At 69.3% G+C, this 114307-nt stretch carries 104 protein-coding genes, 3 tRNA genes and 1 pseudogene (2 of these 108 cut by a window edge); 33 read left to right on the top strand and 75 right to left on the bottom strand.

Annotated features, from left to right (window positions below):
* Positions 1 to 640, bottom strand: the 5' portion of a protein-coding gene (locus tag K0817_RS07400) for a multidrug effflux MFS transporter (protein ID WP_219980720.1). Its footprint begins 713 nt before the window's first position; 640 of the gene's 1353 nt are visible here — the first part of the coding sequence; its start codon is at positions 638 to 640; its stop codon lies beyond the left edge, outside the window.
* Between the two features lie 197 nt (positions 641 to 837).
* Here K0817_RS07400 and K0817_RS07395 point away from each other — a divergent pair, with 197 nt between their 5' ends.
* Genes K0817_RS07395 through K0817_RS07385 form a run of 3 tightly spaced genes read left to right on the top strand, consistent with a single transcriptional unit; the run spans position 838 to position 2670 of the window.
* On the top strand, positions 838 to 1542 hold the full coding sequence (locus tag K0817_RS07395; RefSeq protein ID WP_219980719.1) for a DUF3105 domain-containing protein: 705 nt from the start codon (positions 838 to 840) through the stop codon (positions 1540 to 1542).
* A gap of 10 nt (positions 1543 to 1552) precedes the next feature.
* A complete protein-coding gene (locus K0817_RS07390) occupies positions 1553 to 2230 on the top strand; it encodes a DUF305 domain-containing protein (RefSeq protein ID WP_219980718.1) in 678 nt (225 codons plus the stop codon).
* A gap of 35 nt (positions 2231 to 2265) precedes the next feature.
* Complete coding sequence (locus K0817_RS07385; protein WP_219980717.1) at positions 2266 to 2670, top strand: hypothetical protein; 405 nt, start codon at positions 2266 to 2268, stop codon at positions 2668 to 2670.
* Here K0817_RS07385 and K0817_RS07380 read toward each other — a convergent pair whose 3' ends face one another.
* The 4 genes from K0817_RS07380 to K0817_RS07365 all read right to left on the bottom strand — a co-directional run bounded on the left by K0817_RS07380 (position 2671) and on the right by K0817_RS07365 (position 8552).
* Positions 2671 to 5103, bottom strand: a complete 2433-nt coding sequence (locus tag K0817_RS07380; RefSeq protein WP_219980716.1) for an HAD-IC family P-type ATPase — start codon at positions 5101 to 5103, stop codon at positions 2671 to 2673. It abuts the gene before it with no gap.
* A 45-nt stretch (positions 5104 to 5148) separates the two neighbouring features.
* Complete coding sequence (locus K0817_RS07375; RefSeq protein ID WP_219980715.1) at positions 5149 to 6129, bottom strand: carbohydrate ABC transporter permease; 981 nt, start codon at positions 6127 to 6129, stop codon at positions 5149 to 5151.
* The gene (locus tag K0817_RS07370) at positions 6126 to 7094 is read right to left on the bottom strand and encodes a carbohydrate ABC transporter permease (protein ID WP_219980714.1); all 969 of its coding nucleotides are present in this window, start codon (positions 7092 to 7094) and stop codon (positions 6126 to 6128) included. Before K0817_RS07370 ends, K0817_RS07375 begins: the two co-directional genes overlap by 4 nt.
* Before the next feature lie 102 nt (positions 7095 to 7196).
* Positions 7197 to 8552, bottom strand: coding sequence for an ABC transporter substrate-binding protein (locus K0817_RS07365; protein ID WP_219980713.1), 1356 nt, complete (start codon positions 8550 to 8552; stop codon positions 7197 to 7199).
* A gap of 235 nt (positions 8553 to 8787) precedes the next feature.
* Here K0817_RS07365 and K0817_RS07360 point away from each other — a divergent pair, with 235 nt between their 5' ends.
* Positions 8788 to 9831, top strand: coding sequence for a LacI family DNA-binding transcriptional regulator (locus tag K0817_RS07360; protein ID WP_219980712.1), 1044 nt, complete (start codon positions 8788 to 8790; stop codon positions 9829 to 9831).
* Between the two features lie 4 nt (positions 9832 to 9835).
* Here K0817_RS07360 and K0817_RS07355 read toward each other — a convergent pair whose 3' ends face one another.
* The 8 genes from K0817_RS07355 to K0817_RS07320 form a co-directional block, all read right to left on the bottom strand.
* Positions 9836 to 10945, bottom strand: coding sequence for a Gfo/Idh/MocA family protein (locus K0817_RS07355; RefSeq protein WP_219980711.1), 1110 nt, complete (start codon positions 10943 to 10945; stop codon positions 9836 to 9838).
* Positions 10942 to 12798, bottom strand: coding sequence for a DUF6807 family protein (locus K0817_RS07350; RefSeq protein ID WP_219980710.1), 1857 nt, complete (start codon positions 12796 to 12798; stop codon positions 10942 to 10944). The genes K0817_RS07355 and K0817_RS07350 overlap by 4 nt, the downstream gene beginning before the upstream one ends.
* A 165-nt stretch (positions 12799 to 12963) precedes the next feature.
* The gene (locus tag K0817_RS07345; protein WP_219980709.1) at positions 12964 to 14301 is read right to left on the bottom strand and encodes an ABC transporter substrate-binding protein; all 1338 of its coding nucleotides are present in this window, start codon (positions 14299 to 14301) and stop codon (positions 12964 to 12966) included.
* A gap of 95 nt (positions 14302 to 14396) precedes the next feature.
* The gene (locus K0817_RS07340) at positions 14397 to 15320 is read right to left on the bottom strand and encodes a carbohydrate ABC transporter permease (protein ID WP_219980708.1); all 924 of its coding nucleotides are present in this window, start codon (positions 15318 to 15320) and stop codon (positions 14397 to 14399) included.
* Positions 15307 to 16233 (bottom strand): carbohydrate ABC transporter permease, encoded by a 927-nt coding sequence (locus tag K0817_RS07335; protein WP_219980707.1) that lies wholly within the window; start codon positions 16231 to 16233, stop codon positions 15307 to 15309. Before K0817_RS07335 ends, K0817_RS07340 begins: the two co-directional genes overlap by 14 nt.
* A 300-nt stretch (positions 16234 to 16533) precedes the next feature.
* Entirely contained in the window at positions 16534 to 16923 is a 390-nt protein-coding gene (gene rplL / locus K0817_RS07330; protein ID WP_168911381.1) for a 50S ribosomal protein L7/L12, read from the bottom strand.
* A 44-nt stretch (positions 16924 to 16967) separates the two neighbouring features.
* Positions 16968 to 17483, bottom strand: coding sequence for a 50S ribosomal protein L10 (gene rplJ / locus K0817_RS07325; RefSeq protein WP_219980706.1), 516 nt, complete (start codon positions 17481 to 17483; stop codon positions 16968 to 16970).
* 378 nt (positions 17484 to 17861) lie between these two features.
* Positions 17862 to 18848: a hypothetical protein gene (locus tag K0817_RS07320; RefSeq protein ID WP_219980705.1), complete on the bottom strand. Its 987-nt coding sequence runs from the start codon at positions 18846 to 18848 to the stop codon at positions 17862 to 17864.
* A 387-nt stretch (positions 18849 to 19235) separates the two neighbouring features.
* Between K0817_RS07320 and K0817_RS07315 the strand changes: the two genes are divergently transcribed.
* From K0817_RS07315 to K0817_RS07305, 3 genes are all read left to right on the top strand, one after another.
* Positions 19236 to 19898: a YqaJ viral recombinase family protein gene (locus K0817_RS07315; RefSeq protein WP_219980704.1), complete on the top strand. Its 663-nt coding sequence runs from the start codon at positions 19236 to 19238 to the stop codon at positions 19896 to 19898.
* Positions 19899 to 20126: 228 nt separating this feature from the next.
* On the top strand, positions 20127 to 21833 hold the full coding sequence (locus tag K0817_RS07310; RefSeq protein WP_219980703.1) for an MDR family MFS transporter: 1707 nt from the start codon (positions 20127 to 20129) through the stop codon (positions 21831 to 21833).
* Between the two features lie 11 nt (positions 21834 to 21844).
* Positions 21845 to 22309: a MarR family winged helix-turn-helix transcriptional regulator gene (locus K0817_RS07305; RefSeq protein WP_219980702.1), complete on the top strand. Its 465-nt coding sequence runs from the start codon at positions 21845 to 21847 to the stop codon at positions 22307 to 22309.
* Positions 22310 to 22329: 20 nt separating this feature from the next.
* On the opposite strand, the gene K0817_RS07300 is transcribed toward K0817_RS07305, so the two are convergent.
* From K0817_RS07300 to K0817_RS07260, 9 genes are all read right to left on the bottom strand, one after another.
* Entirely contained in the window at positions 22330 to 23334 is a 1005-nt protein-coding gene (locus K0817_RS07300; protein ID WP_219980701.1) for a sugar phosphate isomerase/epimerase, read from the bottom strand.
* A gap of 34 nt (positions 23335 to 23368) precedes the next feature.
* Positions 23369 to 24538 carry a Gfo/Idh/MocA family protein gene (locus K0817_RS07295; RefSeq protein ID WP_253735236.1) on the bottom strand — a complete coding sequence of 390 codons (1170 nt, stop codon included), beginning with the start codon at positions 24536 to 24538 and terminating at the stop codon, positions 23369 to 23371.
* Positions 24539 to 24560: 22 nt separating this feature from the next.
* Positions 24561 to 24854 (bottom strand): Dabb family protein, encoded by a 294-nt coding sequence (locus tag K0817_RS07290; protein ID WP_219980700.1) that lies wholly within the window; start codon positions 24852 to 24854, stop codon positions 24561 to 24563.
* 9 nt (positions 24855 to 24863) lie between these two features.
* Positions 24864 to 25757: a sugar phosphate isomerase/epimerase gene (locus K0817_RS07285; protein WP_219980699.1), complete on the bottom strand. Its 894-nt coding sequence runs from the start codon at positions 25755 to 25757 to the stop codon at positions 24864 to 24866.
* Positions 25758 to 25866: 109 nt separating this feature from the next.
* Positions 25867 to 27078 (bottom strand): substrate-binding domain-containing protein, encoded by a 1212-nt coding sequence (locus K0817_RS07280; RefSeq protein WP_219980698.1) that lies wholly within the window; start codon positions 27076 to 27078, stop codon positions 25867 to 25869.
* A 2-nt stretch (positions 27079 to 27080) separates the two neighbouring features.
* Positions 27081 to 28160 carry an ABC transporter permease gene (locus tag K0817_RS07275; RefSeq protein WP_219980697.1) on the bottom strand — a complete coding sequence of 360 codons (1080 nt, stop codon included), beginning with the start codon at positions 28158 to 28160 and terminating at the stop codon, positions 27081 to 27083.
* Entirely contained in the window at positions 28157 to 29257 is a 1101-nt protein-coding gene (locus tag K0817_RS07270) for an ABC transporter permease (RefSeq protein ID WP_219980696.1), read from the bottom strand. The genes K0817_RS07275 and K0817_RS07270 overlap by 4 nt, the downstream gene beginning before the upstream one ends.
* Positions 29254 to 30822, bottom strand: coding sequence for a sugar ABC transporter ATP-binding protein (locus tag K0817_RS07265; protein ID WP_219980695.1), 1569 nt, complete (start codon positions 30820 to 30822; stop codon positions 29254 to 29256). The genes K0817_RS07270 and K0817_RS07265 overlap by 4 nt, the downstream gene beginning before the upstream one ends.
* Positions 30819 to 30998 (bottom strand): hypothetical protein, encoded by a 180-nt coding sequence (locus tag K0817_RS07260; RefSeq protein ID WP_219980694.1) that lies wholly within the window; start codon positions 30996 to 30998, stop codon positions 30819 to 30821. The genes K0817_RS07265 and K0817_RS07260 overlap by 4 nt, the downstream gene beginning before the upstream one ends.
* Before the next feature lie 115 nt (positions 30999 to 31113).
* On the opposite strand from K0817_RS07260, the gene K0817_RS07255 reads away from it, so the two are divergent.
* Together K0817_RS07255 and K0817_RS07250 are read left to right on the top strand one after the other, a co-directional pair.
* Entirely contained in the window at positions 31114 to 32304 is a 1191-nt protein-coding gene (locus tag K0817_RS07255) for an ROK family transcriptional regulator (RefSeq protein ID WP_219980693.1), read from the top strand.
* 205 nt (positions 32305 to 32509) lie between these two features.
* Positions 32510 to 33541: an NADP-dependent oxidoreductase gene (locus K0817_RS07250; protein ID WP_219980692.1), complete on the top strand. Its 1032-nt coding sequence runs from the start codon at positions 32510 to 32512 to the stop codon at positions 33539 to 33541.
* Between the two features lie 59 nt (positions 33542 to 33600).
* Here K0817_RS07250 and K0817_RS07245 read toward each other — a convergent pair whose 3' ends face one another.
* The gene (locus tag K0817_RS07245; RefSeq protein ID WP_219980691.1) at positions 33601 to 34509 is read right to left on the bottom strand and encodes a LysR family transcriptional regulator ArgP; all 909 of its coding nucleotides are present in this window, start codon (positions 34507 to 34509) and stop codon (positions 33601 to 33603) included.
* A gap of 68 nt (positions 34510 to 34577) precedes the next feature.
* Between K0817_RS07245 and lysE the strand changes: the two genes are divergently transcribed.
* Together lysE and K0817_RS07235 are read left to right on the top strand one after the other, a co-directional pair.
* Positions 34578 to 35237, top strand: a complete 660-nt coding sequence (gene lysE, locus K0817_RS07240) for an L-lysine exporter (RefSeq protein ID WP_219980690.1) — start codon at positions 34578 to 34580, stop codon at positions 35235 to 35237.
* 211 nt (positions 35238 to 35448) lie between these two features.
* On the top strand, positions 35449 to 35724 hold the full coding sequence (locus K0817_RS07235) for an acylphosphatase (protein WP_219980689.1): 276 nt from the start codon (positions 35449 to 35451) through the stop codon (positions 35722 to 35724).
* Between the two features lie 229 nt (positions 35725 to 35953).
* On the opposite strand, the gene K0817_RS07230 is transcribed toward K0817_RS07235, so the two are convergent.
* Positions 35954 to 37024 (bottom strand): acyl-CoA dehydrogenase family protein, encoded by a 1071-nt coding sequence (locus K0817_RS07230; RefSeq protein WP_253735235.1) that lies wholly within the window; start codon positions 37022 to 37024, stop codon positions 35954 to 35956.
* Positions 37025 to 37203: 179 nt separating this feature from the next.
* Here K0817_RS07230 and K0817_RS07225 point away from each other — a divergent pair, with 179 nt between their 5' ends.
* The gene (locus K0817_RS07225; RefSeq protein WP_219980687.1) at positions 37204 to 37902 is read left to right on the top strand and encodes a winged helix-turn-helix transcriptional regulator; all 699 of its coding nucleotides are present in this window, start codon (positions 37204 to 37206) and stop codon (positions 37900 to 37902) included.
* A gap of 12 nt (positions 37903 to 37914) precedes the next feature.
* Here K0817_RS07225 and K0817_RS07220 read toward each other — a convergent pair.
* The 11 genes and pseudogenes from K0817_RS07220 to gabT all read right to left on the bottom strand — a co-directional run.
* Positions 37915 to 38949 (bottom strand): annotated as a pseudogene (locus tag K0817_RS07220) (NAD(P)H-dependent flavin oxidoreductase); the annotation flags it as partial.
* A 442-nt stretch (positions 38950 to 39391) separates the two neighbouring features.
* Complete coding sequence (gene rplA / locus K0817_RS07215) at positions 39392 to 40084, bottom strand: 50S ribosomal protein L1 (protein WP_219980686.1); 693 nt, start codon at positions 40082 to 40084, stop codon at positions 39392 to 39394.
* Positions 40085 to 40097: 13 nt separating this feature from the next.
* Positions 40098 to 40529: a 50S ribosomal protein L11 gene (gene rplK / locus K0817_RS07210; protein ID WP_168911401.1), complete on the bottom strand. Its 432-nt coding sequence runs from the start codon at positions 40527 to 40529 to the stop codon at positions 40098 to 40100.
* Between the two features lie 96 nt (positions 40530 to 40625).
* On the bottom strand, positions 40626 to 41666 hold the full coding sequence (nusG, locus tag K0817_RS07205) for a transcription termination/antitermination protein NusG (protein ID WP_219980685.1): 1041 nt from the start codon (positions 41664 to 41666) through the stop codon (positions 40626 to 40628).
* An 85-nt stretch (positions 41667 to 41751) separates the two neighbouring features.
* Positions 41752 to 42024 carry a preprotein translocase subunit SecE gene (gene secE, locus K0817_RS07200; RefSeq protein ID WP_219980931.1) on the bottom strand — a complete coding sequence of 91 codons (273 nt, stop codon included), beginning with the start codon at positions 42022 to 42024 and terminating at the stop codon, positions 41752 to 41754.
* A 91-nt stretch (positions 42025 to 42115) separates the two neighbouring features.
* Positions 42116 to 42188, bottom strand: a tRNA-Trp gene (locus tag K0817_RS07195).
* A 251-nt stretch (positions 42189 to 42439) separates the two neighbouring features.
* Positions 42440 to 43804, bottom strand: coding sequence for an NAD-dependent succinate-semialdehyde dehydrogenase (locus K0817_RS07190; RefSeq protein ID WP_219980684.1), 1365 nt, complete (start codon positions 43802 to 43804; stop codon positions 42440 to 42442).
* Between the two features lie 58 nt (positions 43805 to 43862).
* Positions 43863 to 45425: an APC family permease gene (locus K0817_RS07185; protein WP_374209533.1), complete on the bottom strand. Its 1563-nt coding sequence runs from the start codon at positions 45423 to 45425 to the stop codon at positions 43863 to 43865.
* A complete protein-coding gene (locus K0817_RS07180; protein WP_219980683.1) occupies positions 45422 to 46315 on the bottom strand; it encodes a universal stress protein in 894 nt (297 codons plus the stop codon). The genes K0817_RS07185 and K0817_RS07180 overlap by 4 nt, the downstream gene beginning before the upstream one ends.
* A complete protein-coding gene (locus K0817_RS07175; RefSeq protein WP_219980682.1) occupies positions 46312 to 47673 on the bottom strand; it encodes an NAD(P)/FAD-dependent oxidoreductase in 1362 nt (453 codons plus the stop codon). Before K0817_RS07175 ends, K0817_RS07180 begins: the two co-directional genes overlap by 4 nt.
* Positions 47674 to 47847: 174 nt before the next feature.
* Positions 47848 to 49221, bottom strand: coding sequence for a 4-aminobutyrate--2-oxoglutarate transaminase (gabT, locus tag K0817_RS07170; RefSeq protein WP_219980681.1), 1374 nt, complete (start codon positions 49219 to 49221; stop codon positions 47848 to 47850).
* A gap of 102 nt (positions 49222 to 49323) precedes the next feature.
* Between gabT and K0817_RS07165 the strand changes: the two genes are divergently transcribed.
* Together K0817_RS07165 and K0817_RS07160 are read left to right on the top strand one after the other, a co-directional pair.
* A complete protein-coding gene (locus K0817_RS07165; protein WP_219980680.1) occupies positions 49324 to 50865 on the top strand; it encodes a PucR family transcriptional regulator in 1542 nt (513 codons plus the stop codon).
* Between the two features lie 430 nt (positions 50866 to 51295).
* The gene (locus tag K0817_RS07160) at positions 51296 to 52696 is read left to right on the top strand and encodes an FAD-binding oxidoreductase (RefSeq protein ID WP_219980679.1); all 1401 of its coding nucleotides are present in this window, start codon (positions 51296 to 51298) and stop codon (positions 52694 to 52696) included.
* A gap of 189 nt (positions 52697 to 52885) precedes the next feature.
* Here the strand turns inward: K0817_RS07160 and K0817_RS07155 are convergent, their stop codons facing one another.
* The gene (locus K0817_RS07155) at positions 52886 to 54364 is read right to left on the bottom strand and encodes a helix-turn-helix transcriptional regulator (protein WP_219980678.1); all 1479 of its coding nucleotides are present in this window, start codon (positions 54362 to 54364) and stop codon (positions 52886 to 52888) included.
* Between the two features lie 230 nt (positions 54365 to 54594).
* Between K0817_RS07155 and aceB the strand changes: the two genes are divergently transcribed.
* Together aceB and K0817_RS07145 are read left to right on the top strand one after the other, a co-directional pair.
* Positions 54595 to 56235: a malate synthase A gene (aceB, locus tag K0817_RS07150; RefSeq protein ID WP_219980929.1), complete on the top strand. Its 1641-nt coding sequence runs from the start codon at positions 54595 to 54597 to the stop codon at positions 56233 to 56235.
* 111 nt (positions 56236 to 56346) lie between these two features.
* Positions 56347 to 57942: an isocitrate lyase gene (locus K0817_RS07145; protein ID WP_219980677.1), complete on the top strand. Its 1596-nt coding sequence runs from the start codon at positions 56347 to 56349 to the stop codon at positions 57940 to 57942.
* Between the two features lie 67 nt (positions 57943 to 58009).
* On the opposite strand, the gene K0817_RS07140 is transcribed toward K0817_RS07145, so the two are convergent.
* From K0817_RS07140 to K0817_RS07125, 4 genes are read right to left on the bottom strand one after another with little or no spacing between them, the layout of a single operon-like run.
* Positions 58010 to 58642, bottom strand: coding sequence for a response regulator transcription factor (locus K0817_RS07140; RefSeq protein ID WP_219980676.1), 633 nt, complete (start codon positions 58640 to 58642; stop codon positions 58010 to 58012).
* The gene (locus K0817_RS07135) at positions 58639 to 59850 is read right to left on the bottom strand and encodes a sensor histidine kinase (RefSeq protein ID WP_219980675.1); all 1212 of its coding nucleotides are present in this window, start codon (positions 59848 to 59850) and stop codon (positions 58639 to 58641) included. Before K0817_RS07135 ends, K0817_RS07140 begins: the two co-directional genes overlap by 4 nt.
* Before the next feature lie 24 nt (positions 59851 to 59874).
* Positions 59875 to 60708 carry an ABC transporter permease gene (locus K0817_RS07130; RefSeq protein WP_219980674.1) on the bottom strand — a complete coding sequence of 278 codons (834 nt, stop codon included), beginning with the start codon at positions 60706 to 60708 and terminating at the stop codon, positions 59875 to 59877.
* The gene (locus tag K0817_RS07125; protein ID WP_219980928.1) at positions 60705 to 61583 is read right to left on the bottom strand and encodes an ABC transporter ATP-binding protein; all 879 of its coding nucleotides are present in this window, start codon (positions 61581 to 61583) and stop codon (positions 60705 to 60707) included. The genes K0817_RS07130 and K0817_RS07125 overlap by 4 nt, the downstream gene beginning before the upstream one ends.
* Positions 61584 to 61750: 167 nt before the next feature.
* On the opposite strand from K0817_RS07125, the gene K0817_RS07120 reads away from it, so the two are divergent.
* Positions 61751 to 62950 carry a pyridoxal phosphate-dependent aminotransferase gene (locus tag K0817_RS07120; RefSeq protein ID WP_219980673.1) on the top strand — a complete coding sequence of 400 codons (1200 nt, stop codon included), beginning with the start codon at positions 61751 to 61753 and terminating at the stop codon, positions 62948 to 62950.
* 7 nt (positions 62951 to 62957) lie between these two features.
* Here the strand turns inward: K0817_RS07120 and K0817_RS07115 are convergent, their stop codons facing one another.
* The 3 genes from K0817_RS07115 to K0817_RS07105 all read right to left on the bottom strand — a co-directional run bounded on the left by K0817_RS07115 (position 62958) and on the right by K0817_RS07105 (position 66744).
* Positions 62958 to 64412 carry an aldehyde dehydrogenase gene (locus K0817_RS07115; protein WP_219980672.1) on the bottom strand — a complete coding sequence of 485 codons (1455 nt, stop codon included), beginning with the start codon at positions 64410 to 64412 and terminating at the stop codon, positions 62958 to 62960.
* A 38-nt stretch (positions 64413 to 64450) separates the two neighbouring features.
* On the bottom strand, positions 64451 to 65809 hold the full coding sequence (locus tag K0817_RS07110) for a phenylacetate--CoA ligase family protein (RefSeq protein WP_219980671.1): 1359 nt from the start codon (positions 65807 to 65809) through the stop codon (positions 64451 to 64453).
* Between the two features lie 149 nt (positions 65810 to 65958).
* A complete protein-coding gene (locus K0817_RS07105) occupies positions 65959 to 66744 on the bottom strand; it encodes an IclR family transcriptional regulator (RefSeq protein WP_219980670.1) in 786 nt (261 codons plus the stop codon).
* Between the two features lie 190 nt (positions 66745 to 66934).
* Between K0817_RS07105 and K0817_RS07100 the strand changes: the two genes are divergently transcribed.
* From K0817_RS07100 to mftD, 5 genes are all read left to right on the top strand, one after another.
* Entirely contained in the window at positions 66935 to 67225 is a 291-nt protein-coding gene (locus K0817_RS07100) for a putative quinol monooxygenase (RefSeq protein WP_219980669.1), read from the top strand.
* A 100-nt stretch (positions 67226 to 67325) separates the two neighbouring features.
* On the top strand, positions 67326 to 67436 hold the full coding sequence (mftA, locus tag K0817_RS07095) for a mycofactocin precursor MftA (RefSeq protein WP_219980668.1): 111 nt from the start codon (positions 67326 to 67328) through the stop codon (positions 67434 to 67436).
* Positions 67437 to 67443: 7 nt separating this feature from the next.
* The gene (gene mftB / locus K0817_RS07090; RefSeq protein ID WP_219980667.1) at positions 67444 to 67716 is read left to right on the top strand and encodes a mycofactocin biosynthesis chaperone MftB; all 273 of its coding nucleotides are present in this window, start codon (positions 67444 to 67446) and stop codon (positions 67714 to 67716) included.
* Complete coding sequence (mftC, locus tag K0817_RS07085; RefSeq protein WP_219980666.1) at positions 67713 to 69008, top strand: mycofactocin radical SAM maturase; 1296 nt, start codon at positions 67713 to 67715, stop codon at positions 69006 to 69008. The genes mftB and mftC overlap by 4 nt, the downstream gene beginning before the upstream one ends.
* Before the next feature lies 1 nt (position 69009).
* Positions 69010 to 70248, top strand: a complete 1239-nt coding sequence (gene mftD, locus K0817_RS07080; RefSeq protein WP_219980665.1) for a pre-mycofactocin synthase MftD — start codon at positions 69010 to 69012, stop codon at positions 70246 to 70248.
* 50 nt (positions 70249 to 70298) lie between these two features.
* Here mftD and K0817_RS07075 read toward each other — a convergent pair whose 3' ends face one another.
* From K0817_RS07075 to K0817_RS07020, 12 genes are all read right to left on the bottom strand, one after another.
* Positions 70299 to 71423: an ABC transporter ATP-binding protein gene (locus K0817_RS07075; protein WP_219980664.1), complete on the bottom strand. Its 1125-nt coding sequence runs from the start codon at positions 71421 to 71423 to the stop codon at positions 70299 to 70301.
* Positions 71420 to 72601, bottom strand: a complete 1182-nt coding sequence (locus K0817_RS07070; RefSeq protein ID WP_219980663.1) for an ABC transporter ATP-binding protein — start codon at positions 72599 to 72601, stop codon at positions 71420 to 71422. Before K0817_RS07070 ends, K0817_RS07075 begins: the two co-directional genes overlap by 4 nt.
* A complete protein-coding gene (locus K0817_RS07065; protein WP_219980662.1) occupies positions 72598 to 73485 on the bottom strand; it encodes an ABC transporter permease in 888 nt (295 codons plus the stop codon). The genes K0817_RS07070 and K0817_RS07065 overlap by 4 nt, the downstream gene beginning before the upstream one ends.
* Positions 73472 to 74503: an ABC transporter permease gene (locus K0817_RS07060; RefSeq protein ID WP_219980661.1), complete on the bottom strand. Its 1032-nt coding sequence runs from the start codon at positions 74501 to 74503 to the stop codon at positions 73472 to 73474. Before K0817_RS07060 ends, K0817_RS07065 begins: the two co-directional genes overlap by 14 nt.
* Entirely contained in the window at positions 74500 to 76284 is a 1785-nt protein-coding gene (locus tag K0817_RS07055) for an ABC transporter substrate-binding protein (RefSeq protein ID WP_219980660.1), read from the bottom strand. Before K0817_RS07055 ends, K0817_RS07060 begins: the two co-directional genes overlap by 4 nt.
* A 235-nt stretch (positions 76285 to 76519) precedes the next feature.
* Entirely contained in the window at positions 76520 to 77569 is a 1050-nt protein-coding gene (locus tag K0817_RS07050; RefSeq protein WP_219980659.1) for an amidohydrolase family protein, read from the bottom strand.
* A 16-nt stretch (positions 77570 to 77585) separates the two neighbouring features.
* Positions 77586 to 78692, bottom strand: a complete 1107-nt coding sequence (locus K0817_RS07045) for a zinc-binding dehydrogenase (protein WP_219980658.1) — start codon at positions 78690 to 78692, stop codon at positions 77586 to 77588.
* A 64-nt stretch (positions 78693 to 78756) separates the two neighbouring features.
* On the bottom strand, positions 78757 to 79827 hold the full coding sequence (locus K0817_RS07040) for a hypothetical protein (RefSeq protein WP_219980657.1): 1071 nt from the start codon (positions 79825 to 79827) through the stop codon (positions 78757 to 78759).
* Complete coding sequence (locus K0817_RS07035) at positions 79824 to 80372, bottom strand: UGSC family (seleno)protein (RefSeq protein WP_219980656.1); 549 nt, start codon at positions 80370 to 80372, stop codon at positions 79824 to 79826. The genes K0817_RS07040 and K0817_RS07035 overlap by 4 nt, the downstream gene beginning before the upstream one ends.
* A 49-nt stretch (positions 80373 to 80421) precedes the next feature.
* Entirely contained in the window at positions 80422 to 81552 is a 1131-nt protein-coding gene (locus K0817_RS07030; protein WP_219980655.1) for an NDMA-dependent alcohol dehydrogenase, read from the bottom strand.
* Between the two features lie 18 nt (positions 81553 to 81570).
* On the bottom strand, positions 81571 to 83055 hold the full coding sequence (locus K0817_RS07025) for an aldehyde dehydrogenase (protein WP_219980654.1): 1485 nt from the start codon (positions 83053 to 83055) through the stop codon (positions 81571 to 81573).
* A gap of 21 nt (positions 83056 to 83076) precedes the next feature.
* Entirely contained in the window at positions 83077 to 84240 is a 1164-nt protein-coding gene (locus K0817_RS07020) for an NDMA-dependent alcohol dehydrogenase (RefSeq protein WP_219980653.1), read from the bottom strand.
* 180 nt (positions 84241 to 84420) lie between these two features.
* Between K0817_RS07020 and K0817_RS07015 the strand changes: the two genes are divergently transcribed.
* Positions 84421 to 85344, top strand: a complete 924-nt coding sequence (locus K0817_RS07015; protein ID WP_219980652.1) for an SDR family oxidoreductase — start codon at positions 84421 to 84423, stop codon at positions 85342 to 85344.
* 1 nt (position 85345) lies between these two features.
* Here the strand turns inward: K0817_RS07015 and K0817_RS07010 are convergent, their stop codons facing one another.
* Complete coding sequence (locus tag K0817_RS07010) at positions 85346 to 85588, bottom strand: hypothetical protein (RefSeq protein ID WP_219980651.1); 243 nt, start codon at positions 85586 to 85588, stop codon at positions 85346 to 85348.
* Positions 85589 to 85912: 324 nt separating this feature from the next.
* Between K0817_RS07010 and K0817_RS07005 the strand changes: the two genes are divergently transcribed.
* On the top strand, positions 85913 to 86683 hold the full coding sequence (locus K0817_RS07005) for an IclR family transcriptional regulator (protein WP_219980650.1): 771 nt from the start codon (positions 85913 to 85915) through the stop codon (positions 86681 to 86683).
* Between the two features lie 12 nt (positions 86684 to 86695).
* Here the strand turns inward: K0817_RS07005 and K0817_RS07000 are convergent, their stop codons facing one another.
* From K0817_RS07000 to mftR, 3 genes are all read right to left on the bottom strand, one after another.
* Entirely contained in the window at positions 86696 to 87550 is an 855-nt protein-coding gene (locus K0817_RS07000) for a CmcJ/NvfI family oxidoreductase (protein WP_219980649.1), read from the bottom strand.
* A gap of 131 nt (positions 87551 to 87681) precedes the next feature.
* Positions 87682 to 89193 (bottom strand): GMC family oxidoreductase, encoded by a 1512-nt coding sequence (locus K0817_RS06995; protein WP_219980648.1) that lies wholly within the window; start codon positions 89191 to 89193, stop codon positions 87682 to 87684.
* A complete protein-coding gene (gene mftR, locus K0817_RS06990) occupies positions 89190 to 89825 on the bottom strand; it encodes a mycofactocin system transcriptional regulator (protein WP_219980647.1) in 636 nt (211 codons plus the stop codon). Before mftR ends, K0817_RS06995 begins: the two co-directional genes overlap by 4 nt.
* A gap of 80 nt (positions 89826 to 89905) precedes the next feature.
* On the opposite strand from mftR, the gene mftE reads away from it, so the two are divergent.
* Both mftE and mftF read left to right on the top strand, forming a co-directional pair.
* The gene (gene mftE / locus K0817_RS06985) at positions 89906 to 90601 is read left to right on the top strand and encodes a mycofactocin biosynthesis peptidyl-dipeptidase MftE (RefSeq protein ID WP_219980646.1); all 696 of its coding nucleotides are present in this window, start codon (positions 89906 to 89908) and stop codon (positions 90599 to 90601) included.
* Positions 90598 to 92076 carry a mycofactocin biosynthesis glycosyltransferase MftF gene (gene mftF, locus K0817_RS06980; RefSeq protein ID WP_219980645.1) on the top strand — a complete coding sequence of 493 codons (1479 nt, stop codon included), beginning with the start codon at positions 90598 to 90600 and terminating at the stop codon, positions 92074 to 92076. Before mftE ends, mftF begins: the two co-directional genes overlap by 4 nt.
* 88 nt (positions 92077 to 92164) lie before the next feature.
* On the opposite strand, the gene K0817_RS06975 is transcribed toward mftF, so the two are convergent.
* Genes K0817_RS06975 through K0817_RS06955 form a run of 5 tightly spaced genes read right to left on the bottom strand, consistent with a single transcriptional unit; the run spans position 92165 to position 95956 of the window.
* Positions 92165 to 93301, bottom strand: a complete 1137-nt coding sequence (locus K0817_RS06975; RefSeq protein WP_219980644.1) for a UDP-N-acetylmuramate dehydrogenase — start codon at positions 93299 to 93301, stop codon at positions 92165 to 92167.
* Positions 93302 to 93304: 3 nt separating this feature from the next.
* Positions 93305 to 93724 (bottom strand): MaoC/PaaZ C-terminal domain-containing protein, encoded by a 420-nt coding sequence (locus K0817_RS06970; RefSeq protein ID WP_219980927.1) that lies wholly within the window; start codon positions 93722 to 93724, stop codon positions 93305 to 93307.
* A 5-nt stretch (positions 93725 to 93729) separates the two neighbouring features.
* On the bottom strand, positions 93730 to 94179 hold the full coding sequence (locus tag K0817_RS06965) for a MaoC family dehydratase N-terminal domain-containing protein (RefSeq protein ID WP_219980643.1): 450 nt from the start codon (positions 94177 to 94179) through the stop codon (positions 93730 to 93732).
* A gap of 34 nt (positions 94180 to 94213) precedes the next feature.
* Complete coding sequence (locus K0817_RS06960) at positions 94214 to 95011, bottom strand: sulfite exporter TauE/SafE family protein (RefSeq protein WP_219980642.1); 798 nt, start codon at positions 95009 to 95011, stop codon at positions 94214 to 94216.
* A 3-nt stretch (positions 95012 to 95014) separates the two neighbouring features.
* Positions 95015 to 95956 carry a DUF2510 domain-containing protein gene (locus K0817_RS06955; RefSeq protein WP_219980641.1) on the bottom strand — a complete coding sequence of 314 codons (942 nt, stop codon included), beginning with the start codon at positions 95954 to 95956 and terminating at the stop codon, positions 95015 to 95017.
* Between the two features lie 78 nt (positions 95957 to 96034).
* On the opposite strand from K0817_RS06955, the gene K0817_RS06950 reads away from it, so the two are divergent.
* Positions 96035 to 96631 (top strand): rhomboid family intramembrane serine protease, encoded by a 597-nt coding sequence (locus K0817_RS06950; protein ID WP_219980640.1) that lies wholly within the window; start codon positions 96035 to 96037, stop codon positions 96629 to 96631.
* 33 nt (positions 96632 to 96664) lie between these two features.
* Here K0817_RS06950 and K0817_RS06945 read toward each other — a convergent pair whose 3' ends face one another.
* Positions 96665 to 98803: a copper-translocating P-type ATPase gene (locus K0817_RS06945; protein WP_219980639.1), complete on the bottom strand. Its 2139-nt coding sequence runs from the start codon at positions 98801 to 98803 to the stop codon at positions 96665 to 96667.
* Between the two features lie 234 nt (positions 98804 to 99037).
* Between K0817_RS06945 and K0817_RS06940 the strand changes: the two genes are divergently transcribed.
* Entirely contained in the window at positions 99038 to 99343 is a 306-nt protein-coding gene (locus K0817_RS06940) for an NIPSNAP family protein (RefSeq protein ID WP_219980638.1), read from the top strand.
* A 37-nt stretch (positions 99344 to 99380) separates the two neighbouring features.
* Here K0817_RS06940 and K0817_RS06935 read toward each other — a convergent pair whose 3' ends face one another.
* The 3 genes from K0817_RS06935 to K0817_RS06925 all read right to left on the bottom strand — a co-directional run bounded on the left by K0817_RS06935 (position 99381) and on the right by K0817_RS06925 (position 102748).
* Complete coding sequence (locus K0817_RS06935; RefSeq protein WP_219980637.1) at positions 99381 to 100433, bottom strand: alpha/beta hydrolase; 1053 nt, start codon at positions 100431 to 100433, stop codon at positions 99381 to 99383.
* Positions 100434 to 100541: 108 nt separating this feature from the next.
* Positions 100542 to 101453, bottom strand: coding sequence for a 2-hydroxyacid dehydrogenase (locus K0817_RS06930; RefSeq protein WP_219980636.1), 912 nt, complete (start codon positions 101451 to 101453; stop codon positions 100542 to 100544).
* Positions 101450 to 102748 (bottom strand): MFS transporter, encoded by a 1299-nt coding sequence (locus tag K0817_RS06925; RefSeq protein WP_219980635.1) that lies wholly within the window; start codon positions 102746 to 102748, stop codon positions 101450 to 101452. Before K0817_RS06925 ends, K0817_RS06930 begins: the two co-directional genes overlap by 4 nt.
* A 128-nt stretch (positions 102749 to 102876) precedes the next feature.
* Between K0817_RS06925 and K0817_RS06920 the strand changes: the two genes are divergently transcribed.
* On the top strand, positions 102877 to 103569 hold the full coding sequence (locus K0817_RS06920) for an RraA family protein (RefSeq protein WP_219980634.1): 693 nt from the start codon (positions 102877 to 102879) through the stop codon (positions 103567 to 103569).
* 52 nt (positions 103570 to 103621) lie between these two features.
* Here K0817_RS06920 and K0817_RS06915 read toward each other — a convergent pair whose 3' ends face one another.
* A complete protein-coding gene (locus tag K0817_RS06915; RefSeq protein ID WP_219980633.1) occupies positions 103622 to 104287 on the bottom strand; it encodes a GntR family transcriptional regulator in 666 nt (221 codons plus the stop codon).
* Positions 104288 to 104407: 120 nt separating this feature from the next.
* Here K0817_RS06915 and K0817_RS06910 point away from each other — a divergent pair, with 120 nt between their 5' ends.
* The 3 genes from K0817_RS06910 (at position 104408) to K0817_RS06900 (ending at position 107621) form a co-directional block, all read left to right on the top strand.
* Entirely contained in the window at positions 104408 to 105823 is a 1416-nt protein-coding gene (locus tag K0817_RS06910; protein WP_219980632.1) for an acyclic terpene utilization AtuA family protein, read from the top strand.
* Entirely contained in the window at positions 105816 to 106160 is a 345-nt protein-coding gene (locus tag K0817_RS06905; RefSeq protein WP_219980631.1) for a DUF4387 domain-containing protein, read from the top strand. Before K0817_RS06910 ends, K0817_RS06905 begins: the two co-directional genes overlap by 8 nt.
* Before the next feature lie 78 nt (positions 106161 to 106238).
* Complete coding sequence (locus K0817_RS06900; RefSeq protein WP_219980630.1) at positions 106239 to 107621, top strand: MmgE/PrpD family protein; 1383 nt, start codon at positions 106239 to 106241, stop codon at positions 107619 to 107621.
* Positions 107622 to 107672: 51 nt separating this feature from the next.
* On the opposite strand, the gene K0817_RS06895 is transcribed toward K0817_RS06900, so the two are convergent.
* The 4 genes from K0817_RS06895 to K0817_RS06880 form a co-directional block, all read right to left on the bottom strand.
* Positions 107673 to 107746: transfer RNA gene (locus K0817_RS06895), tRNA-Met, on the bottom strand.
* Between the two features lie 37 nt (positions 107747 to 107783).
* A tRNA-Thr gene (locus K0817_RS06890) sits at positions 107784 to 107855 on the bottom strand.
* 63 nt (positions 107856 to 107918) lie between these two features.
* Positions 107919 to 109481, bottom strand: a complete 1563-nt coding sequence (locus K0817_RS18690) for a peptidoglycan DD-metalloendopeptidase family protein (RefSeq protein ID WP_253735233.1) — start codon at positions 109479 to 109481, stop codon at positions 107919 to 107921.
* Positions 109482 to 109827: 346 nt separating this feature from the next.
* On the bottom strand, positions 109828 to 110628 hold the full coding sequence (locus K0817_RS06880) for an inositol monophosphatase family protein (protein WP_219980629.1): 801 nt from the start codon (positions 110626 to 110628) through the stop codon (positions 109828 to 109830).
* 336 nt (positions 110629 to 110964) lie between these two features.
* On the opposite strand from K0817_RS06880, the gene K0817_RS06875 reads away from it, so the two are divergent.
* Positions 110965 to 112557 carry an NAD(P)/FAD-dependent oxidoreductase gene (locus K0817_RS06875; RefSeq protein ID WP_219980628.1) on the top strand — a complete coding sequence of 531 codons (1593 nt, stop codon included), beginning with the start codon at positions 110965 to 110967 and terminating at the stop codon, positions 112555 to 112557.
* A gap of 80 nt (positions 112558 to 112637) precedes the next feature.
* Here K0817_RS06875 and K0817_RS06870 read toward each other — a convergent pair whose 3' ends face one another.
* Together K0817_RS06870 and aztD are read right to left on the bottom strand one after the other, a co-directional pair.
* A complete protein-coding gene (locus K0817_RS06870) occupies positions 112638 to 113618 on the bottom strand; it encodes a hypothetical protein (protein WP_219980627.1) in 981 nt (326 codons plus the stop codon).
* A gap of 159 nt (positions 113619 to 113777) precedes the next feature.
* On the bottom strand, positions 113778 to 114307 hold the final stretch of the coding sequence (aztD, locus tag K0817_RS06865) for a zinc metallochaperone AztD (protein ID WP_219980626.1). It continues 688 nt past the right edge of the window; 530 of the gene's 1218 nt are visible here — the last part of the coding sequence; the start codon falls outside the window, past its right edge; its stop codon occupies positions 113778 to 113780.

Here is a 114307-nt window from a genome sequence, read left to right as displayed (position 1 = left end):
CGAAGATCCCACGCCATGACACCACGAGCAGCAGCGCCGAGCCCACCAGCGGCGCCAGCACGGGAGCGACGCCCGAGACCAGGGCGAGCCGCGAGAGCATCACGACGAGCCGGCGCCCGCCGAACAGGTCGCGCACGATCGCCGCAGCGACGACGCCGCCCGCCGCCGCCCCGGCGCCCATGAAGACGCGGGCGACCGAGAGCAGTTCGAGAGACGGCGCGAGGGCCGCCGCGACGCTCGCGATGACGTGGAGCGCGGTCACCACGAGAAGCGGCAGGCGCCGGCCGACCTTGTCGCTGAGCGGACCCACGATGAGCTGGCCGAGCGCGAAACCGATCATCGTCCCGGTCAGGGTCAGCTGGATCGCCGCGGCCGTGGTCTGGAAGTCCTCCTCCAGCGTGGGGAACGCGGGCAGATAGAGGTCGATCGTGAAGGGGCCGAGAGCCGTGAGCGCTCCGAGCAGGATGATGTAGAGCACGCGGCGACGCGTCGAGATGGAGTCGCCGGGGTGCAGCACGATCGGCGCCGTGGCCGGATTGCTGCCGAGGGTGCGGATCGCGCCGGTCGAGGTGGGGTGGGGTTCGCGGACCGGTGCGCGGTCGTCGTGGCGCTGGACGGGAACGGAGGCAGTGTCGAGCAACGTATGTCGTTTCGAGAGAGGCGGAGTCGAATCGATCGGCGGAGTCGAATCGATTCGAGGTTCGATGCTATCGCACTGTCGGTCGCCTCCCAGTCGCCATCGCATGCGCTCGCATAGGATGAGGGCAGTCCGCCGCCTGCCCGCGGACGGCCATGCCGGGCGCTCGAGCCCTTCGCCGATGTGGAGATCACGCACACATGACCCCCGCCGACAAGCGCAACAGCGGCAACCCCGCGACCCAGGCTCAGATCAACCTGACGGTCAAGCAGCAACGCGAGCAGAAGCGCCAGGAGAAGCTGGCCGAGTACCAGAAGCAGCTCGCCAAGCGCCGCCGCAGCAAGCTGGTGTGGTGGATCGTCGGCTCGACGGCAGCCATCGTCATCGTCGGCCTCATCGTCGCATCGATCGTGTTCGCGCCGGCACCTGCGCCGACATACGAGCGCGGCAACGGCGACGGCGCAGCCATCGAAGGAATCGAGACGTTCTCGAACACCGCCAACCACGTCGAGGGTGACGTCGAGTATGAGCAGACCCCGCCCGCCGGCGGCGACCACAATGTCGCGTGGCTGAACTGCGGCGTCTACACCGAGCCGGTTCCGAATGTGAATGCCGTGCACTCGCTGGAGCACGGGGCCGTCTGGGTCACGTACGACCCGGCGCAGGTGACCGAGGCAGACATCACGGCGCTCGAGGATCAGCTTCCCAACACGTACACCGTCCTCTCGCCGTACGAGGACATGGACAGGCCGATCGCCATCAGCGCATGGAACGCGCAGCTGAAGCTCGACTCGGCGGACGATCCCCGCATCGAAGAGTTCCTCACCGCCTACTGGCGATCCACGAGCGCCCCCGAGCCCAACGCCGCGTGCACGGGCGGCTTCAACGCCCCCGGCAAGAAGTGACGCCAGATCGGTGACCGACGACGAGAGTCCCACGGTCGCGCGGCCATGGTGGGTCATCGCGCTCGTGCTTCTCGCGGTCGCGGCAGTCGCTTTCGCCGTGGGGCGGTTCTCCACCTTCGGGACGCAGGCGACGACGACGACCCCAGGAACCACCTCGGCTGAAGCCGGGTTCTCGCGCGACATGCAAGTGCACCACGCGCAGGCCATCGAGATGGCGATGGAGATCTATCGCAAGACCGACGACGAAGAACTGCGCATCCTGGCGTATGACATCGCCACGGGCCAGTCCGGTCAACGCGGCGAGATGTACGACTGGCTGGTGCAGTGGGGGCTCTCGCAGTCCGGCGCCGACTCGATGATGGCGTGGATGTCGGACTCCGATGCGGGCCACGCGCATGGCGTCCCCGCCGGAGAGCCGATGACCGATGAAGAGGCGCACGAAGCGATGGGCATGGCGTCGGACGACGAGCTGGACGCGCTCGAAGACGCGACCGGCCGGGAGGCGGACTGCCTGTTCCTCTCGCTCATGATCCGCCACCACGAGGGCGCCATCCCCATGGCCGAGGCACTTCTCGAACTGGGCACCGATCCTCGCGCACTCGAAGTGGCGGCGAGCATCGAGGCCGGTCAGACCGCCGAAATCGACGCCATGCGATCCATCCAGAGCCGCCTGGGCTGCACGGGCTGACGAACCGGCCGGCACGCTCCCGATACAGTGAGGCCGTGACCGACGCGCCGCGCACCCGACGCCCTGCCGTCGTGACCGTTGCAGTCGTGCTCATCTACATCGCCGCGATCGCCGACGTCGCACTCGGCATCTTCGTCCTCCTCAGCAGATACCAGGCCACGGGATCGGACGTCCTCGTGGTGTCGCTGCTGGGTGCGGGCATCATCCTGTTCGGCCTGCTGCTGATCGCGATCGCGTCGGGTGTGGCGCGCGGGAGCCGCCTGTCGCGCGGACTGGCGACAGTGTTCCTCACTGTTCTGATCGTGCTGCGTGTGGTCACGATCATCTCGACCGACACGTGGGACGTCAGCGCGATCGTGCAGAGTGTGCTCGCGGCGTTCGCCCTCGTCGTACTGTGGACGCCGCCGGGCGCGCGTCACTTCGCCCGTCGGATCTCCTGATCAGACGCCGGCCGCGGCGAGAGCGCGTGCGACATAGCGGCGGTGGATGAAGCGAACGAGCTCGATCGCCGCGATCGTCAGCACCGTGACCAGGGCGACGAGGTACGCGGCCTCCTCCCCGGGGTCGACCAGCTGGAAGAACTCCGTCAGCAGCGGCACGGTGAACACACCCACGAGTGCGACGAACATCGCGCCGATCACCAGCGCCTTGAGCCGCGTGATCGGGCGCGAGAGCACGGCCAGCACCCATATCCCGACGATGGCGAGGATGATCGTGGAGCCGGTGCGCAACCCCGGCTCGTCCACGCCGAGCTGCTTGGCGCCGAGCGTATAGAGCGTGAGCGCGACGGCGATGATGACCCCGGCGGGAATCGCGAACGCCAGAGACCGCTTCAGGAAGCCCGGGACGTACCGCTGCTTGTTGGGCAGAAGAGCGAGGAAGAACGCCGGGATGCCGATCGTCAGGCCGTCCGTGATCGACAACTGTCGCGGCAGGAAGGGAAACTCCAGCAGCAGCGCGCCGAACAGCAGTGCCAACCCGGTGGCGTAGGCGGTCTTGGTGAGGAACAGCATCGAAACCCGTTCGATGTTGGCGATGACCTGACGCCCCTCGGCCACGACATCGGGAAGGTGCGAGAACTGCCCGTCCAACAACACCAGCCTCGCAACGGCCTTCGTGGCAGCCGCGCCCGAGTTCATCGCGATGCCGATGTCGGCTGTCTTGATGGCCAGAGCGTCGTTGACGCCGTCGCCCGTCATCGCGACCACATGACCGCGCGCCTGCAGGGCCACCACCATACGCTTCTTCTGCTCGGGGGTCACCCGGCCGAACACCGTGTGCTGCTCGAGCACTTCGCCCAGCTCCACGTCGTCCTCGGGGAGCTTTCGCGCGTCATACCCGTCGGTCACATCCAGGCCGACCTCGCGCGCGATGGCCGCGACAGTACGGGGGTTGTCACCCGAGATGACGCGGATGCCGACGCCTTGCTCGCCGAAGTAGGCCAGGGTTCTGGCGGCATCCGGTCGCACCTGCTCGCGGAAGGTCACGACGGCGACCGCGGTCACACCGTCCGGCAGCCGCTCCTCTTCGACGTCGGCGTCGCTCAGCGCCGCGTCGGAATGAGCGACCACCAGCGTCCGGCGCCCGCTCGACGCCAGGCCGGTCACCACTTGACCGAGCTCGGTCGCGGGATCGACGGCGTCGTCGCCGAACACCATCTCGGGTGCGCCCAGAACCCACGTCCCCGGCTGCGCCGTGCCGAAGGAGACGGCGCTCCACTTGCGCGCAGAGGAGAACGGGATGTACGCCTCTGGCCGCAGAACGGTGACGACCGGGAACGGCTCGCGCAGGCAGCGCGCGGTCGCGTTCGCGTCCGGCGCCGATCCGTACCACGCGAGGACGGCGTCGGCACCGGGCCCCGCCGGACCCATCTCGTGCAGCGCGTCGAAGACGATCTCGCCCGCGGTCAGCGTGCCGGTCTTGTCGAGGCAGATCACGTCGACACGCGCCAATCCCTCGACCGCCGGAAGCTCGTTGACCAGCACCTGCTTGCCCGCGAGCTTCGCGGCGCCCACGGCGAACGCGATCGACGACATCAGCACGAGGCCGAGCGGGATCATCGCGGTGAGCGAGGCGATGGTGTTCACGACGGCCTGCACCCAGCCGCCGTCGTTCCACGCCTGCACCCAGCCGCCTGCCACGACCATCTGCGCATTCAGCACGAGCAGTCCGACGGGAGCGATGATCCAGCTCATGAACTTCAGCACACGATTGACCGAGCCGCGCACCTCGGACGCCACCAGCGAGAATCGCTTCGCCTCGCCGGCGAACTTGTTCGCGTATGAGTCCGCTCCTACCCGGGTGACACGTGCCGAGCCCTCCCCCGATACGACGATCGAGCCCGAGAGCGCATCGTCGCCGGGCCGCTTGTCGATCGCGTCGGACTCGCCCGTCAGCATCGACTCGTCGATCTGCAGCGCCCGCGTGTCGACGACGACGGCGTCGGCCGGCACTTGATCGCCGGCGCGCAGGACGAGGATGTCGTCCAGCACGATCTCCGCGGGCGCGAGCTCGATCTCCTCGCCCTCCCGCCGCAGCCGCGCCCGCGGCGCGTTCAGCAGGGCGAGGCGATCCAGAGCGGCCTTCGCGCGGAACTCCTGCACGCAGCCGATGACCGAGTTGGCGAACGCGGCGAGGCCGAACAGCGCGTCCTGCCACCGTCCGAGCACGAAGAGCACGAAGAAGCACGCGAAGATGATGCCGTTGAAGAGCGTGAACACGTTCGCGCGAACGATGTTCCACACGCTGCGGCTGGTGTCCGCGGTGAAGGCGTTGGTGCGGCCGGCCGCGACCCGCTCCGCCACCTCGGCAGCGGTCAGGCCGACCGCCGGATCGGCAGCGACCGTCACGACCGGTGCGGAAGCGGCATCCATTCGCTCAGGCTACTGCGGCGACGCCGGATCGTCGGATGACGAAGCTCATCCCTTCGTACTGCCGGCGAGCAGGCCTCGCACGAAGTAGCGCTGGAGCGAGAAGAACACGATCAGCGGCACGATCAGCGACACGAACGCGCCCGCCGTCAGGCGTTGCCAGTCCTGCCCACGAGAGCCGACCATCTCGGCCAATCGCTGGGTGAGTGGTGCCACGTCTTGCGTGCCGCCGGAGAAGATGAGCGCGACGAGCAGATCGTTCCATACCCACAGGAACTGGAAGATCGCGACCGACGCGATCGCCGGCGTCGCGAGCGGGAGGATGATCCGCAGGAAGATCTGGGTATGGCTGGCCCCGTCAACGCGGGCGGCCTCGATGACATCGCCGGGAATCTCGGAGATGAAGTTGTGCAGCAGGAAGATCGTCAGCGGCAGCGCGAAAATGGTGTGCGCGATCCACAGCGGCAGATAGTTCTGCACCGGGATGACGGGGATGACTTCATGAATCCATTCCTGCCCCGGTCGGAGCCAGATCGCGAACGTCTGCAGCAGCGGCACGAGAGCCATCTGAATCGGCACGATCTGCAGCGCGAAGATGAAGACGAACAGCCACCCCGAGCCGCGGAACCGGATCCACGCGAAGGCGTAGGCGGCCATCGACGCGAAGACGAGCGGGAAGATCGTCGCGGGGATGGCGATCGCGAGCGAATTGACGAAGTAGGCGCCCAGCTGCGGCGACGACTGCGACGGCGAGAACAGCACGTCGCGGTAGTTGTCGAGCGTGAAGCCGGGGTTCTGGAAGATCGTCCACCAGCCGGTGGTCTGGATCAGCTCCGCCGGCCGGAACGACGAGATCAGCAGACCGAACGTCGGGATCGTCCACAGCACCGCGATGATCAGCGCGGCGACCGTGGCCGTCCGAGACGTCAGGCGCTTCTTCGCCCGCCCGCCCTTGGTTCCGGCGATCGCTTCCTGGTAGGTGTCTTGATCCTTGTCGACGGGAAGGTCGACGGGAGCCACGCTGCTCATCGGATCTCCCTCTGCTTGCGGAGCACATTGACGTTGTAGATGACGATCGGCAGCACGAGGATGAACAGGATCACCGCGAGCGCCGATCCTCTGCCGATCTCGCTGGCGCGGAAGGCCTGCACGTACATCTCGTTGGCCACGACGCTGGTGTTGAAGTTTCCGCCGGTCATGGTGCGGACGATGTCGAAGACCTTCAGAGTCGCAATCGAGATCGTGGTCAGCACGACGACCAGCGACCCACGGATGCCGGGAACCGTGACGTTTCGGAACCGCTGCCAGGGATTCGTGCCGTCGAGCATGGCCGCCTCGATCTGCTCGGTCGGGATCCCCTTGATGGCGGCGCTGAGCACCACCATCGCGAATCCGGTCTGGATCCAGATCATCACGACGATGAGCAGGACGGTGTTGATGGGATCGGTCTGCATCCACTGCACCGGGTCGCCGCCGAAGGCCACCACCAGCGCGTTGAGCAGGCCGATCTGGTCACGCTCACCGGAGCGGTACTCGTAGACGAAGCGCCAGATGATGCCGGCGCCCACGAAGGAGATGGCCATCGGCATGAACACCAGCGCCTTGTAGTAGCGCTCACCCCGGGACTTGTCGATCCAGACGGCATACGCCAGGCCCAGCGCGGTGGAGAAGGTGGGAACCAGCAGCACCCACACGACGGTGTTGATCAGCGTGCGGATCGCCGCGGGCTGGGTGAACATCCACGCGAAGTTCTCCCAGCTGAAGTTGCCGGCGTTGTCGAGGAACGCCAGGCCCGTCGTCCGTATCGCCGGCCACACCAGTCCGATGGCGAGCAGCACGAGGGCGGGCAGCAGGAACCAGGTCAGCTGCCAGTAGTCGCGCCCCTTCTTGGGGGAGCGACCCATCAGCAGGATCAGCACCCCCACGATCGCGGCGAAGACCACGAGGCCCATCACCACTTGGAGGATCTTCCCGACGAGATCACCGGTTGTCATCGCTCGCCCCTTCTTCCTCGTCTTCGAGAACTCACGCCGCGGCGCGGCACAGGAGACCGGTCCTGGGGCGGGCGCTGCCCGCCCCAGGAGGTGAGACCTCGGCTAGCTGGCGGGCCAGCTGCTCTCGATCTGGTCGACGACCGTCTGCGTCTGCTGCCCGCTGACCCACTCGACGATGCCCTGCCAGAACGACGCGGCACCCACGGCGCCGGGCATGAGGTCCGATCCGTCGAAACGGAACGTCGTCTCGGGATCTTGCAGGATCTCGATCGACTGGACGAGCAGCTCGCTCGACGCATTCTCGGGGTCCACGCCTGTGTTGGCGCTGATGACGCCGCCCAGGCTCACCCGGTTGTTGGCCCAGGTGTCGCTCGACAGGTAGGCGCGCACCGCCTCGACCTCTTCGGCGTCGCGGAACGCGACGGGGAACTCGCCGCCGCCGGTGACCGAGAGCGGGTCGTCGGCGTTGACCGGCGGAAGCAGGAAGCCGAAGATGTCCCCGTTGGAGGCCACCGTCACCTCGTCGCCGCCCTCGGGGTTCCAGAACGTTTCGTAGAACGACGCCTGGTGGTGCAGCGAGCACTCTCCGTCGAGGATCGGCAGACCAGCGGTCTGGAAAGCCTCGCTGATCTGGGTCGACACGTCGCCGATTCCGCCGTTGACCATCTCTTCGTTCTTGAGATACTCACCGACCGCGTCGAACGCCTCGACGACCCTCGGGTCGTTGAAGGGGATCTCGTGCGTGACCCATTGGTCGTAAACCTCAGGACCATGCAGGCGGAGCATGTAGTCCTCGATCCAGTCCGTGCCGGGCCAGCCGGTCGCCTCACCGGACTCGAGGCCGACGCACCATGGCTTGTGGTCGCCGGCTGCGGCGATCTCCTCGGAGAGGGCCATCAGCTCGTCGAGCGTGGCGGGAATGTCCCAGCCGTTCTCCTCGAACTCTGTCGGCGAGTACCAGACGTACCCCTTGATGCTCGCCATCAGCGGAGCCGCGTAGAAGGTTCCGTCGTACGTTCCGTAGGTCTTCCAGTCTTCCGACCAGAACTCGTCGACGTTCGCCTCGACCGCCTCGGACGCCGGAATGAGCCAGCCACCATCGGCGAGCCGCGCCAGAAGACCGGGCTGCGGCACGATGCCGATGTCGGGGGCGTTGCCGCCCTCTGCGAGGACCGCGATCTGCGCCTCGAACTCGCTCGAGCCCTGGTAGTCGATCTCGATCCCGGTGCACTGGGCGAAGTCGCTCCAGGACTCCACCAGGCGATCGGCCTCGAGATCGAGGATCGTCCCGCCGATCGTGACGGAGGCGTCTTCGAAGGTGCCGTACTGCTCGTAGTCCGCGCAGTCGACGTCCTCGCCGCCCTCCTCCATGTCGCCGGTGCAGCCGGCAAGCGCCAGGGTCGCGATGCCCATCCCTGCCACGGCCGTCAGAATGCGACCGCGTCTGCGAATCTTCATGCGTCCTCCTCATCGAGTTCGCGGAGCGTCCGTCCGGCCTCCGCGCGTTCCTTCGGGAACCGATTCCATACTCACGGTAGGGGATGGGCGAGAGCGACACAATCTTCTTGGATCACAACTCGGTAAACAGCGGATTCGGGGTAGCGACGCACCGAACCGCACGGCACAATGGGCGCTGGAACCGGTTCCATTCATCCGAGCGACGGTGGCGTCCGCGGTATGCGAGGAGGACCCGATGGCGGGGATCGCCGACGTGGCGCGCCTGGCGGGCGTGTCCAAGTCGACGGCATCCCGCGCCCTGACCGGCGCCGGGTACGTCTCGCAGGCGACACGTGCGCGGGTTCAGGATGCCGCTGCCTCGCTGGGCTACGTCCCCACCACGAGCGCCGTGAGCCTGGTGACGGGTCGCACGCAGACCGTCGGGGTCGTGATGCCCTCGCTCGACCGGTGGTTCTTCGCGCAGGTGCTCGAGGGCATCCAGGACGCACTGGTGGAGCGGCAGTACGACCTCGCCCTGTACGGGGCTCCGCCGGAGTCCGCCGCGCGGCGGCAGATGTTCGAGCACTTCCTCGCCCGCAAGCGATTCGACGGGCTGATCGCGGTGGGCATAGAGCCCAACGCGCGAGAGCTCGAGCGCCTGGTCGCCTTCGGCAAGCCCGTCGTGAGCGTCGGCGGCTACGACGCCGGCACCAACGCGGTCTCCATCGACGACGAGGCGGCCGGACGCATCGCGACCGATCACCTCATCGGGCTCGGCCACCGCGCTATCACGTTCCTCGGTGGCGACCCCGATGGGCGGCGCACCAGCTTCGGCGATGGGCGCCGCCGCGACGGCTACCTCGCGGCGATGCGCGAGGCCGGACTCGAGGCATCCGCCCGCCACGTCCAGTCCGAAGTGACGCTGCCGGGCGGCTACGGCGCGGCCGTCGATCTGCTCGGCGATCGCCGCACCCGTCCCACCGCGATCGTGGCGGTCTGCGACGAGGTCGCCGTGGGGACGATCATCGCCGCTCGCCGGCTCGGCATACGCGTGCCCGAGCGCCTGAGCGTCGTCGGAATCGACGACCACGCCTACGCCGAGATGTTCTCACTCACCACGCTGCAGCAGCGTCCCCATCAGCAGGGCCGCGCCGCCGTGCAGCTGCTGATGTGGCAGCTGGACGATCCGGGAGCGCCGACGCATCGCATGTACGAGGCATCGCCCCTCGTGGTGCGCAACTCCACCGCGTCGGTGGACGACGCGGCCTCGGCGATCGTCGGCGTGGGCCACCGGCCCTGAAGGGTCAGAGCACGCCGAGGTCGCGGAAGGTCCGGCCCTCCCATGCCACGCGCTCCGCGGCATCCTCGATGCCGTTCACGGTGCGGAAGGTCTCGTCGCCGGTCGTGGCGATACTGACCATTCCGGGATCGATCCTCGCGGCGGCGGGCCCGGCGACGATCGTTTCGAGGACGCGGGTGAAGGCGCCGGTGCGCGACAGCGGCGCCAAGAGCGGCGTCCCCGCGCGGATATGCGAGACGAGATCGGCGAGCAGGCCGGTGCGCGGGAATTCGTACGTCCGCGGCAGCGGCGCACCATCGCGGAACACGTGCAGGGTGTCGGCGGTGTAGTGGTAGACGAGGTGCCCGCGGGTGCCCCGCACCAGGACATAGGGCTCGTGGCGCCGGGGGGCCGTCACCGCCAGCCCTGCGGCCACGCGCAGTCCGCCCCGCAGCTCGATCACGACCGAGGATGTGTCGTCGGTCTCGATGTCGTTCGCACGGCGCAGGTCGGCGTCGATGGCGATGACCTCTTCGGGCGCGTGCGCGCCGGCGATCGCGAGCGCTGTCGCCACGGCATGCGCCAGCGGATTCGTGACCACGCCGTCCGCGACGAGCCGGCCATCCTTCACCCGATGGCCCGCCCACGCCGCCCGGCGCCAGTACTGCTCCGACCGCGACCACAGTCCGACCGCGCCGAAGTGGATGATTTCGCCGATGGCGCCGGATGACGCGGCCTCGGCCGTCGCCGGCACACCGGCGCTCCCCAGCGACTGGAACCCCACCTGGACGGCGCGGGACGCGGCATCCGCTGCCCTCGAGAGTCTCACGTGGTCGGCGACCGACGGCACCGGCGGCTTCTCGAGGAGGACGTGGGCGCCGACGGCGAGAGCCTGCAGCGCCAGCTCGGTGTGGGTCGGGATGGGCGTGCTCAGCACGGCGATGTCGAGCGCCGCCTCGTCGATCATCTGCGCGGCATCGCCGAACACACGCGTGCCGGCTGGGACGTCGCCGCCGCCCCGGGGGTCGGCGACGGCGACGAGCTCCACGTCGGCGGGCATCGCGAGAACGGCGTCGACGTGACTGCGTCCGTGGCCGTGCACGCCGGCGACGCCGACCCGCAGGCGTTCGCTCACAGTCCCGCCTCGGCGCGCAGGTCTGCAAGCACCGCCTCCACGGCGGCGGCATCGGCGAGCTCATCGTCGAGGACGAACGCGGTCAGCTCGAGGGCGAGCTCACCGCCCTCGGGGATCGTGCGCGGCGTTTCCCACGCGATGGATGGGCCCGCGCCGAGATACTCCGCGAACCGCACGAACCAAGGCAGCTGCTCCTCCCCCTGCACCAGCACCGTGGTGGTGCCTCTATCGGGGAACGCGAACGCCAGCCACGGAGTGGCGGCACCGTGCACGTCGCGCTCGGTGTCGCCTGCCGGGCTGAAGACGCGTGCGATCTCGGGCGCGAAGCGCCAGAAGATGCCGCCATAGCCGGCGCCCTCGCGACCGTTCGTGGCCGGCGAACCGAAGCTGATGGCATCCAGGGTGGCCTTGAGCCGGCTGCGCCACCGCAGCGCCCAGCCGTTGGCGAGCTCGGCGGAACGCAGCTCGCGCACCTCCACCAGCTGCGTCGTTCCGTGCTCGTCGACCCAGCTGAGGCGCTCGTCGAGCGAATGCCCCTCGATGTGGAGTCGGTCCCGGCGCTGCCTACCGTGGTTGGGCACCATGATCGAGCCTTCGCCGCGCACGTAGGTGCGCCCGCCCCAGTACGACGTGCCGTTGACGTCGGGGATCGCCAGGCTCACGCCGAGGTGATGGGGATGGTCCGTCGGCTCGGTCACCGACAACGGCGTGCCCGCGCGCGAGACGACGCTGTCGAGGAACGGTCGCGGCGACAGCACCGAGTCGACGGTGGCGCCCTCCTCGTACTGTGCCACGACGGTCGACCCGAGCCGCAGCACCGGACGGGCAGGACCCACCCATCCGCTGGCGTGCGAGGCCGGCCCCGAGCTGCGGCGCGGAATCAAGACGGGACGGTAGAACAGCGGGTGGTCTGCACTCTCGCCTTCGAGGGCCTGACGCATGCGGTTCCAGGCCTGCCGTCCGATCTCGATCCGCGGGACCGACATGGTCGTCAAGGGCGGGGCGGCGAATCGCGACTGCGGGATGTCGTCGATCCCGACGATCGACAGCTGATCGGGCACTTCAACACCGACCTCGCGCAGCCGCGACAGCAGCCCGAGGGCCACCAGATCGTTGAAGGCGATCGCCGCGGTCGCGCCGGTCTCCAGCACCGCATCGGCGGCGTCGTAGCCTGCCTCCATGCTCGACCCCGCCGAAATGGTGAGGAACTCCAGATCGGGATGCTCGCGGGCGAGCTCGCCCAGTCCCTGGGCTCGCTGCTCGTTGGCGTAGCTCAGGGCCGGCCCGGCGACGTATGCGATGCGGCGGTGGCCGAAGCCGCGCAGGTGGGCGCCGAGCTCCTTGACAGCCGAGACGTAGTCGACGGAGAGCTGCGCCGCGGGGCTGTCGTCGACACGGCGGTTGACGACCACGACCGGGGTGGTCCTCTGGATGAGGTCGCGCAGCTCGGCATCCGGCATGCGGGGCGACACCAGCACGAGCGCATCGCACTTGCTGCGGGCCTCGCTCGCGATCTCGGCCTCGACGCCGACGGCTTCGGCGCTGTCGGCGACGAGCACGCGATAGCCATCGCGCGCCGCCGCCACCGTGAGCCCCTTGAGCACGCCCTGGAAAAGCGGGTTCTCGAGGTCGGGCACCAGGAGTGCGATGGTGTGGCTGCTGCCGCGGACGAGGCTGCGGGCCGCCTCGCTCGGCGAGTAGTTCAGCGCGGCGATGGCCCGAGTGACCTTCGCGACGATCGCGGGGTCGACGGTGGCGACACCGTTCAGCACGCGCGACACCGAAGCCTGCGAGACACCGGCGTACTGCGCGACCTGCGCCATCGTGATCGGGCGCGACGTGACCTCGGTCAACGGGACCTCCTCCCCTGTTCCATCATGGGCGTGACTGAGCACACTCGGGCCCAAGGGCCGCGATGTGACCGCCCGGGACCGGACCCCTCATCACTTCGGCCCGGCCCCGCGCGGTATGAGGACGACGGGTCGCGCGGCGAGCGGCGCGCGCGACCCCGTCGTCGGCTAGATGGCGGCGTCGTCGAGTGCTTGCTGCAGCTCGGCGATGAAGCTCGCCGCCGCGTCCTCGGGAGTCACCTCGCCGAACAGCACGCGCTGGGTGTGCTGGTCGATGATCGTCTCGATCGCCCCGCCGCCCGGCGGGGTGGCCGGCGGCGCGTCGCCGACGCGCGGTGCGATCATGTCGAGGAAGTCCACGACTTCCTGGTTCACTTCGTCCAGCTTGGGCGTGATGTACGCGCGGATCGCTTCGTTGGCCGGAACGCCGCGCTCGGCCAGCAGCAGATCGGCGGCTTCTTCGCTGTTCGACAGGAAGTCGAGGAACAGCGCCACCTCGGCCGGGTGCTCGGTCTTGGCCGAGGCCGACCAGAACATCGAGGGCTTGTAGTACGCCGCCGCACTTTCGCCCTCGTCGGGGGTCGGCACCATCAGCGGGACGAGGTTCTGGCCGCTGGCGTCGCGGAGCGCCGCCACCTGGTTGGACCACCACGGCCCGAACGCGGACTGGTTCGTCGCGGTGAACGACTCGGCAAGGCCCGCCGACTCGCGCTCGATCGTCGCGGCAGGCTCGGGTGTGCCACCGGCTTCGGTCACGTCGAGCAGGAACTGCCACCATTCGGCGAGCACCTCCTCGCTCGCAGTGACCTCGGGTGAGCCGTCCTCGGCGTAGAGCGACTCTCCGTGCTGACGCAGCCAGTTGTTCAGGCCGCCGTCTTCGAAGCCCCACGACTGCGATCCCACCACGGCGCCGCCGCTCGCGGCGGTGATCTCCTCGGCGAGCGCGGCGAAGTCCTCCCACGACCAGATCTCGTCATCAGGTGCCTCGATGCCGAGGCTCTCGAGAATGTCGAGGTTCGCCATATAGGTATAGGTGTTGATGCCGACGGGGATGCCGTACTGCGTACCGTCCAGGGCTCCCGTGCCGAGCACCGCCTCGGGGAAGTCGTCAGTGGGGAGAGCTTCACCCAGCGTGCCGAGGTCGAGCAGGACGCCGTTGGCCGCGTACGTCGACAACTGCTTCTCGTCCATCTGGATGATGTCCGGCGCATCGCCGGCGGCCACCGTGGTGGCCAGCTTGTCCCAGTACCCCGCCCAGTCCGTGTACTGCGGTTCGATGGTGATGTTCTCGTGCTCGGCCTCGAAGGCCTCGATGAGTTCTTCGGTGATCCCATGGCGGACGTCGTTGCCCCACCAGGTGAAGCTGAGCGTGACGGGCTCGTCGGACAGCGTCGGGCCGGTGGCGGGCGTCTCCGTCACGCCCGCGCAGGCCGTCAGGGTCAGCATCGTCGCTGCGCCGACGGAGGTCAGCAGCAACCAGCGCGGTGCGGTTGTGGTGCTTCGCATGTCTTGCATCCTTTCGACCGAAGTCGGTGTGTGGGTGTTGGTGCCTGTGATGAGGGTGGGCCGGGCGGCCCGCGAAACGGTGCGTGACGCGTGCGTCACTTGATCCCGGTCGTCGCGATCCCCTTGATGAGGAACTTCTGGCCGAACAGGAAGATGAGGAAGATCGGGATGAGCGAGACGACGCTCATCGCGAACATCTGGGCGTAGTTGGTGCTGCTCTGGGCGTCTTCGAACGACCGGAGCGCGAGCGGAACGGTGTAGAGCTCGGGCTTCGTGAGGAAGATGAGCTGGGAGAAGAAGTCGTTCCACGTCCAGATGAAGGTGAAGATCGCGGTCGTCGCAAGCGCCGGGATCATCAGCGGCAGGATGATCTGCAGGAAGATGCGCGGATGGCCCGCGCCGTCGATGCGCGCCGCTTCGTCGAGCTCCTTGGGGATGCCGCGGATGAACTGCACCATCAGGAAGATGAAGAACGCATCCGTTGCCAGCAGCTTCGGCACGATGAGCGGAAGGAACGTATTCACCCAGCCCAGCTGAGAGAAGAGCACGTACTGCGGCACGATGATCACGTGGATGGGGAGCATGATGCTCAGCAGCATCACCGCGAACCAGAACCGCTTGCCGCTGAAGTGCAGGCGGGCGAACGCGTACGCGGCCATCGAGCACGACACGAGGTTCCCCACGATGCACCCGATCACGATCACCGCAGAGTTCCACATGTAGACGTTGAACGGGTATGCCAGGGCGTTCCAGCCGTCGACGTAGTTCGATACCTCGAAGCTGTCGGGGATGATCGTCGGATCCCGGAAGATCTCGTCGTTCGGTCGCAGCGAGCTGACGACCATCCAGATCACCGGATAGAGCATCAGCAGCGCGAGTGCGATGAGGAGCGTGTGGCGCACGACGCTCGTCACGGGCTGGCGAAAGGGGTTGCGCCGCGGCGAACGCGGCGGGCGGCCCGTGACGATGGTCTCGGTCGCGAGCGGAGACGCGGTGGCGGCGTCGTCAATCTTGGTCATCGTAGAAAACCCAAAACCTCGAGGTCCAGAACATCAGGACGGTCAGAATGCCGATGATGATCAGCAGCAGCCACGCCATCGCCGAGGCGTAGCCCATGTTGTAGTTCGTGAAGCCCTGCTGATACAGGTACAAGGTGTAGAAGAGGGTCGAGTCGACCGGGCCGCCCGTGCCGCCCGACACGATGTACGCCTGCGTGAAGGACTGGAACGTGCCGATCAGCTGCAGCACGGCGTTGAAGAAGATGATCGGCGTCAGCAGCGGGATGGTGATCCGGAACAGCTGCTGCCGCCGGCTCGCTCCGTCGACGTCGGCGGCCTCGTAGTACATCGTGGGGATCTGGCGCAGTCCCGCCAGGAAGATCACCATCGGCGACCCGAACGTCCAGACGTTGAGGATCATCAGTGTGCCGAGGGCGGTGTCGGGGCTCGAGATCCAACCCTGGCCATCGATGCCGAACACCGCCAGAACCTGGTTCACGAGGCCGTCCACCCCGAAGATCTGGCGCCACAGGATCGCGATCGCGACGCTCGCCCCCAGGAGCGAGGGGAGATAGAACGCGGAGCGGTAGAAGGCCAGGGCCCGCAGCCCGCGGTCGAGCACGAGGGCGAGGAAGAGCGCCGCCGCCAACTGCAGGGGCAGCGAGACGAACACGTAGGTGAAGGTCACCTGGAGCGCGTTGTGCAGGCGCTCGTCGGTCCACATCCGGGCGAAGTTGTCGAACCCGATCCAGCTGGGCGGACTCAGCAGGTTGTACCTCGTGAACGACAGTCCGAGCGAGGCGACCATGGGGCCGATCGTGATCAGCACCAGTCCGACGAACCACGGTGCGAGGAAGAGGTAGGCCGCCTTGTTCTGCTTCTTGCCGTCGGACTTCGCCGCCTTCAGCTTTCCGAGTTCGCCGACGGCGCTCATCCGCGGCTCCTGGGGCGGCCACGGAGTGGGATCCGTGGGTTCGGGCGGTGCGTCATCGTCACCGTATCCCTTCGTCATCGTCATCGATGGGTGAGAATGCGCATTCTGGAATGCGCTTTCTCAGTATGATCACACGGGATGCCAAAGCGCAAGTACTGGCGGAAAATCAACGCAGCGTCGGTACGAGATCGTGAGAAAGGGATTTCGCATTCGGGCGCCGTTCGGCCCGGTGTCAGGAGCCCGGACATGACGAAGGCCCCGGATGCACAGCATCCGGGGCCTTCGTGGAAAAGGGCGAGATTACTTGAGGGTAACCGTCGCGCCGGCCTCTTCGAGAGCGGCCTTCGCCTTGTCGGCGGTCTCCTTGTTGGCGCCCTCGAGGACGGCCTTGGGAGCACCGTCGACGACGGCCTTCGCCTCACCCAGGCCGAGCGAGGTGAGCTCGCGGACGACCTTGATGACCTGGATCTTCTTGTCGCCGGCGGCCTCGAGGACGACGTCGAACGAGTCCTTCTCCTCGACCTCTTCGGCGGGCGCGCCACCGGCCGGTGCGCCAGCGGCGGCAACGGCGACGGGAGCGGCAGCGGTGACCTCGAAGGTCTCCTCGAACGCCTTGACGAACTCCGACAGCTCGATGAGCGTGAGCTCCTTGAACGCGTCGAGCAGCTCTGCGGTGCTGAGCTTAGCCATGATGTTTCTCCTTGATTTGGGGTTTGCTATACCGGGGCCCGATGTCAGGCCGCGGACTCCTGCTTCTCACGCAGCGCGTCGACCGTGCGAACGGCCTTCGACAGCGGAGCGTTGAACAGATAGGCGGCGCCGAACAGCGAGGCCTTCATCGCACCGGCGAGCTTCGCCAGCAGGACTTCACGGCTCTCGAGGTCGGCGAGCTTGTTGACCTCGTCTGCGGTCAGGGGGTTGCCGTCGAAGACGCCGCCCTTGATCACGAGAAGAGGGTGTGCCTTGGCGAAGGCACGCAGACCCTTCGCGACGGCGACCGGGTCACCGTGCACGAACGCGATGGCCGAGGGACCCTTGAGGTCCTCGTCCAGCGTCGAGATCCCCGCGTTGTTCGCGGCGATCTTGGTCAGCGTGTTCTTCACCACGGCGTACTCCGCGTCCTGACGAATGCTGTTGCGCAGCTCTTTGAGCTGGGCAACCGTCAGACCGCGGTACTCGGTCAGCAGAACGGCGGTCGAGTCCTCGAAGTTCTTCGTGAGCTCGGCGACCGATGCTTCCTTCTGCGCCATGGCCACTCCTTGTGTGTACGAGACGCTCCACGATGGCGGGGCGTCGGCCTCAGCATCCGGTCATCGATCGGTTCACGACAAAGAAAAAGCTCCGGCGCAAGCGCACGGAGCAATGAAGTTCGTACACCTGCGCGGGCCCCTGCAATGCAGAGCTTCGATCTTCGTACGCTTGCGCGCACGTCGATGACCGGCGGTCTTCGGCTTCCCCCAGGGTACGGGATGCCGCACCTTCGGCCAAATCGCGGTGCACCCCCACCCCCTCCCCGTCGAAACAGTGCTGTCTCGCCGAGACCGCACGTCATTGGTGCATGTGATGTACGGTCTCGACGAGCACGCACGTCCTCGACGAGAGCGGGGGCCGCATGTGCTCGCACGAGCTCAGCCCGGGATGCGGATCCCGAAGGCCGCGAGCCTGGCGGCGAGCGCCTCCGGCGTCGCGACGTGCTTGTCGTCGGCGCGAACGAATCGATGCTGGGTCGTGCCTCGAATCCAGTCTTCGCGCCGCTTCTCTTCGAGGATGACGTCATCGAGGCTGCGCCCGGATCGCAGTGCCTCGTCCTTGTACTTGCTCGCCCCGTCGACCTCCAGGAAGGTTTTCGCGTCCTCGATCTCGATGTCGATCCACCACCGTTTGCCGTCAGGCCCCCGGACGACCACCTGCAACCCGATCCGCTGGAAGCCGAGCCGGATCAGCTGGGCTCTGCCGACGCTCTCCGCCGGAGATTCGGCTCGGCCGTCGGCGATGCCGATCACCTCGACGGCCTGTCGAACTCCGCGGGCACCGACAGCCCGTGCCGCGCGCGCAAGCATGCGGTCACGCCACTGCTGTGCGGCATCCACGTCGTAGATCCCGTTCACGAAGGCGAAACGCCGCAGCGCGGCATCGGCCGCCGCGACAGCAGCCTCGAAGCTCACGGTACGTGCGAGGTCGAATGCCGTGCGCTCCAATGTGGTGACGCGGTAGCCGTCGACAGTCGTGACGTCCTCGTTCGGCAATGAGTCGGTGTGGCGACGGAGTCCGAGGCGGCTGGGCACATGCCTGCCGCCAGGGATCGTGACGTGGACCTCGGAGGGCACGTGGCGGTACAGCGGGAGCGCCCACACTGCGGCGCCGGAGTCATGCGACGCCACCGCGTCGCCGTCACGCATCTCGCCGAAGGCGGCGACGACCTCGAGCAGGTGACGCGATTCGGGCCAGAGGTCATTCCACTCCGCGCCGAGAACGTATCTGTTGCGCTGCAGGCGTCGAAGCGTGGAGTCGGTCAGCGCTCGCGCGATCTGCCGATCCTTCCACCGGCTTCGCTGGAGCGACTCCCGCGTCAGCACGACTCGCTCCGCCTGGTCGATGGTGATGTGATGCGGCACTCCTGCACGCTGGCACGACGCCACTCGGCTGACGCGCCGCGTACCCGCGGATGTGAACGATTCGCGCGTTCGGCCACCCCATGCCCGCCTGTGGAGGAGTAGCCGCACCGACTCTCAGCATCCGTCTCACCCTCTCCCTCTCCCTCTCCCTCTCCCTCTCCGCTCCCTCTCCCTCTCCCCCACTCCCACCGTCGAGAACGTACGGTCTCGTCGAGGACGCAGGATGCTGACGCGTGAAGCATGCGGTCTCGGCGAGAGTATGCGTACTCGACGAGGTGGGGGTGGGGCGGGCGTAATTGACGGGGGCGGGGGCGGGGTGGGGGCGGGGTGCCGAGAGGCGGGCATGTCGGGCACGCGACGTCGCGGGTCGGGCGTACGCTCGAATCCGTGACACCCGAACTCGCCGCCCGCATCGTCGCGGACTCCCGCGACCGGGTCGCGTGGGTGCGTGCGAGGTCGCGTGGCATCACGGCGACGGATGTCGCGGCCCTCACCTCGGAGCGGGCCATCGCGCGTGCTGCCGACGCCAAGCTGATGGGGTCGGGGTTCTCAGGCAACGCCTACACCGCCCACGGACGTGCGCGAGAGCCCGAGATCGCCGGATGGGTGGCGGCGACCCACGGCATCCAGCCTTCGTCCGTCCTGTTCCATGCCGTCGTCGAGAAGCGCCACCTCGCCACCCCGGACGGCATCGCCGTCGACACGTCGGGGCGCGTGATCCTCGCCGAGATCAAGACGACCAACAAGTCGTGGCGCAGCATCCCGCGCTCCTATCTGCGACAGGTCTGGTGGCAGCAGCACGTACTGGGGGCCGAGCGGACGCTCGTCGCGTGGGAGCAGCACGACGGCTTCGTCCCCGTCGGCGACGAGCCGCGCTGCGCGTGGGTCGATCGCGACGAAGCCGAGATCGACAAGCTCGTGCGCCTGGCCACGGCGCTCATCGACGAGCTCTACATGCGAACGACGCGATCTCGACGGACGGACGAGCGGATGCCGCAACCGCCGTCGTCACCGCGCCAGCCGTTCCGAGCGCTGGCGCTGGCTGACTGAGCCGCGTTCTGCAACCGCAGACAGGAGCGCTCCTGAGTCGTGCGCCAGTCGAGCATGCGCACAAGCGACTCGAGGTCGCATTCGAGGCTGGTTTGCACGGCGTCGCCGAGTTCGGCGGCCCGAGGCCTCGTCGCTAGTTGACAGAAGTCAACCATCAGTCATATAGTTGACCGGTCTCAACTGTTGACTCACGTCAACCAATGTCTCGCCGATCGCCGAAGGACCCCCATGGCCACTTCCCCTGCCGTCCCGACGGTTGCCGCCGCCGAGGAGCAACGTCAGCACCGTCGCGTGCTCCAGGCACTCACGGGCCTGCTGCTGGGCATGTTCGTATCGATGCTCGCGTCGACCGTCGTGTCGACCTCGCTCCCCGTCATCGTCCACGACCTCGGCGGCGACCAGGCGGCGTTCACGTGGGTGATCACGGCGACACTGCTGACCACTGCCATCTCGACGCCGATCTGGGGCAAGCTCGCCGACCTGTTCAATCGCAAGCTGCTGATCCAGATCGCGATCGTGATCTTCGTGCTCGCGACCGCCGCGGCCGGCTTCTCGCAGGACCCGGGTACGCTCATCGCCTTCCGCGCGGTGCAGGGCATCGGCGCCGGCGGGCTGGCGGCGCTCAGCCAGGTGATCATGGCCGACATCATCAGTCCGCGCGAGCGCGGCCGCTACATGGGTCTGTTCGGCGCGGTGATGGCCGTCGCCACCGTCGGCGGGCCGCTCCTGGGCGGCTTCATCACCGACACCATCGACTGGCGCTGGAACTTCTTCATCGCCCTGCCGTTCGCCGTCGCCGCGCTCATCATGATGCAACGCACGCTGCATTTGCCGGCCCGCCCGAAGCAGAAGGCGCGCATCGACTATTTCGGCATCGTGCTGCTGTCCACGGCGGTCTCGCTACTGCTCGTGTGGGTCACAAATGCGGGCACGGACTACGACTGGTGGAGCCTGCAGACCGTGCTCATGGTGGGCGGCGCCCTGCTCGCGGCCGTGCTCTTCGTCATCGTCGAGCTGCGTTCGAAAGAGCCGCTCGTGCCGCTCACGATGTTCCGCAACCGCACCTTCACGCTCGCGGTCATCGCGTCGATCTCGATCGGCATCGCGATGTTCGGCACGTCGGTGTTCCTCAGCCAGTACATGCAGATGGCACGCGGCGCGACCCCGACCGAGGCGGGGCTCATGACCATCCCGATGATCGCGGGCCTGCTCATCGCATCGATCGTGATCGGCGGGCTCGTCACCAAGCACGGGCACTGGAAGCCTTACCTCGTCGTGGGCGGCGTGCTGCTCATCGCCGGTTCGTATCTGCTGTCGACGATCCACTACGACACGAACTTCGTGCTCGTCTCGCTCTACATGTTCCTGCTCGGCGCGGGCGTCGGCATGACGATGCAGAACCTGGTGCTCATCGTGCAGAACACCGCCAAGCCGACCGAGATCGGTGTCGCGAGCTCGGGAGTGACGTTCTTCCGGAGTCTCGGCGGCACGATCGGCGTATCGGTGATGGGTGCAGCCCTCGCGAGCTCGGCCACGAACCTCGTCGCCGCCCGCACGGACGTCATCAGCGCAGCCGTCATATCGCTCGGAGAGAAGGGCGCGGCGGTCGCCGAGCAGCTGCAGTCCGGCGCCATCCCGAACGTCGCCCAGCTGCCCGAGGCCGTCCGCGTGATCTTCGAGGACATCTACGCGCAGGCGATCGCCAACTCGTTCCTCATCGCGGTCCCGCTCGCGGTGATCAGCCTGATCGCGATCGTCTTCCTTCCCAACAACCCGCTCACCCGCATGACGACGAGCGAGCGCGTCTCGGCGAGCGAAGCCGACCTCGCGACGGTCTCAACCGCTGAGGGCATGGAAGCGCTGACGGCGACCGGCGAAGTCGCACGACCGGATGCCGCGGCCACCCGGTCCGCGGAGGCTGGGTCGCCCCGCTAATGTCGATCACGATGACCGCCGATCCGACCCGAGAGGCGCGCACCGAGGCGGTGCGCGCCCTCGAGGCGGAGTTCGGGGAGCTGATCAACCGTTTCCGCCGCATCATCACCGAGAACGCCAACCGGGTGAGCCCGGGCATGCTGCCCGGCGCGTACAAGGTGTTCACGACGATCGTGCGCCGGGAGTCGATCACGCTCTCGGCGCTGGCCGAGAGCCTCACCGCCGACAAGGGCCAGATCAGCCGCACGGTGCGCGAGCTCGAGCAACTCGGCCTGATCCAGCGGACGCCCGATCCCGATGACGGCCGTTCCAGCCTGCTCTCGCCTACGCCCGAGGGCCTCGAACGGCTCGCCGCCGCACGTGCGCCGCACGAGAGCACACTCGTCGACGCCCTCGAGGATTGGGCCCTCGACGACATCCGCAATCTGACCCGGCTGCTGCACGCGCTCACCGCCGGCGAGACGCCCTCCGTCTGAATCCCTCTCGGGCCCTGCGCCTACTTGTGGGAGAACGCGGCGTCGAACGCCGCCGCCGACGGCTCGTAGGTCGACAGCCGACGCACGAACTCGAGCGCCTCGGGGGCGCCGGCCAGGCGGTCCATGCCGGCATCCTCCCACTCGACCGACAGCGGGCCGTCGTAGCCGATCGCGTTCAGCATGCGGAACGCGTCCTCCCACGGCACATCGCCGTGCCCCGTCGAGATGAAGTCCCAGCCGCGGCGCGGGTCGGCCCACGCGAGATGCGACGACAGGCGGCCGTTGCGGCCGTTGCCGGTCCGCTTCTTCGTGTCCTTGCAGTGCACGTGGTAGATCCGGTCCTGAAAGTCCCACAGGAACCCGACCGGGTCGAGATCCTGCCACACCATGTGCGACGGATCCCAGTTGAGGCCGAAGGCTTCGCGGTGGCCGATGGCCTCGAGCGTGCGCTTGGTCGTCCAGTAGTCGTACGCGATCTCGGACGGGTGCACCTCGTGCGCGAACCGCACGCCCACCTCGTCGAAGACGTCCAGGATCGGGTGGAACCGGTCAGCGAAGTCCCGATAGCCGGCCTCGATGAACTCGTCCGAGGCCGGCGGGAACATCGCCACGGCCTTCCAGATCGACGATCCGGTGAAACCGGTCACCGTTTTCACGCCGAGCGACGCCGCCATCCTCGCGGTCAGCTTGAGTTCTTCGGCCGCCCGCTGCCGCACGCCTTCCGGCTCACCGTCGCCCCACACCCGATCGTTCAGGATGTCGCGGTGCCGCTGGTCGATCGGATCGTCGCACACCGCCTGCCCGGCGAGGTGGTTCGAGATCGTGAAGACCTTCAAGCCATTGCGATCGAGGATGTCGAGCCGGGACTGCACGTAGGCGTCGTCATCCCACCGCGACACGTCGAGGTGGTCGCCCCACGAGGCGACCTCGAGTCCGTCGTAGCCCCACTCGCCGGCGAGGCGCGCCACCTCCTCGAACGGCAGATCGGCCCACTGGCCGGTGAACAGAGTGACTGGTCGCGTCATCGCGTTGCACCTTTCGTCGGAGGGATGCCGGAGCTCAGCCGGCGATGGGAGTCCAGACGCTTCCCGCGGCCGAGCTGCGCTCCACGCCGTCGAGCACACGCTGCACGTGCAGCCCGTCGGCGAACGACGGACGCGGCGCCGAGCCCTCGTCGATGGCGGTGACGAAGTCCCGGACTTGGTGTGAGAACCCGTGCTCGTAGCCGAGCATATGCCCGGTGGGCCACCACGGGGCGAGGTAGGGGTGGTCGTGCTCGGTGACCAGGATGCGGCGGAACCCGAGCTCGAGCTCGGGCTGCGTCGCGTCGTAGAATTCCAGCTCGTTCATGCGCTCGAGGTCGAACGCGATCGCTCCGGTGGAGCCTGAGATCTCGATGCGCAGCGCGTTCTTGCGACCGGTGCGGAACCGCGTCGCCTCGAACGAGGCGAGTGCGCCGGACTCGAGCCGGCCGTGGAACAGCGCGACGTCGTCCACCGTGACCTCGCCGCGCTCAGCGGACGCGGTGCCCGAGAGCCCCACGCCTTCGCCGAGGAGGGGCCGTTCCTTCACCAGGGTCTCGACGATGCCCGCCACGGAGGCGAGCCGCTGCCCCGTGATGAACTCGGTCAGGTCGATGGCATGGGCTCCGATGTCGCCCAGCGCACCGGATCCGGCATGCTCCTTCTTCAGGCGCCACGTGAGCGGGGCCTCGGCATCGGTCAGCCAGTCCTGCAGGTATTCGGCGCGGACCTGCCGAACCTCGCCGATCCGCCCGGCCGCGACGAGGTCACGGGCGAACGTCGCGGCGGGAACGCGCCGATACGTGAAGCCGACCATGGAGCGCACGCCACGCTCGGCCGCAGCGGTCGCGACCCGGTTCATCTCCTCGGCCTCTGCCACTGTGTTGGCCAGTGGCTTCTCGCACAGCACGTGCTTGCCGGCCTCGAGGGCGGCGATCGCGATCTCGGCGTGCGTGTCGCCGGGTGTGACGATGTCGACCACGTCGATGTCGTCGCGATCGATCACGTCGCGCCAGTCGGTGGCGCTCTCGTTCCAGCCCCATTTGCGGGCGGATGCCTCGACCCCGGCCGCGTTGCGACCGACGATGACCGACATTTCGGGCTCGAGCGGAAGATCGAAGAATCGGGGGGCCACGCGCCACCCCTGGGAGTGCGCTGCGCCCATGAAGCCGTGGCCGATCATGGCGATGCGAAGCGTGTCGGTCATCGCGTGTCCTCTCTCTGGGGAGTCAATTCGAGAAGTCGTATTCCTGGAACGCCGCGACTTCGGGCACCCAGCGGCGCGCTACGAAGTCGACGTGCGCGGGGTGCGCGTTGTAGGCGTCATAGGCGTCCTCGTCGGCGAACACCATCGTGAACTGGTGCCTCAGGTCACTCTTCGGGCTCACCTGGCGCCTCACGGCGAAGTCGGTCACCCCCGGGATCTGAGTCAGGGTGCGACGCCCGGTCTCGAGGAACTCCCGCTCCTCCTCCGAGCCCGGAGCGTGGATGAGCCGGAAGACGACGGTGTGCTGAATCGACATCGGGATCCCTTACTGATGAGACGAAGTGGGTGAAGGGTGGACCGTGCCGCGCTCCGCCTGCAGCGCGGCAAGATAGGCCAGTGAGCGCTCGGCCAAGGCGTCCTGCGAAGGCGCGAGTGGTCGCCACACCGACGCGGCGACCGCGATCGTGGCATTCTCACCGGTGAAGCTCTCCAGGCCCAGGACACCGTCGTATCCGGCCGCGTCGAGCGCATCCAGCGTCGCCGGCCAGTCTGTGTGATCATCGCCGACGGCACCGCGGTCGTTGCCGCACACCTGGACGTGGGCGATGTGGCGTCCTGCCGCGCGGATGGCGGCATCCGGCTTCTTCTCCTCGATGTTGAGATGGTAGGTGTCCAGCGCCAGGCCCAGCCCCTCGCCGAGGAGTGGCGCGAGCGCGTCGAGGCCCTGCTCGACCGTGTTGATCACGCTGGTCTCATAGCGGTTCAGCGGCTCGACCGCGAGCATGACGCCCGTCGCGACGGCCTCGTCGACGAGGGGGCGCAGATTGCGGCGCAACTGCGCAGAGACCTCGGCGCGCTCTTCGGGGGTCATCCGCCAGGTCACCCCTGTGGGCGCGTAGAACGGGCCCGCGATGACGGATGCCCCGACCGTCTGCGCTGCCGTGATGCAGGTTCGCAGATACTCCTGCGTGGCCGGCACGTTGCCCGTCCGCTCGACCAGCGAGCGGCCCGGACCCATCGCGCCGACGACGACGGGGACGAGCCCGAGCCGCTGCAGCAGATCCCGCGCGCGGGCGGCGTCCCAGTCCCCCGCGTTCTCGAGCGGCAGCTCGATGGCACCGAAGCCCATCTCGGCGATGCGCGGCGCGAGGCTCGCGAGCGACTCGTCGGTCAGGGGCGATGTCCATACCCACGTGTTCACGCCGATCGTGCGCTGCATAGGGCTTCTCATTCATCGTCGGAAAGGGCGGGCGGCATCGTGCGGGGAGCCGGGCCCCGTCCGTCCGCCTGTTGCGGCGGCCGGACGAGACCCGGTCAGGTGGTGCGGGTTACGGGATCTGGCGCTCTTGCCAGACCTCCGGGTAGCCGGGCAGGTTCTCGCCACCGAACTTCGCATAGTGGCCGTCGGGCATGCCGTCATTCGCCTCGAGCCACTCGTCGAGCTCGCCGGCCTCGATCGGCACCTGCGGGAGCACCCACTCCTTCGGGATCTCCTCGCCGGCGAAGATCTTCTGCACCGCCAGCAGCGGGGTGCGCCACTGGAAGTTCGAGTACACCGGAGCAAGGCCAGTGAGACCGGTCTCCTTCCACTTGCGCAGGAAGCTCATCTCGTCTTCACCGGTCATGACGGGGTAGTCCACGCCGGCGTCCTCGAACGCCTCGATGGCTGCGACCGCGCCGTCACCGGCATCCATCCAGATGCCGTCGACCTCACCCGTGGCCAGTTCATCCGAGATGATGCTCTTGATCTCAGCGGGGTCTGCACCGGTGAAGTAGTCGACCGCCTCGATGCCCGCCTCTTCGAACAGGTGCTCGGCCGCCGCCCAGCGCTGCTCGAGCACGTCGACACCCGGGAGGATCCGAAGGCCGATGACCTTGTCGCCCTCCTCGAGGTTGTCGATGAGGAACTGCGCCGTGTCGATGCCCCACGCGAACCCGCCGATGGGGTGGATGAACGTGACCGGGCAGTCCGTCTCGACTCCTCGGTCGAAGACGATGACAGGCTTGCCGGTCTCGCACGCGCGCTCGACCGCCGGAGTCATCGCCGCCGTGCTGTTGGGCGAGATGATGAAGACGTCGCAGTTGCCCTCCGAGATGAAGTAGTCGATGTCGGCGATCTGCGTGTCGTCCGAGTCCTGCGCGTCACGCGTCTCCATCTCGCTGATGACGCCGGCCTCCTGCAGCACCTGCAGCTGCTGGTTCATCGTGATCCAGCCCGTCTGACGCCACGGGTTCGAGATCGACGCGTTCGCGAAGCAGGCCTTCTTCGGGCCCGGCGACGCATACTGCGCGGTGTCGACCATCTCGGCATCGATGTGCTGCAGGTAGGGCTCGTCCTCGGGTCCTTGCGGAACAACCTCTCGCTGAGCCATCTGCGTGTCGAACAGCTCCTGGTCGAACCACTCGTTGGCACCACCGTCTTCGCTCGGCGCCGCGGACGAGTCCGGCGGGGCCACGCTGGGGTCGGTCGTACACCCTACGAGGGCGAAGAGGCCGACGAGCGCCACCGATGTGGTGGCGATCTTCACTGATCGTCGCATTGCTAGTCTCCTCTGGTTTGTGCGGAGCCCTCTGGTGCGAGGGCGGGTGATGCGGACGACTCCTCGGCGCCGTCGGGCGCGTCGGGTTTCTTCCCCGTATCGGGAGAAGGCGTGGGGGCCGCCCCTCGGCGGCGTGAGCGGAACACGAGTCCCGAGTAGGCGACGGCGGCGATGATGATGAAACCCTGCACGGCGTCGCGCAGCGACGACGGCACTCCGGCGATGTTCAGCACCAGGAAGAGGGCCTCGAGCACGAATGCGCCCGCCACCGCTGCGACGATCCATCCCCGTCCGCCGCCGAGCACGACGCCTCCGAGCACCACCGCCGTGATGGCGATGAACTCGTAGCCGCGACCCACCGAGGGGTGGACGCCGGCGTACCCGACGAGAAGCACAGCCGAGACCGTGGCCGACAGCGACGAGATCATGAAGGCGCGCGTCGTGACCCACCAGTCACGGGCACCCGAGTAGCGGACGGCGCGGGAGTTGTCGCCGATGGCGATCAGCAGCTTGCCGAGTGGACGTTTGGTGACCCAGATGCCGAGAGCGAGCCACGCGGCGAGGATCAGCACCGACCACGGCAGGAAGTCGATGAGCGCGAGATCACGGATGCCGCCGCGACCGATCTGCCGGAAGCTGTCCGCCGGGTTGCCGGTCGCCGCGCCGCCGGTCCACCACAGGACCAGTCCGAGGAGTGCCAGCATCATGCCGAGCGTGACGATGAAGGACGGCACCTTCAGCAGCGTCGTGAGCAGCCCGTTCACCAAGCCGATGAACAGACCGAGCACGACCATGAGGCACAACACGGGGATCGTGCGCGAGTCGTCTTCGCCGACGAGGTTGCCGGCGACGATCACCTGCGCGGTGATGAGCGACCCCTGTGACAGATCGAACTCGCCCGCGATGATGACGAAGTACTGACCGATGGCCACGATAGCGATCGGAGCGACGCGCTGGATGTAGCGCATGATCTGACCGGGCTCGGCGAAGTTCGGATTCATCACGATCACCGCGATGAGCAGGATCGCCAGCAGCAGGAACACCGCGCCGCGCGGGCTCACCAGAGTGCGCACGAAGTTCATGACCGGTCTCCCTCCGCCGTCGGACGGGGATCGTTCGCGACCGCCTCGGCTTCCCGGGTGTGGGATGCGGCGACCATGGCGGGAGGGGCGGCCTCGGCCACGGCATCCCCGCCCGTTCTCGTCCCGCCGGGCCCGAAACGCGGCCGACGGCGGACGATGGCCCGGCGGCTGTACACGGCGACCGCGGCCACGATGACGACCCCGCGGACGACATCCTTGAAGAAGGGGTTGACCTGCATGACGCTCATCACGTTGTCGACGACGGCGAAGATGGCGACGCCGCCGATGGTGCCCCAGATCGAGCCGCGTCCACCGAGCAGCAGCGTGCCGCCCAGCACCACCGCCGCGATGGAGAGGAGTCCGTACCCGCCCTGCTGACCCACGGTGGGGCTGCCGACGCCGAGGCGGCTGGCCAGCAGCAGACCTGCGAGACCGGCGAACACCGAGCAAAGGACGTGCGCGGTGATCAGCGGAGGGCGTGTGCGCACGCCCGAGAGGCGGGCGACTTCGGGATCGCCGCCGACGGCGAAGAGGTGGGCGCCGGTTCGCGTGCGGCCGAGGAGGAACCAGACCACGACCGCGAGCACGAGCATGATGATGGTCGACACCGGAACCGGCCCGACGCCCGTTGCGCCGATCACTTGGAACTCCCACGGCACGGCCCCCGCGCTTCCCTGGAAGTTCGTGTTCAGCACCCCCTGGAGAATGAGCCCGACGCCCAGGGTCGCGATGAATCCGTTGACCTTGAGGACCGTCACGATCAACCCGTTCGCGAGCCCGATCGCGGCGCACAGGATCAGCGTGAGGGTCACTGCCCACGGGATGTTGGCGGCGTTGCCGTTCATCGTGGTCGCGGCGATGAGGCTCGCGAGGCTCATGACGTATGTGACCGACAGATCGAGCGAGGCGCCCAGGACGACGAGCGTCTGGCCGATCGCGACGAGGCCGAGAACGCTCATGCCGGTGAGGATGTCGCGGATGTTGCCGGGGCTGAAGAAGTTTCGACCGACCGTGGCCACGAGGATCGCGCCGACGGCGATCGTGAGGATCAGGATGGCGAGGACGATGACGGTCGAATCGACGCGGATGCGCTTCACGAGCGCTCTCCTTCCTCGTCGAGGCGGGGATCTGGAACCTCTACGACGGGTGAGCCGGTCGCCGCCGCGAGCACCTCGTGCTCGGCGGCGTCAGCGGGAAGCTCGGCGGCGAGCTCGCCGTCGCGCATGACCAGGATGCGGTCGCTCATACCGATGATCTCGGGCAGCTCGCTCGAGACCATGAGCACCGCCTTCCCTTCGGCGGCAAGCTGCCGCATCAGCTGATAGACGGCGATCTTCGCGCCGACATCGATGCCGCGGGTGGGCTCGTCGAACAGCACGACCTGCGGGTCGGTGACGAGCCACTTCGCGAGCACGACCTTCTGCTGATTGCCGCCGGAGAGGAACCGCACCTCCTGGTCGACGCCTCTCGACGAGACCTCGAGCGAGGTCAGAACGCCCGGGACCTGCCGGCGAGCCGAGCCCATGCGCCCCGTGAAGACGCTCCGCACCACGAGCAGCGCATTGTCGAGCACCGACTGCCCCAGCGCGAGTCCCTGAGCCTTGCGGTCTTCGGTGACCAGGGCGACTCCCGCCCGGACGGCGGCGCGGGCACTCGTGAACCGCGCGGATCTGCCGTCGAGCATCACCCGCCCACGACTGAAGCCGTGGACGCCGAAGATGCCCTCGACGAGCTCGGTGCGCCCCGAACCCTGCAGACCCGCGACGCCGACGATCTCGCCGGCGCGCAGCGTGAGCGTGACGCCGTCGACGAACTCGTTCCCACAGTTCTCGAGCTCCAGGCGCGCGTCTCCGACGGCGGTCCCCTCGACGGGGCCCGGGAAGTACGACTGGATCGGGCGTCCTACCATGCGGTGCACCAGTTCCGCACTGGTGAGGTCGGCGGCGGCATCCGTCGACACCAGCGAACCGTCCTTCAGGATCGTGATGCGGTCGCAGAGGTCGAAGATCTCTTTGAGTCGGTGCGAGACGTAGATGACGGCGACGCCGCGCGCGGTGAGGCGCCGGATGATCGCGTAGAGCAGCTCGACCTCGTGATCGCTGAGCGCTGCCGTCGGCTCGTCCATCGAGATGACTCGCGCATCGAACGAGAGCGCCTTGACGATCTCGACGATCTGCTGCTCGGCCACAGACAGCGAACCCACCCGGGCGGCCGGGTCGATGAAGGTGACGCCGAGGTCTTCGAGCAGCGTCCGCGTGCGGCGCACCATTCCTGCGCTGTCGATGAACCCGGCCTTGCGCGGCTCACGACCGAGGAAGACGTTCTGGGCGACAGTGCGCTCGGGCAGCAGGTTGAACTCCTGGAACACCGTCACCAGGCCTGCGTCCATCGCCTGCCGGGGGTGAGTGAACTCGACATGCCGGCCCTCGAACTCCACGGAGCCCTCGTCGGCCTGATGCACCCCGGCAAGGACCTTCATCAAGGTGGACTTACCTGCACCGTTCTCTCCGACAAGGCCGTGGACCTCGCCCCGACGAACGTCCATGTCGATGCCCGACAGCACGGTGACTCCGAAGAAGCTCTTGGAGATCCCGCGCGCTTCCAGCACGACATCGATCTTGTCTTCGGGCAGGGGCGTGCCGGCAAGCACGGTCTCGCTCATGCGGTCACCTCGATCCGGGTTCGGGACTGCGCCGCCTCGAGCACGGCATCAGTGAACACCGCGGCCCGCAGGCCGTCGGCGAAAGCGGGCAGTCCGTCCGAGAGGCTGCACGAGCGCGAGCCGAGACGTCCGGTGCGGATCGTTCCGACACCGGCGTCGGTGACATCCGTTGTCATGTGGACGATTGTGACACGACCCTCCTGACTTTTGCTACTCCTCCGTCAAAAGTAACCATGCCGTGATCTGAAGATGGATGCTGGATGTCGTGAAGTCGTGTGCTTTACTGTCGCCATGGTCGACGCGGGGCGCGCCACGGGAGCCGCCAGTCCCGGTGCCGGAGAGATTTTTCAGATCCTTCGTGACGGCCGCGCGCGCACCAAGGCTGAGTTGGCAGCGCTGACAGGCCTCGCCCGCTCCACGGTCTCATCGCGCGTCGACGCACTGGTCGCGTCGGGACTCGTCCACCCAGCCGGCGAGGCCGTGTCGACGGGGGGACGCCCGCCCGCGCGCGTGGCCTTCAATCCGCTCGCCGGGCTCGTCCTCGCCGTCGACCTGGGCGCCACGCACGCGACCGTCGCGCTGGCCGACCTGTCGGGTCGCATCCTCTCCAGCCGCACGCGCTCACTCCGCATCGCCGACGGCCCGGAGAGGGTCCTAGACAGCGTTATCGCCGAAGGGACCCAACTGCTCGAAGCGGGGGCGCACGACGGTTCCCATCTCGTCGGCGTCGGCATCGGCGTGCCTGGCCCTGTGGAGCACTCCACGGGGCGACCCACGAATCCGCCGATCATGCCCGGCTGGGACCGGTTCGATGTGCCTGCCTATGTGCAGCGCACCTTCGACCTCCCCGTCCTTGTCGACAACGACGTCAACATCCTCGCGCTCGGCGAGCGCGCAGTGAGCTGGCCTCATGTCGACGACCTGATCTTCGTGAAGGTCGCGACCGGAATCGGCGCGGGCATCATCTCGGGCGGCGAGTTGCAGCGAGGTGCTCAGGGTTCGGCCGGCGACATGGGCCACGTGCAGGTGCCATACAGCCATGACTCGCCGAGACCGCCCGGTGACGAACGCGATCTGGAGGCGATCGCGAGTGGCACGGCGATCGCCGCCGACCTCCGCTCCCAGGGCATCGAGGCGACCGACAGCAGCGATGTCGTCCAGCTCGTTCGAGCCGGCAACCCTGCCGCGATCTCGGCGACACGGCAAGCCGGCCGCGAGGTCGGGGAAGTGCTCGCGACCGTGGTGAACATGCTGAACCCGTCGATCATCGTCATCGGCGGGAGCGTCGCCCGCGCGGGCGAGCACCTCCTCGCCGGCGTACGCGAGGTCGTCTACCGGCGGTCTATCCCGCTCGCGACGCAACATCTGGGTATCGTGCAGTCACAAGCAGGCGAGACGTCCGGCGTGCTCGGTGCGGCGATCATGGTCGTGCAGCACGTCCTCTCCCCCGCCGGCGTCGAGGCCCGGGCCACGCGCAGCTGAACCAGACGGATCCGCGCGCGGAGCGCACCCTCTTCCGCGGCGCTCGTGCTGCAGGGCGGTACCGGCGAACTCATCACGGCGGCATCCGGAGCGGTTCGCACTGGTAGCAATCGCGTAACACGGACGAGACAATCACACGGTTGACTGACATCGGCGCCGTGACGAGCGCTGTCGCCGACGACGCGCACGCGGAAGGAGCACACCCATGAGATTCCGACCGCTGAGATCGGCAGCCGCACCGGTGAGCGATGGAAGCACTGTGCCCGACCCGCCCGCCGAGATGCGCGCCATGGTCCTGGATGCTCCGGGTGACGCCGACGCGCTGCGCGCGGCATCCGTACCCGTTCCGTCGCCCGTGATGAGCGAACTGCTCGTGCGCGTCATCGCCGCGGGGGTCAATCCCATCGACGCGAAGACACGTGCGGGTCGAGGTGTGTGGGGTGCGGTCGACCACCAGCCTGCGCTGCTCGGCTACGACTTCAGCGGAGTGGTGGTCAAGAGCCCGTACGAGGCCCACCCGCTTCCACCGGGGACGCCGGTCTTCGGCATGGCACCGTTCCCGCGATCGGGCGGGACGTACGCGGAGTACACGGTGGTGCCCTCGCTGTCGGTGGCGCGCAAGCCGCACGCGCTGTCGCACGTCGAGGCCGCCGGCGTCCCGCTCGCGGCACTGACCGCGTGGGGCCTCGTGGTCGAGACCGCACGCGCGCACGAAGGGCAGCGAGTTCTGATCCACGCGGGCAGTGGCGGTGTCGGCCACTTCGCCGTGCAGTTCGCCGCGTACTTCGGCGCCCACGTGACGACCACCGCGTCGGGACGCAACGCCGCGTGGCTGCGCGAGCTCGGCGCGGCTGTGGTGATCGACCACACCACCACCCGGTTCGACGAGGTGGTCGCCGATGTCGACGTCGTCATCGACCTCGTCGGCAACGTCCACGGCGACACCGGCACGCGGTCGCTGAACGTGCTGCGACCCGGCGGCCTGTATGTCGTGGTGCCCACCGGCTCGTGGACGGGATACGCCGACGCGGCGGCCGCAGCCGGGGTCCGCGCGACCTCGTTCAAGGTCGCCCCGGACGGCGGAGCACTCGGGACGATCGCGCGCCTGCTCGACTCCGGCGCGGTGCAGGTCTACATCGACGCGGTCTTCGACCTCTCGGACGTCGCCGCCGCGCACCGCCGCCTCGAGGACGGACACACCCGCGGGAAGCTGGTGCTGCGGGTGAGCGACGACTGACCCGCCCCAGTCCGTTCACTTGCCCTGAATGTACGCGCTGACGCCGTCCCGGCGTACATTCAGGGCAAGTGAACGGGCGACAGCGGCGCGAGCACCCGGCGGCCGTCCGCCACGATCTCCTCGGCGATGGCATCGAGCAGGGGCGAGCGCAGGTTCCACTGCTGCCAGTACAGCGCAACGTCCACCGCCACCCCGCCCAGCAGCACGAGCTCGCCGCGCTCGAGCGCTTCGGCCGACTGGAATCGGGGCAGCATGGCCCACCCGAAACCCAGCCGGACGGCGGTGGCGAAGTCGCTGGATGCCGGCACGTAGTGCCGCGGCGGCCGCGCCGGCTCCACGCCCTCCGCCGTCAGCCACGCGTTCTGCAGATCATCGCGGCGGTCGAAGTCCACCAGCGGCGCCTCGGTGAGCGCGGCGATGCGATCGCCTCGCAGCCAGCGATCGACGTACGCCGGAGTCGCGACCGCTTCGTACCTCATCGCGCCGAGCGTGGCGACGCGGCATCCGGCGACGGGCGCGGCCCGGGACGTGACGGCGCCCATCACGGTGCCCGACTCGAGCAGTCCGGCGGTGAAGTCCTGGTCGTCGCGGTGCAGGTCGAAGACGACCGGATGCTGCCGAGACAGCCTGGCGAGAGGCTCGAGGAACCACGTCGCGAGCGAATCGGCGTTCACCGCGAGCGGCACGCCCGTGCGCGACTGGTCGGCGGGATCGGCTCCGAGTTCGGCGAGCGTGTCGTGCTCGAGAAGCGCGGCCTGACGCGCCAGACGGATGATCGCGCGGCCCGCGTCCGTGGCCCGCACGGGTTTGGATCGCACCAGCACGAGCCGGCCGAGCTGCTCCTCGAGAGCCTTGATGCGCTGGCTGACCGCCGAGGGGGTGACGTGCAGGCGCCGGGCTGCGGCATCCAGCGTCCCCTCGTCGACGACGGCCGCAACCGTCTCTGCCAGCTCGAAAGAGATCTTCATCAGTGCAGCTAATGGTACTGAAGAATCATGAGCTGGACTACGGTTCACGCGGATCGTAGCGTCGAATCGTGCTCACCTCCCTGCTGGCCGGTCTCGGCCTCGGCTTCTCGCTCATCATCGCGATCGGCGCCCAGAACCTCTTCGTCCTGCGCCAGGGGTTGCGGCGCGAACACGTCGTCCTCGTCGCTGCCATCTGCGCGATCTCGGATGCCGTTCTCATCGCGCTCGGCGTCTCGGGGATCGGCCTCGTCCTGCAGGCCGTGCCGTGGCTCGTCGATGTGATCCGCTGGGCGGGCGCGATCTTCTTGGTCGCCTACGGCGTGCTCGCGGCACGACGGGCATGGCGACCCAGCGGCCAGACCCTCACGTCGGCGGAGACCGCCCCGCGCAGCGCCCCGCCGGCGAACCCCGGGCCGGGGACCGCGCTGGCCACGCGCACCCGCGTGATGCCGCTCGTGCTCACGTGCCTCGCACTGACCTGGCTCAATCCGCACGTCTACCTCGACACGGTGTTCCTGCTCGGTTCGGTCGCGAGCACCCACGGCGACACGCGCTGGGTCTTCGCCGCCGGTGCGATCACGGCGAGCTTCGCGTGGTTCTTCGGGCTCGCCTTCGGCGCACGGTTCTTGAGCCGGTGGCTTTCCACCCCACGGGCGTGGCGGATCCTCGACGCCGTCATCGCGGTCGTGATGATCGGGCTCGGCGTCACGCTCGTGCTCCCCCACTGACGCCCGAGCGACGGTGCGTCCGCGTCTGCGCAGCGAGGGGTCGTCGATCTCGGCGATCCGTGCGGCCACGATCGCCCGGTTGGTGTCGTCGGAAGAGGGCACTCGGGCCGGCAGCGGATCGTGCTCTCGCGGTAGTCGTCGACGGTTCCCATGGCGGCATCCTGGCAGGTGCCGGTCGCCCAGGGCAGGACGGGCACGGCACGATGGAGGCATGAGACGCGTTCATGTGATCGTTCGCGGTGAGGTGCAGGGCGTCGGCTACCGCTACACGATGAGGATGGTGGCGCGCGAGGCGGGGGTCACCGGCTGGGTGCGCAACCGGCGAGACGGCAGCGTCGAGGCGGAGTTCGAGGGGACGCCGGCCGCGGTGGACGAGGTTCTCGCCTGGATGGCGGAAGGCCCGCCCGGATCTGCGGTTGCCTCTGCGACGGTGCAGGATGCCGCGCCGCACGGCGGCAGCGGCTTCGAGGTTCTTCCCACCGCCTGAGCCGGCGCCTCGGCCGGTGTGAGGCTCGACTTGGCCGGGAAGGCCGACAGGAGATCGCCGCGCCGCGATCCGACCCCAGAATCGGATCCGCAGGTGCGGACCGCCACCGCAACACGCCGTGCCGCGGCATCCGGAACCGGCGTGTTACCCCAGCACTCCGCACCAGCGGATCCGATTCTGAGTACAGCCGGCGCGGCTGTCCGTCTCGGCCTCGGCCGAGGCGGTCGAATCACTCCGGAGAAACCCCGAGCGCGTCCTTCCCCGCGGCGAGAAGCGTCGCCTCCGGGGTCAGCGGATGAAAAGCGGCCGCACGGATGTCGCGGTAGCAGCGCTCGATCACCGACCCGGTGAAGAACGCCCCGCCGCCGGCGACCTGCATCGCGAGATCGCACACCTCGACGCCCGCGCGGGCAATCTCGGCCTTGGCGGCCATCACGGCGAGGAACCCCTCGTACGAGGGGGCCGGATCGTCCCCGATGGTGGACACGGCGCCGTCGAGAGCCCAGGCCGCCACCTGCAGCCGCTGGCGCATCAGGCCGATGGTGCGCTGCACCGTCGGGTCCGTCGCGCGCCGGGCGCTCACGCTGAGGGCCTCGCGGTATGCGGCGTCCGCCACCCCGAGATAGGCGCCGGAGATGATCGAGAAGGCGATGCTCGCGATCACCTGCAGAGGCGGGTCGATCACGCCGTACGGCCGGTCGGCGAGCACACGGTCCTGGGGGACGAAGACGTCGGTCAGGACGACGTCGTCGCTGGCCGTGCCGCGCATGCCCAGCACATCCCAGTTGTCGGCGACAGACACGCCCTCCGCGCTCAGCGGCACCGCCATGTTCAGGACACGGGTCCCGCGCACGGGATCGTGGAAGGGGAACATCGTCGACATCACCGTGCCGACGGCGGACTGACTGACGAATCGCTTGCGCCCGCTCACGCGGTAGCCACCCTCCACCGCCACGGCCTCACCGGCTGGATGGGTGAAGTCGCCGCCGCCCGTGGAGACCAGCACGATCTGCTCGTCAGCCACCCGCCGAAGCGTCGCCTCGGCCCCCGGCATCCCGCGCCGGTACCGCCAGGCGGTGAAGCAGGTGACGTGCTGATGCATGGAACTCGCCAGTGCTGTCGCGCCGCAGTGATGGGCGATCTCGCGTTGCAGTGCTACGAGGTCTCGGATGCTCGCGCCGTCGCCCCCGAGTTCGACGGGCACGGCGGTCTTGAGCAGACCGGCGTCGCGGAGCGCGTCGTATGACTCGGTGACGAAGGTGCCGTCGCGGTCGTGGCGGGCCGCGTTCGCGGCGAGCACCGGGCCAATCGCCTGTGCTCGCTCTGCAGGGGACGCTGATGAACGGGTTGCTGGGCTTTCGGTGATGGTCATGTCGCCAGCATCCGCCCGACGCCTTGTGACCTCCAGTTCACAATCGCGACCCGGTCGGTACGAAATCGGGACTACCGCTCGAGCATCGCCGGCGGGACCATGGGGACATGGCAGACTACGGCCGTTACTGCCCTGTCGCGATGGCCAGCGAGGTCATGGCTGATCGATGGACGCCCCTCATCGTCCGGGAGCTCGTGCTGGGCAACACCAGATTCAATGACATCGCGCGGGCGATGCCGGGCATCTCACGCTCGCTCCTCGTCCAGCGCCTGCGCCACCTCGAGCGCAGCGGCGTGCTTGAGACGTGGCCATCGCCGACGGGGCACGGCAGCGAATACCACCTCACGCCGGCGGGCCGTGACCTCGAACGCGTCATCGACAGCCTCGGGCGCTGGGCGATCGAGTGGCTGTTCGACGACATGGAGCCTCATCAGGTGGAGCCCACGACCCTGATGTGGTGGATGCATCGCCGCGTCGCGCCCGAGCGGTTTCCACCCCGGCGGGTGGTGATCGAGTGGCGCCACACCGCACCCAGGCCGGAGACGATCTGGTTCGTGCTCGAGCACGGCGCGGCCTCGGTCTGCACGCAGCACCCCGGCTTCGACGTCGACCTCGTCGTGACCATGGCGACAGCAGACCTCGCGGACGTCTTCCAGGGCTACCGGCGCTGGGCCGAAGCGGTCGACCTCGGCGCCATCTCAGTCGAGGGTTCGCCCCGGCTGACGCACGCCCTCCCGAAGTGGTTCCTGTGGAGCCCGTGGGTGGAGGTCACGCACGCGCGTGCAGTGCGCGCCGTGACCGCCTGAACGGCATCCGGTTCAGCCGGGCAGTCCCGCCGCCAGTTCGGCGAACACCTCGGTCGCGTCCTCCCACGTCGCGAGCGCGGAAGCCTGGCCCGCCCACAGTGAGACGAGATCGCCGTCGCCGCGGCGGCCCGCCTCGGCGCGGAAGCCGCCGGTCAGCCAGTTCTGCGCGGGGAACGGGGCGATGACTCCCGCCGTCTCGATCGTCCGCATGGCACGATTCGGGATGCCGCGGGCCAGCCGCCCGCTCATGGCTCGCGTGAGCACCGTGTCGATGTCACCGGCGGCGGCGATCGCACGGCGGTGGGGCTCGGTCGCCGCTGACTGCCGGGTACGCAGGAAAGCGGTGCCCACCTGCACTCCCGAGGCCCCCAGGGCGAACGCGGCAGCAACGCCGCGGCGATCCGCGATACCGCCGGCCGCGATCACGGGCACGTCGACCGCGTCCACCACCTGCGGCACCAGCGCGAACGTGCCCACGAGCGAATCCTCGGCCGCGCGCAAGAACGACACCCGGTGACCGGCGGCTTCCGCGCCGCTCGCGACGACGGCATCCACTCCTCCTTCTGCCAACGCGACCGCCTCGGCGACCGTCGTCGCAGTGCCGATGATGCGGATGCCGCGGCTGTGCGCCGCGGCCACGATGCGCTCGGCCGGAACGCCGTAGACCACGCTGAGGACGGCCGGTGCCGCGTCCATGATGGCGGTCAACTGCGCATCGACGTCGGGCAGGAACTCGGTCGGTGGAATCGGGCGCGGCAGCCCGAGCTCCGTATAGAGCGGCGCGATCGCCTCGATCGCCGGGGCGAGATCGACCTCCGGCGGCGTCACCTCATCACCGGTGGGCAGCCACGCGTTCACGGCGAAGGGTCGCGCCGTCGCCGAGCGCAGTGCCGCGATGGTGTCGCTGATGCGGTCGGCCGAGTAGCCGTAGAGTCCGTACGACCCGAGTCCGCCGGCATCGCTCACGGCCGCCGTCAACTCGATCGACGACAGCCCGCCGAAGGGGCCGAGCACGATCGGAGCATCGATTCCGAAGAGGTCCTGGAGTGTCGCGGGCTTGGTCTGACGCTACTCCGGAACCCGCGGGCGCTGTCGACGTGTACCCGCCGCTGCACCGGCCGCGCCCCTCGCGCCTGCCCGACCCGCCCGACCCCGCCCGATCCCCGCCGACCCCGCCCGACCCCGCCGACCCCGCCGACCCCGCCCGATCCGCCCGACCCCGCCGACCCGCCCGACCCCGCCCGACCCCGCCGCCCCCGCCCGACCCTGCCCGACCCCGCGAATCGGATCCGCAGGCGCGGACCGCCACCGCAACACGCCGCGCCGCAGCATCCGCAACCGGCGTGTCACCCCAGCTCTCCGCACATGCGGATCCGATTCTGCGTACATCCGGCGCGGACAGCCACCCCGCCCCTAGCGAGCCCGCGCGGCAAAGCGGCAAACACGACAAAGGCCCCACCCGAAGGTGGGGCCTCTGCTCGAACGTGTGTCAGGCGATCGCGTTGACGTCCAGCGGGATGCCGGGGCCGAACGTGGTCGACACGGCACCCTTCTGGATGTAACGGCCCTTCGAGCTCGACGGCTTCAGCCGCACGATCTCTTCGAGAGCGGCCTGGATGTTCTCGTCGAGCTGCTCGGCCGAGAACGATGCCTTGCCGACGACGAAGTGCACGTTGGCGTGCTTGTCGACGCGGAACTCGATCTTCCCGCCCTTGATCTCCTCCACGGCCTTGGCCGGGTTGGGGGTCACGGTGCCGGTCTTGGGGTTGGGCATGAGGCCACGCGGGCCCAGCACCTTGCCCAGACGACCGACCTGGCCCATGAGCTCAGGGGTCGAGACGGCCGCATCGAACGCGGTCCATCCGCCGGCGACGCGCTCGATGAGCTCGGCGCCGCCGACCTCGTCGGCACCCGCGGCGATGGCGGCCTCAGCGGCCGGACCCGTCGCGAACACGATGACGCGGGCGGTCTTGCCCGTGCCGTGCGGAAGGATGACGGTGCCGCGCACCATCTGGTCGGCCTTGCGAGGGTCCACAGCGAGCTTGAGCGCGACCTCGACGGTCGAGTCGAACTTCGAGGAACCGGTCTGCTTCGCCAGCGCGACGGCCTCGGTCGGGGTGTAGAACTTGTCCGCCTCGATTTTGGCGGCAGCGGCCTGGAAGGCCTTGGACTTGGTTGCCATGATTCCTATCCCCTCAGTCCTCGACCGTGATGCCCATGGAACGGGCGGTGCCGGCGATGATCTTCGAGGCGGCCTCGATGTCATTCGCGTTCAGGTCGGGCTGCTTCGTCTCGGCGATCTGACGCACCTGCTCCTTGGTGAGCTTGCCCACCTTGGTCGTGTGCGGGGTCTGCGAGCCCTTCTGCACGCCGGCGGCCTTCTTGATGAGCTCGGCGGCGGGCGGGGTCTTCAGGATGAACGTGAAGCTGCGGTCCTCGTAGACAGTGATCTCCACGGGGATGACGTTGCCGCGCTGCGACTCGGTCGCGGCGTTGTACGCCTTGCAGAACTCCATGATGTTGACGCCATGCTGACCGAGCGCGGGCCCGATCGGCGGCGCCGGGTTGGCGGCACCGGCATTGATCTGAAGCTTGATCAGGCCGGTCACCTTCTTCTTCGGTGCCATTCTTGTTTTCCTTTCGTGCGAACCGGATGCCGGGGCATCCTGTTCTCCCGCAATTCCGGCCTTTCCGGACAGCGGTGGTCGGTGGGCGCTTTCGCGCTACAGCTTGGTGACCTGGTCGAACGACAGCTCGACCGGGGTCTCGCGCTCGAACAGCGACACGAGCACGGTGAGCTTGCCGCTCTCGGGCTTGATCTCGCTGATCGTGCCGGGAAGACCCGCGAACGAGCCCTCCTTGATCGTGATGGTCTCGCCGACCTCGAAGTCGACTTCGGCGGGGATGGCGCGCGCCGTGGTTGCCTGGCCCTTCTTGGCCGTGCCACCCTTCGCAGTGGCGACCTCCTTGACCTCGACGAGGCTCTTGAGCATGTTGAAGGCCTCTTCGAAGCGCAGCGGGGTCGGGTTGTGGGCGTTGCCCACGAACCCGGTGACGCCCGGCGTGTGGCGGACGACCGACCAGGTGTCTTCGTTGAGCTCCATCCGCACCAGCACGTAGCCGGGGATGCGGACGCGCGTGACCATCTTGCGCTGGCCGTTCTTGATCTCGACGACGTCCTCCATCGGGACCTCGATCTGGTAGATCTCTTCCTCGACCTCGAGCGTCGACTTGCGCTGCTCGATGTTGGCCTTGACCTTGCGCTCGAAGCCGGCGTACGAGTGGATGACGTACCACTTGCCCGGAAGGCTGCGCAGCTCGGCGCGGAACGCCTCGTACGGGTCTTCGTCCTCGTCTTCGCCGTCCTCGTCGGAGTCGTCGCCCTCGGAGACCTCGTCCTCGTCGCCGTTCACGTCGGGACCGTCGTAGGGCTCGACCTCGTCAGCGGCCTCGGCCTCGCGCTCGGCGACCTCCTCCGCGATGGAGTCGTTGATCACCTCGGCGGCGGCCTCGGTCTCGGCTGCCTCGTCCAGGTTCAGTGCGTCGTTCACGATCGCGTCGGCCTCCGGGTCGTCGATCTCGATGTCGTCCGTGTCGGTCTCGCCTTCGTCGCTGTCATCCACGATGTGGATCGCGACGTGCTCGGCGGCCTCGACCGACCGCTCCTCGGCGGCCAGCACGTTGCCCTCCTGGGCTTCGTCGTCCTCCGAGGACTGCTCGGCGGCGGTCGCCCAATCGGCGTCGTCGACATGTCTTTCAGTCACGTGAATTCTCTTCCGTTCCATCCGCGCTCGGACCCGCGGTCCGTCCGCGATGCGCTCCTCGATGCACTCAGGGAGCGCTCGGCGATCAGGCGCTCGGCACTCCGAAGACGTACGACGTGATCCACACGAACAGCACGTCCAGGCCGTAGACGATCGCCATCATGACCACGACGAAGCCGAGTACCACCGCCGTGTACTTCAGCAGCTCCTGGCGCGTCGGCGTGACGACCTTGCGAAGCTCGGCGAAGACCTGACGGATGAACAGGGCGATGCGAGCGAAGACGTTCGGCTTCTTCTCGCGGGGAGCGGTCGTTCCGTTTGCGGGGACGACCTCGCCCTTCGGCTCGTCCTGAACCATCGATGCCACCTGATTACCTTCCGTGAGTCGACGTGGGCCGACACACTGTCTTTGTCAACCGCCGGCATGTCACCGGCGTCGCGCTGACGCGCAGGGCGGACAGGAATCGAACCTGCAACCTGCGGTTTTGGAGACCGCTGCTCTGCCAATTGAGCTACCGCCCTAGAGACCCGGAGGTCTCGGGAAACCCGCACTCTTCCCCGTCACCTGAGCGAGAGGGGCCTACCCGGTCGACGGGCACGGCGAAAGAATGCAGACTTCAACTGCACGATCCAGTGTACGGCATGCCCGCAGACCCCGCGAACTGGCCCGCCCGCTCGGACCGCCTCGCGCAGCTCGCGCCGAGCCGTCGCAAACGGCTGCCGCGTACGAGCGCGAGCGGCCATTCGCGACGCTTCGACGACGAGCGAACGCCTCACGGCGCGGTGCGGATGAGCTTCTTGTTGACGAACTCGTCGGCCGCCAGCAGGCCCATCTCGCGCGAGGTGCCGGACCGCTTGACGCCGCCGAAGGGCAGCTCGGGCGAGTCCGCGAGCACGGTGTTCACGTAGACCATGCCGGCGTCGATCTTGTTCGCGATGCGCTCTGCCTGCTCGGGGTCGGTCGTGTACACGTACGAGCCGAGACCGAAGGCGGTGTCGTTCGCGAGCTGGACCGCTTCGTCCTCGTCCGCCACCTTGTAGACGACACCGGCGGGGCCGAACAGCTCCTCACGGTAGACGTCCATGTCGGGCGTGACATCGGTGAGCACGGTCGGCTCGTAGAACGCGCCGTCGCGCGTTCCGCCGGCGACCAGACGCGCACCCTGCGCGACGGCACGGTCGACCTGCTCCTGCAGACGCTCGGCGGCGGCGACCGACGACAGCGGGCCCAGGATGGTGTCGTCGGCGAACGGGTCGCCCATCTTGCTCTCGGTCATGGCGGCCGTGAACTTCTCGAGGAAGTCCTGGTACAGCCCCTCCTGCACGATGAAGCGCTTGGGTGCGTTGCAGGACTGGCCGTTGTTGTCCATCCGAGCCTCGACGGCCGCCGCCACGGTGGCATCGAGATCGTCGGTGGACAGCACGATGAAGGGATCCGAGCCACCGAGCTCGAGGGCTACCTTCTTGAGGTGCTGGCCGGCCAGCGACGCGACGGCGGATCCCGCGCGCTCCGAACCGGTCACCGAGACGCCCTGCACGCGGCGGTCCGCGATGATCGTCGCCGCCTGCTCGTTGGTCGCGTACACATTGGTGTACACGCCGTCACCGAGTCCGGCATCCGCGTACATCTTCTCGATGGCCGCCGCCGACTCGGGGCACTGCGGAGCGTGCTTGAGCAGGATGGTGTTGCCGACCACGACGTTGGGGGCGGCGAAGCGGGCCACCTGGTAGTACGGGAAGTTCCACGGCATGATGCCCAGCAGCACGCCCAGCGGCGACCGGCGGATCACCGCGGAGCCCTCGCCCAGGATGTCGATCGGCTGGTCGGCCGTGATCTTCTCGGCGTTGTCGGCGTAGTACTCGGTGATGTCGGCGGCGAAGTCCACCTCCGCCAGCGCCGCCGACAGCGGCTTGCCCATCTCGCGCACGATGATGGCCGCGAGCTCGTCCCGTCGCTCGCGGTGCAGCTCGGCGACCCTGCGGATGCCTGCGGCCCGCTCCGCCACCGGCAGATCGCGCCACGTCCGGAAGGCGGCATCCGCTCGCGCGATCACGCCCTCGAGCGCGTCGTCGGCGATGGTGGGGTACGTGGCCAGGGTCTCGCCCGTTGCGGGGTTGACGACGGCGTAGTCGCTCATGGTGTTGTCTCCGATCGGGGTGGGTGTTTCACAGGTTGCCGCTCCGCCAGTCTGCTCCTCAAGAGCGCCGGCGTCGAAGGCTTTCGGGGGCGTCCATACCGAGTGTCTCGCCGCGGAAGAACGCCGGACGCTTGACGGCCTGCCAGAACATGATGACCACGCCCACGAGGATGACGGTCACGCCGAGCACGAACACCAGGCCGATGCCGCCGATGCTCGACCCGCTGCCGTAGTCCGGGTCCATCGAGTCGAACAGCGTCGTCACGAACAGGACGGCGAGGATCGCGCCGCCCACCAGCGGGCTGAGGAAGGTGAGCAGGAACGAACGCACCGAGTCGAACCACTGCTTGCGGAAGTACCACACGCACGCGAACGCGGTGAGCCCGTAGTAGAAGCAGATCATCATGCCGAGCGAGATGATCGTGTCGGTGAGCACGCTCTCGCTGATCAGCCGCATCACGGCGTAGAACACCGACGCGACGACGGCGGCCACGATGGTCGCATAGCCCGGTGTGAAGAATCGAGGGCTCACCGAGGCGAACTTCGGCGGCAGCGCCCCGTAGTGGCCCATCGCCAGCAGAGTCCTGGCCGGTCCCACCGCTGTGGACTGCAGCGACGCCGCCGAGCTCGACAGCACCGCGAGCGAGACCAGGAACGCCAGCGGCCCGAGCACGGGGTCCGAGAGGGCGAAGAACACGTTGGCCGAGATGTCCTCGTTGCCCAGGCCGTACTCGCCCGTGCCGACGCCGGCGAACATGATGAGCCCGATCGAGATCATGAGGTACAGGCACACGATGAGAGCGATCGTCACCGTCGCGGCGCGACCCGGGGTCTTCTCGGGGTTCTTCGTCTCCTCGTTCATCGTCAGGACGACGTCCCAGCCCCAGAAGATGAAGATCGACAGCGACAGACCCGCCGCGAACGACGAGAACGAGTCCACCGCGAACGGGTTCAGCCACGCCCAGTCGAAAGCCGTCGGCTCGACCGCTTCGCCGTTGACGGCCTTGACGATCGCCGTCACCGAGAACAGCACGAGCACGACCACCTGAAAGCCCACGAGCACGTACTGGAACTTCTGCGTCGTCTGCATGTCGCGGTACGAGACGAGCGTCGCGCCCAGCATGAACAGCAGACACACCGCGACGTTGATGAAGGGGTTGAACGCGAGGTCGGCGATCGCGGGCTGCCGCGTCAGCTGTGCGATCAGCAGAAAGAGGAACTCGACCGCGATGCCGGCGAGGTTGGACAGCACGATGACGGTGGCCGCGACCAGGCCCCACCCCGTCATCCAGCCGATCCAGGGTCCGAACGCGCGCACGCCCCACGTGAACGACGTGCCCGAGTCGGGCATCGCCCGGTTGAGTTCACGGTAGCCGAGGGCGACGAGCAGCATCGGGATGAACCCGACGAGGATGATGGCCGGCACCTGTACGCCGACGGCGGAGACGGTCGGGCCGAGGGATGCCGTGAGCGTGTACGCGGGCGCGATGGTCGAGATGCCGATCACCACGGCGCCGATCATGCCGACGGTTCCGGCGCTCAGGCCCTTCTTCGACAGCTCGCCGGTGGGCGGAGCGGATGCCTCGGCCACCGGCATCCGCGAATCCTGGGCAGCACTCATTGCTGCGCTCCGTTCTTGCTGTCGTGATCACGCGTGCGGGGCACGACGACCATCGGGACGGGCAGCTCGTGCAGCATCTTCGCCGCGGTCGAGCCGAGAAAGAGTCGGCGCGGCTGCGCCAGTCGGCTGGAGCCCACGACGGCGAGTTCGCCGGGCTGCCAGTCCAGGTGGGCGACCGCGTCTTCGATGCTGTCGCCACGTGCGACGACCACCTCGGCCTCGATGCCCGCAGGGAGCGCTTCGAGCGCCCGCGTCAGCACATCGTCGGCGTGGGCGGCGCCGGCGATACGGATCACGCCGGTGTCCACGCTCGCCGGCAGGTCGACGGACACGAGCGACAGCAGACGCAGCTTGGCGTCGGTGGCCGCGGCGAGCGCGATGGCCTCGTGCATCAGCGCGTCGGCGCCGGGGCGTGTGCCGACGGCCGCGGTGATCCGCGTCACCGCACCGGCGGCGCTGCGACGCGAACCCTCCGGGGCGAGCACAACGGGCACGTCGGACGAGTGCAGCAGCTCGTTCGCGACGGTGCCGAGGCGGTGCCGGCCACGCAGTCCCCCATTGGCCGCGCCGACGACGATGTGAGAAGCGCCCAGTTCGTCGGCGAGCGCGATCAGCCCCTCGGCGAACGAGTCGGCGAACCGTACGTGAAAGCTGCGGGCCGTGGCATCCGGAATCCCTTTCGCCGCCTCGGTGAGCCAGGACTCCGCCTGCTGCTGCAGGTAGCGGTCATAGCTCGCGTCGGGCGGTGTGATGACGCTGCGCTGGTCCGAGGGGAGCACCACGACGAGGTCGACGGCGGATCCGGATGCCGCGGCCAGGCGCGCGCCGACGGCCACGGCATCGGCGCCCGCGTCGGTGGCGGTGTATCCCACCACGATGCGGCCGGTCATCGGTGGGCCTGCTCGACAATGGCGGCCGCGACGAGCCGGCCCATGCGGATGGCACCGTCGACGTGCTGGTAGCCGGCTCCGGCCATGTCGCTGCAGGCGAAGTGGATCGGGCCGACGGGGGTGCGCAGGTCGGCGCCGTAGCGGGCGAGCCCGCCGAGGTCGAAGCTCGCGGCGTACGCGCCGCGCGTCCACTCCTCGGCACCCCAGTCGCTCTCGAAGTACACGACGGGCTCGAGAGCCTCGGGTCCGTAGTAGTGCGACAGCGACTCGAGGATGCGCGCCTTGCGCTCCTCGGCCGACACGCGGAAGAGGTCGTCGGCATCGCGATCCGACACGAAGCCGACGAGCGTGCCCCGCTCGTCGCCGTGGTTGGTGTTGTCGTAGGCCTCGTGCGCGGTCTCGTACGGGCTGAATGCGGTGCCCGACAGGCCCTGCTCACGCCAGAACGGGCGGTCGTACACCGCGTGCACCTTGATGACGAAGCCCATCGAGATGTGCTGATGCATCTGCTGCTTCAGGCGGGGCAGCGCCGGCGTGAAGTCGATCCAGGGATAGAGGATCGGCGCGTGGGCGAGGATCGCGAAGCGCCCGCGCACGGTCAGGCCGCCGTCGGTGAGCACGGTGACTCCGTCCTGGCCCCACCTGATCGTGTGCACGGGCTGCTCGAGCAGGACGTCGTCGCCCAGGCGCTCGGCAAGCAGCAGCGGCACCTGCTGCAGACCGCCGATGACGCGCTCGTCGAGGATGTAGTCGGCGTCGACCAGATGACTGAAGCTGCCCGCGCTCGCAGCCATCAGCAGCGCCTGCAGCGCCGAGAAGGCGTACGCGGGCTTGGTGAGCATCGCGCCGGCGATGAAGAGGGCGATGTTGTCGCGCGCCTCCTGGTCGTCGGTCTGCTCCTCGAGCCACGCCTCGAACGAGATGCGGTCCAGGGTCTCGGCGTCCGGGTGCTCCCAGGGCCGGTCGGGATCGACCTGGGCGACCATGTCGTCGAGCAGGTCGATGAGGCGCACGATCTCCTTCTCGGTCTCGGCCGCCACCGGGAAGATCTCACCCGTGAACCGCCGGCGCTCACCGTCGCGACCGATGTAGACCGAGTCGCCTTCGCGGTATCGGCGGTAGGTCTCGAGGCCGAGCTCGGCGATCGTCTCTTTCAGCGCCTCCTGGTCGGGAGACACCCATTGGCCGCCGATCTCGAGCGTGGCGCCGTCTACGACGTCGGTCCACAGCCGGCCGCCGACGCGGTCGCGAGCCTCGAGGACGACGACCGAGAGGCCGGACTTCCTCAGCTCGTTCGCGGCCGTCGTGCCGGCGGCGCCGGCACCGACGATGACGACGTCTCGGGTGATCTCGGTCACTTTCAACTCCTTTGTCAGGTTCCGCGCTGCCAGGTTCCGCGCTGCACCGAACGCGGTGCGAGCCGGGCGGCGGCATCCATGTCCCGAATTCCCTCACATAAGCGCTTCACATCGCCGCGAATCGGGACATGCAGTCGAGGGATCGGGACACGACGGGAGGGGGATGGCTCCGGCTCAGGCCGAGGCGAGCGCCGCGGCAACGACGCCCAGGCCCTCGTGGAGCAGGTCGTCGGGGATGGACAGCGGTGGCAGGAAGCGGATCACGTTCCCGTAGGTGCCGCACGTGAGGACGATGACGCCCTGGGCGATGCAGGTCTTGGCGACGGCGGCGGTGAGCGCGGCATCCGGCTCCCCCGTCGCCGGGTCGACGAACTCGGCGGCCATCATCGCCCCGTGGCCACGCACGTCGCCGATGCGGGGGTCCGCGGCCTGGAGCGCACCGAGGCGGTCGGTGAGGATCGCGCCGATCTCGCGGGCGCGCTCGATCATGCCGTCGTTCTCGAACACGTCGATGGCGGCAAGCGCCGCTGCGCACGCGATGGGGTTGCCGCCGTAGGTGCCGCCGAGGCCGCCCGTGTGGGCGGCATCCATGATCTCGGCCCGGCCGGTGACCGCCGCCAGCGGCAGCCCGCCCGCGATGCCCTTGGCGGTCGTGATCAGGTCGGGAACGATGCCGAACAGGTCGCTCGCGAACATCTCGCCCGTGCGGGCGAAGCCGGTCTGGATCTCGTCGGCGATGAACACCACGTCGTTCGCCCGGCACCAGTCCACGATCGTCGGCAGGAAGCCGTCGGCGGGGACGATGAAGCCGCCCTCGCCCTGGATGGGCTCGATGATGACGGCCGCGAGGTTGTCGGCACCGACCTGCTTCTCGATGACCGAGATCGCCTTCTTGGCGGCCACCACCCCGTCGAGGCGGTCGCGGAACGGGTACGACAGCGGCGCGCGGTAGATCTCCGACGCGAAGGGGCCGAAGCCGCTCTTGTAGGGCATCGACTTCGCGGTGAGGGCCATCGTGAGGTTGGTGCGGCCGTGGTAGCCGTGGTCGAACGCGACGACGGCCTGCTTGCCGGTGAACTTGCGGGCGATCTTGACCGCGTTCTCGACGGCCTCGGCACCGGAGTTGAACAGCGCGCTCTTCTTGGCGTGCTCGCCCGGGGTGATGCGGTTGAGTGCCTCGGCGACGCTGACATACGACTCGTACGGCGCGATCATGAAGCACGTGTGGGTGAACTGGGCGACCTGCTCCTGCACGGCGGCGACGACCTTCGGGTGCGCGTTGCCGATCGTCGTGACCGCGATGCCCGAGCCGAGGTCGATGAGCGAGTTGCCGTCGGCGTCGACGATGACGCCTCCTCCCGCGGCCACCGCGTGCACCGCGGCGGTGTGACCGACGCCGGCGGCAACGGCCTGCGCCTTGCGGTCGATGAGCTCCTGTGAGCGAGGACCCGGGATGCTGGTGACCAGGCGGCGCTCCTGCGGCAGGCCCGGCCCTCCCAGGGGCGTGTTGACGACAGTGTCGGGGTGTTCGGCAGCGATGGCGCTCATGACGGCGAGCGTATGTGGACCGTGCGGACGGTCGCACCGTCCTGCCTGTACATTCTCTGTAGCCAGCTATACGAGACGTACACCGAAGGATCGCCGAGGATCATGGACGCCGCCGACGCCCCCACGCTGCGCGCGTTGCTCGCCCGCCGCGACCTGGGCCTCCTTCTCGCCGACCAGGACGGCCTCGAGCCCGGTGCCCTGGACCGGCCCATCCGCTGGGTGCACAGCACGGATCTCGCCGATCCCACGCCCTTCCTCTCGGAAGGTCTCGTGCTGCTGACCACCGGAACCCAGTTCCCGCACGGCGCCGAGCCCGACGACCCCGAGGTATACCGCGCGTACGTGCGGCGGCTCGCCTCGCGCGGCGTCGTGGGACTGGGCTTCGGCACCGAGGTCGCCCGCACCGGGATGCCGCCGGCACTCGTGGCGGCATGCCGTGACGAACGGATGCCGCTGTTCGAGGTGCCCTACCGCACGCCCTTCATCGCCGTCGCCCGCGCCAACGCCGAGGCGATCGCCGCCGAGGCGTACGCGCGGCGCAGCTGGGCGCTGGCCGCCCAGCGGGCGATCGCCCTGGCCGCACTGCGGCCCGACGGGCTGGGCGCGACCGTCGCCGAGCTCGCGCGGCAGCTCGACGCCTGGGTGGGCATGTTCGACGCGGCGGGTGAGCTGTCGCGAGAGCATCCCGTCGGTGCTCTCGACCCCGACACCGCCGAAGGCCTGCAGCGCGAGGTCACCGGGGTGCTGCACCGTGGGGCGCGCGCCGGCTCGTCGCTGCGACTGGGCAAGACCCCGTTCACCCTGCAGACGCTCGGCCGCGGCGGACACCTGCGCGGCGTCATCGCCATCGCTGCCGGCGACCTCGACCAAGAGGGTCGCGGCGTGGTGACCGCCGTCATCGCCATGGCGGGGCTCGCGCTCGAGCAGCAGCAGGGCCTCAGCCGCGCGCGCGCCGCGCTGCGCACGGGGCTGCTGCAGACGCTGCTGAGCGGCGACCCCGGGCTGGCGCGTCGCATCTCGCGCGATCTGTGGGGACCGCTGCCCGCCGCGCCGGTCGTGGTGGCGGTGACGGATGCCTCGGCGGCCCGCGCCGACGCCATCGCCGAGCTGCTCGAGCTGCGGGTGGAGGAGAACCGCGGCGGCCTGTTCTTCGGGCGCGGCGACGACGGGCTGGTGCTCGTCGTCCCCGCCGGGGGACTCGGAGTCGTGCGCGAGGTCGCGGAGCGGTTCTCGGTTCGCCTGGGGCTCTCGGACCCGACCGGCTACGACGACATAGCGGGTGCGCTCGGCCAGGCACGGGCCGCGCGCGATCGGGGCACTGCGCCGGTCACCGCGTTCGCCGACGTGTCACGGACCGGGGTGCTCTCCGCGCTGGGAGAGCATGCCCGCACGCTGGCACGTGCCGACCTCGCACCGCTCCTCGAGCACGACACCGCGAACGGCACGCACCTGCTCGACACGCTGCGGGTGTGGCTCGACGAGGACTGCTCGCACGAGGCATCCGCACAGTCCCTCGGTGTGCACCGGCACACCGTTCGCACCCGGCTCGCGCTGGTCGAGCGCGTTCTGGGGCGCGACCTGTCGTCGTTCGCGACGCGTGCCGAGCTCTGGGCCGCGCTGCGCGCCCTCGACCCTCCCGCCTGACCCCCTCGCCCGCCGCGCCTCTCGCCTGACTCCCCTCTCCCGCCGCCCCCGCCGCTCCCCGCTCGCCCCCCATCTCGTCGAGAACGTACGGTCTCGGCGAGGACGCATGCTGCCGCCACCGCGCACATACGGTCTCGGCGAGTACATACGGTCTCGGCGGGTAGGCGAACTGTTCACGTCGAGGACGCACGATTTCATCGAGTGTCCCCCATCTCGTCGAGTACGTACTGTCTCGGCGAGGACGCATGCTGCCGCCGTCGCGCACATACGGTCTCGGCGAGGACGTACGGTCTCGGCGAGCAGGGGCGGGACGGGATAGACGTACGGCCTCGGCGACCGGGGGCGGGGCGGGACAGACGCGCGGGATCCGTCCGGCATTCGCGACAGATCGAACGGATGCCCCGGCCCGCGCCCGCGGGAGGATGGGCGCATGAGCGAGACCGGGACGAGCGGCGTTCGCAACGGGGACGTGTCGTGGTGGTGGCGCGACCTGGGCGGAACGCCGGCGCCGCGCGCTCCCCTCGCGGGCGACCTCGACGCCGACGTCGCCATCGTGGGCGGCGGGTACACCGGACTGTGGACGGCGTACTACCTCAAGAAGGCACAGCCCGACCTGCGGGTCGTCGTGCTGGAGCAGCGGTTCGCCGGGTTCGGAGCATCCGGTCGCAACGGCGGCTGGCTCACCAACACCGTGACCGGCGGGCGCGAGCGATACGCCGAGTCCCATGGCCGCGACGCCGCAGAGGCGCAGCAGCGCGCGCTCAACGACGCCGTCGACGAGGTCATCGCCGTCGCGGCGCGCGAGGGCATCGACGCCGACATCGTCAAGGGCGGCGAGTTCGGTGTGGCGCGCACGCCGGCTCAGCTCGCGCGCCTGCACGCCGCCGTCGCCGGGGAGCAGTCCTGGCGCTACACGGATGTGGAGTTGCTGGATGCCGCGGCCACAGCATCCCGCATCCGCATCGCGGGCGCGCTCGGCGGGGTGTGGCATCCGCACTGCGCACGGGTGCATCCTGCGAAGCTCGTGCGCGGGCTGGCCGCGGTGGTCGAGCGGCTAGGCGTGCCGATCTTCGAGCAGACCCGCGTGCGCGAGATCGCACCAGGGCGAGCCGTCACCGACCACGGCACCGTGCGAGCGACGCACGTGCTGCGGGCGACCGAAGGCTTCACCGCCGACCTGGCCGGCCAGCACCGCACGTGGCTGCCGATGAACTCATCGATGATCGTGACCGAGCCCCTCCCCCGTGCCTTCTGGGACGGCGTCGGCTGGGACGGCCGCGAGACGCTCGGCGACTTCGCCCACGTCTACATGTACGCGCAGCGCACCGCGGACGACCGCATCGCGTTCGGCGGGCGCGGGGTGCCCTATCGCTACGGATCACGCGTCGACACCGATGGCACCACGCAGCAGCGCACGATCGCATCGCTTGCCGGATTGCTGCACGACTTCTTTCCGGATCTCTCGAATGTGCCGATCGCGCACGCCTGGGCCGGCGTGCTCGGTGTGCCGCGTGACTGGTCCGCCACCGTCGGCCATGACCCCGCCACCGGCCTCGGCTGGGCGGGGGGCTATGTCGGCACCGGCGTCACGGCGACGAACCTCGCCGGGCGCACACTCGCCGATCTCGTGCTCGAGCGCGACACCGAGCTCGTGCGGCTCCCCTGGGTGGGGCACCGTGCGAAGCGATGGGAGCCCGAGCCGCTGCGGTGGATCGCCGTGAACTCGATCTACACCGCGTATCGGATGGCCGACCGGATCGAGGCATCCGGTTCGTCCTCCCGCACCGCGTGGCCTGCGCACCTCGCCGACGCGGTCGCCGGCCGCCACTGACCCGCTTCCGCACCCCTCACACGGCTGCCGCGGCTTCTTGCGGTCGCGGGGACTTGCCCGAAACAGGTGTTCTGGCGAGCCCAGGCCCGCACCGGCGCCTTGCCGCATGCGTGCGGCAGAACACCTGCCTCGGCAAAGAGGTGGCGAGCCGGCGGGCAGCCGGCGGGCCGAGGCGGAACCCCGACCGGGTCAGCGCGGGGCGTGGGCCTCGAGGAACTCGTACACGTCGGTGGTGTCGACGCCGGGGAAGGCGCCGGTGGGCAGGGTCGCAAGCAGCGTTCGCGGCGTCCGGACGTTGGGCCACGAGTTCTCGCGCCACGCGGCCTCGAGGTCGGCCGGCGCCCGCCTGCAGCACACCTCGACCGAGTGCTTCGAGACTCCACGGTTCGGGGTGTCGCGTCCGAGGAACCACTTGGTGTCGTCGAACCGCACCCCGACCGACACCGAGTGGGCCCCTTCGCTCGACAGCTCGACGCGGGCGGTGCACCAGTACGTGCCGTTGCCGGTGTCGGTGTACTGGTAGTACGGGTTGAAGTGGTCGTCGACGTCGAAGACCACGCGCGACGTCCACCGCCGGCAGCACATCTGACCCTCGATCGAGCCGAGGCGATCGGTCGGGAAGTTGACGTCGTCGTTCTCGTACGCCTTCGTGATCGTCCCGGATTCGTGCACCTTGAGGAAGTGCACCGGGATGCCGAGGTGCACGGTGGCCAGATTGGTGAAGCGGTGCGCCGCGGTCTCGTACGAGACCGAATAGGCGTCGCGCAGATCCTCGATCGAGATCGCGCGATCCTTTTTGGCCTCCTGCAGGAACGGCACCGCGTGCGATTCGGGGATCAGCAGGGCTCCGGTGAGGTAGTTCGTCTCCACCCGCTGGCGCAGGAACTCGGCGTACGACGTCGGCTCGCGGTGGCCGAGGATGCGGCTCGACAGCGCCTGCAGGACCGCCGTGCGCGGGTCGCCCTTCGACGCGAGGCGGCTCGAGAGATACAGCCTGCCGTTCTTGATGTCGGCGACCGAGCGGGTGGTCTGGGGCAGGTCGGGCACATAGTGCAGGGTGAATCCCAGATGAGCGGCGATATCGGATGCCGTGCGCTGAGTCAGCGGTCCACCGGGGTGGTCGACAGCCTCGAGCAGGGCACGGGCCTGATCCTCGAGCTCGGCGAAGTAGTTGTTCTGCGTGCGCATCAGCCGGCGAAGGGCGACGTTCGCGCGACGGGCCTCCTCGGGCGTGGCGGCCCGCTCGTCGCGCAGGCGCTCGATCTCGCTCTGCAGGGCGAGCATCGCCTTCAGCGCCTCGGTGGGCACCGTCTTGCCGATACGGAAGGGCGGGATGCCGAGCGCCTGGAAAGTCTGACCGCGCATGGCCCGCTCCAGCGAGATCTCGAGCGTCGCGCGCTCGTCGAGCGGCTCGGACTCCAGCAGCGCGTCGATGGATGATCCCAGCGCGCGTGCGATGGCCTGAAGCAGCGTGAGCTTCGGCTCGCGCCGGCCGTTCTCGATCATCGACAGCTGGCTCGGCGCACGGTCGACCGCTGCGGCGAGCTCTTCGAGCCGCATGCCGCGGTCGCTGCGCAACTGCCGGATTCGTCGGCCGATCGTGAGGGCGTCCACACCCTCATCGTCGGGGAGTTCTGCCCCGGTGCGATCGCTCAGAGTCGTCGTCATGGCCCGATTCTGTCACGAAAGCAGAACTTTCGTGAAACTTCACACCGGCATCTGTCGGGATCGGGACGAATCTTCACCGGATAGTGGAACCACGACGAACCGCCGATTGATCCAGAACGCGGATCACGGGACACCTCGATCCGGCGCACACGCCGGGGACGCGGCATCCCCCGACTCTCCAGCACTGGTCATAGGAAGACAGAGAAATGACACCTGCAACCGCCACCCCGATGCGCACACGCACCGGTCCCATCCCGACGCAGACCCACGAGCCGTCGATCGAGGTCTCGGGGCGCCTCGGCCCTCGGTACGGCGAGATCCTCACCCCCGAGGCGCTCGCGTTTCTCACCGAGCTGCACCACCGCTTCGGCGCCCGTCGCCACGACCGTCTCGCCGACCGCATGCGCCGCCGGTTCGAGATCGGCAACGGCCACGATCCGCAGTTCCGCGACGACACGCGCCACATCCGCGACGACGCCGAGTGGAAGGTCGCCGGTGCCGGCCCGGGCCTCGAGGACCGCCGTGTCGAGATCACGGGGCCGACCGACCCCAAGATGACGATCAACGCGCTGAACTCGGGCGCCAAGGTGTGGCTGGCCGACCAGGAGGACGCCACCAGCCCCACCTGGGAGAACGTCATCGAGGGCCAGCTGAGCCTGCGCGACGCGATCCGCGGCGAGCTGGAGTTCACCAGTGCCGACGGCAAGCGATACGAGGTCACGGCGACCGAGACGCCGACGATCGTGATGCGGCCGCGCGGGTGGCACCTGCCCGAGCAGCATCTGAGCTTCACCGACCGCACCGGCCGCACGATGGCCGCGTCGGGCTCACTCGTGGACTTCGGCCTGTACTTCTTCCACAACGCGCAGCAGCTGATCGCGAACGGGCGCGGGCCGTACTTCTACATCGCCAAGCTCGAGTCGAGCGAAGAGGCGAAGCTGTGGGACGACGTCTTCACGTTCAGTGAGCGCTACATCGGGATCCCGCACGGCACCATCCGCGCCACGGTCCTCATCGAGACGCTGCCGGCGGCCTTCGAGATGGAAGAGATCCTGTTCGAGCTGCGGGATCACTGCGCCGGCCTGAACGCCGGGCGCTGGGACTACATCTTCTCGATCATCAAGAACTACCGCGGGCGCGGCGCGCGCTTCGTGCTGCCCGACCGCAGCGAAGTGACGATGACGGTGCCGTTCATGCGCGCGTACACCGAGCTGCTCGTGAAGACGTGCCACAAGCGCGGGGCTTTCGCGATCGGCGGCATGAGCGCCTTCATCCCGAACCGCCGCGACCCCGAGGTGACGCAGCGGGCGTTCGAGAAGGTCGCCGCCGACAAGAAGCGCGAAGCCGGCGACGGATTCGACGGCACGTGGGTGGCGCACCCCGACCTCATCCCGGTAGCACGCGCCGAGTTCGATGCGGTGCTCGGCGAGCATCCGAACCAGCTCGACCGGCAGCGCCCCGAGGTCGAGGTGGGGGCCGCCGACCTCATCGACGTGCACATCGGCCGGCCGATCACGGCGGCCGGAGTGCACGGCAACGTGTCGGTGGGGATCCGTTACATCGAGGCGTGGCTGCGCGGCTTGGGCGCCGTCGCCATCGACAACCTCATGGAGGATGCCGCCACGGCCGAGATCTCACGGTCGCAGGTGTGGCAGTGGATCCACCAGGACCGCACCACGGAGGACGGAACCCCCATCACCCGCGAGTACATCGAAGGACTGATCGCGCAGGTGCTGGGCGAGGTGGACCGCCGCGACGGCGACCGCTTCGACGACGCCGCCGCGGTGTTCCGCGAGGTGGCGCTGGGCAACGACTTCCCTGCGTTCCTGACACTGCCCGCCTACTCGCGCTTCCTCGTCGAGATCGAGTAGCGCGTCATCCGTGTCCCGATTTCCGCCGTATGAGATCGCTCTTTCGGCGGAAATCGGGACACGAAGCCCAATATTCGGGACACGAAACCCCTCACCGCAAGGACACCAACAATGACTGCGTACCAAGACGACATCGAAGCCATCCGAACTCTCAAAGAAGAGCACGGCGCCAGCTGGGCTGGGATCAATCCCGAATCCGCTGCCCGCATGCGGGCGCAGAACCGGTTCCGGACGGGACTGGAGATCGCCCAGTACACGGCTGACATCATGCGCCGCGACATGGCGGAGTACGACGCCGACTCATCGGTCTACACCCAGTCACTCGGCGTGTGGCACGGCTTCATCGGGCAGCAGAAGCTGATCTCGATCAAGAAGCACTTCAAGAGCACCGAGAAGCGCTACCTCTACCTGTCGGGGTGGATGGTCGCCGCGCTCCGCTCGGAGTTCGGTCCCCTCCCCGACCAGTCGATGCACGAGAAGACCTCGGTGCCCGCTCTCATCACCGAGCTCTACACCTTCCTCCGTCAGGCGGACACCCGTGAGCTGGACCTGCTCTTCACCCAGCTCGACCAGGCGCGTGCCGCCGAGGACGACACGGCGGTCGAGTTCATCCAGTCCCAGATCGACAACTACGAGACCCACGTCGTGCCGATCATCGCCGACATCGACGCCGGTTTCGGAAACCCCGAAGCCACGTACCTCCTCGCCAAGAAGATGATCGAGGCGGGCGCCTGCGCGATCCAGATCGAGAACCAGGTCTCGGACGAGAAGCAGTGCGGTCACCAGGACGGCAAGGTCACGGTCCCGCACGAGGACTTCCTCGCCAAGATCAACGCGGTCCGCTACGCATTCCTGGAGCTCGGCATCGACAACGGCATCATCGTCGCCCGCACCGACTCGCTCGGCGCCGGACTCACGCAGAAGCTCGCGGTCTCGAGCGAACCGGGTGACCTGGGCGACCAGTACAACGCGTTCCTCGACGTCGAGGAGATCTCCGAGGCCGAACTGAACGACGGCGACGTGATCATCCGCCGCGAGGGCAAGCTGCTGCGCCCGAAGCGCCTGGCCAGCAACCTGTACCAGTTCCGGCCGGGCACCGGCGAGGATCGCGTCGTGCTCGACTGCATCACCTCGCTGCAGAACGGGGCCGACCTGCTGTGGATCGAGACCGAGAAGCCGCACGTCGAGCAGATCGCCGGCATGGTCGACCGCATCCGCGAGGTCGTCCCGAACGCGAAGCTGGTCTACAACAACAGCCCCTCGTTCAACTGGACCCTCAACTTCCGCCAGCAGGCCTACGACCTGCTCGTGGAGCAGGGCGCGGATGTCTCGGCGTACGACCGCAGCGACCTGATGAGCGTCGACTACGACGACACCGAACTGGCGCGGCTGGCGGACGAGAAGATCCGCTCGTTCCAGCGTGACGGTTCGGCTCGCGCGGGCATCTTCCATCACCTCATCACCCTGCCGACGTACCACACGGCGGCTCTGTCGACCGATGATCTCGCCAAGGGCTACTTCGGCGACGCGGGCATGCTCGCCTACGTCAAGGGCGTCCAGCGCCGCGAGATCCGCGGGGGAATCGCCACGGTCAAGCACCAGAACATGGCCGGCAGCGACATCGGCGACAACCACAAGGAGTACTTCGCCGGCGACGCGGCCCTCAAGGCCGGCGGCAAGCACAACACGATGAACCAGTTCGGCTGAGTCGCCCCCATCAGCGGACGCACCGATGACGGATGCCTCGGACCGATGGTCCGGGGCATCCGTCATGTCACTTCAGCAGGCCGCGTTCCATCGCGAGGGTCACGGCGCGCGTGCGGTCGGCGACGCCGAGCTTGTCGAACACCTTCAGCAGGTGCGTCTTGACCGTGGACTCGCCGATCCCGAGGGCGACCGCGATCTGCTTGTTGCTGTGGCCGGTGGCGACGAGGCGAAGCACCTCGGTCTCGCGGGGAGTGAGCACGACGGATGCCTCGGGCCGCCGCATCCGCTCCACGAGCCGCACCGCGACCTGCGGTGACAGCGCGGACTGCCCGGCGGCGACCGAGCGGATGCCCGCGACGATCTCGGCCCGCGGAGCCGCCTTGAGGAGGTACCCCGAGGCTCCTGCCTCGATCGCGGCGAGGATCTGGTCGTCGGACTCGTACGTGGTGAGGATCAGCACGCGGGGCGGCGGGTCCCCCGCCTCGCCGCCGGCGATCCGGGCCGTGGCCGCCACTCCGTCCACGCCCGGCATGCGCAGGTCCATGAGCACGACGTCCGGACGCGTCGCCGTCGCCAATCGCACCGCCTGTTCGCCGTCGGATGCCTCGGCCACCACCTCGAACCCCGGTTCGTCCGACAGCAGCCCGGCAAGGCCGGCGCGCACGACGGGATGATCGTCCACGATGAGCAACCGGATCACGACGGTGCCTCAGTGCGGAAGTCCTCGATCGGCCGCCGGGTGTCCGCCGTGTGGAGCGGCAGACGCACCCTGACGGTGGTGCCCGAGCCGGGGGCGGACCGGACCTCCAGTTCGCCGCCGGCAAGCGCGACGCGATCTCCCATGCCGTCGATACCGAACCCCGTCCTCATGTCGGCGGGATCGAACCCGCGCCCGTCGTCTGCGACCTCCAGCGTCGCGACCGCGTCGTCGCCGTGCACGGTCACAGCGACGACCGTCGCCTGGGCGTGCCGCCCGACGTTCGACAGCGCCTCCTGCAGGCACCGCAGAAGAACCACCTGCCGGTCGCGGTCGAGCATCTCGGCCGCGCCGTCGACGGTGACGTCGATGGCTGCTCCTATCTGGGCCCGGAAGCGCTCGGCCAGCCGTTCGATCGAGGCGCCGAGGGCCGCCCCGGCGGGCACCGCTGCGGTGCGGGCGACGAGCGCGCGGGCCTCGGCGAGCGCGTCCCGAGCCACCTGTTCGACGGTCGACATCGTCTCGGCCGCCGCATCCGCGGCGCCCTCCCGGGACAGGCGCGCAGCGCGCTCCGCGAGGATCACGAGGGCAGCAAGACTCTGCGCGAGCGTGTCGTGGATGTCACGCGCCAGCCGCTCGCGCTCCTCTGAGGCGCCGCGCTCGTGGCCCAGAGCGCGTACCTCCGACTGCGCGGCCGTCAGTTCGTCGAGCAGGCGGGCCCGCTCGTCGCCGTACTCCGCGATGCCTGTGATCCACAGGCCGAGCGCCGACGCGAAGACGAAGGAGAATCCGGTCGTCGCCAGCCCTGCGAGGATCGCTCCGACGCTGAATCCGCCGCCGATCATGTTGCCGATCAGGACCGCGGCGGCGATCACCGCGGATCCGATGATGCCGCGACGCCGCGAATCACCCAGGACCCACGCCATCGGATAGGCGAGCGCCTGCAGGATGGCGAGAAACCCGGATGCCGCGACGCCGACGGCGAGGATGACGGCGAGGACAGCCAGGAACCAGGAGAATCTGGCGCGAGAGGCCGCGACGCCGATCGTCGGGCGAGCGATGAACAGGTAGGCGAGGACGAACCCGGCGATCGCCGCATAGGCGATGATCCGTTCCACCTCGTCCACCGGGACGAGTCCGAACGCGATCGCGGCGGCGGTCGCCGCCGACCCGGCGACGACCGCGACATCCCACCAGCGCTTCTGGAGCATTCGTCTCCTGTCCCTTCGGTGAGGCTACGCGCTGCGGCGGATCCACCGGAAGGTGAGGAGCGAGATGATCAGACCCACGACGAGCCAGATCCCGAGGGCCGCTGCCACACCCGCCAGATTCCACTCCCCGCCCTGCTCCAGCGCCGCGTACGCATCGGGGAGGAACACCGCGCGCATGCCCTGCGCCATCCACTTCAGCGGGAAGAGCGACGCGATGTTCTGCAGCCACTCCGGCAGTTGCCAGAACATGAGGTACACGCCCGAGATGAACTGCAGGACCAGCCCGATCGGGATGACCACCGCGGTCGCGCTCTTGGCCGTCCGCGGCACCGACGACAGAGCGATGCCGAGCAATGCCGACGTCGCGATGCCGAACACGAAGACCCCCGCGAAGGTCAGCCACTGCGTCGGCTCGGTGGGCAGGGGCACGCCGAGCGCGATCCCGGCGACCGCGAGCAGCACCGCCGCCTGAAGCACGCCGGTGACGAGCACCTGCCCGATCTTGCCGAGGAAGTAGCTCACCGGGGAGAGCGGCGATCCCCCCAGTCGCTTGAGGGTCCCGTCCGCTCGCTCCATTGCGATGTCCATCGCGAGATTCTGAAAGCCCGAGAGCAGGAGCCCGGCGGCCATCATCCCCGGCAGGTAGAGCTGCGCCATCGACAGGGCGGGGACGCCGGGCGCCATCTGCACGTCGCCTTCCGCGCCGAACGCGACGCTGAACAGGCCCAGCATGAATACCGGGAACAGGAACGTGAAGAAGAGCGTGTCGCCCGACCGGAAGTACTGTTTGACCTCGAACTGCGCCCGCCACAGACCGGTCGAGAGCATCCCAGGCAACCGGATCGCTGTCGTACTCATCGCACTGTCTCCTTTGCCTGGGCTGCCGTGCCCGATGCGGTCGCTACCAGTTCCAAATAGATGTCTTCGAGGCTGGGCCGGACGATCTCGAGCCCCTCGGGCTCGTGCCCGAGCCGCGCGCCGAGCTCGCCCACGAAGGCGAGGGGCGCATCGGTGCGCTGCTCGCGCAGCACGCCGTTCTCGTGCCACCGGATCAGCGGCACCCGGGCCGCCGGTCCGCCGAACGTCTCGACCGGCCCGACCGCCCGTAGCCGGCCCGCGGCGATCACCGCCACGCGGTCAGCGAGCTGCGCCGCTTCGTCGAGGTAGTGAGTCGTGAGCAGGATGGTCGTGCCCTCCGCTTTGAGGCCGCGGATAAGTTCCCAGAACTCTCGACGCGCCTCGGGATCGAAGCCGGTCGTGGGTTCGTCGAGGAACAGCAGGTCCGGTCGGCCGATGATGCCCATCGCGACATCGACACGACGCTGCTGACCGCCCGACAGCTTCGATGTGCGCGTCTTGGCCTGCGCCTCCAGTCCCACGGCGGCGATCACCTCGTCGACGTCGCGCGGGTTCGGATAGAAGCCCGCGAACTGCCGAAGGTTCTCGCGAACCGTGAGCAATCCGCTCTGACCACACGTCTGGAGCACGATGCCGAGGCGCGCCTTCCAGTCGAGTCCGCCGAGAGCGGGGTCCACCCCGAGCACGCTCACCTCTCCGCCGCTGCGACGGCGGTACCCCTCGAGAATCTCGACGGTCGTCGATTTGCCTGCACCGTTCGGCCCGAGGAGGGCAAACGTCTCGCCGCGCGCGATGTCGAAGCTCACGTCGTCAACGACGGCCCGGCCATCGTAGGTCTTCCGCAGGTTCCGCACCTGCACCGCTGAATTCTGCATGATTCCAGCGTCCTGCCCGGGAAGCGCCGCGGGCAGCCGTCGTCCGCAGGAGGCGGCATCCCCCATTCGGTGGAGGGCGGCGTGGACCGGCCTTGCTCCCGGACTGGTACCACCCGCTTCGGATCGGCATGCTCGCCGCACGACACACCCGGACTACGCTCGAAGGCGTGACCGAACGCGCACCGCTCTCTCGCAAATTGTCCGCTATCGCGGAGTCGGCGACCCTGAAGGTCGACGCCAAGGCCAAGGGCCTGCAGGCCGCCGGCCGTCCCGTCATCTCGTATGCGGCGGGCGAGCCCGACTTCGCGACGCCGTCGTTCATCGTCGATGCGGCCGCCGCGGCTCTGCGCGATCCCGCGAACTTCCGCTACACGCCCGCCGCCGGCCTGCCCGTGCTGCGTGAGGCGATCGCGGCCAAGACCCTCCGCGACTCGGGCCTCGAGGTCGACCCGTCGCAGATCATCGTCACCAACGGCGGCAAGCAGGCCGTCTACCAGGCCTTTCAGACGGTCGTGAACCCGGGCGACGAGGTGCTGCTGCCGGCGCCGTACTGGACGACCTATCCCGAGGCGATCGCGCTGGCCGACGGCATCCCCGTCGAGGTGTTCGCCGGGGCCGACCAGGACTACAAGGTGACCGTCGACCAGCTCGAGGCGGCGCGCACCGACAAGACGACCGCGCTCGTGTTCGTGTCGCCGTCGAACCCCACCGGCTCGGTGTACACCGCTGAAGAGACGCGCGCGATCGGCGAGTGGGCGCTCGCGCACGGCATCTGGATCATTTCGGACGAGATCTACCAGAACCTCGTCTACGAGGGCACGCGTGCCGTCTCGATCGTGGAGGCGGTGCCGGATGCCGCGGCCCAGACCATCCTCGTGAACGGCGTCGCGAAGACCTACGCCATGACCGGGTGGCGCCTGGGCTGGATGGTCGGCCCGAAGGACGCGATCAAGATCGCCGGCAACCTGCAGTCGCACCTGTGCTCGAACGTCAACAACATCGCACAGCGCGCGGCGGTGGCCGCCCTCACCGGCCCGCAGGATGAGGTCCAACAGATGCGGCAGGCCTTCGACCGCCGTCGCCGCGTGATCGTGGACGAACTGGCGAAGATCGACGGCGTCGCCGTGCCGACCCCGCTCGGCGCGTTCTACGCCTACCCCGACGTGCGGGGCCTGCTCGGCAGGGAATGGGCGGGGGTCACGCCGACGACGTCGCTCGAGCTCGCCGACCTCATCCTCGAGAAGGCCGAGGTGGCCGTCGTGCCCGGCGAGGCTTTCGGCCCGTCGGGTTATCTGCGCCTGTCTTACGCCCTCGGCGACGACGCCCTGCTCGAGGGCGTCCAGCGCCTGCAGCGCCTGTTCTCCTGACGGCCCGTCAGCGGTAGACGGCCTTGATCTTCACGTAGTTCGTGAGCGCCTCGGGGCCGTGCTCCCTGCCGAGCCCGGACGCCCGATAGCCGCCGAAAGGCGAGCCGATGTCGGGCCGGTAGCCATTGATGCCGATCGTCCCGGTCTCGATCCGCCGCGCGATCGCGAGCGCCCGCTCGTCGTCGCCGCTGAACACGGCGCCGCCCAGGCCATAGACGGTGTCGTTGGCCAGATCGACCGCCTCCTGGTCGGAGTCGTAACCCGAGACGGTCACGACAGGCCCGAAGACCTCCTCCTGCGCGAGCGGGTCGCGCGGGTCGACGCCTGTGACGACCGTCGGCTCGTAGAAGTAGCCCTCGAGGCCGGGCGCATCGCGCCCGCCGGTCACGATCCGGGCACCTGCGGCCGCTCCCGCGTCGACGAGTGAGCGCACGCGCGAGCGGATCCGCTCCGAGACCAGCGGTCCCTGCTGCGTGGCCTCATCGAGCGGGTTGCCCAGCACGAGTCCGCGCGCGACCTCCGCGAGGCCCTCGGTGAACTCCGCCAGCCGAGCGCGGGGCACGAGCACGCGTGAGAGGAGGAAGCACGTCTGGCCGCTGTTCATGAACGACAGGCTCTGCAGCTGTGCGAGGGTGTGCGCGGCATCGGCGTCGTCGAGCACGACCGCCGCCGATTTGCCGCCCAGCTCGAGCGTGACGGGGATGAGCCGTTCGCCGCAGCGGGCGGCGATCGCCCTGCCGGCGGCGGTCGACCCGGTGAAGGCGATCTTGTCGACGCCCGGTTGCTCGACGAGGGCACGACCCGTGTCGCGCCCGCCCGTCACGATGTTGATGACGCCCGGCGGCATGCCGATGGCGTCGGCCGCATCGGCCACGGCCCGTGCATCCAGCGGGGTCTCACCGGCGGGCTTCACAACGACGGTGCAGCCGACCGCCAGGGCGGGGGCGAGCTTCGCCGAGAGCAGCGACTGCGGGTAGTTCCACGGCACGATGAGCCCGCACACGCCCACCGGTTCGTGCCGCACGACCGTGCTGCCGGGGAACGAGACGTTCTCGCGAATCTCTTCCGCCTCGAACCGGCGCACCTGATCGGCGTAGTAACGCAGGTGGGTCGCGGGCACCATCCCGCTCAGCACACGGGACATCCCGATCGGCTGACCGTTCTGGGCGGTGACCGTCGCCGCCGTCTCGGCGCCTCGTCTCTCGAGCTCGTCGGCGAGCAGCTCCAGCCACGTCGCTCGCTCGGCGGGGCTCAGGCGCGGCCACGGCCCGTGGTCGAACGCCGCGCGTGCGGCCCGCACCGCGGCGTCGATGTCGGCCGCCGACCCGTCAGGGACGCTGCCGACGAGACTGAGGTCGAAGGGGTTCCGCACGTCTAGCCGATCCGCGGCGGTGGACGGAATCCACTCGCCGCCGACGTAGATCGAGTCCGCACGCACGTCAGCGGCGATCGATGAGCTCATGGCATCCTCCTCATCCGACGACCGGCGCGCACAGGTCGTCACTCCCCGTCGACGTAGGTCAGGGCGTTCTTGTACTCCCCCACCGGGATCACGCCGATCGGCACGTGCTCGATCGCGACGCGGACCCGCAGCAGCTGACGGACGGCCTCTTCGGCGGCGGCGAGGGTCTCGGCCGCGCGCACCGCGTCGGCGTCTTCGCGCAACTCGACCTGCACCGGGATCGGCGCGTCGAAGCGCACCTGATCCGCCCGCTCCTTGCGGATGCGCATGGCGCCGGAGAGGTGCTCGGACGCGACGTCCAGCACGACGTCTCTGATGGCCGTCGGGTAGACGTTCATGGCCTTGTAGATGAGCATGTCGTCGGTGCGGCCCACGCACCGCACCGTCGGCGATGTGCGTCCGCACGCGCACTCGACGGCCGTGACGGTCAGCTGGTCGCGCGAGCGGAATCGCACGACGGCGGACGCCTCGCGCGAGAGTGTCGTGTAGACCGCCTCGCCCGTCGCGCCGGGCTCCCACGGTACGTGGACGAGCGTCTCAGGATCGACGAGCTCGACGAGGACGTCGGGCGCCGCGGTGAAGTGCATCCCCTGGCCGACATGGCACTCGGCCCACATGGCCGGAAGAACGTCGCCCAGGCCCATGAGCTCGCTCACCCGCGTGGCGCCCCACGCGTCCAGCATGCCCTGGCGGATGTGGGGGACCCCGGCACCGGGTTCGCCGCCCGCGATGATCGTGCGGACCGACAGCTCGGTCGCCGGGCGTCCGAGCTCGTCCTCGCAGCGCCGGGCGAAGTGGGTCACGAACGACGCCGTGCCGACGAGGACGTTCAGCTGCAGCCGCTCCAGCGACAGCGCCATGCGCGAACTGGTCTGGCCGCCGATCCACGCCAGAGCACCGCCGGCACCGCGGATGCCGTCGGCGTACGGCATGCCCCCCGCGACGATCGCCATCCCCGTCGTGTGCGCGACACGCGAACCCGCCGCGACGCCGGCGGTTCGATACGCGTTCGCGATGCGCGACGTCCAGCGTTCGAGGTCGTTCGGTGTGAGCCCGAAGAACACCGGAGTGCCGGTCGTGCCCGACGAGCTCGTGAACTGGATCAGCCGGTCGGTCTCGACCAACTGAAAATCGCCGAGTGGCCGGCCCGGCCTCTGCTCGGCCTGGGCTGCGCGCAGGTCCTCCTTCGTGGTCATCCGCACGTCGGAGAGGTCCGTCAGTGCGCTGACGGACGCCGGCGCGTCGCGCAGACGCGCGCGCCAGACGTCGTGAGTCCGCAGGCGAGCCAACAGATCGGTGAACGCGTCCAGCTGCGCCTGCTGGAGCCGATCCCACGGCAGCGTGTCGACCGCGGGGTCGAACAGCACCTCTGCGGGGGCGACGGTGGGAGTCGTCATCGGTGGGGAACCTCCTCGAGCGAGCGGCGCACGACGCCGAAGCCAGCGCCGCGCATCCCCACTATCCGCGGACGCGCGGCGCGCGGGGGCCCCACTTCCGCACCATGGAACGGTGGTTCGGATCGCCTTCGCCGCACTGCGAGCGCCTTTCAGTCGGATGCCGGAGGCGCGAGCGAACCGGTGACCTGTGACGCGGCAGCGCGCACCAGCTCGAGATAGTCCTCGAGGTGATGGTCCTTCAGATTCAGCACGATGCCCACCGCCGCGACGACACGCTCCTGGTGGTCGAACACCGGGGCGGCGACCGCGCCGGTGTTCTCGGTCACCTGCCGGGCGGTCATGGCTGCCTGCTGTTCGCGGATGCCCGCGAATCCGCGTCGCAGCTCGTCGGGGTCAGTCGTGGTGAAACGCGTGCGCGCCTCGAGCGGCTGCGCGAGGAAACCCGCCTGGACGTCGTCGTCAGCGTAGGCGAGCAGGACGCGTCCGGTCGCGGTCAGGTGCAGTGGCATCCGTCCGCCGATGCGGTTGGTGCTCACTCCGCCGTGCGCACTGCGCAGCGACTCGACGTAGACGGTGTCGAAGCCGTCACGGATCGACAGGTGCACGACGAGAACGCGAAGCATGCGGTGCAGGCGCAGGAGCGCCGGCAGCGCGCGCTCGCGCAGGCGGAGGGCGTCGCCCGACGCGGCCGCGAGTTCGAGCACCTTGGTACTCAGCTGATACCCGCCCGTCTCGGCGACCTCGACCGCACCCCAGTCCAGCAGCTCGTGGATCAGGCGGTGGGTGGTGGTCGTGCTCAGCCCGGCATGCCGGCTGATCTCGGCCATGCGCAGCGGGGACGGCCTGGTGCGGAAGACCTCCAGGACCGCCAGCACCCGCCCGGCGGCGGTGAGCCGCCCGTCGCGGGAGGCATCACCCGTGGCCGTCTCCGTCATGCACCCCGAGCCTCTCCCGCGCGCCGGCGCACCGTCGCGCCGGCCGGAACCGTACGTGAGCGACGATAACGCGCGCCGATCGGCAGCGACAAAGACTTCCGCCCCACGGAATGGGCCGCCGTCGGTCATGCCCTCTCGATAGCGTGGCCGCGATCCACGCAGCGCGCCGCACCGATCGCTCGGAGAACCCATGCACCTCATCGCCATCGTCGACTTCCACATCGCCGCGCACCGCGTCGACCGCGCTCGCGAGCTGTTCGGGCCGCTGCTCGACCAGACGCGCGCGTTCCCCGGCGCGGAGCGCATCGACTGGCTCGTCGACCGCGACGACCCGTGCGCGTGGACGCTGTACGAACGGTGGCGCAGCGCCGACGACGAGCAGGCGTACCGGAATTGGCGCGCGGCGGATGGCGCTGTGCCCGAACTCGCGCAGGTTCTGGACGCGCGACCCGGGCTGCGGCGCTTCGACGCGGCGGAGTGAGGCTTGTCGAGCGCGACTCTTCTAAATGGCACTGGATGCCAGTAATATCTCCCCACGCCGCGAAGACGCGGTGTCGCCGCTTCAGAGAGGAAGTAACCCGATGGACCGCACCACCGCATCCACGGCATCCGTCGCCCCCGAGGCCACCGAGATCGAGTCCGAGTCGCTGGTCGAAGAAGTCTCGATCGACGGCATGTGCGGCGTCTACTGAGGCGCCGATGTCCGACCTGACGCTTCACAGCACGCTGCGCGTGCACCCTCGCGTGTCGATCCGGCCGGAGCCGTTCGGCGCCCTGCTGTACCACTTCGGCACACGGCAGCTGTCGTTTCTGAAGTCACCTCAGCTGCTGGCAGTCGTCGAGGGCATCGACGACGCGACGGTCGGCGAGGCGCTGGCTGCCGCCGGCATCCCCGACGCCCAGTTCCCCGCCTACCTGCGCGCACTCGACACTCTGCGTGCTTCCGAGATGCTCGTGGAGAGTGCCGCATGACCCTCATCGCCCCGGCGCCGACGCCCGAGGGGCCCCGGCGCCTCACGCCGCCGGCCCGCCCCAAACGCCTCGTCGACCATTTCGAGACGGGCTTGAACTCGCCGATCTGCCTCACCTGGGAGCTGACCTATGCGTGCAACCTGTCGTGCGTGCACTGCCTCTCCGCCTCGGGCAGGCGCGATCCGCGCGAACTGACCACCGACGAGTGCAAAGCCGTCATCGACGAGCTCCAGCGCATGAAGGTTTTCTACGTCAACATCGGTGGCGGCGAGCCGACGGTCCGCTCGGACTTCTGGGAGATCGTCGACTACGCCACGAGCCACGACGTCGGGGTCAAGTTCTCGACGAACGGCGTGCGCATCACCGAAGAGATCGCGGCCAGGCTCGCCCTGAACGACTACGTCGACATCCAGATCTCGCTCGACGGCGCGACGGCGGAGGTGAACGACGCGATCCGCGGACCGGGATCGTTCGATCTCGCGATGCGCGCGCTCGAGCGGCTGTCGTCGGCGGGGATGACACGCCTCAAGCTGTCGGTCGTATGCACGCGCACCAACATCCCGCAGCTCGACGAATTCAAACAGATCGCCGACCGATTCGGCGCGCAGCTGCGCCTGACGCGACTGCGGCCGGCCGGCCGCGGGGCCGACGTGTGGAACGAACTGCACCCCACCCAGGATCAGCAGCGCGAACTGTACGACTGGCTGCTGCGCCATGGCGAGAACGTCCTCACCGGCGACTCCTTCTTCCACCTCTCGGCGCTGGGCGAAACGCTGCCGGGCCTGAACCTGTGCGGCGCGGGACGCGTGGTGTGCCTCATCGACCCGATCGGGGATGTCTACGCCTGCCCGTTCGCGATTCACGAGGAGTTCCTTGCGGGCTCGATCCGCACGGGCGGCTTCGGCGAGGTCTGGCGCGAGTCCGAGCTGTTCGCACGGCTGCGCGCACCCCAGTCGGGCGGAGCGTGCTCGAGCTGCCAGTTCTTCGACACGTGCAAAGGCGGGTGCATGGCGGCCAAGTTCTTCACGGGCCTGCCTCTGGACGGACCCGACCCGGAGTGCGTGCGCGGCTTCGGGGAGGATGCGCTGGCGCAGGCCGAGCACGCGCGGCCCAAGCCGAGCGTGGACCGCTCGCACCGCACCTCACCACCTCGTCCGCGCAACACCGGCGTGCGCGCGACCGGTTCGCGTGCCGTGCCGCTCACCCTCGAGCGCACCCGTCCGGCCGCACCGCCGGTGTCGGCGTGCAACACGAGTCCGGTCGCGGGCTTCGCAAGACGAGAGCGGGGCTGACATGGCCAGGAACGCCTGGTTCGAGACCGTGGCAGAGGCCCAGCGGCGAGCGAAGAGGCGACTGCCGGCGTCGGTCTACGGCGCATTGCTCGCGGGATCCGAGAAGGGCGTCACCTACGCCGACAACATGGCCGCCTTCAGCGAGCTCGGGATGTCGCCGCACGTGGCCGATCTGCCCGCCGAGCGCGATCTGTCGACGACGGTGCTCGGGACCGACCTCTCTTTCCCGGTGATCATCAGCCCGACCGGCGTACAGGCGGTGCACCCCGACGGCGAGGTCGCCGTGGCACGCGCGGCCGCCGCCCGCGGCATCGCGATGTCGCTCAGCTCGTTCGCGAGCAAGCCCGTCGAAGAGGTGGCCGCGGCCGGTGCGCCACTGCACTACCAGGTGTACTGGCAGGGCAGCCGCGACACCATCGCCGCGCGGCTCGAGCGGGCACGGGCGGCCGGCGCGCGAGCGATCATCGTGACGCTCGACTGGTCGTTCTCCAACGGTCGCGACTGGGGAAGCCCGCGGATCCCCGAGCGCATCACACTGAAGACGATGGTGGAGTACGTGCCGGCGGCGATCACCCGGCCCGGCTGGGCGTACCGCTTCGTGCGACAGGGCATCCCCGACCTCTCCGCGCCGAACCTCGTCGTCGGCGACGAGCCCGCGCCGACCTTCTTCGGCGCGTACGGCGAGTGGATGGGCACTCCCCCGCCGACCTGGGATGACCTGGCATGGCTGCGGGCGCAGTGGGCCGGTCCGATGATGCTCAAGGGCATCACCCGGCTGGACGACGCACGGCGCGCGGTGGACGTCGGCATGAGCGCGATCTCGGTCTCGAACCACGGGGGCAACAACCTCGATTCGACGCCGGCGTCGATCCGGCTGCTTCCCGACATCGTGGACGCCGTGGGCTCGCAGGTCGAGGTGCTGCTGGACGGCGGCATCCGTCGTGGCGGCGACGTCGCGAAAGCACTCGCGCTGGGCGCGAAGGCGGTGCTGATCGGGCGCGCCTACCTGTGGGGGCTCGCAGCCAACGGGCAGGCGGGCGTCGAGAACGTCCTGGACATCCTCCGCTCCGGCCTGGACTCGGCGCTCTACGGGCTGGGGCGATCGAGCGTGCACGAGCTGCGGCGCGAGGATCTGTGGATCCCGCCGGACTTCCGTCGGCGCCTGGGCGACGTGACAGGCGACAGCGCGAGCGCAGCCGCCGTGTCGGAGCGAGAGCTCGCCGGCAGCGCGCCGCACTGACAGCGCAAGAGAGGAGAGGGGATGCCGCGGCATCCCCTCTCCTCTCTCGTTCAGCGCGTGGCGACCGGCGCCGCCACGGCGTCGGACTCGGCGCGCGGCGTGCGGCGGATCGTCGAGCGCAGCGCTTCTTCGGACGAGACCACGGGCGCCTCGAGCGGGAAATGGCACGCCGCGAAGTGCCCGGGATCGTGCTCGATGAGAGCCGGAGCCTCGGCTGCGCACCGCTCCTGTGCCCGCGGACACCGCGTGCGGAAGCGGCAGCCGCTCGGCGGCGCGAGCGGCGACGGCGGCTCGCCGGTGAGCGGCACCGGCCGGCGGGCGATGCCGGTCTCGGGATCGAGGCCGGGTATCGAGTCGAGCAGCGCCTTGGTGTAAGGATGCCGCGGAGCCTGGTAGACCGCATCGGCGGGGCCGATCTCGGCGAGCTGGCCGAGATGCATGACCGCCACCTGGTCGCTGATCTGGCGGACGGTCGCAAGATCATGCGCGATGAACAGGTACGACAGCCCCAGCTCTGCCCGCAGCTTCTCGAAGAGATTGAGCACCTGCGCCTGGATCAGCACGTCCAGCGACGAGATCGCCTCGTCGCAGATGATGAGGGCGGGATTGAGAGCGATGGCGCGGGCGATCGCGACACGCTGCGCCTGGCCGCCGGAGAGCTCGAGCGGTCGCCTTCTCAGGTAGACGTCGGGTTCGAGTCCCACCAGGTCGAGCAGCTCGCGCACGCGGGCGCGGCGCGCCTCGCGTGACATCGAGGTGTGCCCGAGGAGCGGCTCGGCCACGACGTCCTCCACACGCCAGCGGGGATTGAGCGATCCGAACGGGTCCTGATAGACCATCTGGATCTGCGCGTGCGCGCGGCGCAGGTCGCGCTTGCCGATGCCGACGATGTCTCGGCCTCGGAAGTACACCTCTCCCGACTTCGGCTTCTCGACCTGGATGATCGCGCGGGCGAGTGTCGACTTGCCCGACCCCGTCTCGCCCACGATCCCCAGTGTCTGTCCGACGCCGAGCTCGAACGAGATGTCGGACACGGCGTGCACCACGCCCGCCTTGACACCGCCCGGCCCTCGGCTGATGTACTCCTGGACGAGGTGGCGCACCGACAGCAGCACATCGCCTGACTGGGGCGTCGCGATCGCGGTCTCGGGGGTCGCGGTCTGTGCGGCGCTCATGCCTGCTCCCTCGCGGTCGGAACGCGGTCTTCGCTGGGGATGACCCCTGCCGTGAGCAGGGTCGGCGGCGGGGCGATGTGGCCCTCGGTGCGCAGCTGCTCGGCGTCGTCCAGTTCGGCGTCCTCGGCCGGCACACCGTCGGCGGGCGTTTCGAGTTGCACGCCGGGCATCACGGGATGCCAGCACGCATACCGATGCCCCGGCTCGTGCTCGTCCAACGGGGGCCGGTCCGCGCACCGCGCCGTCGCGCGCGGGCACCGGGGCGCGAACGCGCAGCCCGGCGGCAGCGCCGACAGGTCGGGCGGGTGCCCGCCGATCACGGTGAGCATCGAATGCGGAGGCGTTGTCAGCTGCGGGATCGCCCCCAGCAGCGCCTTGGTGTACGGCATCCGCACGTTGCGGAACAGCGTGTCGGTCGCGGCATACTCCACCGCCCGCCCGCCGTACATCACGAGCACTTCGTCGGCGTAGCTCGCCGCGAGGCCGAGATCGTGGCTGATCATGATGACGGCGGTGCCCAGCCGATCCTGCAGGTCGACCAGCAGCTCCATGATCTGCGCCTGCGTGGTGACATCCAGGGCGGTGGTCGCCTCGTCGGCGATCAGCACCTTCGGGTTGGACGCCAGCGCGATGGCGATCATCACGCGCTGCCTCATGCCGCCCGACAGCTGGTGCGGGTACTCGTGGTAGCGCCGCTCGGCGGCAGGCAGCCGCACCAGTTTGAGCAGCTCGACGGCCCGGGCGGCCGCCGCCTTGCGGTCGAGCGGGCTCTTCGTGCGGATCGCCTCGGTGATCTGCCCGCCGACGCTCATCGTCGGATTCAGCGAGCGCGCCGGGTCCTGGAACACCATCGCGATCTCGTCGCCCCGAATGCGCCGCATCTCTTTCTCGCCCATGCCCACCAGCTCGGTGCCGGCGAGCCGGGCGGAGCCGGCGACGAAGGCGCTCGGCGGCAGCAGGCCCATGAGAGCCCGCACGCTCACCGACTTGCCCGAGCCCGATTCGCCGATGATCGCGAGCATGCGTCCGGCCTGCAGCCGGTACGACAGTCCGTTGACCGCGTGGATGCGACGGCCGGCGCGGGAGAAGGTGACCCGTAGATCGTCGACCTCGAGGACCACGCCACGTTCGTCGGCCGTCGCCGTGGTGCCGTCATCCGTTCGCTCTGCCAGCTTCATCGCCCGCTCATCTCGTCTCGGACGTTCTCTCCGAGGAGATTGAACGCCAGCACGGTCACCAGCAGTGCGAGGCTCGGCCACAGCACCAGCAGCGGCGTCGCCGAGAGCGACTGCTGGCCCTCGTAGATCATGTTCCCCCAGCTGGGACTGGGCGCCGGGATGCCCATCCCGAGGAAGCTCAGCGCACCCTCGGTGACGATCACGATGCCCATGCCCAGCAGCGCGAAGTTGAGCATCTGCGGCGTGATGTTGGGCGCGATGTGGCGCAGCAGGATGCGCCACCATGGGCTGCCGCTGAGGCTCGCCGCCTGCACGAACGGCATGTTCACCACGCGGAGCGTCGCGGATCGCGCGATGCGGGCGACAGCGGGGATGCTGAACGCCAGCAGGGCCAGCACCGTATTGGGAAGGCTCGGCCCGAGCACCTGCGCGATCGCGATCGTCAGCACGAGCGAGGGGAAGGCGATGAGCACGTCGAGCCCCCGCATGATCCAGGTGTCGGCTCGACCGCCGAGGTATCCCGAGAGCGCCCCGACGAGCCCGCCGATCAGGAGGCCGATGACGTTCGTCGCGATCGCGACCGTGAGCGAAGCCCGCCCGCCGTAGATCAGCCTCGACAGGACGTCGTTGCCGTTGATGTCGGTGCCGAGCGGATGGCCGGGTGAGCCCGGCGGAAGGCTGCTCTCGAGCACGCTGCCGCCCACGGGGGCCGGCAGCGGCAGCACGTACGGGCCGAGGAAGCAGGTCAGCAGCAGCATCGCCACGAATCCCGCCGGCAGCCACACCATCAGCCGGCGGCGCCATCGAGCCCAGACGATGTTCCGGTCGACGACGTCGATCGGAGTGAGAGCGGCGGCGGTGGTCGCCGCGTCAGCGACTGCCATAGCGGATCCTCGGGTCGAGTACGGCGTACATCACGTCGACGAACAGGTTGGCGAACACGGCGACCGCCGCGAAGATGAACACGCAGGCCTGCACGACGGCGATGTCCTGCGAGCCGACGCCCTGCAGCATCATGACGCCCAGGCCCGGCATCGAGAAGATCTGCTCGATGATGACAGTCCCGCCGATGAGGCCGCCGACGTTGAGGCCCACGAGCGTGAGCAGCCCGAATGACGAGTTGCGGAACGCGTGCGACCACAGCACTTTCCACGGGCCGACGCCCTTCGCCCGTGCCGTCTCGACGTAGTCGGCCGAGTTCATCTGCTCGACGAGATCTCCGCGTAGGAAGCGAGCGTAGAAGCATGCGATCGGCAGCCCCAGGGCGAGCACGGGCAGCGTCACCGAGCGCAGATTGCCCAGGAGGTCCTCTTGGATGGGGACGTAGCCGATCGCCGGGAGCGCCCGCAGGCTCACGGCGAAGACCAGCACGAGCAGGAGCGCCATGACGTAGTTGGGCACGGCGAGCAGCGTCATCGAGATCACCATCACGACGCGGTCGAAGATCCCCCCGGGCCGACGTGCCGCCATGAGGGCGACGGGCACCGAGATCGCGAGCGAGAGGACGAAAGCGAATGCCACGAGCTCGACCGTCACCGGCATCCGCTCGTCGAGCATCGAGGCCACCGTCTGCCCGCTCACCGTCGAGCGGCCCAGGTCGCCGGTGACGAATCCGCCCAGCCAGGTCAGATAGCGCTCGACGGGCGGCCGGTCCAGTCCCAGCTGCTGACGGACGGCTTCGACCTCGGCCTCGGTCGCATCCATCCCGGCCATGTTGCGGGCGGGGTCGCCGGGCATCGCCTCCATCAGTGCGAAGGTGAGCACACTGACCGCCAGCAGGAGCGGGATCGCGATGAGCACCCGCCGCACCACCAGCCGCACCAGCGGCGAGCCGGCCATCCGGCCGAGAAGCCCGCGGGGCTTCTCGGCGCGGATGGACGTCGTCTCGACGGTCGCTGTCATTGGCCGCCCTCGACCCACACGCGGTCGTACAGCACGCCGCTGTTGACCGCGAGCGCGGGGATCGGGGTGGTCAGGCCGGGTCCGTGCACGCCCTTGCGCACGACCTGGGCGGGTGAGAAGGCCATGCCGAACGGAGCGTAGGCCTCATCCGAGATGTACTTCGCGACGGCGTCGTAGGCTTCCTTGCGCTCGGCCTCGTCGGTGGTAGCCACCGCCGCCTGCAGCAGGTCGTCGAGCTCGGTAGTGAGACCCTGCGCGAGGGCATCCGTCGCCGTCGCCGCACCTTCGGGCAGCGGCGTGCCACTGAACGGCGAGGTCGACCCGAACCGCACCGCCACCCCGATGCCGACTGAGGGATCCCACGCGCCGGCCGTCTGTAGCAGCGCCTGCCACTCGCCGGCGATGAAGCGGGTGATGACGTCGCCCAGCGGCTCGGAGCTGATCTCCACGTCGATGCCCGCCTCCTGCCACTGGGTCTGCAGGGCGGTGGTCACCGAGCGGGCGGTCACGATGTCCGTCGTGCCCAGCTGCACCGTCAGCCCGCCCATCTCGTCGACGAGCTCCTTGGCTTTCTCAGGGTCGTACTCGCGGTAGCCCTCGACGTCCGGGTTGTAGAAGAGCCCGCCCGAGGCGGTGAAGGACTGACTCATGTCGCCCTCGTCCTGGAAAAGGCCCTTGTTGATCGCGGCGAAGTCCGTCGCGTAGTAGATCGCCTCACGCGCACGCTTGTCGTCGAACGGGGCCGCTCTGGTGTTGAGCTGGATGACGTACGGCGAGGTCGGCGGCGAGAGCAGGACGTTGACGTCGGGGTTGCCCTGCGCCTGCTGGATGAGGGTGACGGCGCTCAGCCCTTCGACCACGTCTCCCTGCCCCGCCAGAAGTGTCTGGTATGCCACCTGGTCGCCGGCCACGGACTGGAAGGTGAGCGCGTCCAGGTACGGCAGGCCGTCCTTGAAGTACTCGGGGTTCTTGGTCAGCTCGAGTCGTTCGCTCAGCTTGTTGCTCTCGATGACGAACGGGCCGGCGGCGATCGGCGTCTGCTTGAAGGCCTCGGCCCCGAGCTCGGCGTAGGCGGTGGGCGACGCGATCAGATTCAGGCTCGAGGTCGGGAAGCCGTTCACCAGCGATCCATCGACCGTCGCCAGCTGCAGCTCGACCGTGAGGTCGTCGACCGCACGGATCGCGCCCAGCTGCTGCTGGACGGCCGCTCGGTCGACGTCGGCGGGAAGTGCCGCCCACAGGCTCGCCATGAACTCCTCGCTCAGCTGCGGTGCCGGCAACGTCTCGTCGAGGGCGATGCGGGGTGCGCCGGTACTACCCGAGTTGAAGGCGCGGATCCAGTTCCACACGACTGCTTCGGCGTCCAGCGGCGTGCCGTCCGAGAACGTGATGCCGTCGCGCAGGGTGACGGTGAGCGTCAGCTCGTCCTCGCTCCACGCGTAGCTCTCGGCCTGGTTCGGCTCGATGCGGGCGTTGCTGCCGTCCTCGTCGGCTTCGAGGGTGAACAGGCCGCCGAAGATGGCGGAGTTCTGCGGCAGGTTCGCTCCGGTGGTGTTGCTGGTGGCCGGGTCGAGGCCGGTGGCCCACCCGCCGGCGAAGCCGGCGTCCACCAGAACCGTGAGGTCGCCCCCGGCCTGCGGCTCGCCGCCCTCGACCGACCCACTGTCGGGATCGGCTCCGCCGGCGCCGCAGGCGGTCGCCCACAGGCTCACGCTCGCGACGACGGCGAGCACGCCGATCAGCCGCGCTGCTGACCGTGCGCCTTTCGCACTTCTGTTCATGTGATGCTCCCTGGTCGTGGACCGGTATGCGGCCCGGAGTCTTGGGCTGCCGTGGCCGCTGTGCCCTCGGGCGGACCGGACTTGGTGGGAGTCTTCCCGACGGGGTGGATGCGATCCATGCGACTTCCACCCGACGAAAGGGACCCCCGAGCCGGGGGTACAGACGGCCGCGCGCGCCCTGTCGCCGGGCACGCCGAAGCGCCCCGGCGCGCGTGGCGTCGGGGCGCTCCAAGGCTCACTCGGCCGCGGCGCCCGCCGCCGAACCTGCGACGACGGGCTCGACGCCGATATCGTCCCGGCCGAGCCAGCGGAAGGCGTTGCGGTGGCTGATGTCGGCCCAGTCCTGGTCGTCCAGCTGCATCTCGCGCAGCGTCTTCGCGCCCGGCTCTTCGCGGAGCATCGCCGGGAAGTCGGACCCCACCAGCAGGCGGTCCGCCCCCAGCAGGTCGATGAGGTAGCGGATGGTGCGCCTGTCGAAGACCATCGCGTCGTAGTAGAACCGCCGCGCGTACTCCATCGGCGAGGGCCCGTCGTCGGGCATGACGGCGCGCTCCGGATTGGGCGGCTCCTCGTTCCATGAGCCGCCCCAGAAGTAGTTGGCGCGGGGCAGCATCATGGCAAGGCCCCCCGCCGCATGGCTGAACGAGATGCGCAGGTCGGGGCACGCCGCCGCGGTGCCGCCGAGGATGAGGGATGCCGCGGCGAACATCCCCTCGATACCGACGACATACGTCCCCATCGCCGACTTCGGAAGCCGGTCCATCGGCGAGGGCATGGCATGCACGAAGACCGGAAAGTCCAGGCGCTGCGCCTCCTGGAAGAACGGCAGGAACTTCTCGTCGCCGATCGAGCTGCCCATGATGTTCGAGGCGATCTCGACGCCGGCGAGTCCCTGCTCCTTCATCGCCGCGAGCTCGGCGGTTGCGGAATCAGGGTCCTGCATCGGCACCATGCCGAGCGCGACGATGCGTTCCGGCGCGTGGGCGCTCAGCTCGGCCGCGAAGTCGTTGACGTGACGCGCGAGCGAGAGCCCATCCACTGCGGGGAGGTCGTACCGCAGCAGGGGCGGCATGGGGCTGACGACCTCGGCGTCGATGTCGGAGGCATCCATCGCCTCGACGCGGCGCTCGGCTTCGAAGAACACCTCCTTCGCGGGGAACCGCATCTGGCCGAAGACCAGCAGGCGGTCGGTCGAGCCGTCGATGGGCTCCATGTGGGGGAAGCAGGACGGGGCATCGGCGGGATAGTCCTTGGGAAGCAGATGCGCGTGGGCGTCGACGATCACGATGGGCGTCCTCCGGTCAGGCGAAGCTCGGATGCACCGAGACGTGGATGGCGGTCTTGTCGTCGGTCTCGCCCGCGAGCGTCTCGATCGCGACACCCACCTGGTCGAGCCCGAAGGTGTGCGTGTGCAGCTTCTCCAGCGGGAAACGCCCCGACTCCAGCAGTGCGATGGCCTTCTTATTGGCGGTCGAGTCGACGCCGAAGGCGCCCTTGATGGTGAGAGCCCGATTGATGATGAGGTCGGTCGTGATGGGGATCTCGCGGTGCCCCTTTAGTCCTGCGAGCACGACCCGGCCACCATGGCGGGTCGCGAGCATGGCATCGGTGATGGGCTTGGCCGCCATCGGCGTCACCTCGAGCGCGACGTCGACGCCGCGGCCATCGGTGAGATCGTGTACCGCCGCCACGACATCCACGGGATCGTCGCCATCGACGACGAACGTGTGGTCCGCCCCGAGTTCTCGCGCCGCGGCGAGTTTGTGCGCGTCGCTCTCCAGGCCCGTCACGAACACCTGGGAGGCGCCGGCGGCCTTCGCCGCGATGACGGCCGCGAGGCCCCGCTGCCCCGCGCCCAGCACGAGGAGCGAGTCCCCCAGGCCGACCTCGCCGAGATCGACCGCCCAGCGCACGCCCGCTCCGAGCGGGTTGTACATCGCGGCGATCTCCACCGGCAGCGTCTTGTCGATCTTGTGCAGCACCGTGTTGGGCGAGAGGTAGAGGTACTCGGCGAAACCTCCCCACAGGCTCGGCTCGACGTCGATGCCGGTGACGCCGTGCCCGTACTTGCGGAACCGGCAGGCCTGGTACCGGCCGCTGAGGCAGTCGTGGCACGCGCGACACGGCACGATGACCTCGAGGGCGACGCGGTCGCCGACCTCGACGCCCCAGCGCTCGGCGGCGCGATCGCCCAGCTCCTCGATGATCCCCATCGGCTCATGGCCTGGGATGAACGGGTCCCGGTTCGTGCCGATGTGACCGCGGTAGATCTCGATGTCGCTTCCGCAGATGCCGTTCGCCTCCACCCGGAGCAGGCCGTCGTCGGCGCCTACCTTCGGGCGCGCGAACTCACGCATCTCGATCGCTCGCGGTCCGGTCTGGACTGCGGCACGCACCATCTGGGTCATCTGCGACTCGCCTTCGTTGGGTGTTCGGCCGGCATGCGGCCCGTACGTGGAGTGCGAGGGCCGATCATGCGGCATCCGCGGGCGCGGCGGTCACGATCGGCACCCCGGTGCCCGACCAGTCGGCGAAGAAGCGCACGACCATCGAGATGCCGGCGGTCCGCGACCCCGCGACGGCGACGAGGATGCTCGACTCGGCGCCCTCGGGGATCGTCCGCTGGAAGCGGTCGCCGGGCGTCCCGTCGCCGGGGCGTCGGACGCCCTTCTCGGCGAAGTCCTTCCCCGCCCGGGCCAGCGCCTCGGTCGAGCGGCCCGAGTGCTCGGCGAGCCAGCGCTGCACGTCCGCGCGACTGTAGCCGGCGCGCGCGAGCAGATCGGCGTGCTCGGGACAGAGCACGACGCCGGCACCGGCATGCTGGAAGATCCACGAGCCCGACCGCCCGATCGTGTCGGCGAAATCGCCGAGCAGCTGCTCCGGGTCGCTGGTGTGGCGGTTGTCGACGTACTCGCACGTGCGCAGCAGGGTTGCGGTCACTGCGTCGCCGGGGACGCCGAGCTCGGCCGCGAGCGGCGGCCACGGGCTGTCCTCTTCGTTCTCGCCGAAGCAGATCGACCATCGACCCGGAAGGCCCTGGGTGGCCTGTTCGAGCTCGTGCGGAATCACGCCGAAAGCGTTGCGCACGATGAGACCGATCGCACGGGCGACCGTGGCATTGGGACGGAACCCCGGCCCGAACACGCCGCCCGTGCTGTTGAAGCCGAGTCGCTCGCGGATCGGACCGTTGACGATGATCAGGGGTGCCGGACCGCTGGTCGACTGCCAGCCCCCGCCCTTTGCGGCCCGCTCGCGCATGAGCGCCTCCCAGGCCGCCAGCACGACGGGGAAGTACTCGGGCCGGCAACCCGCCATCGCGGCGTTGATCGCGGCGAGCTCGACGTTCACCGTACGATCCACCTGCGGCATGTGACCGATGACCTCGTCCGCGGGCCGGCCGGCGGCCGCGAGGAACGCGTCCACCAGCGGACGGGTGGCGGGAACGAGTGGAAGCCCGTCGCTCCAGCCCTGCTCGTAGCAGTGCTCGATCGCCCGCTGCGCGGCATCCGCGTCGAGCTCGGCCTCGACCGCCGGCGCGCTCATCGCCCGCCCCCGACGAGCGCGGCAGCGACCTGCGGAAGCAGCATCCGCGCGCGCGCCTTCACCTGCGCCGGATCGAGCACCGCCATCGGGTGCTCAGTGGTGATCCACTCGTAGTCCGGTGCGCCCTGCACGCGGGCCATCGTCCGGCCGGTCGTGAGGAAAGCGTCCGTCAGCACCACTGCGGCGGGGATGCCGGCGCGCTCGAAGTTGATCCCGTCCGCCACGGCGGCGGCGCTGCACGATCCGCAGTCACCCACCCCTGTGATCACGACGTCGCAGGCCTCCCGGTAGCGCGACACGATGTCGTCGCCCACCGGCACCGAGAAGCTCGCCTTGGTCTCAACGATCGAAACGTCGGCGGCGCCGTGCTCCGAGACCAGCAGCCGCCCCACCTCGGTGAGGAACAGCATCGCGTTGTGCTTGGTGTTGTCGAGCAGACCGACGCGCGCCCCGCGCAAGTCTGCCCGCCGCGGTGCGAGCCCACCCAGCGAGGCCGCGTCGGCGGCGGCCGCGCGACCTGTCGGATCGAGGATGGCGTTGGGCATCGGGATTCCTTCCTGAAAGCGGTGCGCGTGGGCGGACGGACGTCCCGGCTCAGGCCAGCGCGGGGTCGTGGACGATGACACCCCGGATGTTGCGGCCCGCGACGAGGTCGTCGTAGGCCTCGTTGACCTGGTCGAGCGAGTACGTGCGACTGACGAGCTCGTCGAGCTTCAGGTCTCCGGAGTCGTACAGCCGCAGCAGGCGCGGGATGTCGTACAGCGGGTTGCAGTCGCCGAAAAGGGCGCCGCGGATCTGACGCTGATAGCCGATCAGCATCCCGGCGTGCACGTGCACCGCCTTCTCGGTGAGGTGGCCCACCGCGGTGATCGTGACCTTGCCGCCCTTGCCCGTCATCATGACGGCGGCGTTGACCATCTCTTCGGTGACGGCATTGGGCGTCATGATGGCGTGATCGGCGAGCTGCCCCCACGTGCTCGACACCACGAAGTCGTGCGCCTCCTGCGCCGTTGCGAAGGTCTGCGTGGCACCGAACGTCAGCGCGTTCTCGCGCTTGAACTCGACGGGGTCGATGACGATGACGTCCTTGGCTCCGGCGAAGCGGGCACCCTGCACCGCGTTGCTGCCGACTCCCCCGGCCCCGAAGATGACGACGGTGTCGCCGGCTCGCACGCCGGCGGCGTACACCGCCGACCCCCAGCCGGTGGGCACGCCGCAGCCGACCAGCGAGGCGACGGTGAAGGGGATGTGGCCGGGCAGCGGCACGACCGCCCACTCCGAAACGACGGCGTACTCCGAGAAGGTGCCCAGCGAGCAGAACCCCCCATAGTCTTCGCCGTCGCGGTGGAAGCGGTAGGTGCCGTCGAGGAACATGCCGGTCCCGGCGTTGAGGCCCTTGACGCACATGTTCTGGTGACCGGTCGAACACGGGCGGCAGGCCCCGCAAGCGGGGATGTACGACAGAACGACGCGATCGCCGGGCTTCACGCGGCGCACGTTCGGGCCGACCGACTCGACGATGCCCGCGCCCTCGTGGCCGCCCACGATCGGAAGGCGCACAGGGGCGTCTCCCTCGGTGATGTGGTGGTCGGAATGGCACAGACCCGACGCCACGAGCTTGATGCGGACCTCGTGCTCCTTCGGATCGTCGAGCTGCAGTTCGGTCAGCTCCCACCCCTGGTGAGGACTGTGCGCGACGGCTGCGCGTGTGGTGATGGTTGCCATGGCTGAACTGCCTGCCTCTCAGAGCGTCGGCGTCGCGGGACGCATCGACACGGTCTTGACCTGGGTCCACTCGAGCACCGAGTCGGCGCCCATGGTGCGGCCGAAGCCGCTGGACTTGTAGCCGCCGAACGGGCCGCCGATGACCGCGGCGCCGAGGGCGTTGTTGACCGCGACCTGGCCCGCCTGCAGGGCGCGGCTCATGCGGATGGCGGTGCCGACGTCGCGGGTCCACACCGACGCGACGAGGCCGTAGTCGGTGCCGTTGGCGACCTCGATCGCCTCGCGCTCGTCGTCGACGGCGATGACCGAGAGCACGGGTCCGAAGATCTCCTCCCGGGCGATCTTCATATCGGGCGACACCCCGTCGAACAGGGTCGGCTCGACGAAGAACCCGTCGCCGTAGTCGCCGCCCCGGGGAACCCCGCCGCCGGTCACCAGTTCCGCGCCGGCATCCTTTCCCGCCTCGATATAGCCGAGCACCCGGTCGTGCTGCTTCTCGTTGATGAGCGGCCCCATGTTGACGGGCTGATTCCATGGTCCGACGGTGATCTTCTGCATCTGGGTCGCCAGCCGCTCGACGAGCTCGTCGTGGACGCTGCGCAGCACGACGACGCGCGACCCGGCGGCGCAGATCTGCCCGGTGTTGAGCGTGATGCCCGACACCATGGCCGGCACGGCCACGTCGAGATCCGCATCCGGGAACACCACCTGGGGCGACTTGCCGCCGAGCTCCAGGTGCAGCGGCGTGAGGTTCTCGGCGCACGCCGCCATGATGAGAGAGCCGGTGAAGGGCGAGCCGGTGAAGCCCATGCGCCGGATGCGCGGATGCGCGGGGAGCGCAGCGCCGGCTTCGTGCCCATAACCGGTGACGACGTTGATCACGCCTGCCGGGATGCCGGCCTGGATCGACAGTCTCGCCAGCGCGAGCGGCGTCAGCGGTGCGTCTTCGGCGGGCTTCATCACGATGGTGTTGCCGGCCGCGATCGCCGCGCCGACCTCGGTGACGAACATCGGGCCGGGCGCGTTCCACGGGATGATCGCACCCACCACGCCGTACGGCTCCCGCAGCGTGAAGCCGAGGGCGTCGGGCGAGTAGGTGGGAAGCGAGACGCCCTGCACCTTGTCGGCCTGCCCGGCGATGAAGCGCAGCTGGCCCGCCATCGGCGGCGGTCCCCAGTGCGGCCTCCCGACCTCCTGCGATTCGAGCTGGTCGAGCTCGGCCAGGTTGTCTTCGATGAGCGCGGCCCACCGGAACAGCAGCGCCGCCCGCGCGGTGGCGTTGAGGTCGCGCCACGCGGGGAACGCGCGCTCGGCCGCCTCGACCGCGGCATCGATGTCACTCGCGTCGCTGCGGGGGACGGATGCGAGGTGCTCGCGATTGGCGGGGTTGATGACCTCGATGGTGCGTGCGGTGTGCGAGGGCACCCATTCGCCGCCGATCAGCTGTGCGCCGTCGACGAGGAGCGAATCGGTGAGGGTCGGATTCGGTGTGGTGATCGTCATGACTTCGTCCTCTGCGATGGATCAGTTGTCGTGGTCGATGAGGACGACGCCGCGGATGTTCTTGCCGTCGAGCATGTCCTGGTACCCCTGGTTGACCTCATCGAGCGTGTACGTCCGCGTGATGAGCTCGTCGACCTTGAGCTTTCCGCTCTTGTAGAGGCTCACCAGTCGCGGAATGTCGACCAGCGGGTTGCACGCCCCGTAGATCGCGCCCTGGATGCGGCGCTGGAAGCCGATGAGCATGCCCGGGTTCTCGTCGATCCAGCCGTTGCCCACGGCCGTGATCGTCACCTGGCCGGTCTTTCCGACGATGTTGAGCGCGTCGTGGATCACCTTGTCGTGCAGCACGCCCACGGTGATGATCGCGTGGTCGGCGAGCTCGCCCCACGTGGATCCGGCGACGAAGTCAGTCGCCTCCTCGGCGGTCTCGAACGTGTGCGTCGCCCCGAAGACCTCGGCCATCTCGCGCTTGAACGGCACCGGATCGACGACGACGACGCGCTCGGCGCCGGCGAGCGCCGCACCCTGGACGGCATTGCTGCCCACGCCGCCCGCGCCGAAGATGACGACGGTCTGGCCGGCCTGCACGCCTGCCGCATGGACGGCCGATCCCCACCCGGTGGGCACGCCGCATCCGATCACGGCGCCGACCTCGAACGGCAGATCGGCGGCCACCGGCACGACGGAGTACTCCGAGACGACCGTGTACTGCGAGAACGTGCCCAGAACGCACAGCCCGCCGAAGTCCACGCCGTCCTGGCGGAAGCGGAACGTGCCGTCGGAGAACTCACCCGTCGAGGCGTTCTTGCCCTCGTCGCACAGGTTCTGCCGGCCGGTCGAGCAGTAGCGGCACTTGCCGCACGCCGGGATGAACGAGAAGACGATGCGGTCGCCGACCTTGACGCGCGTGACCCCGTCACCGACGGCGTCGACGATGCCGCACCCCTCGTGACCACCGACCACCGGCATCCGCATCGGAGCGTCACCCTTCTGGATGTGGTCGTCGGAATGACACAGCCCGGCGGCGTACACCTTGACCCGCACCTCGTTCGCGCGAGGCTCGTCCAAGTCCAGTTCGGTGACCTCCCACGGTGTGCCCGGCGCCCGGCACACGACCGCCCGGGTCGTCGTGGCGGACTGCCGGGCCGGGGCGGCGCTGCCGGCCGCGCTGGTCGTCGTGCTCATGGACTGCCTTTCGCTGAGGACTGCGCTGTCAGCCGCCGGCGACGACGCCGGCTGCGGTCTTCCTCTACCGTGTCGCCCGCGCGGCGCACGTGACCAGGGGGCTTTCGCCGCACGGAAGGAAAGCGGAAAGTGCCTGCGCCGTCACGTTGACTGGGCGCACACCAGCACGAAGGAGCGCGCATGTTGAAGGATGTCTCGGGCAAGGTCGCCGTCGTCACGGGAGGGTCGAGTGGGATCGGGCGCGGCATCGCGCTGGCGCTCGCGCGCGCGGGTATGACCGTCGTGGTGACGGGGCGCACGGCCCCGCATCTCGATGAGACCGCCGCGGTCTTCGCCGAACGCGGTCTCGCGGTGCACGCGATGCAGGTCGACGTGACGGACCTGGCTGCGATGAAGGCGGCCGCCGACACGGTCGAGCAGCGCTTCGGTCGCATCGACGTGCTCGTCAACAACGCCGGCATCGGGCTGACCGGTCCCGTCATGGATGCCACGCCGAGTGACTGGGACTGGATCATCGACGTCAACATCAAGGGCGTGGGCAACGGCATCCAGGCGTTCGTGCCCAAGATCCGCGCCCACGGAGAAGGCGGCGCCGTCGTGAACACGTCGTCGATGGCGGGCCTCATGCCGATCGTGGCAGGGCTGTACTCGATGACGAAGGCGGCGGTGATCGGGCTGTCGGAGGCGCTGCACATCGAACTGCTCGGCGAGGGCATCTCCGTCGCGGCGTACTGCCCCGGACCGACCCACAGCAACATTGCCGCCGCGGTGTCCAACCGTCCCGCGCAGTACGGCGAGTCCGGCTACGCCCCGCCGCCCCCGGCGTTCACCGAGGCCGCCCGCGAGCAGCCGTACATGAGCGCCGATGAGGCGGGCGAGCGCGTGCTGGCCGGCATCCTGCGCGGCGACATGTTCATCCTCACCCACCCCGAGTTCCGGGCGGGAGTGGCCGAGCGTCACGCGACGATCGAGGCCGCGTTCCCGGATGAGCCCCTCGATGAGCCCCGCGGGGCCGCGATCCCGTTCCTGCTGTCGTCGCCGGTGTACGCCGAAGAGAACCGGCTGCCCGCGCCGACAGCGCCCGCTTCGTGGGTGGCGCCGTAGATCAGGCTCCCGAGGTGTGAACCTCGACGGGGTAGGTGATGTCGATCCGTTCGGCGCCTACTCCGAGCATGGGCGAGAGCATCTGGCGCATGAACTCCTTGGGCACCAGGCACTCCGCGCACGCCGCCGGTCCTGCCTCGATGCGCGCGAGCGCCCGGTCGTCGACGAACTCGACAGACAGATGATAGTCGTCGGCCTCGAGCGTCTTGCGGAACTCGTCGAGCTGTCCTCGGTCGATGGTCATGCGCTTCTCCTCGTGCGGTGCGGTCGGCTGCCTGACCGAACCGCCTTCTGCCCAGAGCGTAGACACCGGGCACGCGTGGACCGAAATGCCATCCCATCCCGCGGAAGATCGGGACGGATGCCGCGGCGCCGCGAGCGTCAGGACACTCGCGCATTCCGCCAGGCGGAACGACGTGGCTATCTTGATAGGGAAATGCCCCATGATGAGGGACAGTTCCCCCGCCCTGAGCGACGACGACGTTCCGGAGGTTGGTCGACGATGACCATTAATCCCATTCAGTCCGCCCCCTCAGCCCGCTCGCGCCGCTCGGCGCACAGCGGACAGATGACCGCCGCGCAGCGCGTGCTGGCGATCCTCGAGGCGTTCGACGAGGACCACCTCGTGCTGACGCTCAGCGAGATCAGCCGGCGCGCAGGCTTGAGCCTCAGCACCGCTCATCGCCTCGTCGGGGAGCTTCGCGAATGGGGCGCCCTCGAGCGCTCCAGCGAAGGCCGCTACGCGATCGGCATGCGCGTCCTCGAGCTGGGCTGCCTCGAGCCGCAGGGCATGCACCTGCGCGAGGTCGCGCTGCCGCACCTGGGCGATCTGCAGGCCGCCATGAACGCCAATGTGCACCTGGCGGTGCGCGACGGCCACGACACCGTGTACGTCGAATCGCTGCGGGCACGCGGCGGGGCGCACGTGCTCAGCCGCCTCGGCGGGCGCTGGCCGCTGCACGCGACCGGCACCGGACAGGTACTGCTGGCCCACGCCTCGCAGCAGTTCCAGGACGAGGTTCTCGCCCTCCCCCTGCAGAAGTACACCAAGAAGACCGTCACCGATCCGTACGAGCTGCGCCGGGTGCTCGCCGACGTGCGCCGCACCGGCGTCGCCGTGGCGGACGAGTCGATCACGCACAACGCGATCGCCGTGGCCGTGGCGATCCGCGGCCCCCGCGACCGTGTGATCGCGGCGGTCGGCGTGACGCTGCACCGCGAGAGCTGGACGCCCGGTGCCGCGCTGCCCGCGCTCACCACGACGGCGCGCGCGATCTCCCGCGCGCTCGGCGCCCCGTCGGCGCGGCGCACGCCCGCCGGAGCCAGCGCCGCGGGTTGAGCACCATCGTCGCTACCGGAAGTACGCGACGGTGCGGTACTCGATGCTGTGCCGCGGCGACGCGGCGTGCGCCTCGGCATCGAGGAAGGCCGAATGCATCACGCGCCACGCGCGGGAGTGGTCGGAGTCGTGAAGGACGAACAGCAGCAGCTCGTCGCGCGTCATGTCGGGGTAGAAGTACCAACGGTGCGACGGGCGGTAGTGAAACTCCGATCCGCTGAGCGCGCGCGGCGATCCGTCGATCGGGCCGAACGGGTCGGACGGGATGGCGTCGACGAAGTAAAGCGTGTTGGGCAGCCCCTCGTCATCGCCCAGGCTGCGGAAGTCGCATACGGCGAGCGGCCAGTCCTGCGGCGGCGGGCTGAAGACGCGCCAGCAGCTCGTGCTGACCGCTCGCGCATACCCCGGGCCGTCGGGAAAGTGCCGCTCATACGTCTCCGCGGCATGCGCGGCCGCCCCTTCGGGTGAGAAGTCGATGTGGACCAGGCCGGCAGCAGGCTGCGAGTCGTGCGCGCCGGGGTCGGCGGCGCGCCGCAGCGTCGCACCCAGCAGCGCGACGCGGTCGGCACCCAGCCGCAGGCGCACGAACTCCTCGATCTCGGCGTCATAGACGCGAGCGATCTCGTCGCGATCGGTGAAGTCCTCCACGCGCGTGGGTCGGTGCACGAGCTCGAACCCGTTGCGCTCGAGGGTGAAGGGGCGATGCACAGCCCGCGCGTCGTAGACCTGCACCGCATACGAGTCGTAGAGCCCGGTGTTCACGCTCCTGCCTGGCGCGGTGAAGCGCCGCAGCACCGTCGACTCCTCCGACAGGTAGTTCATGACGCCCCACACGGCGGGCACGGTGCCGAGCTCGTCGATCGCCACGCTCGTCCTCCCCCGATCGCCGCGTCGCGCGGGCGGTCCGTGCGGCGGTGATCCTCAGTTCACGCGGGCCAGCGTATTGACGCCAGGCGAGGGGCTGTCGCTCGATTCCGCCGGGCGGAACCCGGTTTCGATCACTCGGAGGCGATCAGCTCGGCGACGCGCTCGCCCACGAATACCGCGGTCAAGGCCGTGCCACGCGAGGGCACTGCCGGCAGCAGCGACGCGTCGGCGACCCGCAGGCCTGTCGCGCCGTGCACGCGGCCGTGCGCGTCGGTCACGGCATCCGGATCGTCGCCGTCGCCCATGCGTGCCGTCCCGCACGAATGCAGCGCCGTCCCGAGCGCGCTGCGGATCCACTGCTCGGCCGCGTCGTGGTGCGCCACCGAGTCGACCCACTCGGGGACGGCGTCGGATGCCACCACCCCGCGCATCGGCTCCGACCGCAGCATCCGCGCCGCCGCGCGCGTTGCGGCCCGCAGTGCGGCCACGTCCTCGCCGCGGGAGAGATAGTCGTAGCTGATCAGCTCGGCCGTCACCCGTCCGCGTGCGAGCGGCTCGGCCAGCGTGATCCGCAGGTCGAGGGGGCCCACCGCCGTCGCGCGGCCGCTCAGGATCGCCGCCGTCGGCTTCGCGGCCAGAAGCAGCTCCACACCGGCGTCGGCGACCTCGCCGGCGGGCGCGTTCCAGGCGGCCGTCCACGCGGCGTGCAGCTCGGCGGACACCACGCCGGGCCGCGGCTCCCACGCGATGTCGAGGGCAGGATGGTCCGACAGTCCGCGACCGACACCCCGCGAGTCGGCGACGAGCCTGACGTCAGGGGGCAGTGCCGAGGCATCCCCGATCCCCGATCTCTGCAGCAGCCGGGGCGTCTCGACGGCGCCGGCACTGACGATCACTTCGTCCGCCCCGATGAACGACGTCTCTGCCCCCACCGCCACGTCGACGCCGACCGCAGCGTCGCCCCGGAACACGATGCGTCGCACGAGTGCGCCGGCACGGATCTCGACGGATGCCGCGGCCAGCAGGCTCTCGTAGGCACGGGCCACACCCCAGCGTGCGGGGCCGACCGCGTTGCGTGGCAGAAGCCCGGCCCCCGACGGCCCGCCGGCGTTCTTATCTGTCTCAGGGCGTGCGCCCGTGGCGAGTGCGGCGTCCAGGAACGCCGACGTCACCCGCTCCGAGCCCCCGGTGCGCTCCACCGGCATCGGGCCCGTCGTGCCGTGCACGGCGTCGCCGCCGAAGTCGCGATCGCTCTCGAGTCGGCGCAGCGCCGGCAGGCAGGCGTCGTAGCTCCACTCCGGACCCGCGACGGCCGCCCATCCGGCGAAATCGTCGGGGTGGGGTCGCTGGAAGTACGCGCCGTTGACCGATGTGCTTCCGCCGAGCAGCCGACCGCGCGCGATACGCCATGGTCGGCCCGTGAAGAGCTCGGCGTCATAGGTCCAGGTGAGCGCGCCGCCGGGCAGGCCCTCTCGCACGGTCCAGGCGTGCTCGAGCCCGTGCTCGGCTTCCGAGTCGCCCAGCGCAGCGCGCAGCGGCCCGGCCTCGAGCAGGGTCACGGCGTGGCCGAGCGCACCGAGCCGCGCCGCGAGCGGGATGCCCGAGCCTCCTGCGCCGACCACGACGATGCGGCGAGTGCTCATGAGCCCGGTGAGCCTCCGGTCAGCGCGACGTCCGAGAACACGTCGCGAAGGCCCGCGAACGACACGTCGATGAGGTCGAGCAGGTCATCGTCCGACGCGAGCCATTGCTCGTAGGCGGCGAGCGAGATGCCCAGGCACGCCCACGAGACCGCCTGCGGAAGCGCCGAGTGCGCGGGCACACCGCGTCGTCGCGCGATGAAGTCGGCGATCACGGCACGCCATTCCGCGTACCGAACGGTCGAGTGGGCGACCAGCTCGGGGGTCTCGAGCAGAATCCGCATGCGATGGCGGTGGCGGTCGAGTTCGTCCTCGGGCACCTCGTTGAACCGACGCACGGCGGCGCGGATCGCCTCGATCGGCGGCACCTCGGCGGGGGTGCCCGTCAGCGCCGCACGGAAGGCGTCCAGCAGCCGCTCGAAGTCGCCCCACGCCACGTCGTTCTTGGATGGGAAGTACCGGAAGAAGGTGCGCCGTCCGATGCCCGCCGCGGCGGCTATGTCGTCGACCGTGATGGCGTCGAAGCCGTGCGCTATGAAGAGATCGAGGCCGATGCGGCCGAGCTCGTCCTTGGATGTCGACCTCGCACGACCACGCGGGCGCGGTGCGGCAGGCGCCGGAACGACCACGGGCATCCCTTCTCTATGGCACTCGATGCCAGTAAACTCCTCGCACACCGGAAACGCGCGGCGACTCTCAAGGAGGACAGTAGCCCATGCACTCCGCCACATCGCCGGCACCCGTGCTCGCCGATGCGCCGTGGCCCGCGATCCCCGAGGGGCTGACGCTCCTCGTGCCGGTCGGCTCGACCGAACAGCACGGACCCCACCTGCCGCTCGACACCGACACCGTCATCGCCGTCGCGGTCGCGCACGCCGCCGCGCTCCGGCTCGGCAGCGGTGTGCGGGTCTGTCCGGCCATCTCGTACGGTTCCAGTGGCGAGCACCAGGCTTTCCCGGGCACGGTGTCGATCGGCACCGAGGCGCTCACCCGCGTGTTGATCGAGGTGGGGCGCTCGGCACGCAACTGGGCACCGCGGCTGGCGTTCGTGAACGGCCACGGCGGCAACGTCGAGGCACTGACCGCCGCGGTGCGGGAGCTGCGCGAGGAGGGGACGGATGCCTCGTGGCAGGCCTGCCGCCACGGTGACGCGCACGCCGGCCGGGGCGAGACGAGCCTGCTGCTCCACCTCGCGCCGGACCGCGTGGCGATGGAGCGGGCCGAGCGCGGGAACGTCGATCCCGTCGCCGACCTGCTGCCCCGTCTGCGTCAGGAGGGCGTTCGCCCGCTCGCGCCCAACGGCGTGCTCGGCGATCCTCGCGGCGCGTCGGCGGCAGAAGGCGCCGCTCTCGTGGAGCGCATGGCGGACGAGCTCGCCGCCGCCCTCCGCACGCCGACCGGGCGCTCATGACCCCTGCCGAGCGGGAATCGCCCCAGCCGCACGACAAGGAGCTGCCCCGAGGAACCGTCGCCGTCGTGGGAGCGGATGTCTGGCGGTACGACCGCGGCCGCATGCTGGTCGGCGGTGCGCCGACGCGGGTCATGCGCCTGAGCGCCATGGCCGCCGGGCTGATCCAGGACGGCCGTATCGCGGCATCCGATCCCGCCTCCATGCGTCTGGTGGCGCGCCTGGTCGATGCGGGGATCGCCCACCCCGACCCGGCGTCGCTGCCGCCGATCGGACGAGAGACGGTGACCGTCGTCATCCCCGTCTACGGGCGGCCCCGTGAACTGGCCCGGCTGCTCGCCGGCCTCGCGGGCATGCGGGTCGTGGTCGTCGACGACGGCACGCCGGAGCGGGACGCGCGTGCCCTGCACGACGTCGTCGCCCGCGGCGGAGCGCAGCTGCTGCGTCTGGACGAGAACGTCGGCCCCGCGAGCGCACGCAATCGAGGACTGGCCATCGCCACGACCCCGTTCGTCGCGTTCGTCGACTCCGACGTCACTCTCACCCCCGACGACGTGGAGCGGATGCTGCGGCACTTCGGCGATCCCGGACTGGCCCTGATCGGGCCGCGCGTCGCCGGGATCCCCCGACACGGCACCTGGATCGAGCGGTACGAGAACACCCGGTCGTCGGTGGACCTGGGCCGCAGGCACGCGCTCGTGCGACCCCGATCGCCGGTGGCGTGGCTCTCGAGCACGTGCCTCGTCGCGCGTCGCGAGGCACTGGGCGGCGGTTTCACCGACGGCATGCGGGTCGGTGAGGATGTCGACCTGGTGTGGCGCCTCGCCGAGGCGGGCTGGCGCGTGCGCTACGACCCGACCGTCACGGTCTCGCACGAGCATCGGGCCTACGTGCGGCCGTGGCTGGCCCGCAAGCTGTTCTACGGCACGGGCGCGGCGGCGCTGGCTGCCCGCCATCCCGAGGCGATCCCGCCGGCCATCCTGCGCCCGTGGTCGGCGTCGGTCGTGGTCCTGCTGTTGTGTGCACGGTGGTGGTCGGTGCCCGCGGCGCTGGCCGTCGCGCTCGCCACCGCCTGGCGGCTCTCGCGAAGACTGGGCACCGGCGAGGGCACGCGCATCCTTCCACTGCGGCTGGCCGGGGGCGGCGTGCTGGGTGCATTGACGCAGACCTCGGCCCTGGCGCTGCGCCACTGGTGGCCGCTGGCCGCGGTGGCCGCCGCGGTCTCACGCCGGGCGCGATGGATCATCGGCACGATGGCGGTGGTCGACGCCGTCGTCGAGCACCGCCGGCTGCGGGCCGACCTCGACTTCGTGCGGTTCGCCGTCGCACGGCGGCTGGACGATGTGGCATACGGCGCCGGTGTCTGGTGGGGTTGCCTGCGCCGAGCCGACTTCCGCGCCCTGCGGATCGAACTGACGCCGTCTGCTCGGCGCTCGCGAACACGCACCGACGACGACGACGTCCCTCCCGCGCCCTGACGCCCGACGCGAGTGGCGACACACCGGTTGCGAGGGGCGCGGGGTGCGGATCGATGGACGAGCGGATGCGGGGAGCGCGACGAGCTGCCTAGAGCTCGACGTTGACCAGCACGGGCTCGGGCTGCAGGATCAAGCCGAAATCGGATTGCACACGCCCCTGGATGAACCGCGCGAGTTCGGCCAGCTCGGCCGCGGTCGCTTCACCGCGGTTCGTCAGAGCCAGCGCGTGCTTGCTCGACAGCGCGGCCCGCGAACGCGGCAGCTTGAAGCCTCTACGCAGTCCGGACTGCTCGATCAGCCATGCCGCGCTGACCTTGACGTCGGATTCGACGGCACTCGGCGGTGGGATGAACCCGTCGAACGATGCCAGCGGGATAACCAGCACCGGGTCGAGGTCGGGGGCGACAGGCCAGCGCGGGCATTCGTCGGGCAGCGTGCGGGCGAAGGATGCCGACACCACCGCGTTCTGGAAGAACGACCCCGCGCTGTAGGTGTCGGGATCGTCGGGATCGAGCACCATGCCCTTGCTGCGGCGCGTCTCGAGGATGCGCTCGCGCACCCACGCCAGGGTCACCTCGTCGTCGGGGGCGAGACGCAGCGCCGTGCGCAGCTGGTCACCGGCGATGCGGCGTCCGCCGTGCCCGACCTCCGCGAGGTCCAGAGTGACGGAGAGGATCACCGCGCGGCGCGTCGGCACCGACCCGTAGTGGTGCTTGAGCACGGACGTGCGGAATCCCAGGCCGAGATCGGCAGCCGGTACGGTCGCGACCTCACCGGTGGACTCGTCGATGAGGTCGACCTCGGCGAGGGTCTGGACGATCTCCTGGCCATAGGCCCCGATGTTCTGCACCGGCGCGGCGCCCACCGTGCCCGGGATGCCCGACATCGCCTCGATGCCGCCGAGGCCCTCGCCGACCGCGTACGCGACGAGGGAATCCCAATCGTGCCCCGCCTGCACTCGCAGCCTGACTCGGCCCGGCACGGGCGACGGCATCCGTTCGATCCCCTGCGTCAGCACCCGCACCACGGTGCCGTCGAACGGCTCGTCGCCCACGAACAGGTTCGATCCCCCGCCGAGCGCGAACCACGGGTCGCCGGTGGACCACACCTCACGAAGCGCCTCGACGAGCTCATCGGCGGTGGAGGCGTCGATCATGCGGGCGGGGGCGCCGCCGGTGCGCAGTGTCGTCAGCTGCGCCAGCGGAACGGGCGTCACGTCGGGCATGCGTCAAACGGTCCGCACGCGCACCTGCGCCTTGACGAGCACCGTCGTGCCGTCATGCGAGACGGTCAGATCGATGCGCGCGGAGTCCTCGTCCACGGCGCCGACCTTCGCGACGACGGTCACGTCGGCACCGGTCTCGGGGTCGACGACGACGGGCTTGGTGAAACGCACGCCGTACTCCAGGATGCGGCCGGTGTCGTGAAGACCGCTCTCGGTGAGCCAGGTCTGAATCGTTCCGACCGCGAGTCCCATCGTCAGCATGCCGTGCGCGAGGACGCCGGGCAGTCCGACCGCGGCCGCCACGTCGTCGCGGTAGTGGATGGGATTGAAGTCGCCGGATGCCCCGGCATAGCGCACGAGCGACTCCCGGGTCAGATGCACCGTGCGTTCTGCGACGACGTCGCCGACGGCGAGGGCGGTCAGCGCGCTCACTTCTCACTCTCCCCGACGAGCAGGATGGAGGTCGCGGTCACGACGTGTGCCCCGGCCGCATCAGTGATCTCGGCGTCGCTGGTGACCATCGCGTTGCCGCCCATCGTGCGGATGCCCGTGACCGACAGCGTCGCGGTGAGCTCGTCGCCGGCGACGATCGGCCGCGTGTAGCGGAAGCGCTGCTCGGCGTGCAGGACACGCGAGAGTTCGATGCCCGAATCGGGTTCGGCCAGCAGCTGCTGCAGCGTCTGATCCTGAACGACCATGGCGAAGGTGGGCGGCGCGACGACGTCGGCGTAGCCGAGAGCCTGCGCGGCCTGAGGGTCGGTGTGCTGCGGGTCGTCGGCGAAGACGGCGCGCGCGAACTCGCGCACCTTCTCGCGACCCACGAGGTAGGGGGCCGTCGGGGGGAACTCACGTCCGACGAGCTCGGGGTTCACTGGCACCCGGCCATCCTACCGGCGCCCCTCCCGCCCGCCGTCAGGACGGACGGCGCCCGCGCGCGGCGCGCAGGCCCATCTGCACCGCGATCACGACGAGGAACGCGGCGAAGAGCATGTTGCCCACGAACGGGTCGACGAGCGTGGCGATCCAGGCACCCAGCGCGGTGGTGGTGCACGCGGCAACGCCGATCAGCGCGGCGGCGGCGAGGTCGACGTTGCGGCGCCGGAGGTTGCCGATCGTGCCCGACACGGCCGTCGGGATCATCATGAGCAGCGACGTGCCCTTGGCGACCAGATCGCTGGTGCCGAACAGCAGCATGAGCACCGGCACGACCACGATCCCGCCGCCGACACCGACGAGCCCCGAGAGGATGCCGGTGGCCACGCCGACCACGACGAGCGCGATCCCTGACAGCCACGTGAGGACAAGGTCGGCCTCGCGCGACGGAATCACGACGAACAGACTCACGATCACCGCGACGAGAAAGCCGACGAAGCCCCAGCGCAGCACGGTGAGCGACAGCCGGGGCAGCATCCAGGTGCCGATCTGGGCGCCGACCACGGCGCCGGCCGCCAGCAGCAGCGCGGCGATCCAGGCGACCGAGCCATGGAGGGCGTAGGAGATCACTCCGATGGTCGCGATCGGCACGATCGCCGCGAGCGAGGTCCCGGCCGCCAGCCGCTGGTCGAAACCGAGGATCAGCACGAGCAGCGGCACGATGATCGTGCCCCCTCCCACGCCGAACAGACCCGACAGCAGGCCTGCCAGAAGACCTACTCCGACGCAGGTGAGGATGAAGCGCGCGTCCCGCGGACGGCGCACGACGTCGGGCACGGTTTACTCGTCGGAGACGCCGTCGATCGCCCAGCCGCCGTCGTCCGGAACCAGCGTGTAGTGGTACACGATCTCGCCGGGAGTCGGGTCAGTGGGGTTGCCCTGGTCATCGACGACCACGACATACGACTCCGTGGTCGTGATCACGATCTCGCCCTCACCGGCGACGACGTCGTCGACCGCGACCGTGTACTCGTCGAAGTTCTGGTCGAACAGCTCGGCTTCGGCGACGAAAGCGGCGCAGTCGGCGAATCCGCTGTCTGCCTGGAACTGCTCGGTGGTCGATGTCACCAGTGCATCGCAGTCGGCGTTCTGCCAGGCATCGTCGTACAGCTCGACGGCGGCGACCGCCGCCTGCTCGTCGGGGGTGGTCGCCGAGCCGCCGGAGGTCGCCATGTTGAGGAACAGCAGCGGGATCAGCACCGCGGCGGCGATCACGATTCCGAGCAGGACGACGCCCAGCACCAGCCACAGGATCCACAGCTTGGATGTGCGCGACTCGGTGGCCGCGCTGAACGCCCCGCCCCCAGCATCCGCTCCCGGGTAGGCGGCCCCGGCCGGAGAGCCGGGCTGCGCCACCCCGCCCGGCGGCGGCACGGCCCCGACAGTCGCCGGCTGCTCGGGTATCGCACCCTGCGCGCCGAAGAGTTCGGTCGCGGGGTCGCTCGCGGGGGGCGCCTGATCGCCGGGACCGGCTGCGCGCGACGGGACCTCCGCCGACGCGACGGCGGCGGGGTCGACGCCGGCAGCGAGCGCGCCGGCTTGTGCCTCGGCTTGAGCCTCGGCGTTGGTCTCCGCTTCGGATGCGGCCACGATCTCGGCCTCTGTGGGGGCGTCCGTGGCCTCAGGGTCGGGCTGAGCGACGTGCTCCGTCCATTGGGCGCCGTCCCACCAACGCAGTCCGCCGTGGCCGTCGTCGTACCACCCGGGAGGAGTCGTCTTCATCCTCAAACCCTACCCGCGCGAGGCGATGTCACAACTCCCCTCTGCCGACGTGGCCGCGGCGAATGCGACGATGGGCATATGACCACGACCCCACCGGTGCGCCGGGGCGGCGGGCCGCTCGCCCGTGTCGTCCAGCCTCTGATCCTCCTCGCCGTGATGTGGGTGGTCCGCGTGCTCGATGCCGTGCTTCCCGGCAGCTGGAATCACGTCTACGGGATCGAGTCGTGGGCACTCGACGGCCTCGACGGCGTGCTGCTCTCGCCGGGCCTGCACACCGGTTGGCCGCACCTGCTCGCGAACACGGTGCCGTTCCTGATTCTCGGCGTTCTCGTCGCTCTCGACGGGATCGGCCGGTTCTGGGCCGCCACCGCTGTCATCGCCGTTGTCGGCGGGCTCGGAACGTGGGTGTTCAACGCTCCGGGCGCCGTCACGGTGGGTGCCTCGGGACTGGTGTTCGGGTACTTCGGCTACCTGCTCGTGCGGGCGTTCGTCGCTCGATCGCTGGGCCACGGCATCCTGTACGCCCTCATCGCGATCGGTGTGGCGATCGTCTACGGCACCAGTATGCTGGCCGGCATCTTCGGCGCGCCCGAAGGGGTCTCGTGGCAGGGGCACCTCTTCGGTGCGATCGGCGGGGGCATCGCCGCGATCCTGGTGCGCCCCCGCCGGGAGTGAGCTCGCGCGAGCCGGGTCGGGCCGCTCGTCCGGTCAGCGCCCCAGCACCGCGCGCGTGCTCGCCTCGGGGCTCAGATCGAGCCGACGCAGCAGCTGGGCGTTCAGCGCGACGACGATGGTCGACAGCGACATCAGGATGGCGCCGACCGACATCGGTAGAACGAACCCGATCGGAGCGAGGACGCCCGCGGCGAGCGGCACCGAGATGAGGTTGTATCCGGCCGCCCACCACAGGTTCTGCGTCATCTTGCGATAGCTCGCCCGCGAGAGCTCGATCACCGAGAGCACCGACCGCGGATCACTCGAGGCGAGGATCACCCCGGCGGAGCCGATCGCGACGTCGGTTCCTGCACCGATCGCGATCCCGACGTCGGCTCGCGCCAGCGCGGGTGCGTCGTTGACGCCGTCGCCCACCATCGCGACCTTCTTGCCCTCGCTCTGCAGCTCGGCCACCTTCGCGGCCTTGTCTTCGGGGCGGACGCCGGCGAAGACGCGACGGATGCCGAGGGCACCGGCCACTGTCTCGGCCACGGGCTCGGCATCCCCCGTGATCATCACGACCTCCACGCCCAGCCGGTGCAGGGCGTCGACGGCCTCACGCGATTCGGCACGGACCTCGTCCGCGAGCGCCAGCGCCCCCACGACCGCGTCGTCCCGCACCACGTGCAGGACGATCGAGCCCTGCTCGCGCCAGTCCGACGAAGCGGGGTCGTCTGTCGCACCGACCTCTTCGAGCATCCTTGGACCGCCGACGCGCACCTGGTGGCCCTCGACCGTCGCGGTCACTCCCACGGCAGGTGACGATGCGAACCCGGTGGCGGCGGGCACGGTGAGACCGCGCTCCTGCGCCGCCCGGACGATCGCGCGGGCGAGCGGGTGCTCGCTGTCGGCCTCGGCGGCCGCGGCGAGCGCGAGCACGGCATCGGCGTCCAGCTCGCCGGATGTCGCGACCTCGACGACCGTCGGCTCGCCCTTGGTGAGAGTGCCGGTCTTGTCGAACAACACCGCATCGACCGTGCGCATCGTCTCGAGGGCGAGCCGATCCTTCACGAGAACGCCGCCCCGGGCCGCGCGCTCGGTCGCGATCGAGACGACCAGCGGAATGGCGAGCCCGAGCGCGTGCGGGCACGCGATCACGAGCACGGTGATCGTGCGCACGACCGCCTCGTCGGGCAGCCCGAGTGCCGTCCAGACGATGGCGGTGATCAGCCCGGCGCCGAGCGCGAACCAGAACAGCCAGCCCGCCGCGCGATCGGCCAGGCGCTGCGCGCGCGATGACGAACTCTGCGCCTCCGCGACGAGCCGACGGATGCCGGCGAGCGCGGTGTCTTCGCCGGTCGCGGTCACCTCGACCCGCAGTCCGGAGTCGGTCGCGACGGTGCCGGCCGTGACCGCATCCCCCACCGTGCGGGCGACCGTGCGCGATTCGCCCGTCACCATCGACTCGTCCATGTCGGCGCGACCGTCGACGATGCGGCCGTCCGCGGGCACGCTCGCACCAGGTCGCACGACCACCACGTCGCCCACGCGCAGGTCGGATGGTGCGACCTGCACGATCGCGTCGCCCTCGACCCGTTCCGCCTCATCGGGCAGCAGCGCCGCGAGAGAGTCCAGTGCCGATGTCGTCTGCGCGAGCGAGCGCATCTCGATCCAATGACCGAGCAGCATGATCACGATCAGCAGCGCGAGCTCCCACCAGAAGTCCAGCTGATGGTGCAGCTTCCCGAGGCTCGCGCCCCACGATGCGACGAACGCGACGGTGATCGCGAGGCCGATCAGCAGCATCATGCCGGGCCGGCGCGCGCGCAGCTCGTCGACGGCGCCCGAGAGGAACGGCCAGCCGCCCCAGAAGTACATGACGGTGCCCAGGACCGGCGCGATCCAGGTGAACAGGGGTGTTTCGGGCAGTGAGTAGCCCAGCACCATCGCGAACATGCTCGAGAACGCGATGACCGGCACCGCGAGCGCGAGGTTGATCCAGAACAGGCGACGGAACCGCTCGACGTGACCGGCGTGGCCGGCGTGGCCGGCGTGATCCGCGTGCGCGTCGTGGGAGGCGTGCGCGTCGTGATCGTCGTCGCGCGCTTCCGGGCCGGCGTGCGCAGCGTGCGCGTCCGGCTCCGCCGCCGTGCGGGCGCCGTGGTCGTGATGGTGGTCGTGCGGATCGGTCACGGGACTCTCCTCGAACGCGGTGTGCTTCCGTTATACCCCTATGGGGTATAGGCCACAACGCCCGAACCGGTGCCGTATTCCCGATCGGCGAGCGATGCCGCGGCCTGCGTGAACTGCCAATGATGCGCACGCGCCCGCCATCATGCGAAGGGCGCCCACGATCGGGTGTGTGGCGGATCGGAGCTCGAGCAGAATCGGCAGTGCGCGTCCGCGCCATCGCCTGAAGGAGCATCCGTGATCACTGTCCACCTGCGCTACGAGATCGACCCCGACAAACTGGCCGAGTTCACCCACTACGGGCAGCAGTGGATCCGCCTCGTGGCGAAGTTCGGCGGCACCCACCACGGCTATTTCATGCCGAGCGAAGGCGACAGCGACGAGGCGTTCGCGCTGTTCACCTTCCCCTCGCTCGCGGACTACGAGCGCTACCGCACCGCGTCGTTCGCAGACCCCGAGTGCATCGAGCTCTTCCAGTTCGCGCGCGACACTCGGTGCATCCGCCGCTACGAGCGCCGATTCCTCACGCCGGTCTTCGAGTGAGGGGATGCGAGGCGACGGACTGAGGGACGCCCGCCCCTCAGCTCGTGACCGACTCGAGGAACTCGAGCGTGTGACCGAGCGCCTCCTGCGCTTCGTCGAGGTCGAGGTGGAACTGATACTCGTGCGGCAGAGCGGGCACGTGATCGGCCGGCCAGAACACGTCGGTCACGGGCACGTCGAGACTCTTGAGGCGCTGCGCCATCGGGATCGACTGGAGCCACGTCAAGCCGTCGCCGTTGCCGCCGCTGATGTAGGTGGGCGGAAAGTCCGAGGTGACGAACTGGATGGTCGCCATGGTCGACCCTGACGACTCGGCAGACCAGTCCTTCGTGCCGGTGTACGACCAGAGCGAGATCTTGAACCCCCACGCCACGAGCCCGTTCAGGTCGGCCATCGCCCGCAGGTCGTACACGCCGCAGTTGAGGATCACGCCGGCGATCTGGTCCGCGTCGAGCGCGGGGCGGAGGTCCATGAGCTCGGCATAATCCGGATTCGTCGAGAGCGTCGCCATCTGGCTGGCGAGCTGGCCGCCCGCGGAGTCCCCGGCAATGACGATCGTGTTCGGATCCACCGAGAGCTCTGCGGCATTCTCGTCGATGTACGCGAACGCGTCGTTCAGTTCGTCCACCGCCGTGGGGTATGCGGCCTCCGGTCCGAGTGTGTAGTTCACCGCGATGGCGGTGTAACCGGCGTCGGCGAGTATCCGCATGTACGGATCGACGTCAGCACTCGATCCCGAGATCCACGCGCCGCCGTGGATCCACACCACCGTCGGCAGCGCTTCACCCTCGGCGGCGGTCGTGTACATGTCGAGCGTGAGTCCCGTCTGGTCATCGGCGTAGGTGATGTCGGTCTCCTCCCGCAGGGACGCGTTCTCGGGGACGTGCTTCTCCATCTCGGCGGCCGTCGCCGCCCCACCGCGCTCGAACACCGACCGGATCAGCATCGCCGAGGGCCACGGCGTCACCGACGTGACGGCTACGACCACCAGTACGAGGAACAGCAGCGCGCCCAGCGCGATGAGCAGGCCGCGGTGCCGGCGCGTGCCCGGCCCGGCCACGCGGTCGTCGGCCGTGGACTCAGCTGCCATGTCTCCCCCGTTGTCTTCGCCCTGCGGCTCCGACGCTATCGGGACTGACCGCTATGCGACCCGAGGGCACGCGGAACGGCCTGGCCGAGGTGCCGCCGTGATCCCGGATCAGCCGGCGGCATCGTAGACAAGGTTGAGCGGCGCCTCGCCGGCGCGCAGCCGGCGTACTTGCTCGAGAATCAGGCCGTCCACTCGGGCGTCCATCGCATCCGTGTCGCCGCCGGCGTGGGGGGTGATGAGGACCCCGGGAAGCCTCCACAGCGGATGGTCTGCGGGCAACGGCTCCGGATCGGTGACGTCAAGCGCAGCGCGCAGGCGGGCCTCCTGGAGTTCGCCCACGAGCGCCTCTGTGTCGACGATCTCTCCCCTGGAAACGTTGACGAGCAGGGCACCGTCGCGCATGGCCGCGAGGAAGCGCGAGTCGATGAACCGGCGGGTGTCGTCGGTGAGCGGGACGGCGATGATCACGATGTCGGCGTGGGACAGCAACTCGGGCAGACGGTCTACACCGTGCACACCGGCACGAGGCGTGCGCGCCACCAGATCGAGGTGGGCACCGAACGGCGCGATGCGCCGGCGGATCTCGGCGCCGACCCCGCCCACGCCGACGAGCACGACGCGCTTGTCTGCAAGACCAGGATGCCGCCGGTGTTCCCACACGCCGCGGTCCGCGTCGCGTACGGCATCGGGTATGCCGCGCTGCGCGGCGAGTATGAGACCGACCGTCAGCTCGGCGGTGGATCCCTCGTGCACGTCGGTCGCGTTGCAGTACCTGATGCCGGACGGGAGGGTCTCGCTGACGCCGTCGTATCCGAGAGTCTGGCTCTGGACCATAGAGATCGGCAGCCCCCGTAGGTGGCGCAGCTCGCGCGGGGCGATCATGTACGGCAGGACGAGCAGGTCGATCGGGCCGATGAGCGGGTCCGACGAATTCGGTGCCCAGACCTGCACGCGCGCGTCCCCGAGTCGCGCGCCGAGCCGGTGCCGCAGCTCGTCGTCCGGCAGGACGATCGAGATCATTCGGCGCGCTCTGCTTCCACGTACTTCTCTTCCGCAAGCTGCGAGGGGGCGTATTCGCGGCGGACGCCGAAGGTGAGGGCGAGTCCGACGAGTGAGAGCGCGACGAGGAAGAGCATGAGGAAGCTCCAGTCGGTCGCGTCGACCAACGCGCCGACGGTTGCCGGGCCGACAGAGGAGCCGATGGCCTGAGCCACGGCGAAGATGCCGGTGTAGACGCCGATGAGCCGCTGCGAGGGAGCGAGATTCCACAGCATCACCGTGGCGTTGACGGCGAAGCCCGAGAACCCGGCGGCCGCGATGAGGACGCCCACGAGCGTCGCGACCGTGGAGGTGTTGAGGACGAACGCGATCAGGGCGCCGACGGCGAAGACGACGATGCCGATACGCATCATCCGCCGCCGGCCGTACCGGTCGGAGAGGATCGCGACGGGAATGATCACCAAGAGGAACGCGACGCTCGCCGGCAGCGTCATGCCGCCCGCCTCGCCGCGAGAGAGCCCGAGCTGCTCGACTCCGTACAGGCTCAGCAGGGCACGGATGCTCGCCCATGCCCCCCATGTCACGATGACGGCGGCGACCATGAACAGACGACTGCGGTCACGGTCGGTGAAGATGTCCTTGAACACCGCGAGGAGTCCCGTCGTGTCCCGACCCAGCGCCCGGTCTTCGTCGACCACGGCGCGATAGGCCGCGGTGCGCTGCTCGCGCAGCGCGAGCAGCAGGATCGCGAAGCAGGCCACCATGACGACCGCCGCGATGACATAGGCGAGTTCGACGCTCTCGTCGACGACGAACAGGCTGAGCAGCGCCGACACGATGATCGTCAGACCCGACGCGAACCGCCCGACCGCGTTCGCCTTGCTGCGATGCTCGGGCAGCTGGTTGTCCGCGATGAGCGCCTCGGTCAGCGGCTTGAACGAGTTCGCGGTCAACGAGAACAGCACGATGATCGCGATGAGGATGGGAAAGCTCGGGGCCAGCGGGATCAGCACGAACAACAGCGCGGCAATCGGTACTCCGACGACGATGAACGGCGTCCGCCGACCCCACCGGCTTCGCGTCCGGTCGCTGAAGTACCCCATCAGCGGCTGAATGAAGATGCCGACGATGTTGTCCAGCCCCATGATGAGCCCGATGAGGGCGATGCTCGTGGAGTACTCGGCGAGCGTCACCGGTGTCTGCGCGTCGTGGAAGTTCCATACAGACTCTTGCGCGAACACCCCCAGTGCCACGAGCAAGGCGAGACGCAGCTGAAAGCTCCGACGCGGGGGCCGTTCGGGACGAGCACTGTTCACGTTGACTCCATTGTCGATCAGCGCCGAGCGCGGCAATGCGCTCGAGCAAAGTCCGAGCAGGTTATCATTTGCTATTGCAAATAGGAAACCTCGGCACCTGAGCCGATGTCACAGAGAAGTGCAGGGATATGGCCTCATCACAATCGCTTTCCGAGTCGGATCTGTCGTATCTGCGACGGGTCGACAGCCCCACGATCGCCAATGCGCTCGAGCGGTTGTCGTTGCGGGACCGCAGCGACGGGTACGTCGGCGGTTCCATCCAGTGCGCGTTTCCCGAACTGGGGACGATGGTGGGGACCGCGCTCACCGTGACGGTGGACAACGCGGTGGGACGGCCGGCCCGACAGGAGGGCTATTGGGATCTGTGGACGACGCTCGACCAGACGGAGGGCCCCGTCGTCATCGTGATGAAGGATGCGAGCGGAACCCCCAGCCGTGTCGCGTACGCGGGTGAGATCATGGTCACCCTCGCCAGCCGGCTCGGCGCGATCGGGATGATCACCGACGGCGCGCTCCGCGATGTCGCCGAGGTCCGCGCTCGTGGCTTCCACTACTTCATGCGGTACGCGGTCGTCTCGCACGCCAACTTCGAGCTGTCCAAGGTCGGGGATCCGGTCTCCATCGACGGCCAACTCGTCCGCACGGGCGACATCCTGCATGGCGACGCGAACGGCATCGTCACCGTCCCGTGGGAGAGCCTTCCCAAGATCCGGACCGAGGTCGAGGCGATCCAATCGACCGAGCGGCGGGATCTCGACTTCATCGCCAGCGCGGAGTTCACCTTGGACGGGTACAAGCGGGTGCGCGGCTACGGGGGGTAGCCGTCGCGAGCGTCTTGGCTCGCAGGTGCCACAACGGAGCAGTGCAGGGAATTCAGAAGTTCTTGATCGCCGATCGGGCGTTCGCTCGCATAGCCCGCTCCGCGGCGACTTCGTCGCCCGCCGCGAGGGCCTCGACGATTGCGCGATGGCCCGCGATCCGGCTCTCGACCCATCCGGGGTCCCTCGCATCCTCGGCCGCTCGGCTGAGGCGGTGGTCGGTGCCGTAGATCGCATAGCTCTCGATGAGGCTTCGCAACGCGGGGTTCGCCGCGGCGCGGATGATCTCGGCGTCGAAGAGCTGGGCCATCTCGAACTGCTGCTCCAATGTGAGCGCGTCACCGGCGGCGACCAGCTCATCGATGTACCCACGCATCCGCTCGATTGCCTCGGGGGTGATCTTGCGTGCCGCGAAGCGGGCCTCGGCGCCGCGGAGCATGACTTCGACCTCCATCAGCTCGTGAAGGGTCTCGGTCGGGTGATCCACGACTTGCAGCCGACGGGCGCCCACCCGCTCGACAAGTCCCTCGTGCTCGAGCTTGCCGAGCGCCTCGCGTACCGGCGTGGGGCTGACATCGAGAGCAGCCGCCAACTGGCGTTCAGTGATCCGGCTGCCCGGCACGAGCCGGCCGTCGGCGATGCTCTCGCGCAGCGACCGATAGACCTGTTCCGACAGGACACCGGCGCGCGCGACCTGTGGCAACACGACGTCGTGGCTCATGAAATCTCGATCCCGGTCGGCATCTCTTCACGGTACTCGGAGTCGCCGTCGACTATGGGGAATGACGCGCTTGACACAATTTGCTATAGCAAATAGATTGCTCCAGAAGGGATGGCCTCTATGACTTCACGCACTGATGTGACCAACGGACCGCGATCGCAAGTAGGCGACTCGGTCCGGATCATCTTCCCCATCGGCATGCTCGGCGGCGGCATCAGCGAGGAACCGGTGGCGCGCGGAATCTCGCTCGGCGCCGACGCGATCGCCGTGGACGGCGGCTCCACCGACTCCGGGCCGCATTACCTGGGTGCAGGCGTGGCCAAGACGTCCCGCGGGTCGCTCAAGAGCGATCTGCGAACGATCATCGTCGCCGCACAACAGGCGGGGATCCCCGTCGTCGTCACGACATGCGGCACTTCGGGCACCGATTCCGGCGTCGATTGGGTCGCCGGGATCGCGGAGGAGATCGCCGACGAGGAGACCTTGAGCTTCACGATGGCGAGGATCTACAGCGAGCTCGCCCACGACACAGTCCTCGACGCCGTCACCGCCGACCGCGTCGCGCCGCTCGAACCGGCAGGACCGCTCACGGCCGAAACCGTCGAGCGCTGCGAGCACATCGTCGGCCTCATGGGGCATGCGCCGATCGCCGCGGCGCTCGCGGCGGGGGCCGACCTGGTGCTCACGGGGCGCGCAACCGACACCGCATCCGTCGCCGGCATCGCGCTCGGGCGTGGCATCGCCCCAGGTCCGACGTGGCACGCGGCCAAGACCGTGGAGTGCGGCAGCCAGTGCACGACCGATCCGCTCGGCGGCGGAGTGCTCGTCGAGATCGACGACGCCGGCTTCAGCATCCACCCGCTCGACGACGCGTCCGCCGCCACGCCCATGACGGTCGCCGCTCACATGCTGTACGAGAGCGCGGACCCCTTCCGCCTCCGCGAGCCCAGCGGCACCCTCGACACGAGCGCCGCGGTCTACACCGCGGTGGACGATCGGGTCACCCGCGTGGAGGGCTCGATCTTCGAAGAGGCGGCCCAGGCGACGATCAAACTCGAGGGCGCCGCGCTCGGCGGATACGAGACGGTGTCGCTGGTCGGCATCCGCGATCCGCACATCCTCGAGCAGATGGATGCCTGGCTGGCGCGGTTCGAGGGCGAACTGCACCGCCGTGTGCGCAAGCACCTCGGTCTCGAACGCAGCGAGTACGATGCCGAACTGCGCGCCTACGGCCACAACGCCGTACTGGGCGACCTCGAACCCGGCGGCGAGCCGCCACGCGAGGTCGGTGTGCTGTTCCGCTCCCGTGCGGCCGACCAGGTGACCGCGACCGCTATCGCGAAGATCGCCAACCCGCTCATGCTCCACCTTCCTTTGGAAGGCATGACCCACCTGCCGAGCTTCGCGTTCGCGACCTCGCCGGCCGAGATGGAGCGGGGCGCCACCTACGAGTTCGTTCTGCAGCATACGATCGCCGTCGACGACGAGAGCGAGCTGTTCCGCACCGAGTACCAGGAGGTGGCTCCTCGTGTCTGAGCAGACCGCAGCCAGCCAGACCCTCGACGACGTCGCCGACCTCGTACGCGCCAAGAACGCCGGTCCCTTCTGGCTGACCCTCGACGTGTTCCTGCCGACCGATGAGGTCTTCGACAGGGTACGAGCATCCGACGTCGTCGACCCTGCGCTGATCGCGGCGCTCTACCGCACCGATCCAGCGAAGGTTCAAGTGTTTCCGATGCCGCTGCTGCGAGCGATCAAGATCTCGTTCCCCCGGCCCGTCGTGCAGGGCAGCTTCGCCGACCGCGACATGCATTCGGGGCAGCAGCATGTGCTGCTCGCGGCGATCGAGATCCCGAGCTTCGAGACGACGTGACCGTGACGACGGATGCCGAGACAGATTCGATCGCCGTCGGCTCGGGAAATCGCGCCGGACACATCCGAAGAGCGAACGATGACATCTGAGCCCATCGCCTCGCGCCTGGCGCGGTATGCGCTCGGATCTTCGGCGGATGACCTGCCCACCGAGGTGGTCGCCTGCGTGCGGCAGCGGCTCCTCGACAGCCTGGCCTGCGCTGTTGGCGCGTACGACGCTCCTCCCGTCGACGCCGCGATCGCGGTCGCCCGCGCCGTTCCCGTGCCCGGGTCGACGATCCTCGGCACCCGAATGCAGACCACCCCCGATCTCGCGGCGTTCACCAACGGGGTGATGGTGCGGTTCCTGGACTACAACGACGGCTACATGGCCCGCGAGCCCGGACACCCGAGCGACAGCATTCCGGCCTGCCTGGCGCTGGCAGAGGCGCAGTCCTTGCCGGGGGCCGAACTTGTCGCGGCGATCGTCGTGGCGTACGAGGTGCAGATGCGCCTCCAAGACGCCGCCGGCCTGAACAAGCGCGGCTGGGACCACGTCAACTACGTCAACGTCGCCGTGGCCGCCGCGGCGGCACGACTGTTGATGCTCGACCAGACGCAAGCCGAGCACGCCATCAACCTCGCACTGAGCGGGCACGTCTCGATGCGCCAGGTGCGCACCGGTGCGCTTTCGGATTGGAAGGGATGCTCCGCAGCGAACGCCGCACGCAACGCGGTCTTCGCCGCCCAGCTCGCCTCCTACGGCATGACCGGCCCATCGCCGATCTTCGAGGGCGACGCAGGCTTCTTCGCGCAAGTGTCCGGTCGGTTCGAGCTGGACGTCGACGCATTCGGAACGTGTGAAAACGGCGACTTCGCGATCATGAGATCGCTCACCAAGACATTTCCCACGAATGGGGAGTTGCACACCGCCGTGTGGGCCGCGATCGGGTTGAGACCCAGCATCCCTCATCTCGACGACATCGAGAGCATCCTGATCGAGACGTCGGAGTTCAACCGTCGGGTTCTCGCGGATGCAGCGAAGTGGCAGCCCGCCACCCGCGAGACCGCCGACCACAGCCTGGCGTACAACGTGGCGCGCGCTCTCATCGACGGCGACATCGACCTGGGTTCGTACTCCGCCGAGAAGATCCGTGACCCGCGCGTGCGAATCCTGATGGACACGACGACCGTCGAAGAGGATACGGCGCTGACGGCGCTCTTCCCCCGCCACCTCGCCAACCGTGTCACCGTGAAGCTCCGATCGGGCGAGCGGATCAGCAAAGAGGTGATCAGCGGGCCAGGCTCGGTGGAGACCCCGATGACCGACGCGGACTTCGAACGCAAGTTCCGACGCACGGCCGACTCGCATATCTCCGCCGCGGCGCAGGATGTCGTCGTCGACTTCACCGCGACCCTCGAACGGCAGGCCGGGTACGGCGAGCTCTTCCGCGCGATGGAGCGGACGCTTCTGCCGTTCTAGACCGGGGATGCAGAAAGCCCCGGAGAATCGGCGAGATTCCGGGGCTATCCGTAGCAGGAGCGGGGCTTGAACCCGCGACCTCACGATTATGAGTCGTGCGCTCTCACCAACTGAGCTACCCTGCCGCGAGGCATCCGGACGGTCGAGATTCGAATGCTTGCGAGCCCCGAGTCAGGATTGAACTGACGACCCCTTCCTTACCATGGAAGTGCTCTGCCACTGAGCTATCGGGGCGTGCTGCCTGCGAGCAGGCAACTAGAAGAGAATACCAGAGCCGCAGCATCCTCCAGAATCGCATCAACCCACGACGTGGGTGCCGTCCGTGTGCTCACGCAGCCAAGGCATCGGGTCGATCGGCGTGGTGCCGTTCATCAGGATCTCGAAGTGGGTGTGGGCCCCATATGAGCGTCCGGTGTTGCCGGTGCGACCGAGCACGGTGCCCACCGTCACGTGCTGGCCGGCGGTGACCTGCATCGAGCCGTACTGCATGTGGGCGTAGTGGCTCGAGACGAGCTGACCGTCGACCATGTGGTCGATGATCACGTGCACGCCGTACGCGCCACCTGCCTCGGAGGCGACCCGCACGGTGCCGTCGGCGATCGCCTGGATCGGCGAGCCGGCGCCCGGGGTGAAGTCGATGCCTTCGTGCATGCGACCGGAGCGCATCCCGAACCCGTACGACATGGTCACACCCACGGCGAAGGGCCATTGGATGTTGGAATTCGGGTCGTTGTGGAACAGGTTCGAGAAGTTCCGGATGCCGGCTTCCGAGGCGAGTTCTGCCGTCGTCGTCGTTCCGTACTGCTCGGTGCGGTCGAGCGCGTCGGGCTGGACGGTCGCCGGAGCGACGTACGCCTGGATCTCGTCCTCGTCGACCTCGGTCACGGATCCGTCGGCGGGGGCGACGACCGACAACGAGGCATCCGCACCACTGGCCGCCGCCACGGCCTGGGACGGGGTCGTCAACCCGACCGTGAGGAGGCCGACGATGCCGAAAGCGCCGATCGAGAACGACGTGGTCGCGACTCGCGTCAACGGCGCGCGCGGCGTCTTGGCCCGCCGCGGAACGGTGTGTGCGCGCTCGCGCTGAGGGTCTGCGGGCTGCTCCGTCGCCTCCGGGGCGGCGGCAGGACCCTGCACCGGCGTCTCGCCGGTGAAAGAGAAGAGGCGCGCCGCGGCCTCGAACTCATCGACCCCGGATGCCGTGGGCCGTGCGGTCGACTCGCTCGCGGTCTCGGGCGCTTCAGTCGCCTCGGCGGCCGGCGCGCTGTCGGCCGGCGCGGCGTCGGCGGCCGGCGGGGCGTCGGCGGCCGGCTGGGCGTCGGCGGCCGGCTCCAGAAGTTCGAAAGGCTCCGCCGGGGCGAGGACGGACTCCATCAGGGGCGCGGGGGCCTCGGGGGTCCGAAGCTCCTGGCGGAAGGACGCCATCGGCCGATCTGGCTCAGCCGGAACCTCGTTCGCGATCACCGGCACGGGAATCGGCTGCGATGCGCTCAGCGTCGCGCGACGCGCGCGCCTGCTGAGAGGCGCATCGGAGGCCGAGACCGGCGAGTGCATCGCCGCGGCAATGGCCGCCGCGACCTCGAGCGTCGGTGTCGCCAGGCTCGCGTCGCCGGCCGCGGGGACGCCCGCCTGCGGGGCGTCGGCGAGCGTGGGCTCCGCGACCGTGGGCTCCGCGGCCGTGGGCTCCGCGACCGTGGGCTCCGCGACCGTGGGCTCCGCGACCGGAGCGTACGGCGCCGAGGTTTCGGTGGTCGCAGTCTGCGCTGCCGCAGTTTCCGCGATGGCAGTCTCGGTGGCCGAAGTCGTGACCGAGGCGGCTGCGGCAGCGACGGCCTGCGTGACGGTGCGGCCCCACACGACCGCCGGCCGTGCCTGACCTGCGCTTGCCTGACGTCGAGCCGCCGCACGCGACGCCGCGGCGACCTCAGTCGTCGTCGCCTGGACGGGCGCAGCGGAGGTCCGACTCGATCTGCGCGTGGGAGCAGACTCGGCCTGTGGGGCGTCGAAAGGCAAAGCGGCAGGGGGCTTTCGGTCGTGCTGCGGGGGGACGCAGGAAACGGTCGTTCGGGCTTATGACCACTTCGCCATTTCGGGTGACGAAGGTAACGATCGGGTAAACACTACCTCGCTCGTCCTGGGAATGCCATGTGCGACTCGGGTTCCGTTTCGACGTTACGCCTCGAGCATGGGAGCCCTCCCACGCTCACACCAGTTCGGTCACCTCTGCGAGCGCGTCGAAAACCGCGGGACATGCGGCGATCACCAGCGGAGAACGCCCGGACTCATCCGGTGTGGCACGGCGGAATCTGCCACCCGCCTCCGTCACGAGCAGCGCTCCCGCCGCGAAGTCCCACGGCTTGAGTCCGCGCTCGAAGTAGCCGTCGAGTCGCGCCGAGGCGACGTAGGCAAGGTCGAGTGAGGCGGCGCCCGCGCGACGGATGTCTCTCGCGAGCGGCAGCACGCGCCCGGTGAGCGCGAGGTCGTCGGGCCGTGTCTCGGCGTTGTAGCCGAAGCCGGTGGCAAGCAGGGCGCCCGCGGGCCCGACCTCGGCGCTCACGCCGAGCCGCGTCATCCCGAGCCACGCGCCTTCGCCGCGCGCGGCGCGGAAGAGCTCGCGACCGGGCGGGTTGAAGACGACTCCCGCGAGCGGATCCCACGCTTCGGGGCTCGGGTCGCCCTGGACGGCGGCGATGCTCACGGCGTAGGTCGGGATGCCGTAGGCGTAGTTGACTGTGCCGTCGATCGGGTCGACCACCCACGTGATGCCGCTGGTGCCCGGTTCGGCGCCCGTCTCTTCACCGAGAAACCCATCGTCGGGTCGGGCCGTGCGCAACCGGGACCGGATCAGCGCTTCGACCTCGCGGTCGGCCTCGGTGACGATGTCGGCCAGAGCGGACTTCGTGGCGGCGATCGCCACACCCGCTTCGCGCCGGACCCGAGCGAGCTCGCCGGCCTCGCGGGCGATGTCGACGGCGAGGGCTTCGAGGTCGCGGGGCAGGCTCATGCCACCACGCTATCCCGCCCCTCCCCCTGGGTCGTCCGCCCGCAGGAGAGGCCGCGCCGCGCACAGAATCGGATCCGCAGGTGCGGACAGCGGGAGAGGCCGCGCCGCGCAGCGCACAGAATCGGATCCGCAGGTGCGGACAGCGGGTGCGACGCGCCCGCGCCGCGGCGTGCCGGAACGGCGTGTCGGTGCGGGGATCCGCAGGTGCGGATCCGCAGGTGCGGATCCGCAGGTGCGGATCCGAGGTTGTACACCGGCACGCGGCGGGCGGGGGCAGGGCGGGCGGGGGCAGGGCGGGCGGGGGCGTGGCGGGCCGCCCGGGGATACCGTGTCGGTATGGGCAACGGGCCGCGGACTCGCGTGTACGACGTCGTCATCGTCGGGGGCGGGCACAATGCGCTCGTGGCCGCCGCCTACCTCGCGCGCGCCGGACGGACGGTGGTCGTCCTCGAGCGGTTGGACCATGTCGGCGGCGCAGCCGTGTCGGAGCGGCCCTGGGAGGGGGTTGATGCACGACTCTCGCGGTACTCGTACCTGGTCAGCCTGCTGCCCGCCCGCATCGTCGCCGACCTCGGCCTCGACATCCGGCTGCTGCGGCGGCGCTACTCGTCGTACACACCGGACCCCGCCGACCCGTCGCGAGGGATCCTCGTCGACACGCGGGATGCCGCAGCCACGACAGCTTCGTTCGCCCGTGCCGGGGACGGGGCCGAGGCGGCGCGCTTCAAGGCGCTCGGCGACCGCGTCGCGCCGATGGCCGGCGCCGTCTTCCCTTCGATGACCGAACCGCTCGGGACCCGCACGGCGATGCGCGCTCGCCTCGGAGACGACGCGCTGTGGGACGACGTCGTGGAGCAGCCCCTCGGCGCGATGCTGCGCCGCGCGCTCGACACCGACATCGCCCGCGGCATCGCGCTGACCGACGGCCTCATCGGCACCTTCTCCCGCTCCGACGACCCGGGCCTGCGGCAGAACCGCTGCTTCCTCTATCACGTGATCGGCGGGGGCACCGGCGACTGGGACGTACCCGTCGGCGGCATGGGGCAGGTCACTGACGAGCTCGCCCGGGCCGCGCGCGCGGCAGGGGCGGAGTTGCGCACCGGTGCTGATGTGATCTCGATCTCGCCCGACGGCGTGGTCGAGGTGGGTGGCGCTCAGCCCGAGACGGTGCACGGCCGGCTCGTCCTCAGCGCCGTCGGTCCGGCGCTGCTGCAACGTCTGCTGCCGGACACGTCATCGGGCGGGGCCGAGGCGACACCGGTCCCCGAGGGCGCGCAGCTCAAGGTCAATATGCTGCTGCGGCGGCTGCCTCGCCTGAAGGACGCGCACGTCTCGCCGGAGGCGGCGTTCGCCGGCACGTTCCACATCAACGAGACGATGTCGCAGCTCGATCAGGCCTACACCACCGCGGTGGGTGGCGGCATCCCCGATCCTCTTCCAGCCGAGGTCTACTGCCACTCACTGACGGACCCCTCGATTCTCGGCGCGGAATTGCGCGCCTCTGGCACCCAGACGCTCACGCTCTTCGGTCTGCAGGTGCCCCACCGTCTCGTGGCAGGGCAGGATCCGGATGCCGCGCGTGCGGCGTTGCTGGCGGCGGCTCAGCGTTCGCTCGACTCAGTGCTGGCCGAGCCGATCGCGGACTGCGTGTACGAGGCTCCCGACGGCACGCCGTGCATCGAGGCCCGGACGACCGGCGACCTCGAGGCCTCGCTCGGCATGATCGGCGGCGACATCTTCCACGGTGAACTGTCGTGGCCGTGGGCATCCGATGACGAGAACCTCGCAACTCCGGCGCAGCGCTGGGGCGTCGCGACGGCTCATCCGGCCGTGCTGCTGTGCGGCGCGGGAGCGCGGCGCGCCGGCGGCGTCAGCGGCCTGGGCGGACACAACGCCGCGATGGCCGCCCTCGAAATGCTGCCGATCTGAGTCGACGGCGCCCCCACGCGCAACCCGTCACCGCCCGGCGGCGCCGGGCAGGGCGGGATCGGCCTGCTGTGCACCGAGCATCACTCGCGCGGCGGGAGCGGCGGCGGAGGCGGATAGCCCTCGTAGCCGGGTGCCGTGGGTGCCGCCGGCGGCGGCGGGGCCCCGGCGTCCGCGGGGGCAGGCTGCGTGGGCGCCGCTTGTTCGGTGGCGCCGAACACGTGAGCTCCGGGCGACGGGTAGCCGGTGTAGTAGGCGTTCCAGTCGGGCGAGCCGTCGGGCAGCATCGGCAGCGGGGTGACGCCGTCCACGTACATCGGCCACGGCAGCAGTTCCTGTCGATCCTGCGACGCAGGTCCGGCCGCGGGCGGGGCAGGAGCAGCGGGCACGGGAGCCTGCCCGTAGGAGGCGACGGCCGAGCGCGGTTTCTTCGGGGCGAACAGGACGTTCACGAGCGGAATCAGCGCCGTGCCGACCGCGGCGAGGATCGCGACGGCGACGACGATGCGCCAGTAGAGGTCGGCGAGGTTCAGGTACTCGCCGAACGCGAGCGGGATCACCAGGAGGGCGGCGAGGGCGACGACGAGCGTGATGGTGACGATCGCGACGACCCTGGTGAAGGGGGTGTCGTACCGCTGGAACGCCTTCATGTACAGGCGCAGGTGCAGCAGGCCCAGCTGAAGGATGAGCACGATCAGCAGGAACTGAATGAATCGCGAGAAGCCGCCCCAGTAGTAGCGCTCCGGCATCCAGATCATCACGGCGCCGAGCAGCAGGATCACGATCCACGTACCCATGCTGGCCAGCGCGAACCAGGCGGGACGGCGGGGAGCGAGGTGCGAGTCGAGGATGGCGACTGCGGCGAAGCCCACCAGCAGCAGGATCGTCAGGAACGCCCGTCCCACGATGCCGTTCTGGCCGCCGACGAGCACCCACACCACGCAGACGATCGCTGCGGCGATCAGGGCGCCGATGGCCACCCAGATGGCGGCGCGCAGGAGGAAGGAGGTCGGGGCGTCGTCGCGGCGCGTCTCTGCCGTCGCGTACGGATCGGGCACGGTCATGGCGGTCCTCTCGTGTCGCGGGCGATCCCGCACTGCCCATCCTGGCATGCGGAGTCTCAGCCTCGGGAGGCCCGCGTGCCGGTGTGCACCATCTCAAACGCCCGCGGATGGTCTGAACGCTGTGGAGGAGGGGCGGCGGACCGCCCCTCCTCCCCCGGGTCAACCGGCCGCGACGGCGATCTCGACCGGCGCCACCTCGAGGTCGGCCGTGGCGACGATCTCTCCCGTTCCGAGGTCGACCGCGTGCACCGCGTTCGCGGCAGGTTCGGTCACGTAGGCGATGTCGCCCGCGATGACGATCGCGGGGTGCGCGTCCTGCCACTCGCCCGGACCCTCCCACGGCGCGATCACCGGGAAGGACTCGGTGATCTCACGGGTCTCGGGATCGAACACGTGGATCGACCCGTCGCTGGCGAGGATGTAGGCGAGGTCGCCCGGTCCGCGTGCGACGTCGCGGAAGGTGTACTCGACGCCGTCCGGCAGGTCGACCACCTCGAGCGTGTGCGCCTCGGTGTCGATCACCGTGACGGCCCCCAGAAGGTAACCCTCGGCATCCGGGTCGCTCTTGTAGTCGCCGACCACGAGCGGGCTGGTCTCACTCACGTAGGCGTTGCCCATGCGGCCGTAGGGCTGGTCGGGAGCGTCGAGCTTGACGATCTCGCCGTGGTGGTAGAGCAGCGCGCCGTTCT

The organism is Microbacterium sp. HD4P20 (genome assembly GCF_019449275.2).
Taxonomy (GTDB): Bacteria; Actinomycetota; Actinomycetes; order Actinomycetales; family Microbacteriaceae; genus Microbacterium.
Note: the sequence above shows the minus strand (reverse complement) of the source record. Positions and strands in the feature narration are given on the sequence as shown.

What these genes read in the sequence shown, in the direction of transcription:
- K0817_RS07395 (WP_219980719.1), top strand. Translation starts at nt 838, where the DNA reads ATGACCCCCGCCGACAAGCGCAACAGCGGCAACCCCGCGACCCAGGCT.
- K0817_RS07380 (WP_219980716.1), bottom strand. Translation starts at nt 5,103, where the DNA reads ATGGATGCCGCTTCCGCACCGGTCGTGACGGTCGCTGCCGATCCGGCG.
- K0817_RS07375 (WP_219980715.1), bottom strand. Translation starts at nt 6,129, where the DNA reads ATGAGCAGCGTGGCTCCCGTCGACCTTCCCGTCGACAAGGATCAAGAC.
- K0817_RS07370 (WP_219980714.1), bottom strand. Translation starts at nt 7,094, where the DNA reads ATGACAACCGGTGATCTCGTCGGGAAGATCCTCCAAGTGGTGATGGGC.
- K0817_RS07365 (WP_219980713.1), bottom strand. Translation starts at nt 8,552, where the DNA reads ATGAAGATTCGCAGACGCGGTCGCATTCTGACGGCCGTGGCAGGGATG.
- K0817_RS07360 (WP_219980712.1), top strand. Translation starts at nt 8,788, where the DNA reads ATGGCGGGGATCGCCGACGTGGCGCGCCTGGCGGGCGTGTCCAAGTCG.
- K0817_RS07345 (WP_219980709.1), bottom strand. Translation starts at nt 14,301, where the DNA reads ATGCGAAGCACCACAACCGCACCGCGCTGGTTGCTGCTGACCTCCGTC.
- K0817_RS07340 (WP_219980708.1), bottom strand. Translation starts at nt 15,320, where the DNA reads ATGACCAAGATTGACGACGCCGCCACCGCGTCTCCGCTCGCGACCGAG.
- K0817_RS07335 (WP_219980707.1), bottom strand. Translation starts at nt 16,233, where the DNA reads ATGAGCGCCGTCGGCGAACTCGGAAAGCTGAAGGCGGCGAAGTCCGAC.
- rplL (WP_168911381.1), bottom strand. Translation starts at nt 16,923, where the DNA reads ATGGCTAAGCTCAGCACCGCAGAGCTGCTCGACGCGTTCAAGGAGCTC.
- rplJ (WP_219980706.1), bottom strand. Translation starts at nt 17,483, where the DNA reads ATGGCGCAGAAGGAAGCATCGGTCGCCGAGCTCACGAAGAACTTCGAG.
- K0817_RS07310 (WP_219980703.1), top strand. Translation starts at nt 20,127, where the DNA reads ATGGCCACTTCCCCTGCCGTCCCGACGGTTGCCGCCGCCGAGGAGCAA.
- K0817_RS07305 (WP_219980702.1), top strand. Translation starts at nt 21,845, where the DNA reads ATGACCGCCGATCCGACCCGAGAGGCGCGCACCGAGGCGGTGCGCGCC.
- K0817_RS07300 (WP_219980701.1), bottom strand. Translation starts at nt 23,334, where the DNA reads ATGACGCGACCAGTCACTCTGTTCACCGGCCAGTGGGCCGATCTGCCG.
- K0817_RS07295 (WP_253735236.1), bottom strand. Translation starts at nt 24,538, where the DNA reads ATGACCGACACGCTTCGCATCGCCATGATCGGCCACGGCTTCATGGGC.
- K0817_RS07290 (WP_219980700.1), bottom strand. Translation starts at nt 24,854, where the DNA reads ATGTCGATTCAGCACACCGTCGTCTTCCGGCTCATCCACGCTCCGGGC.
- K0817_RS07285 (WP_219980699.1), bottom strand. Translation starts at nt 25,757, where the DNA reads ATGCAGCGCACGATCGGCGTGAACACGTGGGTATGGACATCGCCCCTG.
- K0817_RS07280 (WP_219980698.1), bottom strand. Translation starts at nt 27,078, where the DNA reads ATGCGACGATCAGTGAAGATCGCCACCACATCGGTGGCGCTCGTCGGC.
- K0817_RS07275 (WP_219980697.1), bottom strand. Translation starts at nt 28,160, where the DNA reads ATGAACTTCGTGCGCACTCTGGTGAGCCCGCGCGGCGCGGTGTTCCTG.
- K0817_RS07265 (WP_219980695.1), bottom strand. Translation starts at nt 30,822, where the DNA reads ATGAGCGAGACCGTGCTTGCCGGCACGCCCCTGCCCGAAGACAAGATC.
- K0817_RS07260 (WP_219980694.1), bottom strand. Translation starts at nt 30,998, where the DNA reads ATGACAACGGATGTCACCGACGCCGGTGTCGGAACGATCCGCACCGGA.
- K0817_RS07255 (WP_219980693.1), top strand. Translation starts at nt 31,114, where the DNA reads ATGGTCGACGCGGGGCGCGCCACGGGAGCCGCCAGTCCCGGTGCCGGA.
- K0817_RS07250 (WP_219980692.1), top strand. Translation starts at nt 32,510, where the DNA reads ATGAGATTCCGACCGCTGAGATCGGCAGCCGCACCGGTGAGCGATGGA.
- K0817_RS07245 (WP_219980691.1), bottom strand. Translation starts at nt 34,509, where the DNA reads ATGAAGATCTCTTTCGAGCTGGCAGAGACGGTTGCGGCCGTCGTCGAC.
- K0817_RS07235 (WP_219980689.1), top strand. Translation starts at nt 35,449, where the DNA reads ATGAGACGCGTTCATGTGATCGTTCGCGGTGAGGTGCAGGGCGTCGGC.
- K0817_RS07225 (WP_219980687.1), top strand. Translation starts at nt 37,204, where the DNA reads ATGGCAGACTACGGCCGTTACTGCCCTGTCGCGATGGCCAGCGAGGTC.
- rplA (WP_219980686.1), bottom strand. Translation starts at nt 40,084, where the DNA reads ATGGCAACCAAGTCCAAGGCCTTCCAGGCCGCTGCCGCCAAAATCGAG.
- rplK (WP_168911401.1), bottom strand. Translation starts at nt 40,529, where the DNA reads ATGGCACCGAAGAAGAAGGTGACCGGCCTGATCAAGCTTCAGATCAAT.
- secE (WP_219980931.1), bottom strand. Translation starts at nt 42,024, where the DNA reads ATGGTTCAGGACGAGCCGAAGGGCGAGGTCGTCCCCGCAAACGGAACG.
- K0817_RS07190 (WP_219980684.1), bottom strand. Translation starts at nt 43,804, where the DNA reads ATGAGCGACTACGCCGTCGTCAACCCCGCAACGGGCGAGACCCTGGCC.
- K0817_RS07185 (WP_374209533.1), bottom strand. Translation starts at nt 45,425, where the DNA reads ATGAGTGCTGCCCAGGATTCGCGGATGCCGGTGGCCGAGGCATCCGCT.
- K0817_RS07180 (WP_219980683.1), bottom strand. Translation starts at nt 46,315, where the DNA reads ATGACCGGCCGCATCGTGGTGGGATACACCGCCACCGACGCGGGCGCC.
- gabT (WP_219980681.1), bottom strand. Translation starts at nt 49,221, where the DNA reads ATGAGCGCCATCGCTGCCGAACACCCCGACACTGTCGTCAACACGCCC.
- K0817_RS07165 (WP_219980680.1), top strand. Translation starts at nt 49,324, where the DNA reads ATGGACGCCGCCGACGCCCCCACGCTGCGCGCGTTGCTCGCCCGCCGC.
- K0817_RS07160 (WP_219980679.1), top strand. Translation starts at nt 51,296, where the DNA reads ATGAGCGAGACCGGGACGAGCGGCGTTCGCAACGGGGACGTGTCGTGG.
- K0817_RS07155 (WP_219980678.1), bottom strand. Translation starts at nt 54,364, where the DNA reads ATGACGACGACTCTGAGCGATCGCACCGGGGCAGAACTCCCCGACGAT.
- aceB (WP_219980929.1), top strand. Translation starts at nt 54,595, where the DNA reads ATGCGCACACGCACCGGTCCCATCCCGACGCAGACCCACGAGCCGTCG.
- K0817_RS07145 (WP_219980677.1), top strand. Translation starts at nt 56,347, where the DNA reads ATGACTGCGTACCAAGACGACATCGAAGCCATCCGAACTCTCAAAGAA.
- K0817_RS07135 (WP_219980675.1), bottom strand. Translation starts at nt 59,850, where the DNA reads ATGCTCCAGAAGCGCTGGTGGGATGTCGCGGTCGTCGCCGGGTCGGCG.
- K0817_RS07130 (WP_219980674.1), bottom strand. Translation starts at nt 60,708, where the DNA reads ATGAGTACGACAGCGATCCGGTTGCCTGGGATGCTCTCGACCGGTCTG.
- K0817_RS07125 (WP_219980928.1), bottom strand. Translation starts at nt 61,583, where the DNA reads ATGCAGAATTCAGCGGTGCAGGTGCGGAACCTGCGGAAGACCTACGAT.
- K0817_RS07115 (WP_219980672.1), bottom strand. Translation starts at nt 64,412, where the DNA reads ATGAGCTCATCGATCGCCGCTGACGTGCGTGCGGACTCGATCTACGTC.
- K0817_RS07110 (WP_219980671.1), bottom strand. Translation starts at nt 65,809, where the DNA reads ATGACGACTCCCACCGTCGCCCCCGCAGAGGTGCTGTTCGACCCCGCG.
- K0817_RS07105 (WP_219980670.1), bottom strand. Translation starts at nt 66,744, where the DNA reads ATGACGGAGACGGCCACGGGTGATGCCTCCCGCGACGGGCGGCTCACC.
- K0817_RS07100 (WP_219980669.1), top strand. Translation starts at nt 66,935, where the DNA reads ATGCACCTCATCGCCATCGTCGACTTCCACATCGCCGCGCACCGCGTC.
- mftA (WP_219980668.1), top strand. Translation starts at nt 67,326, where the DNA reads ATGGACCGCACCACCGCATCCACGGCATCCGTCGCCCCCGAGGCCACC.
- mftB (WP_219980667.1), top strand. Translation starts at nt 67,444, where the DNA reads ATGTCCGACCTGACGCTTCACAGCACGCTGCGCGTGCACCCTCGCGTG.
- mftC (WP_219980666.1), top strand. Translation starts at nt 67,713, where the DNA reads ATGACCCTCATCGCCCCGGCGCCGACGCCCGAGGGGCCCCGGCGCCTC.
- mftD (WP_219980665.1), top strand. Translation starts at nt 69,010, where the DNA reads ATGGCCAGGAACGCCTGGTTCGAGACCGTGGCAGAGGCCCAGCGGCGA.
- K0817_RS07075 (WP_219980664.1), bottom strand. Translation starts at nt 71,423, where the DNA reads ATGAGCGCCGCACAGACCGCGACCCCCGAGACCGCGATCGCGACGCCC.
- K0817_RS07070 (WP_219980663.1), bottom strand. Translation starts at nt 72,601, where the DNA reads ATGAAGCTGGCAGAGCGAACGGATGACGGCACCACGGCGACGGCCGAC.
- K0817_RS07065 (WP_219980662.1), bottom strand. Translation starts at nt 73,485, where the DNA reads ATGGCAGTCGCTGACGCGGCGACCACCGCCGCCGCTCTCACTCCGATC.
- K0817_RS07060 (WP_219980661.1), bottom strand. Translation starts at nt 74,503, where the DNA reads ATGACAGCGACCGTCGAGACGACGTCCATCCGCGCCGAGAAGCCCCGC.
- K0817_RS07055 (WP_219980660.1), bottom strand. Translation starts at nt 76,284, where the DNA reads ATGAACAGAAGTGCGAAAGGCGCACGGTCAGCAGCGCGGCTGATCGGC.
- K0817_RS07045 (WP_219980658.1), bottom strand. Translation starts at nt 78,692, where the DNA reads ATGACCCAGATGGTGCGTGCCGCAGTCCAGACCGGACCGCGAGCGATC.
- K0817_RS07040 (WP_219980657.1), bottom strand. Translation starts at nt 79,827, where the DNA reads ATGAGCGCGCCGGCGGTCGAGGCCGAGCTCGACGCGGATGCCGCGCAG.
- K0817_RS07035 (WP_219980656.1), bottom strand. Translation starts at nt 80,372, where the DNA reads ATGCCCAACGCCATCCTCGATCCGACAGGTCGCGCGGCCGCCGCCGAC.
- K0817_RS07030 (WP_219980655.1), bottom strand. Translation starts at nt 81,552, where the DNA reads ATGGCAACCATCACCACACGCGCAGCCGTCGCGCACAGTCCTCACCAG.
- K0817_RS07025 (WP_219980654.1), bottom strand. Translation starts at nt 83,055, where the DNA reads ATGACGATCACCACACCGAATCCGACCCTCACCGATTCGCTCCTCGTC.
- K0817_RS07020 (WP_219980653.1), bottom strand. Translation starts at nt 84,240, where the DNA reads ATGAGCACGACGACCAGCGCGGCCGGCAGCGCCGCCCCGGCCCGGCAG.
- K0817_RS07015 (WP_219980652.1), top strand. Translation starts at nt 84,421, where the DNA reads ATGTTGAAGGATGTCTCGGGCAAGGTCGCCGTCGTCACGGGAGGGTCG.
- K0817_RS07010 (WP_219980651.1), bottom strand. Translation starts at nt 85,588, where the DNA reads ATGACCATCGACCGAGGACAGCTCGACGAGTTCCGCAAGACGCTCGAG.
- K0817_RS07005 (WP_219980650.1), top strand. Translation starts at nt 85,913, where the DNA reads ATGACCGCCGCGCAGCGCGTGCTGGCGATCCTCGAGGCGTTCGACGAG.
- K0817_RS06995 (WP_219980648.1), bottom strand. Translation starts at nt 89,193, where the DNA reads ATGAGCACTCGCCGCATCGTCGTGGTCGGCGCAGGAGGCTCGGGCATC.
- mftR (WP_219980647.1), bottom strand. Translation starts at nt 89,825, where the DNA reads ATGCCCGTGGTCGTTCCGGCGCCTGCCGCACCGCGCCCGCGTGGTCGT.
- mftE (WP_219980646.1), top strand. Translation starts at nt 89,906, where the DNA reads ATGCACTCCGCCACATCGCCGGCACCCGTGCTCGCCGATGCGCCGTGG.
- mftF (WP_219980645.1), top strand. Translation starts at nt 90,598, where the DNA reads ATGACCCCTGCCGAGCGGGAATCGCCCCAGCCGCACGACAAGGAGCTG.
- K0817_RS06975 (WP_219980644.1), bottom strand. Translation starts at nt 93,301, where the DNA reads ATGCCCGACGTGACGCCCGTTCCGCTGGCGCAGCTGACGACACTGCGC.
- K0817_RS06955 (WP_219980641.1), bottom strand. Translation starts at nt 95,956, where the DNA reads ATGAAGACGACTCCTCCCGGGTGGTACGACGACGGCCACGGCGGACTG.
- K0817_RS06950 (WP_219980640.1), top strand. Translation starts at nt 96,035, where the DNA reads ATGACCACGACCCCACCGGTGCGCCGGGGCGGCGGGCCGCTCGCCCGT.
- K0817_RS06935 (WP_219980637.1), bottom strand. Translation starts at nt 100,433, where the DNA reads ATGGCAGCTGAGTCCACGGCCGACGACCGCGTGGCCGGGCCGGGCACG.
- K0817_RS06930 (WP_219980636.1), bottom strand. Translation starts at nt 101,453, where the DNA reads ATGATCTCGATCGTCCTGCCGGACGACGAGCTGCGGCACCGGCTCGGC.
- K0817_RS06920 (WP_219980634.1), top strand. Translation starts at nt 102,877, where the DNA reads ATGGCCTCATCACAATCGCTTTCCGAGTCGGATCTGTCGTATCTGCGA.
- K0817_RS06915 (WP_219980633.1), bottom strand. Translation starts at nt 104,287, where the DNA reads ATGAGCCACGACGTCGTGTTGCCACAGGTCGCGCGCGCCGGTGTCCTG.
- K0817_RS06910 (WP_219980632.1), top strand. Translation starts at nt 104,408, where the DNA reads ATGACTTCACGCACTGATGTGACCAACGGACCGCGATCGCAAGTAGGC.
- K0817_RS06900 (WP_219980630.1), top strand. Translation starts at nt 106,239, where the DNA reads ATGACATCTGAGCCCATCGCCTCGCGCCTGGCGCGGTATGCGCTCGGA.
- K0817_RS06880 (WP_219980629.1), bottom strand. Translation starts at nt 110,628, where the DNA reads ATGAGCCTGCCCCGCGACCTCGAAGCCCTCGCCGTCGACATCGCCCGC.
- K0817_RS06875 (WP_219980628.1), top strand. Translation starts at nt 110,965, where the DNA reads ATGGGCAACGGGCCGCGGACTCGCGTGTACGACGTCGTCATCGTCGGG.
- K0817_RS06870 (WP_219980627.1), bottom strand. Translation starts at nt 113,618, where the DNA reads ATGACCGTGCCCGATCCGTACGCGACGGCAGAGACGCGCCGCGACGAC.